This window comes from Sphingosinicella terrae, from assembly GCF_003347635.1.
In the GTDB taxonomy this organism is placed as follows: Bacteria; Pseudomonadota; Alphaproteobacteria; order Sphingomonadales; family Sphingomonadaceae; genus Allosphingosinicella; species Allosphingosinicella terrae.
The window spans coordinates 223,393-333,119 of record NZ_QDFY01000002.1; the positions used below are offsets into that span (position 1 = coordinate 223,393).

The window sequence follows — 109,727 nt, forward strand, 5'->3', positions numbered from 1 at the left end:
CTCGACGTCGTCGCCAACGAGAAGTTCCTGGAGCATGTCCGGCGGATGAGCGACCGGCTGCGCGGCGCGCTCGAGCAGATGATCCCCAATCACGATCATCTCTTCGAAAGCGTGCGGGGGGTGGGCCTGCTGCTCGGCATCAAGATGAAGAGCGACAGCCGCGCCTTCGTCAACTACCTGCGCGAGCATGGCCTGCTCACCGTCGCGGCCGGCGACAATGTCGTGCGCGTGCTGCCGCCGCTGGTGATCGAGGAGCAGCATATCGGCGAGTTCGTCGAAAAGCTGTCGGAGGCGGCCCGCCACTATCAGGTGCCGCAGGCGGCGTGAGCGCGGCGGCGCGGCGTGGATATTGAACCCGCCTGCGTCGTCGCCACATCCTTGTCATGGCTTCCGAAAATATGAACCAGGCGGCTGTGGCCGCCAATCTCGACGAGGCGGTCGGCTTTGCCCTGCCCGCGCGCAGCGCCCGCGGCCGGCTCGTCCGGCTCGGCCCCGTTCTCGACGAAGTGCTCTCCGCCCATGATTATCCCGCACCCATCGCGCGGATCCTGTCCGAGGCGCTGGTGCTCACCGCCTTGCTCGGCGCGATGCTCAAGGAGGCGGAGGGGCAGCTGACGATGCAGGCCCAGACCGAGTCCGGCATCATCGACCTGCTGGTCTGCGACTATAAGGGCGGCGAGCTTCGCGGCTATGTCCGTTTCGACGGCGAGCGGCTGGCCGCCGAGGCCAGCCTGCCGTCGCTCTTCGCTTTGTTCGGCAAGGGCTATCTCGCCATCACCTTCGACCAGGCGGTGACGCGCGAGCGCTACCAGGGGATCGTGCCGTTGGAAGGCGAGAGCCTGGCCGAGGCGGCGCAGCATTTCTTCAGCCAGTCGGAGCAGATACCGAGCCTGGTCCGGCTCGCCGTCAACGATACCGGCCACGTCGCCGGCGGCATCCTCCTCCAGCACCTTCCCGAGGGCGAGGAGGGACGCGAGCGGCTGCATACCCGCCTCGACCATCCCGAGTGGGAGCATGTCCGCGCGCTCGCGGAGACGATCCGCGCGAACGAGCTGGTCGACCAGGACCTGCCGCTCGAGACCCTGCTGTGGCGCCTCTTCCATGAGGAAGAGGAGGTCCGGGTGCTGAGTTCGGTGCCGCTGAGCCGGGGTTGCCGGTGCAGCTTCGAATATGTCCGCGACGTCATTGGCCGATTCGGCGCTGAAGAGCGGCGGGACATGGTCGATGACGACGGCTTCATCAGCGTCGATTGCGAATTCTGCTCGCGGGTGTTTCCGATCAGGTTGAGAGACTTCGACGACCGCGACTAGCCTCCGTTATCGTCGCATCTGGGCGTTAAGCCGTGGTTTACCAGGCAGTTGCTAGAAGGGACTCGTGCCATGATCGGGCACGCTTTCCTCCCTAGCAGGCCAAGAGCCTGAACTGGGCCGTCCCGCCTCCGGGTTGGGACGGCCCGTTCTTTTTCGCGCTCCGCGCGCTTATGTGCCTCGCATGTCTGAACCTCGAACGGCGATCATCCTGCTCTCCGGCGGCCTCGACTCGATGGTGGCAGGAGGCCTGGCGCGCGAGGCCGGCTTCCGGCTGCTCGCGCTCACCATCGACTACAACCAGCGTCACCGGGTCGAACTCGAGGCGGCCGCGACGATCGCGGCATCGCTCGGCGCCGAGCGCCACATCGTCCTTCCGATCGATCTTACCCGTTTCGGCGGATCGGCGCTGACCGACGATATCCCGGTTCCGAAAGAAGGGCTCGGCGAGTCGATACCCGTCACCTATGTGCCGGCCCGCAACACGATCTTCCTCTCTTTGTGCCTCGGCTGGGCCGAGGCCGCCGGCGCGCGGGACCTGTATGTCGGCGTCAACGCGCTCGATTATTCGGGCTATCCGGATTGCCGGCCCGAATTCGTCGCCGCCTTCGAGGCGATGGCCAATCTCGGCACCAAGGCGGGCATCGAGGGCGACCGGTTCCGCGTCCGCGCGCCGCTGATCGACATGACCAAGGCGGACATCGCCCGCGAGGCGGCGAGGCTCGGCCTCGACGCGGGCCTGAGCTGGTCCTGCTACGATCCGACGCCGGACCGGCGGCATTGCGGCCGCTGCGATTCCTGCCGCCTGCGCGCGCGCGGCTTCGCCGAGGCCGGTCTCGCGGATCCCACTTCCTACGCCGCGCCGCCGCTGGTCGGGCAGGCGGGCAAGTGACCTACGCGGTCAAGGAGATCTTCCTCACCCTGCAGGGCGAGGGCATGCAGGCGGGCCGACGCGCCGTCTTCCTTCGCTTCGCCGGTTGCAACCTGTGGAGCGGCCGTGAGGCGGATCGTGCCGACGCCAAGTGCCGCTTCTGCGACACGGATTTCGTCGGCACCGACGGCAGCCGGGGCGGCCGCTACGAGGCGGAGGCGCTTGCCGGGGAGGTCGAGGCGCTGTGGGGCGAAGCGCCGCGCCGGCTCGTCGTCGTCACCGGCGGCGAACCGATGCTGCAGCTCGACGAAGCACTGATCGACGCGCTGCACGCGCGGAGCTTCGAGGTGGCGGTCGAGAGCAACGGTACGCTGCCGGCCCCTCCGGGCCTCGACTGGCTCTGCGTCAGCCCGAAGGCCGGTAACGAGGTCGTCCAGCGATCAGGCAACGAGCTCAAGCTGGTCTGGCCGCAGGACGCCATCGACCCCGACGAGCTGGTCCGCTGGGATTTCGACCATTTCCTGATCCAGCCGATGGACTGTGCCGACCGCCAGGCGGCGCTCGAGGCGGCGGTCGCCTTCGTCATGGCCAATCCGCGCTGGGAGCTCAGCCTGCAGACGCACAAGCTGCTGGGACTGCCCTGAGCGGCGACCCGCGGGCCTCTCCCAAGCGAGAGATCGGCCCTATCGGCGCTGCTCGCGCTCGCAATTGCGGCGATCGCGCCCGCGAAGCTGCCGGCAATCGGTGAAGAGGCTGATCGGCGTCAGCTGGATCGGCGCGCGCACGAAGGAATAGGCCTCGGTCATCGGCGACAGGCTGCTGCGCAACTCGCGCATTCTCGCGGTCGCGATCTGGTTCAGCTCGCCCTTGCGCGCGCCCAGCGCTTCCTTGCCGATCCGGCCGGCCACCTGGCAGAATCCGAACTGTGCCTGCAGCGTCGAAAAATTGTTGTAGGTCTGGGTGGAATAATCGTCGAACCGGCGCGGACCCGTCCGGCCGTGGACCCGCCTGAAATAGCCTTCCAGCGCCTGATAGGCATTGGCCAGCTCCTGCGAATGATGGGCGAGGATTCCATTATAATTGTCGACCGTCCGCAGATAGGGCGAGAACTGGCACTGCAGCGCCGCCACGTTCAGGCCCGAGCGCAGGTTCCACAGGAGGTGGGCGCGATATTCGTTCGCCGTCGCGCCCGGCAGGGCGACGCCGACCAGGGGATCGCTCGCTTCGATCGGGCCGCTCTGGAAGGCGGGCTCGTAGAGGAAAACCTGGGCCGGCGCCGCCGTCGCCGCGGCCAATCCGGCCAGAGCGATCGGGACGAACTTCAAGGCGGCCTTCATCGTCATGGGCTTTTCCGGTTCCTTGGGGCGTGATCGAGCGCGAGCTTAACGCATCGGGCCGGGAAGCACGAAATGATTTCTTCGGACGAAACGTGTCTGGCCAAACAGATAGCAGGGGTGGCCCGCCGCCTTCGGGCGTCGGCCTAGCTTCGTCGCGCCTGAAGCTCGGCTCGCTCGATAGCGGGATCGGGGCCGGGGGCGCCCCCGGCCGCGATCGGTCACATGCCTTCGACGTTGCTCTCGACGGTGTTCCCGCCGGTGTCGCCGCCGCTCGTCTCGCCGAGCGGGTCGGTGGCGTCGACCGCATTGTCGGTGCCGTTGTCCATCGGCGTGAACGGCTCGGTCGCGTTGCTGACCGATTCGAGCGCGCTGGCGTCGTTCGCCGACTCCTCGAACATCAGGTTGGCGTCCATCGCATTGGCATCGGCCGCGACATTGGCTTCGCTGCCGCCGCTGCAGGCCGCGACTCCGATCGAGAGGCCGGCAATGACGGCGAGGCTGCCGCCGCGAATGAAGGAATTGCGCATGTCAGTGCTCCCGTTGAGATTGATCGGGCCGCTCATAGTGGCGCGCGCCGCGAAGCAAAAGTGGCAAACCGGCATGCCGTCGCCCGGCCGGACAGGAAGACAAAAAAGAAGGCCGCCGGTTGCCCGGCGGCCTTCCCGAACTCAATCCGACGCCAGCTTACTGAGCGTTGGTGTCGGTCGACGTCGCGTTCATGTCGGTCGACATGCCGTTCATGTCGTTCGACATCGCGTTCATGTCGGTCGACATGCCGTTCATGTCCGTGGTCGCGTTCATGTCCAGACCGGAGTCCGTCATGTTCATGTCCATGGAGGTGTCGTTGCCGAGATCGGTGGTGGCGGTGTTGTTCGCCGCAGTGTCACCGCCGCACGCCGCGACGAGCAGGGCCGCGCCGGCAATCATCGAACCGGTGGTCACTTTCTTGAGGATGTCACGCATTAAAAGGTCTCCCTAGATTGATGATTTGGTCGGGTGGCCCCCTTTTTTGCCCAAATCGGTTATGCACCTTATACGGAAAGGCAGCGGCTCTCAAGCCTCCCCTATCCCCCCTCGATTGAGGACAGGAAATCCGCGAGTCCGCGCTTCAGCGCCAGATCGAAACGGGAATGCACGTTCGTCACCCCCATCTCGTCGAGGCTGGTCACTGGAAATTCGGCGATACCGCAGGGGACGATGCCTGAGAAGTGGGAAAGATTCGGCGTCAGGTTGACCGCGAAGCCGTGCATCGTCACCCAGCGCCGAACCCGCACCCCGATCGCCCCGACCTTCGCCTCCTGTCCATCGCGATCGACCCAGATTCCGATCCGTTCCGGGACGCTTCGCGCGGCGACTTCGAGTTCCGCCAACGCGGCGATCACCCAGTTTTCCAGCGAGTGGACGAATCGACGCACGTCCCTTCCCCGCCTGTCGAGGTCGAGCAGGACATAGACCACGCGCTGGCCCGGTCCGTGATAGGTGTAGCGGCCGCCGCGGCCCGCCTCGAACACCGGAAAGCCCTGCGGGTTGAACAGCTCGGACGGGTCGGCGCTGGTGCCGGCTGTGAAGAGGGGCGGATGCTCGAGCAGCCAGATCAGCTCGGACTGCCCCCCGTGCCGGATCTCCTCGACGCGCCGCTCCATCTCGGCCAGCGCGTCGGGATAAGGCGTCAGGCCGGATGAGACGCGCCATTCCGGAAGGACGGGTCGGGATCGGGCTCCGTCGGAATCGATGCTTCGCGTTGCGCCGCTCATGATGCTTCCGCATAACGGCTCCGGACCAAGAGAGGAAACCGAATGCCCAGTCTGTCGATCACCCAGGCCTGGAACGAGACCGCTTCGTTCGTGAAGCGCGAGAGCGGCTTGCTTTTCCCGCTCGCTTTCATGCTCGTGGCGCTGCCGGTCGCGCTGATGGAGGTGTTCTCGCCCGCGCCCGCCGCCCCGGGCGAGGTGCCCGCGCCCGGTGCCTGGTTGCTGTTCTTCCCGCTGGTGATGGTCACCAGCATGATCGGCAATCTCGCGATCAGCTATCTCGCGCTCCGGCCCGGCACCTCCGTCGGCGAGGCGATCGGGCGGGGCGCGCGCAGCTTCTTTTCGCTGTTCGGCGCGGCCTTGCTGCTGATGGTCGCCGCCGGGATCGCCTTTTTCGTGATCGCCATGGTGATGGTCATGATCGTCCCGGGGGCGGCCGCCGACGCGCAGAGCGGCGTCGTCACCGGGCCGATGGCCACCGCGACCTTGCTCACCATGCTCGTCCTGCTGCCGCTGCTGCTCTTTCTCGGCGCCCGCTTGATGCTGATGACGCCGATCGCCGCGGACGAGCAGGCCGGCCCGATCGCGCTGATCACCCGCAGCTGGTCGCTCACCCGCGGACATGCCTGGAAGCTGGTCGGCTTCATGCTGCTGGTCCTCGTCCTGGTGATGGTGGTCAGCATGGCCGTCCAGGCCGTGGCCGGACTGCTCCTGACGCTGGCGGCGGGTCCGCCCGAGCCGGGGAGCACCAGCCGGCTGCTGATCACGCTGGTGATGGCGGCGGTGAACACCGTGATCACCGCCTATCTCACCAGCCTGATCGCCCGGATCTATGTCCAGCTCTCGGGCGGCGGCGAGGAACGCGTCTTCATCTGAAGGACCGCCCGGCGAAGCGCCGCCCGAAAGGCAGCGCCCGGTCGGGAGCGACGCGCGCTCAGCCCACAACCGGTATCTGAGGAGCCGCGTCGCGCGGCAGCAGGCCGGCAAGGCGCGGGTCGGGAAAATGTTCGAAGGCGCGGCTCTTCGCCTCGAAGCCGGCGCGCAGGTAAGCGGGGAGGGCGGCCGGATGGTCGAGGCTGCAGGTGTGCACCTTCACCCGATCGACGCCGTCCCGCCAGCAAAGCGCCAGCGCCTGGGCGAAGAGCCAGCGCCCGTGGCCGCGGCCCGCCAGTTCGGGCGCCAGCCCGAGGAAGCGGATCAGGCATTCGCCGGGCGTGCGGAAATCGAGCTCGAGCAGACCCGCCGGCGTTCCCGCTGGATCGATGGCAACATGAACCTCGGCGATTTCGGCGAGAAGCCGGGTATCGTCCATGGTCAGACGCGAAAACCACAGCCATTTCTCGCCGACTCGCCGGAACAGGGCCCGGTAGCGCTCGGGATCGACACTCGGCCAATGTTCCAGTCGAAGCGGCGATTCGGGAAGGGGGCGCGGCTCCGGCCGGCGTTTCATTTCCAGAAAGGTCACCACCGCCGCGACATGGCCCGGCGGCACCGGAGTCAGCGCCGCGGTCACGCCCGGCTTGCTCCGCCCGACGCCGTCCTCACGACCATGTCGCCAGCGGCGGCAGGCTCATCAGGATCGCGTCGACATTGCCGCCGGTCTTCAGCCCGAACAAAGTGCCGCGGTCATAGATGAGGTTGAACTCGGCATAGCGGCCGCGCCATTCGAGCTGGCGCGCCCGGTCGGCCTCGTCGAACGGCGAGTTCATCCGCCGACGGACGATCCGGGGGAAGACGTCGAGGAACGCCTCGCCGACATCGCGGGTGAAGGCGAAGTTGGTTTCGAAGGTGGCGCCCACCGGCATGCATTCGAGATGGTCGTAGAAGATTCCGCCGACGCCGCGATGGACACCGCGATGCGGGATGTAGAAATACTCGTCGGCCCATTTCGAGAAGCGGGAATAATAGGTCTGGTCGTGGCGGGCGCAGGCGGCCCGCAGGCAGGCGTGGAATTCGGCCGTGTCCTCCTCGTAAGGGATGGGCGGGTTGAGGTCGGCGCCGCCGCCGAACCAGCGTTTCGTGGTCGCCAGGAACCGGGTGTTCATGTGGACCGCCGGGACGTGCGGATTGGCCATGTGCGCGACCAGGCTGATGCCGGTGGCGAAGAAGTGCGGATCCTCGCCCGCGCCGTGGATGGTCCGGGCGAATTCCGGGCTGAACGTTCCGCCCACCGTCGAGACGTTGACGCCGACTTTCTCGAACACTTGGCCCTTCATCAGGCCGCGGACGCCGCCGCCGCCGGGGGAACCGTCCGGATCGGCGCGGTCCCACGGCGTGTAGTCGAAGCAGGCGTCGCTGCCTGCCTCGCGCTCGATCTCTTCGAAGGCCGCGCAGATGCGGTCGCGCAGCGACTCGAACCAGGCGCGCGCCGCCTGCTGCTCCGCGTCCAGCTCGATCATGGCCATGCCTCCGTCTGCCTCAGCGCCTCGGCCAGCGCGATGCCCGCCGCGACCGCGATATTCAAGGATCGGGTGCCGGCGGCCTGGGGAATCCGCACGCGCAGCTCCGCGCGCTCATGGACGAACGATGGAGCTCCGGCGCTTTCGGAGCCCAGCAGGAGGACGTCGTCCGGGGCAAAGCGCGCGTCGGGGAGGCGCTGGCCGCCGCTCGTCGTCAACAGGACGAGGCGACCGCCGAGGCTGCGCTCGAACGCTTCCCAGTCGGCGTGGCGTGCGATCTGCGCCCTGTGCGCATAGTCCATTCCGGCGCGTTTCAACGCCCGGTCGCCGAGAGGGAAGCCGCAGGGCTCGATGATGTCGACCGGCACGGCGAGGCAGGCGCCGAGTCGCAGAATCGTGCCGACATTGCCTGCCTGGTCGGGCTGGAACAGGGCGAGCCGCATGAACCGCCGGATAGCCCAAGCGTTCGGGCGTGTCAGGAAGGCAGGTCGTCCGAAAATCGAGGTTGGCAAACGCGGCGCCACGCGTCTATCAGGCGCCGCGAGCCGCCACGGCCGTCCGGCCAAAGCAGGGGGCGGTATGCGCTTATCCGGTACCACGACGCGCTGAAGGACAGTATGGCGACGGTTGAACATAGCGAGGCAACGGCCCCGACGGGCGGCGATGGAGGAATTCGTCGCCGCGATTTCATCAATATCGCTGCGGTTAGCGTGGCCGGGGTCGGGGCCGCGGCCTTGCTCTACCCGCTCATCAACCAGATGAACCCGTCCGCGGACGTGCTCGCGCTGGCCTCGATCGACGTCGACATCTCGTCGATCCAGCCCGGCCAAGCGGTCAAGACGATCTGGCGCAAGCAGCCCATCTTCATCCGGCACCTGACTCCGCAGGAGATCCAGGCTGCGAATACCGTGAACGTGGGCGACCTGCGCGATCCGCAGACCCTCGCCGAGCGCACGGTCGAAGGCCATATTCAGTGGCTGATCACGCTGGGCGTGTGCACCCATCTCGGCTGCGTCCCGCTCGGCGCCGCCGAGGGCGAGAATAAGGGCGAATATGGCGGCTATTTCTGCCCGTGCCACGGCTCGCACTACGACACGGCCGGCCGCATCCGCAAAGGCCCGGCGCCCACCAATCTCGAAGTGCCGGAATATGCGTTCACCACCGACACCGTCGTCCGGATCGGCTGAGGTAGAAGAAGATGAGCTTTCCCTGGGCTGAAGAATATCGTCCGAAGCATCCGTTCATGCGCTGGCTGGACGACCGGCTGCCGTTGCCGCGCTTGGTCTACGGCGCCGTCGGCGGCGGCTATCCGGTGCCGCGCAACCTGAACTATTTCTGGAATTTCGGCGTGCTCGCCGGCGTCGCGCTGGCGCTGCAGATCGTCACCGGCATCGTGCTGGCGATGCATTACGAGTCCAATGCGGAAACCGCGTTCAACTCGGTCGAGCATATCATGCGCAACGTGAACCAGGGCTGGTTCCTGCGCTACGCCCATGCCAACGGCGCGAGCTTCTTCTTCATCGTCACCTACATCCACATCTTCCGCGGCCTCTATTACGGCTCCTACAAGGCGCCGCGCGAGATGGTGTGGATGCTCGGTCTCGTCATCTTCCTGCTGATGATGGCCACCGCCTTCATGGGCTATGTGCTTCCCTGGGGGCAGATGAGCTTCTGGGGCGCCAAGGTGATCACCGGACTGTTCGGGGCGATCCCGCTGGTCGGCGAGCCGATTCAGCAATGGCTGCTCGGCGGTTTCGCTCCGGACCAGCCGACGCTGACCCGCTTCTTCTCCCTCCATTATCTGCTGCCCTTCGTCATCCTGGGCGTCGTCGTGCTGCACATCTGGGCGCTGCACATCCCGGGATCGGGCAATCCCACCGGCGTCGACGTCAAGTCGGCGCAGGACACCCTGCCTTTCCATCCTTATTATACCGCGAAGGACGGTTTCGGGCTGGGCGTGTTCCTCATCGCCTTCGCGATCCTGCTCTTCTTCCTGCCCAACTATCTGGGTCACGCGGACAATTACATCCCGGCCAATCCGCTTTCGACGCCGGCGCATATCGTCCCCGAATGGTATTTCTGGCCGTTCTACGCGATCCTGCGCGCCTTCACGGTCGACTTCATCCTTCCGGCGAAGCTGTGGGGCGTGCTGGCGATGTTCGCCTCGATCCTGCTGCTCTTCTTCCTGCCCTGGCTGGACAAGTCGCCGGTGCGGTCGGGCAGCTATCGGCCGACCTTCCGTATCTTCTTCTGGATACTCGTCGCCGACGTGCTGATCCTCGGCTTCTGCGGCGGCATGCCGGCCGAGGAGCCCTATGTGATGATCAGCCAGGCGGCGACCATGTATTATTTCGCGCACTTCCTCATCATCCTGCCGATCCTGTCGATGGTGGAGCGGACTCTCCCGCTGCCCAATTCGATCGCGGAGAGCGTGCTTCATGGCGAGGAAGAGGAAGCGGCGCCGATCGGCGTGAAGCCGGCCACGGCCGCCGAGTAAGGGGACGACAGGATTATGGTTCGGTTCTTCGGCTTTCTGGTCGGCCTCGGCTTCGTCGGAGTCGCCGCATGGTCGCTCCTGTGGGGCGTGATCGCCTACGTGCAGGAGCCGCCGATGGAGACGGTGGAGCATCGCTTCCACGAGCATCCGCGTCACGCCAGTTTCACGTTCGACGGTCCCTTCGGCACCTATGACCGGCAGCAGCTTCAGCGCGGCTTCCAGGTCTACAAGGAAGTGTGCGCCGCCTGCCACGGGCTCAACCAGGTCGCCTTCCGCAATCTCGAGGATCTCGGATATTCCGAGGCCGAAGTCCGCGCGATCGCCGATCAGTGGCAGATCCAGGTCCCGACCATCAATCCTGAGACGGGCGAGGCCACCGGCCGCAACGCGATCCCGGCTGACCATTTCCCGGATCCCTATCCCAACGAGACGGCGGCGCGCGCGGCGAACAACAATGCGTTGCCGCCCGATTTGTCGCTGATCGTGAAGGCCCGGGAAGGCGGCGCGCCCTATATCGAGTCGCTGCTCACCGGCTACCAGGATCCGCCCGCGGACCTTCCGGCGGAGAACCGTCCGGGCCAGGGCCTCTATTACAATCCCTATTTCGCCAACCTCAACATCGCCATGCCGCCGCCGATCGCGGCCGACGGCCAGGTCACCTATGCCGACGGCACGGCGGCTACCCGCCAGCAGATGTCGCATGACGTGGCCGCCTTCCTGGCCTGGGCCGCCGAGCCCAAGCTGGAAGCGCGTCACCGCGGCGGCGTGATGACCTTGGTCTTCCTGCTCTTCGTCACCGTGCTCGCCTACCTTTCCTACCGGAACATCTGGGCGACGGCGAAGCGCAAGGTGCGGCAGACGGGTCCGCTCGACCCGGCCAACATCGCCAAGAGCGATCACGCCAAGGATCAGGCCGGCATCGCAGGCTGAAGGAAAAGCCCTCCTTCGGGAGGGCTTTTTTTCGCAGCTCGATCGGTGCCGTCCTGGGGACGATGGGCAGGCTAGCCTCGCCGCTGCAGTCTAGGGGGAGGGTCATGTTCGGGGACAATGACGATCTCAAGGCGCTGGTGCGCACCATTCCCGACTTTCCCAAGCCGGGAATCCACTTCCGCGACATCACCACCCTCCTGCTCGACGGTCGCGGCTTCTCGGCCGCGATCGAGCGGCTTGCCTTCAAGATCGAGGAGATCCCCGACCTCGTTGCCGGGATCGAAGCACGCGGCTTCGTCGTCGCCGCGGCGCTGGCGCAGCGGCTCGGCTGCGGCCTGCTCTTGATCCGCAAGGACGGGAAGCTTCCCGGGGAAACCATCGCCGAGGATTACGCGCTCGAATATGGCAGCGACCGGCTGGCCATGCATGTCGATGCCTGCGCGCCGGGCGCCCGGGTCTGGCTCGCCGACGATCTCGTCGCGACCGGCGGCAGCGCCCTGGCCGCGTTGCGCCTGATCCGGCGCGCGCGGGCGGAGCCGGCGGGATTGAGCTTCATCATCGATCTGCCGGATCTGGGCGGAAGCGCACGCCTGCGGCAGGAGGGGCTGCCGGTGCATCATCTGATCGAATTCGAAGGCGACTGACCGCCCGCTGAATACCGCTCGTTACGCGGAAGGAACCCCGGCAAATGGTTGAGCGTTAACCATTTTGCTCGTTCTCGGGAGAACTTTCGATGCGGTCAAAGCTCGCCGCCGGCTTGGCGCTGGCCGCCGGTCTTTCGCTCAGCGCCTGCGCCACCGATGACTATGGCTACGGCTATGGCGGCATCTCGGCCGGCTATGGCTCCTATGCTGGCTACGATCCTTATTACGACGATTGGGGCTATTATGGCAGCCGGCCTTATTGGGGCTGGTATGACGGCTTCTATTATCCCGGGTCCGGAAACTACGTCTACGATCGGTACCGCCGTCCGCACCGCTGGAGCGACCGCCACCGCCGCTACTGGTCGGACCGACGCCAATATTGGAGCGCCCGACGTGCGGCCCCCGAGGATCGGCGAGCGCTGCGCGACAATTGGCGCGACTTTCGCGGCGAGCGGCGCGTCGACGACCGCGCCTTTCGCCAGGAGCGTCGCCAGGATCGCAGTGCGCTTCGCGAGGGCACGGTCACGCGCGAGCAGTTTCGCAGCGATCGGCGGACGGATCGCCGCGAATATCGTCGCGACCTGCGTCAGGATCGTCGCCAGTTCCGCCGCGAGAACCGGCGTATCCGGCGGGACTGAGGCGCGGCGAGGCGCCCGCGCCTAGACGGTCGGATCGGCGGAAGGGCCTTCCGCGTCTCGCCGCCGGATCAGCGCGATCGAGGTGAAGCGCAGCACCGGCACTTCGTCCTGGTTGGCGACCACCGTCTCGGTCCTGAACGAGCCCATGAACGGCTTGCTGCGCGAGGGCGTCTTCTCGACGATGGTGCCGCGCACGTGAAGTGTGTCGCCCGGGTAGACGGGCTTGAGCCAGCGCAGCTCGTCCACGCCCGGAGAGCCCAGGCCGGCCTGGCCGGTGAGATTGCGGGCGATCACCGACATCGCCATTGCGCAGCTATGCCAGCCGCTGGCCGAGATGCGGCCGAAATGGGTCTTCGCCGCGGCCTCGTCGGAGAGATGGAAGGGCTGGGGATCATATTTGCGGGCGAAGTCGAGCACTTCCTCGCGGGTCACCGGGTAGGCGCCGAAATAGGTTTCCTTCCCGACCTCGAGATCCTCGAAATAGACCAGATTGTCGTTCATGCCTCGCTCCGACTGGTAAGCGCTTCCTCTCCCGAAGCAGGTTCGCTTCCGCAACCCTTTTCGGTGCTGCTCAGGCCTGACGGAGCGTCGTCTCGCCGCGCGCCACCGCCCAGGTCGCTCGTTTGCTGAGCGCTCCGCCGGGCGTGCTGACGCGGTCGACCACCATGAAATTGGTGCGCCATTCGTCGCGGCCGACGTCGCAGGTGAGGTAGCCTCTCTGGTCGTTGAGGAACTTGAGCTGCGGGTTGGCGGCGAGAATGTGATCGCTGCCCGGGCGCAGGTCGGATCCGTCGCCGCCGCTGGAGATGGAGGTCGCGACGAACTCCACGGCGACTCGGCGATCGCGGTCGTCGTGCAGCTCTCCCGCCCAGTTCTGATGCTCGTCGCCGGTCAGGACAACGACATTGTCGAGGCCGCGCAGGCGCGCCAGCAGTCGCTGCCGGGGCACTTCGTAGGCGGCCCAGGTGTCGAGGTTGAGCAACTTCTCCGGCGCTTCGTCGGGCGTGCGGCGGCGATCGACCGACATCATCATGACCTGCTGGGCGAGGCAGTTCCAACGGGCCTGGCTTCGGCTAAGATTGCGCGCCAACCAGGCTTCCTGCTCGGCGCCGAGCACCTGTGCATCCGCCGACGTCACTTCGGCGCAGACCGGGCGAAAGCCGTCGCCGCAGGGCTGGTCGCTGCGATACTGCCGGGTGTCGAGCAGGTCGATCTCGGCGAGGTCGCCATATCGTACCTGCCGATGCGCGCTGGTCGCGCCGAAGCGCGGCATCATCGTCCTGCGAACCGGCAGATTCTCGTACCAAGCCTGCAGGGCCATGGCGCGGCGGGTACGGAACAGTTCCGGCGGCGCCCCGTCCGGGTCAATGTCCTGCACCCAGTTGTTGGTGACCTCGTGGTCGTCGAACGTGTGGAAGAAGGCGAAGGCGGCATGGGCGCGCTGGAGGTCGGGATCCGATTTGTAGAGCGCATAGCGTTGCCGATAGTCGGCGAGGTCGAAGGCGTCCTGCCCGACGCCCTGCCGGGCGGCGACGATCAGATCGCCGCTCCAGCCCGGCCGGATCGCGTCGCCGCGATACTCGTAGATATAGTCGCCATAATGATAGACGAAGGCGAGCTCCTCCTCCGCCAAATGGCGGTAGGCGGTGTAGAATCCGGCCTCGTAATTCTGGCAGCCGGCGACGCCGAATCTCAGCGCTTCCGGCGCCGCCCCGGTCCGGGGCAGGGTGCGCGCCTGGCCGTTGATGCTGCGCTCGCCGCCCGCCTCGAACCGATACCAATAGGGCCGATCGGGCTCGAGCCCTTCGAGCTCGACATGAACGCTGTGGCCGAGCTCGGGACGAGCCAGCGCCTCGCCCTCGCGCACGACCGTGTCGAAGCGCGGTTCGGTCGCCACCTGCCATTTGACCGGCATCGGCGCCATCGCCATTCCGCCATGCGGATCGAGCGGACGGGGAGCAAGCCGCGTCCAGATGACGAACCCATCCGCGGCGGGATCGCCGGCGGCGACGCCCAGGCTGAACGGATAGTCGCGCCAGATCGATTGGGCGCGAAGGATGGCCGGTGCGGCGACGAGCGAAGCGGTGGCGCCGGCGATGAAATGGCGTCGGCTGAGCATGGTCCTGCCTGATCCCCCCGAAGATGGTTGCGATTCGCGACGCTTCTTACACTTTGCCAGCATCGTGCGGACCGGAATATGACAGTGGTCGGGACGAGGGGAGGGGGCGGACGCGGACATGGGCACACTCGCACTCCGGCTCTTCCTGCCGCTCGTCCTAGCGGTGCTCGGCGCGCCGGCGCCGGCGGCGGCGCCATCGCCCGCATCGGTCGGTGGGCGTGCCGCGGCGGCGTGGCTCGATCGCCCGGAATTCATGATCTACCAGGTCGGTGAGGTGACGGCCGTCCATTATGCCGAGGTCGCTTCCGCTTACGGTGCGGCGCGGCTTGCTCGGGCCTCGGCGAATGGCGCGCTGCTCGAGCGGGTCGCCGCCCGTCACCGGCGACTGCTCGCCGAGGCGATCCCCAACAGTGCCAACCATGTCGACGCCAATGTCTACGGCTTGTGGCCTCTGGTGTTGGACGGGGACGAGGAACGCGCCCGCGGCCTCGCCATGGCGGACGGTCAGTGGCAGGAGTCCGGCCCGGACGGCCTTACCCGCCAGGCGCGCTACTGGATCGACGACATCTGGATGATCGGTGCGCTTCAGGTCCAGGCGTGGCGCGTCACCGGCGAGGGCCGCTATCTCGATCGCGCCGCGCAGACCGCTCGGCTCTACGTCTCGCGCCTGCAGCAGCCGAACGGCCTGTTCCATCACGGTCCTGAAGCGCCCTTCTTCTGGGGGCGGGGTAATGGCTGGGTCGCGGCCGGCCTCGCCGAGATTCTGTCCGAGCTGCCCGCCGATCATCCCGACCGGCCGGCGCTGGCCGCCGCCTTCCGGCGGATGATGGCGGCGCTGCTCCGCCATCAGGCCGAAGACGGCATGTGGCGCCAGCTCATCGATTATCCGGACGCGTGGAAGGAGACGTCGGCGACCGCCATGTTCGGCTATGCGATGGCGGTCGGCGTCCGCCGCGGCATCCTCGCCGAACCGGCTTATGTCCAAGCCCATCGCCGTGCATGGACTGCCCTTGCCGCCTATGTCGGCGCCGACGGGCAGCTTTCGCAGGTCTGCGCGGGCACCGGCCAATCCGCCGATGCCGATTATTATCTCGCTCGACCGGTCGTGACCGGCGACCTGCACGGCCAGGCCGCCTTGCTCTGGTTCGCGGCGGAGCTGGCGGAGGCGCGCGCGATCAGACGTTGAAGCGGAACAGCATCACGTCGCCGTCCTGGACGACATATTCCTTGCCTTCCGAGCGCATGCGACCCGCTTCCTTCGCGGCGGTCTCGCTGCCGAGGCCGACATAATCTTCAAAGGCGATCGTCTCGGCCCGGATGAAGCCGCGCTCGAAATCGCTGTGGATCGCACCGGCCGCCTGCGGCGCCTTGGCGCCCTTCTCCACCGTCCATGCCCGCGCTTCCTTGGGCCCTGCGGTGAAGAACGTGATCAGGTGAAGAAGGTCATAGCCGGCGCGGATGATGCGGGCGAGGCCGGTCTCCTCCAGCCCCAGGTCCTTAAGGAATTCGGCCCGGTCCTCGCCCGGCATGGTCGCGATCTCGGCCTCGATCGCGGCGGAGATGATCACCGCCTTGGCGCCTTCGGCTTCGGCGCGGGCGAACACCGCCTCGCTGTGAGCGTTGCCGGCGGCGGCATCGCCTTCGTCGACGTTGCAGACGTAGAGGACCGGCTTGGCGGTCAGCAGTTGCGCCTGGTCGAGCGCCTTCTTCTCCTCCTCGTCGCGGGGCTCGGTCAGCCGGGCCGGCTTCGACTGGCGGAGCAGCTCGAGCGCCTGGCCGAGCACCGACGCCTGCACCTTGGCCTCCTTGTCCCCCTGCTGCGCCTTCTTGGCCAGGCTGGGGACGCGCTTCTCGAGGCTCTCCAGGTCGGCGAGCATCAACTCGGTCTCGACCGTCTCCGCATCGGCGACCGGATCGACGCGACCCTCGACATGGGTGACGTCGCCGCCTTCGAAGCAGCGCAGCACGTGCACGATCGCGTCCACCTCGCGAATATTGGCCAGGAACTGGTTGCCGAGGCCCTCGCCCTTGGACGCGCCGCGGACCAGTCCGGCAATGTCGACGAACTCGAGCTGCGTCTCGATCACGTTGGCCGATCCGGCTGCCTCGGCGAGCCGGTGGAGGCGGGGGTCGGGTACTGCGACGCGTCCGACATTGGGCTCGATCGTGCAGAAGGGGTAATTGGCCGCCTGCGCGGCCGCTGTCTCGGTCAGCGCGTTGAACAAAGTGGACTTGCCGACATTGGGCAGCCCGACGATTCCGCAACGAAAGCCCATTGAAGATCCTGTGTCTCGAGAAGGGGGCGGCGCGACGGGCCGATCCCCGCGCTGGCCGTTCGCCGCCCGTTAGACGGTCGCGCGCGCGAATGCCAGCGGCCGCTCGACAGGCCGCAGGCGCCTTCCTATCGTGCTGCGGCAAAGGGGAAGCTTCCGATGATTTCTGGCCTGTCACGTCTGCTGATCGCCATGGCGCTCGCCTGTCTGACGGCGCCCCTCTTCGCTTGGGCAACCCCGCAGGAGACGCTGCGCGGGACGCAGCTGCAGGACGGTCTCGTCCCGGTTCACGTCGATCGCAACGGTGGGCGCATCCTGCTTTCGCTGCCCGCGCCGGACGGGGAAGGACTGTCGGGACGCTTCATCTATGTCACCGCGCTCGAGACCGGACTCGGCTCGGCCGGCCTCGGTCTCGACCGGGCCCTGAGCTCGGGCTCGAAGATGCTCGTCTTCCGCCGCGTCGGCCCGCGCGTCGTCGCGGAGATCGAGAATACCCGCTTCCGCGCCTCGGCCGCCCCGGCCGCGGAGCAGGCAGGTGTGCGCCGGTCCTTCGCTTATTCCACCATCTGGAGCGGCGAGATCGCCGCCGAGACCGCTGACGGACGCCTGCTCGTCGACATTGCCGGCTTCCTCGCGCGCGACGATATGAACCTCGCCAGGGCGCTTCGCGAGCAGGACGATGGCGATTACCGGCTGGTGCCGGAGCTGAGCCATGCCGATACCGGCTTCGTCCGGGTGTTTCCCCGAAATATCGAGCTGGCCGCGCGGCTTACCTTCGTCAGTGCCAGGCCGGGGCCGGAGGTCGGAAACATCGTTCCGGTGACCGGCAATGCCAGCTTCGTCGTCCGCCATTCGCTGATCGCACTTCCCGAGCCCGGCTATCGCGTGCGCCGCTTCGATCCCCGCGCCGGCAGCTTCGGGACCCAGATCGTCGACTTCGCGGCGCCGCTCGGAAGGTCGGTCGTCTACGAGGTCGCCAATCGCTTCCGGCTCGAGCGTCTCGATCCAGCCGCGCCGCGATCGCGCGTGCGCAATCCGATCACCTTCTACATCGACACGGCAGCCCCCGAGCCGATCCGCCAGGCGCTGTTCGACGGCGTTTCCTGGTGGCGGCAAGCCTTCGAGGCGGCGGGCTATGTCGATGCCTTCCGGGTCGAGATGCTGCCCGACGGCGTCGATCCGCTCGACATACGGTACAACGTCGTCAACTGGGTCAACCGGGCCACCCGGGGCTGGTCCTACGGTCAGGTGATCGAGGACCCCCGCACCGGCGAGATCATCAAGGGCCAGGTGCTGCTCGGATCGCTGCGCGTCCGCCAGGACATGCTGATCTTCCAAGCCCTGGTCGGCGCCGGACTCACCGGAACCGGGGATCCCAACGATCCCCTCGCGGCCGCTCTGGCGCGCATTCGTCAGCTCGCCGCCCACGAGGTCGGGCACGCGCTCGGCCTCGCCCACAATTTCGCCGCCAGCCATCAGGGCCGCTATTCGGTGATGGACTATCCGGCGCCGCGGATCCGGCTCGTGGACGGCCGGCCGGACCTCACCGACGCCTATGGCGCGGGCCTCGGCCGCTGGGACCTTTTCGCCGTGGATTGGCTCTACGGCGCCGAGACCGACGAGGAAGGCGCCGCGCGCATGACCGCGGCGATGGCCGAGGGTCTGCGCTACGTCGCCGACGACGATGCCCGCCCGGCCGGCGCGGCGCATCCCGTCGGCAGCCTTTGGGACGATTTCGACCATCCGGTCGAGGAGCTCGAGCGAATGATGGCGGTGAGAGAGGTCGCCGTCGCGAATTTCGGCCCATCGGCGTTGCCGCCGGGCGAGCCGGACTCCGCCCTGCGGCGCGCCTTCGTCCCGATCTGGCTGCTCCACCGATATCAGGTGGAGGCGGCGGCCAAATATGTCGGCGGAGTCGACTTCAACTATTCGGTGAGGGGCGACGGGCATGGCGAGGCGCGCGCCGTTCCTGCCGCCGGCCAGGAGCGGGCGCTCGAGGCGCTGCTCGCGACGCTGTCGGGCGATGCGCTGACCGTGCCTCCCGCGCTGCTGCCTTTCCTATCTGCGGGCTGGTCCGGCAATGCCGATCGCCAGACCGACATCGAGGTCATCCGCACGGCCGGCGGACCGGTCTTCGATCCGCTCGCGGCGACCGAGACCGGGGCCGCCGTCACTCTCGCCGCCTTGCTCGCTCCCGAACGGCTGAACCGGCTGGAGATCCAGCATCAGGCCGATCCCGCCATTCCCGCCGCGTACGAGCTCGTCGACCGGCTGGTCGGTCGCGTCTTCACCTTCCGCGGCATGAACCCTTCACAGGCGGCCGTGCAGCGCCGGATCGCGACGACGGCGGCGCTGGCGCTGGCACGCGTGCAGCGCGACTCCACGCTGTCGCCGACCATCGCGCTGGCGCTGTCGGAACGCCTCGACCGGCTCTCCCGCGACCTCGCCGACGCGCGCGGCGGCAGTGTCCAGGGCGACTGGAGCCGAGGCCTCGCGCGGCTGCTCGGGGACCGCGAGGCGCTGGCGGAGGCGATCGCCGATCAGCGCCGATTGCCGCGCATACCGCCGGGCATGCCGATCGGCGGGTCGGAGGGCGGCTTCGAATGAGGGTGCCGCCTTGCCCCGGCGTCGGCCGATCCCCAAGTCCGTGAGGGGAAGGGGAGTCCCATGATTGAAGACAAGATCGCCGATATGGTCGAGCGTTTCTACGCCAAGGTCCGGCGGGACGATTATGTTGGCGGCGTCTTCGAGTCGGCGGTCATAGACTGGCCGGACCATCTCGATCGCCTGACCGATTTCTGGTCGTCGGTGATGCTCGGCACTGGCCGCTATAAGGGCAATCCGATGGCCGTCCATCACCGCCATCGCGACTTGATCCGGCCGGACATGTTCGATCGCTGGCTTGCCTTGTGGCGCGAGACGGCCGCCGAGACCATGCCGCCCGCCGAGGCGGCCGCCTTCGTCGAGAAGGCCGAGCGGATCGCCGAGAGCCTGAAGCTCGGCCTCTTCTTTCGCATCGAGGACGGCGCCCGCCCGGCCCTGGGCTGACGCCGGCTTCGATCAGCCGAGCAGGCCCGGCAGAACCGACTGGGCGAGGGTCGAGGTCAGATCACCCTCGCCGCCGAGTCCGTCCTCATAGCCGTAGGGCGAGCCCAGGCCGGCGAGCTCGAGCGGTGCCCCGTCGAGATCGTAGCCCCCGAGCGGATCGCCCAGCAGGCCGGCGCCCATCGGCGCGCCGAGCAGGCCGCCGCCGAAGATGCCGCTGATCGCGCTGCCCAGCCCGTCCGCGGCGCCACTCTCGTAGGCGTAACCGGGCTCGGCATAGGCATAAGCGGGATCGTCATAGCCGTAGCCGGCATTGTCATAGGCATAACTACCGAAGCCATCGCCGCCGCCCAGGGTCGCGCTTGCCGGGAAGCCGTAACCGCTGCCGCCGAGACTGCCGAGACTGCCGAGACTGCCGAGACTGCCGAGACCGCCGAGACCGCCGAGCTCGCCGCCGCCCGCCATCTGCAGGACGACCGGCAGCAAGGCGCCGAAAATTCCGCCGAGGCCGTCGCCGAAGAGGCCGCCGCCGAAGCCGCTATCATCGCCGGCATAATCATAGTCGTCCGCATAGCCGTAGCCGATCCGCGGATCGATGGCGCCATAAGGCGTCGCCGGATAGGCGAAGGCCGCGGGCGCCGCGTCATAGCGCGCGGGGCCATAGGCATAGGAATAAGCCGGGGCGACCGGGTAGTAGATCGGCGCAAGGGTCCGCCGACGCGTCCGCTCGGCCCTATAGGCACGCCGCACCGCTTCGGCGTCGCGGCGCGACGGTGCGCGATAGACGTAGACTGGCGCATAGCCATTGTCGGGCTGCATCCGCAGGCGGGCGAGGTTGCGCCGCGCGCGCCGGTCGTCCTGCCACCGCGCAGACGCTATGCCACGCCGCTCGGCCGACCGCAGGCGCCGAATCTCCGCCGCGCGCGAGGCCGCATAGGCCCGGCGCTGGAGCGCACGCTCGGAGCGAGCGTTCCGGGCGAAGCGCGCGTCCCGCTGCCGCACCTGGCGCTGGCGCATCACCGCGACCTGCTGCTCGCGGACCGCGCGGGCCCGCTGGCGCTGCGCCGCCGCTCGCTGGCGGGCGACCAGCCGTTGGCGCGAGGCGCGCGCCTGGCGCTGCTGTTGCACCTGCCGGCGCTGGACGGCGGCCTGCCGCACGCGGCTTTCGGCTCGCACATGGCGCCGCTCGACGCGCGCCGCCTGACGCGCGCGCTGCTGGACGGCGCGGCGGGCCTGGGAGCGCGCCTGGGCCCTTGCGCGGGTCTGGGCGGTGCGCCGCTCCGAAGCCCGCTCGCGCTGCTGCGCGACTTGCCGGCGCTGGGCTGCGCTCCGCTGGCGCTGCGCCACGGCCGAACGCGAGCGTTGCGCCGACGCCCTTTGCCGCGCCGCTGCCCGCTGAGGGCGCGCCGCGACGCGGGACGATCGGGCCGCCTGCCGGCGTTCGGCGCGTTGCGCGCGGCGCTGGGACTGGGCCGCGTGCCGCGGCTGCGAACGTTCTGCACGGGCTTCGCGGCCGCCGCCCCGGCCGTTACCGGGATCGGCCAGCACGGGTGTGGCAAAGGTCGAAGCGAGCAGCAGGACGGCAAAGGCGCTCTTCATAGGTTCCACTCCAATTTGGAGCGCAACGTGCGCCATCGCCTTTGAGTCGCGCCTGAATTGGGCGTTCATGCGCGGGATAGGAAGCCGCCGCGACTGCAAATTTGCGTTTTGCTGCAAGTGTTTGTGAGCAAGTCGACGGATCAGGCGTTTCGATCGGCCGTTGCCGCGGGTAGACGAACCGTTCCCGCCTCAGCCGGGTTCGGCGACCCTCAACGCGACCTCGTTCATGAAACGCGGGCCGTCGGCATGGGCGAGCCAGGAGGCTTCGGCCGCGATCGCAGCAAGCAGGTCGCTGAGGCGGTCGGTCTCGGCCTTGGCGTAATTGCCGAGAACGTGCTTGGTGACCTTGTCCTTGTGGCCGGGATGGCCGATCCCGATCCGGACGCGGCGAAAGGCGTTGCCGATATGCGCCTCGACCGAGCGCAATCCATTATGGCCGGCCGTGCCGCCGCCGACCTTCACCTTGACCTTGAAGGGGGCGAGGTCGAGCTCGTCGTGGAAGACGGTGACGTCGCCAAGATCCTTCTTGAAGAAGCGCATCGCCTCGCCGACGGCTCGGCCGGAATCGTTCATGAAGGTGGCGGGCTTGAGCAGCAGGATGCGTTCGCTGCCGATCCGTCCCTGCTGGGCCCAGCCGGAAAAGGCTTTCTTCGGAGGATCAAAGCCGTGGGCCTGGGCGATCGTGTCGACCGCCATGAAGCCGACATTGTGCCGGTGCATCGCATATTGGGCGCCGGGATTGCCGAGGCCGACCCAGATCTGCACGGGCGCGAACTCCCCCCAGGTGGCGGCATCCGAAGCCGTGTCGGGCTGGCCCGGCACCTCCACCCGCCGCGAGGCGAACAGGGATGCGAGCCAGCCCAAACGCAAGAGGGCAGCCTATTCGGCGTCGCCCTGGTCGTCGCCGACCAGCGGCACTTCGCCCGAGGTCAGCTCCTCGCCGCCGGCTTCCGCCGCTTCCGACTTCATACCGGACGGGGCGACGACGGTCGCGATGGTGAAGTCGCGGTCGGTGATCGCGGAGCTGGTGCCCTTGGGCAGGGTGACGTGGCTGATGTGGAGCGAATCGCCGATGTCGAGGCCGGCGAGATCGATCACGATCTCATCGGGCATCTCGGCGGCGTCGCAGACCAGCTCGAGCTCGTGGCGCACGGCGTTGAGCACGCCGCCGCGCTTCAGGCCGCGCGAATTCTCCTCGCCGACGAAGCGGATCGGCACCGCGACGGTGACCGTCGCATGCTCGGAGATGCGCAGAAAGTCGACATGCAAGGGGCGATCGGTCACCGGATGGAACTGCACGTCCTTCGGCAGCGTGCGGGTCGGCTTGCCGCCGACGTCGATCATCACAACCGAATTCATGAAGTGGCCGGTGTTGAGGATCTTGGCCAGGGCCTTTTCCTCGAGATGGACCGACAGGGGTTCCTGATTGCCGCCGTATACGACGGCGGGGACGCGGCCTTGGTTGCGCAGTGCGCGGGAGGCTCCCTTGCCAGCCCGTTCGCGCGCTTCGGCCGACAGCGTAAGCTGTTCGCTCATGGCATGTCTCCAGATAGCGGGTTTCCAGAAATCCCGATCACGCCTCCAGGGATGACCATGAGCGGGAAGGCGGCGCCTATAGGGGAGAAGGCCTGCGGAAGCAAGGCGTTCCTCCCCGGCGTCGCCGGGGCGGGCTCGGAGTCCATCCCGGTCAGGATCCCGCGGCAGGTTCCTCCTCACGGGCCACGCGCTCCGCGCTGAGGCCGCTTTCCTCGAGCACCGCCTGGACGCTGTCATCACCGGCGAGATGGCCTGCGCCAACGGCGACGAAGACCGTGCCCGGCCGCGCCATCCGCTCGCGGATCCAGCCGGCCCAGGCGCGATTGCGATCGGTGAAGATCAGCCGGTGGAGGGCCGGATCCTGCGCGGTCTGGCTGTCGATGATCCGCCGCAGCGCCTCGACATCGCCTTCCGACCAGGCCGCCAGCATCGGCCCGAGCACCTCGTCGGCGCTGTCGAGACTGTCGAGCGTCTGGCGAAGCTGGGCCAGCTGCTGCTCTTCCGGCATGTCGTCGAACAGCCGGATCTGCCACTCGATCCCTTCGAGTTCGCCGATCGTGACGTTCCGTTCTCGCGCCGCCCGAGTCAGCACCTGCTCGGGGCCGTTGGCGGCGCTGATGCCCAGCCGCTGGCTGACCAGCGAGGCCAGCGTCATCGATACGAACCAGGGCTCGAAGGTGTCGAAGGTCCCCGTCGGCACGCCGGCGGCGTTGAGCGCCTGCGCGAGCGCTTCGTTCTGCTCGGCGGTGAGCCGCTCGGATAGCCTGCGGCCCTGCGGATCCACCGCATAGCGCAGGACGATCGGCTGGAGCTCCGCCGGATTGTCGGGGACGATGGCTTCGAGCACCAGCTCGTCCGAAGCGTCGAACGCCGACCTGACCTCGTCGTCGAACCACGTCCGGCCATCGAGCAGGTGGAACGTGCCGAACAGATAGACGGTCGTATCCTCGTCACGCACGACCCACAAAGCCGGATCGGCGTCGGCGGCCGTCGTCGGGTCGGCCGCCGGTGCGGCCGGTTCCGGCGCAGCCTGGGCGAACAGGGACACCGGCGCGAGCGCGAGCGCGGTGGCCAGAAGCAGCTTCTTCATTCCGTGATTCTCCCTTGTCGCGAACGACTTGGCGCAAGCGTGGTGACGCGCATATCGGTATCGTAATCGCTTCCGCCAAGGATCAGGGCAGGCGGCGCGCCGTCAAGCCTCGAGCGGCAAGCATGGACTGGACCGAGTCGCGCCCGGCCAGGTGACCGGCGCCGACGGCGAACAGCACCGTGCCCGGGCGCCGCAGGCGGTCGATCAGCCAGTTGGTCCAGGCGGCGTTGCGTCGGGTGATCAGGCGGTCGAACAAGGCGGGCGGCAGCGCCTCCATCTCCGCTCCGACCGAGTCGACGTCGCCGCGCACCCAGCCCGCTTCCTCCGGGTCGAACACGGCGTCGCCATCGTGGTGGGCCTCGACCATCGACTCGAGGAATTCGCGCTGGGCGCCGAGCGGCATCGTCCTGAAGAAATCGAGCTGCGCCTCGACCGATTCGACGCCGGAGATCGGCCGCTGATTGCGCTCGAAATCGGCGCGCAGCGAATCCTCCACCCCGGTGAGCGGCATTTCGGGCGCGTCGGGATCGGCATAGGCTTGCCGGAAGGCGGCGCCGACGAGCAGGAAGCTCGCCCCCCAGCTGTGCATGTGGTCGTAAACCTCGATCGGGATGCCGCTTGCTTCGATCATCTCGCGCAGTCCCTCGCGATGATCGGGCGAGACGCGGCCGAGTATGGACACCGATTTGTCCATCATCATCGGGCCGAACAGGTTGGCGGCGTCGTCCGGATCGGGCTCCTCGCCAATCTCCATGACAAGCTCGTCCGCGTCCTCGACCACACGGTTCAGCGCCTCGGACCGCCACACCAGATCGGGGGGCAGGACATGGACGGTCCCGAACAGGTAGATGCGCGTATCCTCGTCGGCGAGCAGCCAGATGGCGGGACTCGGCGCCGGCGCCTCCGCGGGGGTGGCCGCCGCCGGTGCACAGAGGAGGAAGGCGAGGGCCGCCGGCGCCGCAAGCCACGTCCCGATCCGCTTCTTCAGTCTCACCTGTCCTCCCTTATCCGGTTCCTTGACCCGTTCTGCCCCATACGCCAAAGCGATGCGACCCTTGTTGCACCTGCGAAGGCGAGAATCCTTGGCCGTCCAGCCGCCCTCATTCCAGCAGCTCATCCTGACGCTTCACCATTATTGGAGCGAGCAGGGCTGCCTTATCCTGCAGCCCTACGACATGGAGATGGGAGCCGGGACTTTCCACAGTGCGACCACCCTGCGCGCGCTCGGTCCCGATCCGTGGAATGCGGCTTTCGTGCAGCCCTGCCGGCGCCCGACCGACGGCCGTTACGGCGAGAATCCGAACCGGCTCCAGCATTATTATCAATATCAGGTGATCCTGAAGCCGAGTCCGCCCGACCTCCAGCAGCTCTATCTCGGCAGCCTCGCCGCGATCGGCATCGATTTCACGAAGCACGACATTCGCTTCGTCGAGGACGATTGGGAATCGCCGACGCTCGGCGCCTGGGGGCTCGGCTGGGAAGTCTGGTGCGACGGCATGGAGGTGACCCAATTCACCTATTTCCAGCAGATGGGCGGCTTCGACTGCCGGCCCGTTGCCGGCGAGCTTACCTACGGTCTCGAGCGGCTCGCCATGTACATCCAGAACAAGGACAGCGTGTACGATCTCGATTATAACGGCGCCGGCATTACCTATGGCGACGTCTTCCTCGAGAATGAGCGGCAGATGTCTGCCTGGAATTTCGAGGTCGCCGATACCGACCGGCTGTTCGACCTGTTCCGCAAGGCGGAAGCGGAATGCCGGCATTGCCTGGACGCGGGCCTGCCGATCCCGGCCTACGAGCAAGCGATCAAGGCCAGCCACATGTTCAACCTGCTGAACGCCCGCGGAGTCATCTCGGTCGCCGAGCGCCAGGCCTATATCGGCCGGGTCCGCGATCTCGCCAAGGGTGCCTGCCAGGCCTGGATGGAGAAGAATGGATGGGCGGCGTGACGGCGGCCATGATGCGCGAGACCCGCCGTGGCTGATTTCCTGCTCGAGCTCCTTTCCGAGGAAATACCGGCGCGCATGCAGGTCAAGGCGAGCGCCGATCTCGCCCGGATGTTCGAGGCGCGGCTCGGCGACGCCGGCCTTCGGGCCGAGAGCCTAGAGACCTTTGCGACGCCCCGCCGCCTCGCGCTGATCGCGCGTGGACTTCCCGCCGAGACCGAGACCGTCCGCGAGGAGCGCCGAGGGCCGCGTGCCGACGCGCCCGATGCGGCGATCGCCGGCTTCCTGCGCTCGACCGGCCTGTCCCGCGAGCAGCTCGAGGAGCGCGAGGACAAGAAAGGCGGGCGCACCCTGTTCGCGACGATCGAGCGGCCCGGGCGCTCGACCGCTTCGGTGATCGCCGAGGCCGTTCCGGCGATCATCCGAGATTTTCCCTGGCCCAAGTCGATGCGCTGGGGCGGCGATTCGCTGTCGGCGGAGAGCCTGCGCTGGGTACGGCCGCTGCAGGGGATCGTCGCCTTGCTCGGGGAGGAGATCGTCCCGTTCGACGTTGCCGGGGTGCGTTCGGGCGCGGCGACCGTCGGCCATCGTTTCCACCATCCGGGCGCGATCACGATCGGCAGCGCCAACGACTATGTCGAGAAGCTGCGCGCCTGTCACGTCGTGCTCGATCCCGCCGAGCGCCGCCGGATCATCGCCGATGGCGCGGCCGCGGCGGCGTCGGCTGCGGGCCTCGTCCTCGTCGAGGATGACGGCTTGCTCGCCGAAAATGCCGGCCTCACCGAATGGCCGGTGCCGCTGCTCGGCGGCTTCGACCCCGCCTTCCTCGACGTGCCGCGCGAGGTGATCCAACTCACCATGCGCACCAACCAGAAATATTTCGCCTGCGTCGACGCCGACGGCGCGCTTGCGCCGAGCTTCGTCTGCGTCGCCAATGTCGAGGCGTCCGACGGCGGCGCCGCGATCGTCGACGGCAACCGCAAGGTCCTCGCCGCCCGCCTGGCGGATGCACGCTTCTTCTGGGAACAGGATCTCAAGGTTCCACTCGAGCAGCGTACCGAGAAGCTCTCCGGAATCGTCTTCCACGAGCGGCTGGGGACGCTCGGCGAAAAGGTGGAGCGCGTCGCCAGGCTAGCTCAGTGGATGGTGCAGGAGAGGATCGTGCGTGGTGCCGATCCCGCCCACGTCGAGGCGGCGGCACGACTCGCCAAGGCGGATCTCGGCACCGAGCTGGTCGGCGAGTTCCCGGAGCTGCAGGGCCTGATCGGCAGCTATTATGCCCGCGCACAGGGCCAGCCCGACAGCGTCGTCGAGGCGATCCGCGATCATTACCGGCCAGCGGGGCAGGGCGACGCGGTGCCGACGTCGCCGGTCACCGTCGCCGTCAACCTTGCCGATCGGCTCGATACCCTCGTCGGCTTCTTCTCGATCGGCGAGCGGCCGAGCGGCTCGCGCGATCCGTTCGCTCTGCGCCGCGCCGCTCTGGGCTTCCTCCAGATCCTGATCCGTTCGGGCCTGCGTGTCCCGCTGGGCGACATGCTCGTCCAAACGGCCGTTCTGCTCATCGTCTCGCGGATGGGCGCGCTTTCCTCGGTCAGCTTCCCCGACCTGCTCGATTCCGATGATCACGAACACGAGATCACCGCGGAGGTCGGCTCCTTCACCTATCGTCACGGCGACCATGTCGTCGTGCGCTGGAACTCGGCGCTCACGCCGAATATCGAGCGCGGCAAGTTGATCGAGGAAGCGACCGACCTGTCGGAGGCGGTACTCGAGTTCCTCGCCGACCGGCTCAAGGTGCAGCAGCGCGAGGCGGGCGTGCGGCACGACCTCATCGATGCCGTCTTCTCGCTCGGGGGCGAGGATGATCTCGTCCGTGTGCTGGCGCGGGTGAAGGCGCTGCAGGCCTTCGTCGAAACCGCCGAGGGCACGGACCTGCTCGCCGGCTACAAGCGTGCGACCAACATCCTCAAGAAGGAGGATTGGGACGAAGACGGCATCCCCTGGCACCAGCCTTCCTTCGATCTCGCCGCCGAGGAGGCGGAGCTGATCCAGGCGCTGGACGCGCAGGAGCCGAGGGCGAAGATGGCGCTGGAGGACGAGGAGTTCGAGCGTGCCATGGCCGCGCTCGCCCGCCTGCGTGCGCCGGTCGACGCCTTCTTCGACAAGGTGACCGTGAACGATCCCGATGCGGTCAAGCGTCGGGCGCGGCTCAATCTTCTCGCGCGCATGCGGACCCTCGTCGATCAGGTCGCGGATTTCTCGAAGATCGAAGGCTGACCGACGCCAGGCGCCGGCCTTCAGTGGAGTTGAGGACAGGATGACTCAATATGTATTCCGCTTCGGCGGGGGCGTCGCCGAGGGCAAGGCGGGCGACAGGAACCTGCTTGGCGGCAAGGGCGCGAATCTTGCGGAGATGGGCTCGATCGGCCTGCCGGTGCCACCCGGTTTCACCCTCTCTACCGAGATGTGCACTCGCTTCTACGAGGAAGGAGAGCGTTTCCCGGACAGCCTTCGGGACGAGGTCGCGGGCGGCATCGCCCATATCGAGCAGGTCACCGGCAAGACGTTCGGCGATCCTTCCGACCCGCTGCTCGTCTCTGTTCGCTCCGGCGCTCGCGTCTCGATGCCCGGCATGATGGATACGGTGCTCAATCTCGGCCTCAACGACGAGACCGTCCAGGGCCTCGCTGCTGCATCCGGCGATCCGCGATTCGCCTGGGACAGCTATCGGCGCTTCATCCAGATGTATTCCGACGTCGTTCTCGGGCTCGATCACGGCGCCTTCGAGGAGGCGCTCGAGATCGCCAAGGAGGACAAGGGCGTCCATCTCGACACCGATCTCGAGGCGGCCGACTGGGAGCGGCTCACCGCCCAGTACAAGGCGCTGGTCCTGGAAGGGCTCGGACGGCCTTTCCCCGATGATCCGCACGACCAGCTTTGGGGGGCGATCGCCGCGGTCTTCGGGTCGTGGAACGGCGACCGTGCCAAGACCTACCGGCGTCTCCACAACATCCCGCACGACTGGGGCACGGCGGTCAACGTCCAGGCGATGGTGTTCGGCAATCGCGGCGACAGCTCCGCGACCGGCGTCGCCTTCACTCGCGATCCGTCGACCGGCGAGCGCTGCTACTATGGCGAGTATCTGATCAACGCCCAGGGCGAGGACGTCGTCGCCGGCATTCGTACGCCCCAATATCTGACCCGCGCGGCCCGCGAGAAAGCGGGGGCGAAGGCGGCGTCGATGGAAGAGGCGCTTCCCGAGGTATACGGGCAGCTCGCCGAGGTGTTCGAGACGCTCGAGCGACATTATCGCGACATGCAGGATATCGAGTTCACCGTCGAGCGCGGCAAGCTGTGGATGCTGCAGACGCGGACCGGGAAGCGGACCGCCAAGGCGGCGCTCAGGATCGCCGTCGACATGGCGCAGGAGGGGCTGATCAGCGAAAAGGAGGCGATCCTCCGGATCGATCCGCTCCAGCTCGACCAGCTGCTCCACCCGACGCTTGATCCCGCCGCCGAGCGCGACGTCGTCGCGAAGGGCCTTCCCGCCTCGCCCGGCGCGGCCTGCGGCAAGGCGGTGTTCGATGCCGATACGGCCGTCCAGCGCGCGGCCGCCGGCGAGGATATCATCCTGGTCCGGGTCGAGACCTCTCCCGAGGACATTCACGGCATGCACGCCGCGCGCGGCATCCTCACCGCCCGCGGCGGCATGACCAGCCATGCGGCGGTGGTCGCGCGTGGCATGGGCCGGCCCTGCGTCAGCGGCGCCGGTTCCCTGTCGATCGACTACAAGGCCCGGCGCATGCGCGTCGGCGGCCGCGACATCGCCGAAGGCGAGGTCATCACCCTCGACGGCAGCACCGGCGAGGTGATGGTCGGCGAGGTGCCGACGGTGCAGCCCGAATTGGTCGGCGACTTCGGGACGCTCATGGTCTGGGCCGACGCCCAGCGTCGGCTGAAGGTTCGCGCCAATGCCGAGACGCCGAAGGATTGTGCTACGGCGCGGGAGTTCGGCGCCGAGGGCGTCGGCCTGTGCCGAACCGAGCATATGTTCTTCGATCCCGACCGGATCACCAATGTCCGCCAGATGATCCTTGCCCAGGACGAAGGCGGGCGCCGATCGGCTCTGGAGAAACTGCTGCCTGCGCAACGCGGGGATTTCGAAGCGATCTTCCGCATCATGTCGGGTTTGCCGGTGACGATCCGCCTGCTCGATCCGCCGCTGCATGAATTCCTTCCCCACGCCGAGGAGGAATTCGCCGAGGTTGCCCGCGCCTCGGGCGCGGACGTCGAGACCCTGCGCCGCCGCGCTGCCGAGCTGGCCGAGGCCAATCCGATGCTCGGACATCGTGGCTGCCGCCTCGGCATCACCTATCCTGAAATCTACGAAATGCAGGCCCGCGCCATCTTCGAGGCGGCGATCGCGGTCGCCCGCGATGGGGGCGAGCCGCCCATTCCCGAAGTGATGGTGCCGCTGGTGGCGACGCGCGCCGAGCTGGTCATCATCCGCTCCCTGATCGAGCGGGTAGCGGCCGAGGTGTTCCGGGAACAGGGAAGGTCGCTGAACTATCTCGTCGGGACGATGATCGAGCTGCCGCGCGCCGCGCTCGCCGCCGGCGCGATCGCCGAGGGCGACCAGGGCGCGGAATTCTTCAGCTTCGGCACCAACGACCTCACCCAGACGACCCTGGGCATCAGCCGAGACGATGCCGGACGCTTCATCGGTCCGTATGTCGAAAAGGGCATCTTCGCGCGCGATCCGTTCGTCAGTCTCGACACCGAGGGCGTCGGCGAGCTGATCCGCATCGCGGCCGAGCGCGGGAGGGCGGCTCGTCCCGGGCTCAAGCTCGGCATTTGCGGCGAGCATGGCGGCGACCCGGCGTCGATCGCCTTTTGCGAGCGCACCCGTCTCGATTATGTGAGCGCGTCTCCCTATCGCGTTCCGATCGCCCGCCTCGCCGCCGCCCAGGCGGCGCTCCGAGAAGGCTGACCGGGGCGAAACCCGCTCTCAGGCAGGCGGCGGCGCCGGACGCTCGTCGCGGGCGCGCTCGGCGATGGTCCGCGCCTCCCAATGCTTGCGTTCCGCCTCGAGCGCCTCGCGCTGGCGGGTCTCTTCCGCCCGCAGCCGGGCTTCCTCGCGATAGCGCCTCTTCCATTTCGGATTGGCAAGAAAGGACATGCCGAGGAAGAGGCCGAGCAGGAAGACGAGCAGGACCACCAGCCATTGGTTCGGGGTAAAGATTGCCATCGCGGACCTCCGGCAGTGACGATCGGTCAATCGCATCCTTGCCGGGATTGTTCCGAGGCAGTGACGGTAGCGGGCCGCCCCGTCAGATCGGGCGCGGCACGGCGGCATCTCGATGGCGAGCCTCGTCCCGCACGGCGGCGCGGCGGAGCGTGTCCAACTCCGCGGCCTCCCGGCGCAGACGCTCATTCTCGGCCTCGAGCTCCTGCCGGCGGGCGACCTCCTCGCGGTAGCGCCGCTTCCACTTGCGGCCGGCGAGAAAGGCCATGCCCAGGAACAGCCCCAGCAGGAAGGCGAGCAGCACGACCAGCCATTGATCGAGGGTAAAAGCCTGCATCCGGCATCCTCCGTCTTTGCACCTTCAACCGGCGGAGACGAAAGATTGTTCCGCCTCGGTTACGACAGCAGGGCGTCGTTGATCGAGCAGGCCGCGGGGCCGAGGATGACGATGAACAGCACCGGCAGGATGAACAGGATCAGCGGCACCGTCATGATCGCCGGGAGCCGTGCGGCCTTCTCTTCCGCCCGCATCATCCGCTCGTTGCGGAATTCGGCGGAGAGTACGCGCAGCGCGCTCGCCAGCGGAGTGCCGTATTTCTCGGTTTGGATCATCGTCGCGACGACGCCGCGCACCGCCTCGAGATCGATGCGGTTCGCGAAATTCTCGAAGGCCTGCCGGCGATCGGTCAGGAAGCCGAGCTCGATCGAGGTGAGGGCGAATTCGTCGCCCAGTTCCGGATAGGCCTTGCCGAGCTCGCGCGCGACGCGGCCGAACGAGGCATCGACGGTGAGGCCGGCCTCGGCGCAGATCACCAGCAGGTCGAGCGCATCGGGCAGACCCTTGCGGATGGCGTCAGACCGCTTCTGGATCCGGTTCTTGAGATAAAGGTCGGGCGCCTTGTAGGCGAGGCCGAAGCTGCCGACGACGGCCCCATATTTCTGAAAGTCGCCATAGCCCTCGAGCCAGTCGAGATAATAGACCGCGACCACGGCGAAGCCGCCGAGAACCACAGGCAGCACGAAGCGGGCGAAGATGACGACGAATGCCATGTCCTTCGAGCGGATGCCCGCCTGCATCAGCTTCTTCTGCGCGGCCACCACCTGCTCGTCCTGGAGCATCTTGAACGAGGCGAGCAGGCTGCGGACCTTGTCCGCGACCTCGTTGCGGTTGGTGATGTTGCGCCGCCGCTTCGAGGTCGAGGCGACGATGCCGGCCTTGAGCTGCTCGCGCCGCTCGTTCAGCGCCTTCACCCTTTTCGCCATGGGATCGCGCGCGGTGGCGGCGGCATAGATGGCGACCAGCACGGCGAAGGTGGCGATGGCCGAAAGCACGCTCGCCGCCATGATGACGTCGATGCCAAAGAGGGTCGGGCCGGCAGGAGGAGTGGTGGTCACGCGCGCCTCTTCAGATTTCGAAACTGACCATGCGGGACATGATGAAGGCGCCGATGCCCATCCAGACGAGGCCGCCGAGGCCGGCGATCATCAGGCGCGGATCGACGAAGAACTGCGCCATGTACTTCTCGCTGATGAACCAGATCAGCGTGAAGACGATGAACGGCAGCGATCCGACGATCCAGGCCGAGGCTTTCGATTCCGACGACATCGCCCGGATCTTGAGCTTCATCTGGGCGCGCTTGCGCAGCACGTCGGCGAGGTTGGACAGGGTCTCGGCGAGGTTGCCGCCAGTCTCGCGCTGGATCGCCAGCGAGATGACGAAGAACTGGAATTCGGCGGTGTTCAGCCGGTCCGCGGTCTCCTGGAGCGCCACCTCCATCGTCCGGCCGATCTTCATCTTGTCGGAGACCGAGCGAAATTCACCGGCGACCGGATCCTGGATCTCGTTGGCGACGATCGCGATCGTCTCCGAAATGGGAAGACCGGAGCGCAGGCCGCGGACCATCAGTTCGATCGCGTCCGGGAAGCGCGAGGTGAACTTGTTGACGCGGCGCTGGATCAGCTTGCCGATGACGAAATGGGGCAGCCCGACGCCGATCAGCATCCCCAGCGGGACGGCCAGGATCAGGGGCGCGCCCTTGAACATCAGAAGCAGGGCCGCGGCGATGGCGAGTCCCACCGAGGCCAGCGCATATTGGCCGAGCGTCCAGGGAAAGCCGGTCTGCTCCAGCCGTCGCCGGAGCAAAGCGGGGTTGGGGATCAGCTGCTGGAAGAAGCCGTCCACCTTCGTCTGGCGCTGCGCGAAGATGCGCTTCATCTGCGCCTGGGCAGCGACCTCGGTCGAGCGGCTGTGCCGCACGCGCACGCTCTCCAGCCGCTTGGCGGTCGCGCGATGGGCCGACGGCGAGCTGAGGGCGAAGATGACGAGCAGCAGCGCACCGAACAGGCCGGTGGTGAGCAGCAGCATCGGAAGGAAAGCCGTCATCATAACTCCTCGTCTCGTCGCTTCGCCCCGTCAGGCGGCCTGCGCCGCCTCCCGGGGCTTCTTCGCGACGAGCGCCTTCAGGTTGCCGAGCTTGCCGAGCAGCGAGGCGTTGCCGGGGCGGCCTGCGCCTTCCTCCTCGACGGCCGCCTGCTCGAGCGTCAGCGTCAGCAACTGGTTCAGCGGCTGCGAGATCTTGGCGGAATTCGCCGCCTTGCCGAGCGGTTGGCCGAGCTTGGCCGCCTGCATCGCCGTCTTCGGGTCGGACGGCACCAGGATGTCGACCTTGCGCTCGATCGAGTGCTCGAAATCCTTGCGGCTGACCTCCTGGATGCCCGGCAGCACCTTGTTGGCGACCACGATCACTCGGGCCCCACTGGCATTCGCCTTGAGCCAGGAAAGCACGCGAATGGCGTCTCGGGTCGCTGCAAGGCTGAAGTCGACGACGACGATGATGACGTTCACGTCGGCAATCAGATGCGGGAACTGCACGAGCATGTTGCGCGGCATGTCGATCACCGTGCCTTCGAAGGCGTGGCGGATCTCCTCCTGCAACTGGAAGAAGGCGGAGCCATCGGTGAGGATCCACTGATTGAGCGGCGCCTCGGCAGAGAGCACGCACAGCCGGTCATTGGCCCGCACCATCGCGCGCTCGATGAACAGGCCGTCGATGCGGCTGGGATTCTCGATGGCGTCGGTGAGGCCGCGGCCCGGCTCGAGGTCGAGCGCGAGCGCGCCGGTGCCGAAATGGACGTCGAGATCGAGAAGGGCGGTCGATCGGCCGGCCTTGTCGCCCATCAGCCAGGCGAGCGAGGAGGCGATGGCCGAGGCGCCGACGCCGCCGCGCACGCCGATGACGGCGGCGGTGACGTTGGGGCGCTCGGTCGCCGTCTCGCTCACCCGCGGCCCTGAGATGATCATCTGGGCATTGGCGAAGGCGTCCCGTAGCTGGTCGGCGGTGAACGGCTTCAGCAGATAATCCTGGATGCCGCTGGCGACGAGATCGCGATACAGGCGGACGTCGTTCACCTGGCCGGCGGCGATCACCACCGTGCCGGGCTCGCACACCTCGGCGAGCGCGTTGATGTCGCTCAGGGGATCGCCGGATTCGCTGAGGTCGACGAACAGGATGCTCGGGCTCGCCGACACCGACAGCGTCTGCACGGCGTTCCTGAGGCCGCCCTTGTTGACCTTTTCAGGAGACCATCCGTGCTCGACGGCGATCGGCCGCAGCAGATCCGCGGTCGCGTCGTCGCAGACGAAGGCGGTGAAGGGATCGCGGAGCGAGGCCCGCGCGGAATGGAACGGCGCGTTCATCAGTTGCCACCCGTCGTGCTGGATTGCTGGAGACCCTGTCTTCCGGTCGGCTGGACCTCGCGATAAGTGCCGATGGCGCGCGTCGCGGTGGACGCGCTACGGTCGACGCCGCCGTCCTGGCCCTGGACCAGATCGTTCGGGTTGGCGACCATCGCCGCCAGATTCGAATTGGTCGCGCAGCCGTAATTGGAGTCGGTGTAGCTCGTCGGCAGTTGCTCGCTGCTCGTGTAGATCGGGCAGCCGGGGACGCTCGCGGTGGCGCGGCTCGCCACGACGCGGACGGTGCCGGCCGGGACCTCGCCCGGCGTGATCGGCGGTCCGCTGTCGAGCAGCAGTCCGTAGCGGGCCGCGACGCCGGCGATCGCCGTGCGCGCCCCGGGCGCGCCATAGCCATAGCCTTCGTCGATCGTGATCGCGTCGCCGTAGCGCGCGTCGATTGAACGCAGCCAGGCGTCGAGCCTCGTCAGCTCGGTCGGTGCGACGCCGTCGCCGCTGGTCGCGACGTCGAGCACATAGTCGGTGCGCTGCACGACCGGCTGGTGGACCGAATAGACGCTCGGATTGGCGTTGACCTGCAGCCCGGTGGGCGCCGTCTCGCAGGCAGCCGTTCCGACGCCGACCGCGACGATCGCAATGAGGGTCCGGGTTCGAGACATTGTGGGCCTGTCCTTTCGCGCTCGGGCGGTCATCAGAAGTTGAATCCGGGCTGGGCACCCGGGCTGCTGCGCTGCGGCTGGAGCGCCGCCGACTGCGTCGGCTCGACCGGCATCGGGGCAGGCAGGCCCGGCACGGTCGCTGCCGCGCCGTCCAGCCCGGGCGCCACCGTGCGCGGCGGCGCCGCTGTGGGCATCGGCCTCTGTTCGCCGGTCCGGCTGTCATGTGCCTGATTGCCAAGCAGGCGCTGCGCGTCGTTGGCGTTGCGGAAGCCGTCGGTCGGCAGCGCGATCTGGTTCGCATTCACCGGACGCACCAGATAGGGCGTGACGACGATGACCAGCTCGGTCTCCTGGCGACGGAAATTGTTCGAACGGAACAGCGCGCCGAGGATCGGCAGGTTGCCGAGGAAGGGGGTGCGCTCGATCGAGTTGTTGCCGGTGTTGCGCAGAAGGCCGCCAATGACCATGCTCTGGCCGGAGCCGAGCTCCACCGTCGTCTCGGTGCGCCGGATCGACAAAGCGGGCACCTCGAAGCCGTTGAACTCGACCGCGCCGGCGGCGGTCAGCTCGGAGACTTCCGGCCGCACGCGCATCGAGATCCGGCCATTTTCCAGCACGAAGGGCGTGAAGGAGAGGCCGACGCCATATTGGCGATATTCGATCGTCGTCGTGCCCAGCGACTGCTGGATCGGGATCGGGAACTCGCCGCCGGCGAGGAAGCTCGCCGTCTCGCCGGAGAGGGCGGTCAGGGTCGGCTCCGCGAGGATCGTCACCAGGCCGTTATTCTCGTTGAGATCGAGCGATCCGGCGACATCGAGGCCGAACACGTTGCGCAGGAGCAGCCCCGCCTGCGACGTGCCCTCCGGCCGGGTGAAGGTGCCGCTCTCGAAGTCGAAGGCGTCGGGGCCGCGACCGAAGAAGAAGCCGGTGCTTCCGCCGGTGGGATCGAACGTCTCGAGATTGACGCCCGCCTCTCGGACCAGCGTACGGCTGACCTCGGCGATGCGGACCTGCAGCATGACCTGCTGCGGAGTCGCGGTGCGCAGCCGGCTGACCACCTGCGTGCCCTCGCCGACGAACGCCTGAGCGAGGCGCTCGGCCTCGGCTGCGTCGTCGGGCTGGGCGACGGTGCCGGTGAGCAGGACCATGCCGCTCATCGGCGTCGCCGTGATGTCGGCTTCCGGCATGGCGAGCGACAGCATGTCGTCGACCGAGGCGAGGTTCTGGCCCACCCGGACATTCGCCGAATAGATGACCTGGCCGCGGCCGTTGGTGGCGAACACCGTAGTCTGGCCGGCACCCTTGCCGAAGACGTAGATCTGGTTCGTCGAGCGGACCTGGACGTCGGCGATCTCGGGATTCGCGACGAAAATATCGCTCATCGTGCCGTTCAGCCGCACCATCCGGCCGGTTCCTACCGACAGGGTGATGTCGTTCGACGGTGCGACGCTGCTCGCCGATTGGGCGAAGGCGCTGAACGGCGCCGCCGCCGGGACCGCCGCCAGGGCGACGGCAAGGGCCGCGCCGAGCGAGGCGTTCCTGAACTTCTTGATCGTCATTATCGTGCTCCCACCGGAACGACCGTGACATTGTTGCCGCGGGCGACGCGTACGACTGGCCCGGCCGGCTGACCGTCCACCCCGACGGGTCCGGCCCCATTCGCGCTTGGCGCGCTGTCATTATTGGATACGCGTGCCGGCACCGTGCTGCGCTGGAAGCGCGAGACGTCGGCGCCGACCGTATAGGTGGACGGGCCGTCCATCGGGCGGTTCGCCACCGCGAGCAGCATGCTGCGCTCGGCGCGCGGATCCTCGCCTTCGGGCACGCTCACCTCGCCGGCCGCGATGGCGCGCTCGAGCTCGGCCGTATTATCGGCGAGCGAGCGAAGCGACAGAGACAGCGAGCCGACACGCTGCGCGACCGCGATCTTCTCGGCGATGCGCGGCGTCGCCTCGAAGGTGACGGTGCTGGTGTTGCGGGCGACCTGGTTGCCTTCGGCGTCGCGCGCATTGATGCGCTGGTCGACGGCGAGGACGCGGATGTTGCGGATGATCGTCTCCGAGACGCGTAGCGGAGCACCGTCGCCGCCGCCCTCGACCTCCTGGGAGAGGACGATGTCGACACGGTCGCCGGGGAAGACGAAGCCGGCCACGCCGCTCGTCTCGGAAACCGCGACGGAGACGGCGCGCATGCCCGGCCCCAGCGCCGCGGCGAGGAAGCCGCGCTCGCCCGGACGGATGAGCGCCCCGCGGGTGACCGGCTGGCCGGCGCTGATCTCCGTGCGGACGACGGTGCCGATCAGGGAGGAGGGATCCACGCCGCCTTCGCCGCGAGGGAAATAGGCGTCCTGCACGAGACCCTCGGGCCACGGCTGGTAGCGGAAGGCCTCGGCGTCGATGATCGTGCCGACGGGCAGCACGCGGGTGGCGACGAGCACTTCCGGCCCTTGCGGCGCGACCGGAGCGGCGACCGCCTGGGGGGCGGCTGCGCCAGTGAACATGCTCTTCGCCATGAAGGCCGTCACCGCAGCGATGATGAGCGCGCCGACGAGCAGCACGATTTTCTTAACGTCCATGGCGCCTATCGCCTCCCCGACTGGGACTGGAAGAAGTTCGAGCCTTCCTCATCAGCCAAATTGGTAAAGAAACCGTTGGGCAATCAGCCACAATCCGCCGAACGCGATGGCGACGCCGTAGGGAACCTCGATCGGCGCCTCCGACCGGGCGAGGCGCTTGCGAAGCAGCATGGCCACGGTCAGCAGGCCTCCGGCGATCGACATGATCACGAGCAGGGCGAGCACCGCCTGCCATGGCAGCCAGAGCGTCACTGCGCCGATCAGCTTGACGTCGCCTCCGCCCATCGCGCCGATTGCGAAGGCTCCGGCAAAGACGACGAAGACGAGCAAGGCGACTCCGACCTGCATCGCCGCGTCCGGCCAGGCGGCGAGACCGGTCGCCCACCAGAAGGGAATGGCAAGCAGGGCTACCGTCACGTTGAGTGGATTAGGAATCGTGCGCGTGCGCAGGTCCCACCAGCAGGCGGCGAGCAGCAGCAGCGCTAGCAGCGCGAGCAGAATCCAGGCGAGCCCCGTCCCCATCGTGCGAACCCACTAGACGGGCTTGCTTTCGAAACCGTAACCGACGCCCTGTGGTAAAATTCTTTTTCACCGATAGCGGCGGGTCGGGCGCGGCATGACGACAATGGCGCGCCGCCGCACGCATCCGCCCGACGCGGTCTTTGCCGCCTGGCCGGCGCGCGACGGCTGGCCGCTCCGCCGAATGGACTGGAGCCAGCCGGCCGGGAGCCGCGCGCGCGGCAGCCTGCTCTTCGCCAATGGCCGCGGCGACTTCATCGAGAAATATCTCGAAGCCTGTGCCCACTGGCACGATGCCGGCTGGAACGTCACCGCATTCGACTGGCGCGGACAGGGGCTCTCCAGGAGCGACGACCGGCGCCGGCGCCCGCGCAGCTTCCAACCGATGGTGCGCGATCTCGGCGACCTCGTCGCCGACTGGCGCGGCGGGAGCCCGGGCCCGCATGTCGCGGTGGCGCATTCGATGGGCGGGCACCTGCTGCTTCGCCTGCTTGTCGACCAGCGTCGGTCGCTCGACGCGGCTGTGCTCGTCGCGCCGATGATCCGGGTGAACAGCGCGCCGCTCCCCGAACGATTCGCACCCCTTATCACCGAGATGATGTGCCTTGGCCGCCGTCACGAGCGCCTGGTCTGGAAGGTCGATCCCACCTCGACCGGAGCGGCATCGCGGCGCGAGCGCCACCTGACCCGATCGCCGGAGCGCTATGCGGACGAGTTGTGGTGGTGGGATCGGGAGCCGCGGCTGCGCATGGGCGGCGTCACCTGGGGATGGCTTCGCGCCGCCTATCGCTCGGCGGGCCGCTTCACCGTGGAGCGCCTGGCGCGAGTGCGAACGCCGATCCTCCTCATCGGCAGCGATCGCGACCGGCTGGTGAGCGCGGCGGCGATCCGACGCGCCGCGGCCGATCTGCCCGATGCCGAACTCCATATGTATCCCGACGCCGCGCATGAGATATTGCGCGAGGCCGATCCAGTGCGGCTCGACGCGCTGGCGAGGATCGACGCTTTCTTCGGTCGCCGCGTCGCCGGAGCCCACCTCGGGTGAACCGCTTCGACATCGCCATCGTCGGCGCCGGGATGGCTGGAGCAAGCCTGGCTGCCGAGATTGCCGGGCGCGCGTCGGTGCTGATCCTGGAGGGCGAAAGCCAGCCCGGCTATCACAGTACCGGCCGGTCCGCGGCTTTCTGGTCCGAAAGCTACGGCGGACCCTTGGTCCAGCCGCTGACCAGTGCCTCGGGATCCTTCCTCGCCGATCCGCCCGCCGATTTCTCCGCCCACTCGTTTCTCTCCGAACGCGGAGCGCTACACATTGCCGACGCGGCCGGCCGGACGGCGCTCGAGGCGCTGGCGGCCCGCTTCGCCGGCAGCCCGGTTCGCCTGGAGTGGAAGGATCGGTCGCAGCTCGAGGCTGCCATCCCCGGGCTCCGGGCAGGCTGGGACTGGGGCCTTGCCGAGCCGAGCTGTACGGACATCGACGTCGCCGGGCTCCATGCCGCCTTCCTTCGGTCCGCCCGCCGAGCAGGTGCGAGGCTCGTCACCGATGCCCCTCTCGCCCAGGCCGAGCGGAGTGGCGGCGCCTGGCGACTCGTCACCGGGGCGGGAGACTTTGCCGCGGACCTCCTGGTCGATGCCGCCGGTGCCTGGGCAGATCCTGTCGCCGCCGCCGCCGGGGAGCGGACGATCGGCATCACGCCCTATCGGCGAACGATGGCGCAACTGCGGGTGGCACCGGCCGCCGCCGCCTCCCTGCCCCTGGTCATCGACGCACGCGAGCGCTTCTACTTCAAGCCGGAAGCGGGCGGGCGCCTCTGGGTCAGTCCGCATGACGAGACGCCGAGCGAGCCGTGCGACTGCGCCCCGGAGGAGTATGACGTCGCCGTCGCGGTCGACCGGCTGCAGCAAGCGGTCGACTGGCGAGTCGAGACGGTCGAGCGGCGCTGGGCGGGTCTGCGCAGCTTCGCTCCCGATCGCCTCCCCCTCTTCGGGTTCAGCGACAGCGGACGCGGCTTCTTCTGGTGCGCGGGGCAGGGCGGCTTCGGGATCCAGACGGCACCGGCGGCGGCGAAGATGGCTGCCGCCTTGCTGCTCGGCACTTCACCCGATCCGATGGTCGCCGATATCGATCCGACCCCTTATCGGGCCACCCGCTTCATCGGATGAACCGGTCGGTCCGGCAGACGCCCGGAAACTCGTATCAGACTGGCATCGCGCAGGGTCCTGCGCTTCCGGTGGGCGAGGCTGGCAGTGATCGAGCGGTCGCGAGGCATCGCGCGCCGGCCGCAGGGGCTCAGCAGGCGCGGGCGTGCAGGTCCGCGAATCCGTTGAACTGCGCGAGGAGATTCCGGTCGGCGAGGGGCGCGACGAGATTGGCGACGACCTTGCGCAGATCGGTGGCGTCGCCGCCGCTGCCGCCGCGCTCGAAGCCCATCGACCAGTTGCCGAAGGCCCGCGCCGTCACGGTTCCGCAGGAGAGAAGGACCAGGGCACGATGCCGCGGGTCCTGCCGGATACGCGCGTAGGCGGCGAGCACGGCCGCTTCCGGACCCTCCAGCGCCTGCAGGAATCGCCGGCCGCCGGCGACCAGCAGGCCGGTCACGCCATCGGCTTCGTTGTTGCGGCGTGAGACGGCGAGGATGGCGTCGAGTGTCTCGGCCTCGTGCGGCTGGCCGGCGGTACTGATATAGGCGAGCTGGAGCATCGGGTCCGATTCCGTCGTGATTGGCGTGTCGGCGCAGACGGATAGCGTCCGAGACTCTAAGAGGCCTTAACCGGCGTCGGAAAAGCGCTGACAAAGGATGCCGAGATGGATTTCGACGATCAACTGCGCCGCTATTTCGGAACCGCCGACATCGCCACCCTGACGCCCTCCGTCCTCGGCGCCGGGATAGAGCGGATGAAGGTGGATCTCGGCCTCGAGCGGGATCGCGCCCGCCGCTTCGCCTTGTGGACCTTGCTCCACATGATGGGCGAGGCGCCTGATCTCGACGTCGCCTTCGAGGATGAGCGCGACCGGGAGGCGGCGCGCAACTTCATGGACATGATGGGACGGGCGGCCGACGGCTGAACCGTGCAGCTCAGGGCCTCTCCCGCCGCGGGCGAGCGGCGGATGCCGCAAGACTGCTGCCGTGAATCCCCTGCCGTAAAAAGAACGTTACTCAGGTGTTTAGGCTTTCCGAATATCATTTGTTTGAGGCTTTGGCCGCATTTCCCCTGAAATCTGATTGGGGAAGTGTGCCATGTACCGCAGTGTACCCTCGAAGCTGCTGACCGGCGCCGCGTTCGCGGCCGTCACTATCGCTTCGCCCGCCGCAGCCAAGATCGGGCTTCCGCTGGTGAGCCCGCCGCCCCCGGCCACGACGTTGGCGCCGCTCTACGGCAATATCGGCGCCTTCTACGGCAACATCAATCCGTTCTACGGTAATATCGGCGCGTTCGAAGGTGATATCGACTCCCGCTACGGCAATATCGGAGCCTTCTACGGCAACATTGGTGCGTTCTATGGGAACATCGGCGCCTTCGCTGGCAGCCTTGACCCGGAATATGGCAATATCGGAGCCTTCTACGGCAATATCGGCGCCTTCGATGGCAGCCTCGATCCGCTCTACGGCAATATCGGTGCGTTCGAAGGTGCCGTCGATCCGGAATATGGCAACATCGGCGCTTTCTACGGAAATATCGGCGCCTTCTACGGAAATATCGGTGCCTTCGACGGAATCGTCGATCCGAGCTACGGGAATATCGGCGCCTTTGACGGTGACGGCTATGCCCAGGTCGTTCTCTATTGGAACCAGTTCGGTCAGCATTGGCAGGGCCAGCAGGCTCTGTGGACCGACCCGACGCGCACTTCGGACCTCCAGGCCCGTTTCGAGCAGCTGGTGTCCTCGAGCGAGGCGCTGTGGGGTCCGCGGATCGCCGCCGCCAACGGCGGCAGCTTTCAGGAGAGCTTTCTCGCGCCGCTGCTGGAGCGCTTCGGCATCGACCGCGCCGATCCGTCCAGCCTGCAGGCGTTGTCGGCGGAGGATCGCGCGCGCTTCTTCATGGAATGGCATGACGGCCTGATGGCCTATTCCGGTGCCGACCAGGTCGATCACTGGATGGGTGCGGTCAACTGGTCGCCGTCCCTTACCCAGCAGCAGGGCAGCGGCGCCGACAGCATCATCGGCCTGCTCGATGCCACCGTCACCGGCGATCCGGACATTTCCGACAATCTCGGTTTTGCCGGCGGGCACGAGGCGCTGCTCCACGGTCACGGCGTCGGCGTCGCCAGCCTGATGGTGGCGGCGCATGACGGCAGAGGGGTCATGGGCATCGCGCCGAACGCAACCGTCGTCGCCTACAATCCGTTCGACGCGACCAATACGGCGAGCTGGGAGGACGTCCAGACCGGCATCCTCGCCCTCGCCGCGCGCAACGCCAGCGTCATCAACATGTCCCTCGGTGTGTCGGGATATGCCCTGCATCCGGACTGGCGCAACGTCCTGTTCAACGATCAGGTCGTCGCGGCGACCAAGGATCGCATCTTCGTCATCGCCGCGGGCAATGACGGCGCGGTCCAGCCGGCCGACATGAGCTGGGACTTCAGCCGCGATCCCAATATGATCATCGTTGGCGCGGTCGCGCCCGACGGCACCATCTCGGCCATGTCGAACACGCCGGGCACCGCTTGCCTGACCAGCGGCCTCGTCTGCCGGCAGCGGCTGATGGACAGATTCATGGTCGCGCCCGGCGAGCTGCTCCTGATGCCCGACGGGGAGGGCGGCATGGTCCGCCGCAGCGGTACGTCCTTCGCCGCTCCTCTGGTCTCGGGCGCCATCACCCTGCTCCACGACCGCTGGCCCTGGCTCGCGTCGCATCCCGACGAATCGGTGCAGATCATCCTTCGCTCGGCTCGAGACCTCGGCGCGCCGGGCGTCGATCCGGTCTATGGACACGGTATGCTCGACGTTCAGGCCTCGCAGTCGCCGCTCGATTTCAACAGCCTGCAATATTACGAGGTCCGCAACGGCAAGATCGTCTCCCGGCCCGCCGCCAGCTTGCTCACCAGCGGCCTCGACACGACCTGGGAGACGGACGGAGTCTATTTTCAGCTCTACGAGCCGATCGGCGACACCTACCGCGACTTCGTCGTCCCGGTGTCGAGCCGGCTCGTCGGCAAGGTGGGCACGCTCGCCGGCGCCGAGGAATATTTCCAGCGCTTCGCCACCAGCCGCCTGACGGACTGGATCCGCGGCGGCGGCGCGCCCTTCACCGAGACGGTCGGAATTACCCGGATGGTGACTGCGAACCTGCAGGTCACCACGTCGATGGGCCGCCTGCCGAGCGAGAGCGCTTTGGGCTTCCAGGGCGGCGACTGGGCGCCGCACAGCGAGATGCGCGTCGCCAACAGCGCCGGCTTCGGCTTCACTGCCGGCTTCGGCAATGGCGGCATGGCCTTGAATGCGCAGGACGGGCTCGGTCTCGCTTCGGACTACGGCACGCAAGGCGGCGTCAATCCGGTCCTCGGCCTTGCTTCCGGCGGCGCCTTCTTCGGCGCCCAGCTGCCGGTCGCCGGCAATGTCAGCGTCTCGATCGGCTATACCGAGCAGCGGCTCGACCATGACCGGGCGCCGTTCCGGTCCGACGCCGAGCGTGCCGCCTATCATGGCGTCGCACCGTTCCAGGCCGAGGCGGTCAATGTCCGAGTCACCCACCGCGCCAGCAGTCGCTTTTCCTTCTCCGGAGCCTATGCGCGCGTCGACGAGCGCAACGGCCTGCTCGGCGTCCAGTCGCGCTCGGCGCTGGAGCTCGGTCATGGCGCCGTGACCGACACGCTGACCCTCGCCTCGACCTATCGGGTCAGCGACCGCTTCACCCTGGCTTTCTCGGGAACCGCGGGCCGGACCCATTCCGCCACTCCGGAGCAGGGCTATTCGACGGCGAGCGACGTGCTCAGCTCGGCCTTCGCCCTGTCGGCGACCTTCCAGAACGTCGTCGGACGCGGCGACGCGCTCCGCCTGTCGCTGGCGCAGCCGCTTCATGTCGAACGCGGTGAGCTCAGCTACCGCTCCGTCCAGGTCCTCGACCGCACGACCGGCGAGCTCGGCATCGGCGAGCAGAGATTCGACATCGCCGACCAGGATCGCGCCTTTTCGGCGGAACTGCTCTATGCGGCGCCGATCCTCGACAATGCCGGCGAGATCGGCCTCTTCGGCCGGGCCGAGCTTCGGTCCGGCGGCGGCGAGGACGTTAACCAGATGGCAGCGGGTGGTCGGATAAGCGTCCGTTTCTGAGCCCAATAGGCAACCGACTGGAGTGAAGGTGAAAATGGTCGGATAAGGTTGGTGCTCGGCCCGTATCGGGGCGGGTGCCCGGGGGAGCGAGATGAGATTGAGGGCGCAGGCGATTGCTATGTTCTGCATCGCGCTGTTCGTGCTGCGCCCCGATTCGGGCGCGGCGCAGGCCCCCGCGCCCGCGACTCCATTCGATGGGCAGGTCGCGGCCGCAAAGGCGGCCATGATGGCGGATCCCGAAGCGGCCCTCCGGCACGCCCGCAACGCCAGCACGCTGGCTGGAAGGCTCGCCGATCCTCAGGACCGGCTCATCGCGGAGGCCACCGGCCAGTGGCTCGAGAGCGAGGCACTGCTTCGCGTCAACCGGCCCGAAGAGGCGGCGGCCCTGGTCAATCGCGGGCTCGCCACCGCCACGCGTCACGCGCCGCGCACGAAGCTGCATGCCGACCTGCTCAAGGCGAGGGCGGGCATCCTGCTGGTCACCGGATCGGTCCAGCGCGCGCTTGCCGATCTGCTCTCCGCGCATGAGGTCTATCGCGCCCTGGGTGACGGCCGCAGCCAGGCGATCGTCCTCCAGCATCTCGGCTCCATCTATCTCGATGCGCGCGACTATGATCGCGCGCTGCGTTATTACCAGCAGGCGAACGAGGCCTATTCGGAAGATCCCGCGCTCGCCGTCGCCGCCCACAACAATCGCGGCAACGCGCTCAAGGATCTCGGCCGCTACGGCGACGCCGAGCGCGAATATCGCCTTGCCCTCGCCGCCGCCCGGACGATGGGCAGCGACCTGCTCGAGGCCCGGATCCTCAGCAACCTGGCGTCTGCCCAGATGCTCGACGGCGATCTCGCCTCGGCAGAGCAGAGCGCCTCTCTCGGCCTGCGCATCTCGGCCCGCTCGGCGGTGGGCTGGGAGCCCTATCTCTGGGGTGTGCGGGCGCAGGTCGAGCTCGCCCGCGGCGACCTCGTCTCGGCCCGCCGCTACATCGAGCGCACCTTCGCCGGGGTCGATCTCGATCATTCGACGATGCCGTTCCGCGATTTCCACGATGCCGCCAGCCGGATCTATGTCCGGTCCGGCGATCCGGCTGCCGCCTTCCGCCATCTCGCCGCCTTCAAGCGGCTCGACGACGAAGCCCGCAACGTCGCCGCGACCACCGGCTCCGCGTTGATGGCGGCGCGCTTCGACGCCGCCAATCAGGAGGCTCGCATCGCCAGGCTTCGCGCCGAGCAAATCCTTCGCGACGCCGATCTTGCCGCGTCCCGTGCCCGCCTCGAGCGGCTGACCCTGGTCGGCGCCATCGGTCTCGTCACCGTTCTGATCATCTTCACCGTCGGCTTCTTCTCCTTCCGCGCGGTTCGCCGCAGCCGCAACCGTGTCGCCGAAGCCAATGTGAAGCTCAACCATGCCGCTCGCCACGACGCGCTGACCGGCCTCCCGAACCGTCGCTTCATCCGTGAGCTGCTCCAGGACGGGTTGAATGACGTGGTACGCCCGGCCGACGGCTGCGCACTGCTGCTCATCGATCTCGACCGGTTCAAGGCGGTCAACGACACCCTCGGCCATGAAGCCGGCGATGCGCTCCTCCTCGAGGTCGGCAATCGGCTGCACGAGGTCCTGCCGGAGGGTGCCCGCGCCGGCCGGCTCGGTGGCGACGAGTTCGCCGCCATCGTCTGGGAATCGGATCGCAAGACGCTGGACACGCTGGCCATCGAGCTTATCTGCGCGCTCTCCGCGCCTTATGACATTTGCGGCTCGACCGCCTTGATCGGCGCCTCCATCGGCATTGCCAGCGGCAGCGCCGAGGCGCGGAGCGTCGACGTCGTCACCCGCAACGCCGACCTTGCCCTCTACAGTTCCAAACATAAGGGACGCGGCAAGCATACCTTCTTCGAGCCGGCCATGTTGGAGGACGCCGAGGAGCGTCGTCGCATGGAGGCTGACCTGCGCACGGCAATGGTCGGCAACCAGCTCTCCATCGCCTACCAGCCGATCGTCGATTCGCAGCGGGGCGAGGTCGTCGCCTTCGAAGCGCTGCTGCGCTGGAACCACCCGGTCCGCGGCGAGATCGCGCCCTCCCAGTTCATCCCGATTGCCGAGGAAGCAGGCCTCATCCGCGGGATCGGGGAATGGGTGTTGCGCAGCGCATGCGCCGAAGCGGCGCGGTGGCCCGAGCACGTCAAGCTCGCGGTCAATCTGTCGGCTATTCAGGTCGAGGCCGAGGGCCTGGTCGCCAGCGTCGTGCGGGCCCTGGCCCATAGCGGGCTGGCACCGAGCCGCCTCGAGTTCGAAGTGACCGAATCCGTCTACATGCGACAGGGCGAGTCGACCGGAAAGACGCTCGATGCCCTCAAGTCGCTCGGCGTCGGGCTCGCGCTCGACGATTTCGGCACGGGCTATTCCTCGCTCGGCTACCTCCAGCGCACCGATTTCTCGAAGATCAAGATCGACCGCAGCTTCGTCAAGGCGGCTGCCGACGGCTGTCAGGACAGCCTGGCGATCGTCCAGGCGATCGTCTCGATGGCGCACGGGCTCGGCATGGCCACCACGGCCGAGGGGATCGAGACCGAGGCCGAGCGCGATCTGGTGCGGAGGCTCGGCTGCACTCAGATCCAGGGCTTCCTCATCGGCCGGCCGGAGCGCCGCGAGCCTCCCGGAGCGAAGGCGCCGGAGGCCACGCCGCCCCTCATCGAGCAGGCGGACATTCCCCCGGTTTCGCGTCGGGCCACCCGCCGCGGCTGAAATCGCCCCACCGGCCACGCCACCCATTCGTTAATGTTCCGTTCCGATCGACCTGCGCCGAACGCGTGTGGAGCTTTGCATTTCCGTAAGGGGAAGCGGGGCAACGCCAGGATCAGGTGAAGGGGGAAATCGGGTGACGGACAAGGCGGCCAGGCGCCAGAGCGGGATCTCAGCGGCCGGCGGGCCGGCCGGCTCCACGGCTACCGAATTCTGGCTGAACCGGCGCGCTCATCCCCGGCATGTCCTCGTCCGCCGCTCCGGCATCCTCCACATGGTCGGCGAGCCCGAGCCCTGCGTCATCGTCAACATCTCCGCAGGGGGCCTGATGGCGCGCACCTTCCGGCCGAGCGTCGCCGGAGATCGGATCAGGGTGGAGCTCGTTCCGGGCGAGACCATCGAAGGCAGCGTTCTGTGGGCGCAGGATTGGAGTATCGGCATCGCCTTCGATGAACTCATCGACGTAGAGGCCTTGCTCTCGCGCCCGTGGGTGGCCGAGCACCGCAAGGACCGCCGCCAGTCACTGCGTATGGGTATCAGCTGTCCGGCCTCGCTTCGCATCGGCAAGCGCTTTCATTACGGACGGGTAACCGATATCTCCGGCGGCGGTGCCCGTTTCCGCGCCGCCAAGGCCCTCACGAAGTCAGGACGCGCCCAGCTCACCTTGCCCGACCTGCCGCCGCTTGCCGCCACCGTCGCCTGGACGGACGAGGCCGATTGCGGCCTCGCCTTCGACGAACAGATTCCGGAAGAGGCGCTCCGCCGCTGGCTCGACCTTCGCGGCAACAAAGGCTGATCGGCGAATCATCGCCGGCCCGGATCTCCGAACAGGGGGCGTGGTCGAGGCTTCTTCAGCCTGCCGAGCTCATTCCGCTCGTCAGCCTGCGCTTCTGGTCCAGGTGCAGATAGGCCGGATCGAAACCGCAAGTGGCGACGAGCCGCGCCGGGTCGGGCAGCCGCAACTGCTTGCGTTCCAGCTCGATGAGCCGTTCGTCGCGCAGGCGCCTCAGCATGCGATTGACATGGACCGGGGTAAGGCCGAGCGTGTCGCCGAGGACATCCTGGGTCAGCGGAAAGGCGAAGCGCTCCCGCTCGTCGACCTGGCCGACGGCCTTGAGCCGGTACCAGATCTCGCAGACCAGGTGGCCGACCCGGGCGAGGGCGCCGCGCTGCCCGACGGTCGTCAGCCATTCGCGCAGAATCGCCTCGTCGACCAGCGTGGAGCAGGTCAAGGCGGTCCGGATCGACGCGTGCCGCTCCAGCTCTTGCTCCTCGGCGGCGGTGACGGCGACGACGCAGGCGTCGGTGAGCAGGCCGATGCTGTGATCCATCCTTCGCAGCAGGGTGACATGGAGGTCGCAAATGTCACCGGGCAGAAGGAAACCGACGATCTGGCGCCTTCCGCTGGCCAGGCTCTTGTACCGGCACGCCCAGCCGCTCAGCAGCAGCTGCATCGCCAGAGGTCTTTCCCCTTGACGGACGAGGTCGCTGCCGCGGCCACGGGGCTCGGCGCGGGAGGTCAGCCGGACGAGGCGTCCCACGGCTTCGTCGTCGAGATCGGCAAATCGGCGCAGCTTCCTGACGAAGGCGTTCGGCATCCCTCAATCCCCCGATCCCGCAGGCATATCTAGCATGGGTAGGAACAGGAGTCGCGCGACATCGCCGGCGTCTCGAGGCGTCGCCGAGCCGTCTCCGATCCGTGTTAGGCGCGTCGGAACTGCCCTGCGGCGTCGCAGGCGAGCCGGTCGGCGCGCTCGTTCTCCGGATGGCCGGCATGGCCCTTCACCCAATGCCATTCTACCTGGTGCGGCGCCGCCGCTTCGACCAGCTCCTGCCAAAGCTCGGCATTCTTGACCGGCTTGCGGTCTGCCGTCTTCCAGCCATTGCGGCGCCAGCCGTGGATCCATTTGGTGATGCCGTCGCGGACGTAGACGCTGTCGGTGTAGAGCGCGACCTGGCATGGCCGCGTCAGCGCCTCGAGCGCACGGATCGCGGCGAGCAGTTCCATCCGGTTGTTGGTGGTGAGGGGCTCGCCGCCGGAAATCTCCTTCTCGTGCGCGCCGGCGCGGATCACCGCGCCCCAGCCGCCGGGGCCGGGATTGCCCTTGCAGGCACCGTCGGTGAAGATCTCGACTTCGGTCATCCGGGGCGCTCTGGGAAATGCAGGACGGAGATCAGGCGGCGCGAAGCCCGGCGGGGAGCTTGAACACCATATTCTCCTCTACGCCGTCGACCGGCTCCTCGACGACCTCGAAATGCTGGGCGAGGGCGTCGACGACCTCGCGCACCAGGACCTCGGGTGCCGAAGCGCCGGCGGTGATCCCGAGAGTGCGGACGCCCTCCAGCCACGCAAAGTCGATGTCGCGACCGCGCGCCACCAGCCGCGCCCGCGCGCCCTCCCGCTCGGCGACCTCGACGAGCCGAAGCGAATTGGAGCTGTTCGAGGCGCCGATCACCAGCATCGCATCGCAACGGCCCGCAATCGCCTTGACCGCCGCCTGTCGGTTGGAGGTGGCGTAGCAGATATCCTCGCCGCGCGGCGCCTGGATGGCGGGGAAGCGGCGGCGCAGCACGCCGACGATCTCGGCGGTGTCGTCGACCGAGAGGGTCGTCTGGGTGAGGAAGGCGAGCCGCTCGTCCGCCTGCGGCGCGATCGACTCCGCCGCCTCGCGGGTCTCGACCAGGGTCATCCTTCCCTCCGGCACCTGGCCGAACGTTCCGATGACCTCGGGATGCCCTTCATGGCCGATGAAGAGGATGTGATAGCCCTGCTCGATCAGCCGCTCCGCCTGGCGGTGGACCTTCGAAACGAGCGGGCAGGTGGCGTCGAGATAGTTGAGGCCCCGCGCCTGCGCCTTGGCCGGCACCGCCTTGGGCACTCCGTGCGCCGAGAAGACGACCGGGACGCCGTCCGGAACCTCGTCCAGCTCGGGCACGAATACGGCGCCCTTGGCCTTGAGGCCCTCGACGACGAACTTGTTGTGGACGATCTCGTGACGGACATAGACCGGAGCGCCATAGCGCTCGATCGCCAGCTCGACGATGCGCACGGCGCGGTCGACGCCGGCGCAGAAACCGCGCGGCGCCGCGATCAGCAGGGTGAGGGGCGGGCGGGTCTCGCTCATCGCGCCGGCTCTACGACGCGCGCGCGCCGGCGTCCACCGCCGGCCGGCGCCCCGTATCCATCGTGCGACCGGTCTCGGCCGCCCCCGCCGTCGCTTGCCTGCACGAAACCCGCTTCCTATGATCCGCCCGCTGCCCTAGGGCATGAGCCATGCTCTTCGGGCATGTAGGATTTCGCCACCAGATGTTCGAGGATCCCTTGCGACTGTTCACACCCAAAGCGGCCGCTGCCGTCCTGCTGTCCCTCGGTCTTCTCGGCTGCGCCCGCGAAGGCGACATCTACCAGACCGGGATCCTGACCACTTATACCGCCTGCCCGCCGGTCGCTATTCCGGCTCCGGCCGGCGACATCACCCTGTTCGATCCGGCGACGAGCCGCGACGCCGCGGCCATCGACGTCGTCGCGTCCATCACCAATCTGCGCAGCACCTGCGACGAGACCGGCGAATATATCATCACCAACGCGACCTTCGAGGTGCAGGCCCAGCGCCGCGACGCCTCGGCGGCGCGCGACGTCGTCCTGCCTTATTTCGCCACGGTCGTGCAGGCGGGCGAGAATGTCGTCTCCAAGCGGGTGAGCCGCGTCGGCGTCCACTTCGAGCCGGGCCAGTATCGCGCCAGCACCACCGGCACCGCGACTTCGCAGGTGCTTCGCTCCGCTGCCACCCTGCCGGACGATATTCGCCGCCAGATCACGCGCGAGCGTCGGCCGGGCGATCCGCAGGCGGCGCTCGATCCGATGGCCGATCCGGCCGTCCGTGCGGCCGTCCAGCGCGCCCGCTTCGAGCTGTTCGTCGGCTTCGATCTCTCAGAGGATCAACTCCGCTACAACGCCACGCGCTGACGCGCCGACGACCTACAGACGCTCCCTTCGACTGCACGGCCTCCCTCACTCGAGGGAGAGCTCTGCACCCGCGTGGCCGTTCCGAGCCTGGCTTCGCACGTACCGTTCGGTAACATAGACAATATCCCGTAAGTAACGCATACAATTCGCGCGATTTCTTCGCGTCATTGCCACGAATCCGTCGATTGACTCGCTCCGCCATAGCCTCCACAGCGGCCTCGTCTTCGGAGGCGCTTGCGCTTCCGATGGGCAAGCGGGAGAGCGTGGCCTCGGCTTCCAGCCGGACCGCCGCCGAAGGAGCAACCGCCCCGGAATCTCTCAGGCCAAAGGACCGCCCGCCCAAGACACTCTGGAAAGCGTCCGCTTTGGCCGTGGCTAAGGCGGGCCACCGAAGGGGTAACCCGCCGAAACGCGCTCCGGCGTGAAGGCGGGGAAAGCTCTCAGGTCACGGTGACAGAGGGGGTGCAGGAGCGAAGCGGGGCGACCCGCTTTCCTGATCCTATCTGGCTGGAGACCGAGATGAGTGATACCGAACGGCTCCTTCCGCTCGACGGCTGGCATCGCCGCCTCGGTGCGCGAATGGTTTCCTTTGCCGGCTATTCGATGCCGATCCAGTATGAAGGCATCATCGCCGAGCATCGCTGGACGCGCGAATCCGCCGGACTCTTCGACGTCAGCCACATGGGACAGCTGCTGATCGCCGGCGCCGATGCCGGGACGGCGCTCGAGGCCCTGCTTCCCGCGGATCTCGCCATCCTCAAGGAGGGTCGGCCGAAATATTCGATGTTGCTGACCGAGGAGGGCGGCATCGTCGACGATCTCATGATCACCCGTCGCGGCGACCATTTTTACATGGTCGTCAACGGTGCCACCAAGGAAGGCGACATCGCCCATCTCGAGGCGCGGCTGCCGCGGACCGTCGTGGTCGATCACATGAAGGAGCAGGCTCTGCTCGCCCTCCAGGGCCCGAAGGCGGCGGAAGCGCTGGCGCGGCTGGTTCCGGAGGTCGCCGAGCTCAGCTTCATGACCGCGGGCGCCTACACGCTCGCCGGCATCCGCGCCTGGATCAGCCGCTCCGGATATACGGGCGAGGATGGGTTCGAGATCTCGGTCCCCGCCGCATCGGTGGAATCGCTCGCCACCCTGCTGCTGGACCAGCCGGAAGTGAGGCCGATCGGCCTGGGCGCAAGGGATTCGCTGCGACTCGAAGCCGGGCTCCCGCTCTACGGGCACGATATGGACACCGGGACCACGCCGGTCGAGGCCGACCTCCATTTCGCGCTGGCCCGACGCCGCCGCGAGCAGGGCGGCTTCCCCGGTTGGAACCGCATCGCCGCCGAACTGCGCGATGGTCCCGTCCGCAAGCGGGTCGGCCTGATGGTCGACGGGCGCCAGCCGGTCCGGGAAGGCGCGATCGTCGTCGATGCCGACGGCAATGAGGTCGGCAAGGTGACCAGCGGCGGCTTTTCGCCGACGCTCGAGGCGCCGATCGCCATGGCCTATGTTCCCACCGCTTCGGCCGAGCCCGGCACGGCGATCTCGATCGCCCAGCGCGGCCGCGTCTTCGCGGCCCGAGTCGTGCCGATGCCTTTCGTCCCCCATCGCTATCACCGCAAGGGAGCCGCCGCATGAGCGTCTATTACAGCAAGGAACATGAGTGGATCCGGGTGGATGGCGATGTCGCTGCCGTCGGCATCACCGATTTTGCCCAGGCCCAGCTCGGCGACGTCGTCTTCGTCGAGGTGCCCGAGGCCGGCCGCAGGCTGAGCCGGGGCGGCGAGGCCGCCGTCGTCGAATCGGTCAAGGCTGCGTCCGATGTCTACGCGCCGCTCAGCGGCGAAGTGGTCGAGGGCAATCAGGCCCTGGTCGACGATCCGGCGCTGGCGAACAGCGATCCGGAAGGCGCCGGCTGGTTCTTCAGGATGCGGCTGTCCGACACCCATGAGGTCAACGATCTCATGGATGCCGATCAGTACAAGGCCTTCTGCGACAGCCAGTGAGCCAGTGAGCCGGTTGGCCGTGGAGGGCGCCCCGGCCGCGGAGCGGCTGCGATGGTGAACCGGGCTTCGCGCTGGAGCGCGGCGGATTATGCCCGCAATGGCGCCTTCGTGCCGGCGCTGGGCGAGGCCGCGCTCACCTTGCTCGATCCGCAACCGGGCGAGCTGATCCTCGACCTCGGCTGCGGCGACGGCGCGGTGACGGCGCGCATCGCCGAATCCGGGGCGCGGGTGATCGGGCTCGATTCTTCGGCGGAGATGGTCGAGGCGGCTCGCGGGCGCGGCATCGACGCCTTCGTCGCCGACGCCGAGACGCTCGGGCTGGATGGGCAGGCGGAGCGCTTCGGCCGCTTCGACGCGGTCTTCTCCAACGCCGCGCTCCACTGGATGCTCGATCCCGGCGCGGTGGCGCGGGGGGTCTTCGCACTGCTTCGGACCGGCGGCCGCTTCGTCGGCGAGATGGGCGGCGCCGGCAACCTCGCCGCCTTGCGCCAAGGGCTGCGCGACGAGCTGACCGCCCGCGGCTACCACATGCCCGAGAGCGATCCGCAATGGTATGCCTCGGCCGAGGCGTTCGCGCGCGTCTATGCGGAGGCCGGCTTCTCCGGGATCGAGGCCGATCTCATCGCCCGGCCGACCCCGCTTGCCGGCGGAATCGCGCCCTGGGTGACGACCTTCCGCGCTGGAACCATGGATATCGCGGGCGTGCCCGAGGCGGAGCGGCCCGCCGTCGCCGCCGCCGTCGAGAGCCGCCTGTCATCCACCCTGCGCCGTCCCGACGGCAACTGGTTCGCCGATTATGTCCGCCTCCGGTTCAGGATGAAGAAGCCGGGCGATTGAACTTGTCCTCCCCGCGATAGCGCTCGGGGAGGGGAACCATCCGAAGGGTGGTGGAGGGGCCCTCCACCGCGTTTCGAGCGGTCCTCCTCCCCTGCAAAGTCGGGGGGAGGAATGGAAAAAGAGGTGAGTTGAAAATGCGTTACCTGCCCCTCTCCGATACCGATCGGCAGCAGATGCTGGAGACGATCGGCGCTACGTCCATCGATGATCTGTTCATCGACGTGCCCGAGGCCGCCCGGCTCGCCTCGAAGATCGATGATCTGCCCGACCACGCGTCCGAGCTGGCGGTGGAGCGCCATCTCGTCCGGCTCGCGGGGCGCAACCTCGTCGCCGGTCAGGTCCCCTTCTTCCTCGGCTGCGGCGCCTATCGCCACCACATCCCGGCCAGCGTCGATCATCTCATCCAGCGCGGCGAGTTCCTGACCAGCTACACGCCCTACCAGCCCGAGATCGCCCAGGGCACGCTGCAGGCCCTGTTCGAGTTCCAGACCCAGGTCGCCCGCCTTTATGGCTGCGATGTCGCCAACGCTTCCATGTATGACGGCTCGACAGCCTGCTGGGAGGCGATCGCCATGGCGCGGCGCATCACCCGCCGCGGCAAGGCGATCCTCTCCGCCGGCCTCCATCCCCATTATGTCTCGGTCGCCCAGACCATGGCGCGCTTCACCGGCGACGTGCTGGAGGTGGCCGCGCCGGACCTGTCGGGCGAGCCCGATACCGAGCGGCTGCTTGGCGCCATTGACGGCGATACCAGCGCCGTCGTCGTCCAATATCCCGACATACTCGGCCGCCTCGGCGATCTTGGCGGGCTTGCCGCACGCGCCCACGAGGCGGGTGCCCTGCTCGTCGCCGTCGTCACCGAGCCGGTCGCCCTCGGTCTCCTGCGCTCGCCCGGGGAAATGGGCGCAGACATCGTCGTCGGCGAAGGGCAGGGGATCGGCGTCGGCCTCAATTTCGGCGGCCCCTATGTCGGCCTGTTCGCCTGCAAGGAGAAGTTCGTCCGCCAGATGCCCGGCCGCCTCGCCGGCGAGACCGTCGATGCCGAGGGCAAGCGCGGCTTCGTGCTCACTCTGTCGACCCGCGAGCAGCATATCCGCCGCGAGAAGGCGACGTCGAACATCTGCACCAATAGCGGCCTGTGCGCGCTCGCTTTCTCGATCCACATGACCCTGCTCGGAGAGAAGGGGCTGCGCGCGCTCGCCGAGGCCAATCATGCGAGGGCGGCCGCCGCGGCGCGCCGGCTGGCCGGCTTGCCGGGCGTCGAGCTCGTCAACCGCGCCTTCTTCAACGAATTCACCCTGAAGCTTCCGATGGAGGCGCGGCCGGTGGTGCGCGCGATGGCGGACGCCGGCGTCCTCGGTGGCGTCTCGCTCGGCCGGCTCTATCCCGACGCGCCGGCCCTGGCCAACGGCCTCGTGGTAGCGGTGACGGAGACGGTCACCGACGAGGATGTCACGGCGCTCGAGCAGGCGCTCATCGAGGCGCTGAAGTGAAGCGCTCGAGGCCCGCAGCATGTCCTCTCCCCCCTTGTGGGAGAGAGCTAGAGAGGGGGGTGCGCGACTTCGTCGCGCGCCGGCCGAAGGCCGCCACCCCCACCCCGGCCCTCCCCACAAGGGGGAGGGGGAGCCAATCTTTCGCCAGGAACCCGAACGCATGACCATGAACCGCGAAGGCCGACCGACCCGCCCCGAGGCCGCCGAAGACGCCGGTGCCGAGACCTGGACCGGCAACCGTGCCCTGATGCTCGAGGAGCCGCTCCTGTTCGAGATCGGCGACACCCGGACGACCGGCGTCGACATCGAAGCGGTGGGGGAAGGGGACGACGCCCATCTCGCCGGCCTCCGCCGCACCCGCCCGATCGGCCTTGCCGGCCTGTCCGAACCCGAGACGGTGCGCCACTATACCCGCCTGTCGCGGCAGAATTACGCCATCGACCTCGGCCTGTTCCCGCTCGGCAGCTGCACGATGAAGCACAATCCGCGGCTGTGCGAGAAGGCGGCGAGGCTGCCCGGCTTCGCCGACGTCCATCCGCTCCAGCCGATCGACACCGTCCAGGGCGCGCTCCAGCTGATCGCCGAGCTCGGTGAATGGCTGATCCGCCTCACCGGCATGCACAGCGTCGCGATGAGCCCGAAAGCGGGCGCCCACGGCGAATTGTGCGGCCTGCTCGCCATCCGCTCGGCACTCGAGGCGCGCGGCGACAAGCGCGAGGTCATCCTCGTGCCCGAGAGCGCGCACGGCACCAATCCCGCCACCGCCGCCTTCGCCGGCTACCGGGTCGAATCGATCCCCGCCAACGCCGCCGGGCGGGTCGACCTCACGGCGCTGAAGGCGCGGCTCGGGCCCGACGTCGCCGGGGTGATGATCACCAATCCCAATACCTGCGGCCTTTTCGAGCCCGACATGATCGAGATCTCCCGCGCGGTCCACGAGGCGGGCGGCCTCGTCTATTGCGACGGCGCCAATTTCAACGCGATCGTCGGCCGCGTCCGGCCGGGCGATCTCGGCATCGATGCGATGCACATCAATCTCCACAAGACCTTCTCGACTCCGCATGGCGGCGGCGGCCCGGGCGCCGGCCCGGTCGTTTTCTCGGAGGCGCTGACGCCCTTCGCGCCGCTCCCCTTCGTCGACAAGATCCAGGCGGATGGCGGCGATCGCTACATTCTGGTGGAAGAAGAATGCGTCGGCGAGCATCACGGCCGCAGCTTCGGCCGGATGACCGCCTTCCACGGCCAGATGGGCATGTTCAGCCGCGCTCTGGCCTATATCCTCAGCCACGGCGCCGACGGTCTCCGGCAGGTCGCCGAGGATGCGGTGCTCAACGCCAACTACATCCTCAGGCGGCTCGAGGATCTGCTCGACGCGCCCTTCGCGGCGAGCGGACCGTGCATGCATGAGGCCCTGTTCAGCGATAAGGGCTTCGCCGAAGGGATGACCACGCTCGATCTCGCCAAGGGCCTGATCGACGAGGGCTATCACCCGATGACCATGTATTTCCCGCTGGTCGTCCATGGTGCGATGCTGGTCGAGCCGACCGAGACCGAGAGCAAGGCTGCGCTGGACCAGTTCATCGGCGCCCTGCGCCATGTCGCCGAGCGCGCTCGTGCCGGCGACACGTCGCTCAAGGCGGCGCCGTTCCACGCCCCGCGCCGCCGCCTCGACGAGACGCTGGCGGCCCGCAAGCCGGTCCTGGTGTATCGCGAGCAGGACACCGCCGAGGCGGCGGAATAGGGGCGCGGCCGGTCAGAACCAGCGCCGGACCCGCTGCTTGTACGCCAGATAGTCCGGGCCGAACTTTCTCTCCAGATATCGCTCCTCGCGGGCGATCACCTGGGTGCGGATCACGAGCAGGACGACCGGCAGCAGGATCAGGGCAATCGGCCCATCGAGGGCCATGGCGAGACCGGCATGGATGAGCGCCATGCCTACATACATGGGATTGCGGGTCCGCTCATAGGGACCGCTGGTGACCACCGCGGTCGTCGTCTCCCAGGGTGGCGGCGGCGTTCCTGCCCTCCGGAACCAGCCGATCGCGGTCGCCACCAGCCAGAGGCCACCGCCGGCGAGGGCGGCGCCCGCTGCCCAGAGCGCCGCGCGCTCCACGCCGAAGGTGCGCAGGTCGGCCCAGCGCTCCGCTCCGAGTCCGAGCAGCAGGAAGCCGAGATAGACCAGGGGCGGCGGAAACCGGACCTGTGCGCTGTCGGGCTCGATCGGCATCCAAAACTCCCTCTGAATAGCGGTTGGCGGTTCGACGACCCGGTCACCGCAGATTGTTTGCGGCCCAGATTGCCAGCAAGGCGGCGCCGCCCGAGACGATCGCGAGCAGCGGAAGGTAAAGGAGAAATTCGAGGATGCCGACCTTGCGCTTCCCCGGTGCCCTGAGCCAGGCCTCCGGAGCCGCAACCGCCTCTTCCCGATCTTCGCGGAGATGGATCGTCGGCGAATTCGCCATCGCCAGGGTGGCGAATTCGGAGAAGGAATCGGCGACGAAGCCCTCGAATCCGGTGCAGATCAGGCCGATCCTTCCCCGGTCCGGGCCGTCCGAGCAGCAGATCGCCCAGGCATAGGCCCAGCCCATATAATCCGCGAAGAAGACGTGCTTCTCCGGCTCGCCGCCGAGCGCGCGCTCCATTTTCGTGGCTTGGGCGCGATAGCCCAGCTCCTCCGGCACCGAACGGATTGCGTCCAGCGACCACCAGCAGATCTCGCAGGCGTCGTCGGCATTGGATCTCGGTGCCGTTTCAATCAGATAGGCGCGGAAGTCATCGGGGAGCACGAGCTTGAGCCGCGCTTCCAGCGCGGCCACCTTGCTCACCGCATCCGGGTCGGGCGGGGCGCCGATCCACGTCGCAAGTTGGTTGTCGGCACCGCCTGCGCTCGTTGGCGCGCTATCCGGTCGCGGCATCTGTCCGTCTCCCCCTCCGCAAAGCCTAACCCGAGCTTCGCCGCCAGGCCATCGCCATCCACGCGGCGGCGCTCTAAGAAGCGGGCATGACCAGGCCACAACCCTTCCAGATGGCGCCGGGTGAGGGCGATCCGCGCCGATCCGCGCCGCATGTCGCGCGCAACGCCGAGCCGATCGTCGAGGTTCTGCGCCGGATCCTGCCGGACCGCGGCCTGGTGCTCGAGATTGCCAGCGGAACGGGCGAGCATGCGCTCCATTTCGCGCGGGCCTTCCCGCAGCTGCTCTGGCAGCCGAGCGATCCTGAGCCCGCCGCCCTGCGCTCGATCGAAGCCTGGCGCGCCGAGGCCGGACTGTTCAACCTGCTCCCGGCGGTGGCGCTCGACGCGCGCGCGGCCGAGTGGCCGGTGCCCGCCGCCGACGCCATCCTCTGCATCAACATGGTTCATATCAGCCCCTGGTCGGCGACCAGCGGGTTGATGCGCGGCGCCGGGCGGCTGCTCGCCCGGGGCGCGCGGCTCTACCTTTACGGCCCCTATGTCCAGGCGGAGGTGGAGACGGCGCCGAGCAACGCCGCCTTCGATGCCGACCTGCGCGCCCGCAATCCGGAATGGGGCCTGCGCGACCTCGATGACGTCGTCGCCGAGGGTGAGCGTCACGGCCTCGTCCTGGATGAGGTCGTGCCGATGCCGGCGAACAACCTGTCGGTCGTCTTTCGCCGCAGCGGCGCCTAGATCAGCATATTAGCGCTGGTTGAACCGCGGAAGATTGGCTTCCTCGGGCTTGTCTGAATCGCGGACGCGGGTGACGCCCGTGTCTCCGCCTACCTCATGCTCGGCCTCGGCGCGGGCGGCGATGTCCCGCTGGAGGTTGCCGCCGGAGGCGCCGCTCTGCGACGGGCCGGACTCCATATTGTCGATAAGGTCGCTGTCGTCATTGGCGCGCGCCGATTCGGTGCGCTTATTCTCGTCGATCATCGCTCGCTCCTTCCCCTGAAGAATGAGCCAGAAGCGCGGGCGTTCCCTCGGCGGCCGCGTGGCCGGCCAGCCGCAGGATGAGGAGCGTCCACAACAAGCCGAATGCCCAGCCGCCGATGACGTCGCTCGGCCAATGGACGCCGAGCACGACCCGGCTCGCTCCGACCAGGAGCGCCAGCCAGACCGCGCCCCATACCGCCCAGGAGCGGGCGCGGTCGCTTCGCGGCAGCAGCAGCGCGAGGCAGATCCAGACGAGGACGGCATTGGCCGCGTGCCCGCTCGGAAAGGCGAAGCTCTCCACCGGCACGAGATGCCCGACCGGGTCGGGCCGCACCCGCGCGGTCCAATCCTTCTGCAGGATGACCAGCAGCCTGCCGCTGCCCGTGATGGCGGCGAGAAGCAGGGCACCGCGCCAGTCCCGCCGATAGAGAAGAAGGGCGATGCCGGCCGCCGTCGCAGCGACCACCAGCTCCGACCCGCCGAGCAGGGTCACGTAATTCGCCACGGTGGACAGCGTCGGCCGGTCTCCACCGTAGAAGAAGATGAGCAGGCCGCGGTCGAATTCCATCGCCCCGAACAGCAGCATAACCGCCCAGGCGAGGGCCAGTCCGACGAGCGCGAACGGCACGGCGGCTTTATTCCGCCCGCTGTGCCTGCCAGCCGGCGCTGCGCGGGATCGGGTTGAGGCGGTCGCCGTCGATCCAGCCGCGATATTCCTTTCGTCCCTGCCCCAGATCGGCGACGAAACTTATCCGGCGGCCGGCGGCGCGCCCCTGCTCCACCCGGCTGCTGCGGCTCGCGCTGGTCGCCGTCCCCTCGATCTCCTGGAAAGTCTGCTGCAGCTCCACGGTGGCGGAGGCGCCACCTTCGGTGAAGGTCCAGCGGCCGGCGAAACGGGCAGGGACAATCCACATGCTGAGCGTCGCCGAACCGATCCGCTGCCGCTCGTCCGGGCGCCAGTCGCCCATGTCATATTCATTGCTGACGACGCGGCTGCCCGGGCGCATCTGCTCGAGGATACGCGGCCGCAGCCGCAGATTGACCTGCTGGGTGAGGTAGAGGGTGAGGACGTCGGCTTCGCCGAGCGGCGTCTCGAACAGGTCCTGGTTGCGGAACTGGACGAGGTGGGAGACTCGCGCCGCTTCGGCATTGGCCTGCGCCTCCCGGATCCGGTCGCGATCGATTTCGATGCCGAGGCCGCGCGCGCCATGGCTTCGCGCCGCGGCGATCAGGATGCGGCCGTCGCCGGAGCCCAGGTCGATGACATAATCGTTCGGCCGCACCCGCGCCATGGCGAGCATCGCGTCGACCACGGCATAGTCGGTCGCGACATAGGGCGCGTCGAGGCGGCGGTCGGAAGCAACGAAACGGCTCGGATCGAACTTGGCGCGGGCGCGCTCCGGCTCGGGTGGCGGCGACAGCAAGCGCCAGGCCGCGAGGGCACCGACTCCGATCAAGACGATACCAGCGACAATAAGCAACACGCGCACAATGGAACGTGACGGCATCCGCGACTCCCCGGTTGGCACGGGCCCTCTTTCCCTGTCTTGGAAGGAATGTCACCACGGTGCGAACGAAAAGGCGCGGGGAACATGCAGATCGACGATGAAGCGCACGGGCCGGCGATGTTGCCCTTGCACCCCAATCAGCTCTGGGTGCTGCGCGTGCGTGGCCTGATCACCGCCGTGCCGATCCTGCTCGCCGCGGTCATGGCCGATCTCGGCCCCTTGCGGGAGACTCCGGTGCCGCCCGGCGCCGTCGGCGGCGGCATCCTCGTTGCGCTCCTCGCCTCTCTGATCGTCCTGCCGCCGCGGCGCTACCGCGCCTGGGCCTATCGCGAGGAGGCGGATGAGCTCCACATCCGCTCGGGTCTCCTCGTCCGGTCGTCGACGGTGGTGCCCTTCGGGCGCGTCCAGCATATCGACGTCACCCACGGTCCCGTCGAGCGCCGCTTCGGCCTCGCCACCCTGGTCCTCCACACCGCTGGGACGCGGGGCGCCTCGGTGCCGCTTCCCGGCCTGCTCCAGGCCGAGGCGGAGGCCATGCGCGACCGGATACGCGCCAAGATCCGCCAGGATTTGGTGTGAGCGACGGCGCGCCGACCCCGCGGCGCCTCCACCCGGCGACCCTGATCGCCCGTTGGCTTCGGCTGGTGCCGCAAATGGTCGGCGGCGGCGCCGCCTTCGCCGCGACGATGGGTGGCTGGGGCCGGTTCCTCTCCTTCGCGGCGATGGCCGGCGGCATCGGTCTCGTCATCACCCTGCTCTGGTGGTGGCGCTTCCGCTACACATTGGCCGAGCGCGAGATCATCATCGAGAGCGGCGTCCTCAACCGCCAGCGCCGGGTCATCCCCTTCGACCGGGTCCAGGACATCGCCATCGAGCGGCGGGTCATCGCCCGATTGTTCGGCACGGCCCGCGTCAAGGTCGAAACCGGCGGCGCATCGTCCGACGAGGGTCTGCTCGACATGATCGGCCTCGCCGAGGCGCAGGCGCTTCGCGACCGGATCCGCCGCGGGCATTCGCCGACGCCGGTGGCGGGGATGGCCGCCGAGGAACCCCTGCTCTTCCGGATGGACCTGTCGCGGATCCTGGCGGCGGGGCTTTTCAATTTCTCCTTGCTGTTTCTCGCCGCCATTTTCGCCGTCGTCCAGAATCTGGAGCAGCTCGGCTTCGTGCGAGTACGGGACTGGATCAATCCGCGCACCGCCGACACGGCAGCCGGCTTTTTCAACCTGCGCAACAGTCTCGCCTTGCTCGCCGCTCTTGTGGTGCTCGGCCTCGTCTACGGCGTCGTCCGCACCGTCTCGCGCGAGTTCGGTTTCAAGCTGACCCGGACAGGCGGGGGCGACGCCGCCGCGGGCGCGCCGCCGCCACCGCCCGGCTTTCGCCGGCGCCGCGGCCTGTTCACTCTGTCCGACGTCGTCATTCCGATCCGGCGCACGCAGGTGGGGCTGATCGAGAGTGGCCCGATCGCCCGGCAGCTCGGCTGGTTCGCGCTCGCCTTCCAGACGCTGGGGGCGGAGACGAAGGAAGGGGGAGTTCAGGCGGTGGCGCCTTTCGCGCGGATGGACGAGATCCTGCCGATCCTGACGGAGGCCGGCTTTCCGGTGCCCCCGGAGCGGTCGACCTTCACCCGCATCCCGCGGCGGGCGTTGTGGCGCTGGGCGGCGCCGTTCTTCCTCGTCGGCGCGACCGCGACGGCGGCCGCCTTCCTGATCGCACCCGGCGCCGGCGTCGCCGGCGGATTGCTGCTCGCCGCCGGATTCTACGCGGCCTTCCGCTGGCGCAAGCACGGTTTCGCGCTCGACGATCGTGCCTTGTTCGTCCGCGCCGGTCTGCTCAAGCGGCGGATGTGGATCATCCCGTTCGAGAAGGCGCAGACCATATCCGTCACCCAGGGCCCTGTTCAGCGCCGGCTGCGACTCGCCAGCCTGCTCCTGGACACGGCAGGCGCTTCCTCGATGCGTTCGCCGGAGATCGTCGATCTGGATGCGGCCGAAGCGGAAGCCTTGGCGGCGAAGCTCCTCTCCCTGTTCCATCGAAGTCGCTCCGAAGCGAAACCGTCACAATGATCCGCTTGAAAGGCCGCGCCTTTGCGAGTGGAATGCCCGGATGACGTCCCGATCGGAGCCTGAACCTGCTGGCGCCTCGCGCCGGCGCGTGCGTCCGGGAACCGCCGGCTTCACCATGGTCGAGCTGATGGTGGTGATCGTCATCATCGGCCTCGCCGCCGCGGCGGTGGTGCTGGCCATGCCCGATCCCGGCGGTAGCCTGCGTTCAGAGGCCGAGCGCTTTGCCGCCCGGGCCAAGGCGGCCCGCGACACCGCCATCGTCGAGGCGCGCCCGACTTTGCTGCGGATCGATTCCGCCGGCTATGCCCTCGCTCGTCGCGGCGGCGGCACGTGGCGCGAGTCCGACCGCTGGTCCTGGGTCGAGGGCACGAGCGTGATGGCGAGCGGTAGCGGCGAAGGCGGGATCCGGTTCGATTCGACGGGCCTGGCGCAACCCGCTCAGATCACGCTGAGCCGGCGCGACCGCCGGGTCGGGGTGGCGATAGGCCAGGACGGCGAGATCCATGTCTTGCCCTGATCGGGTCCGCCGCCCCATCGGCGAGGCGGGCTTCACGCTGATCGAGATGCTGGTGGCGCTCGCCATCTTCAGCCTGGCGGCGCTTGCTCTGCTTCGGCTCGGCGGTGCCACCGCCGCCAACAGCGCGCGTCTGCACGATCAGGCGCTCGCGCAGATCGTCGCCCGCAACCTCGCCGTCGAGACGCTGAGCGATCCCGAGCCGCCGCCCTTCGGCAGCCTGACCGGCGAGACCGTGAATGGCGGCCGCCGCTGGACCTGGACCCGGATCGTCGCCCGTTCGCCGGAGGCGCGGATCCAGCAGATCGAGATCAGGGTACTTCCCGAAGGTGGCGGCCCCGGACAGGCATCTCTCACCGTCTTCCGCCGGGCTGCCTTGTGAAGCGGGAAGGCTTCACCCTGGTCGAGATGCTGATCGCCTTGTCGATCTTCGGAATGCTCACCGCGGCCGGGGTCACCCTGCTCGGCGTCAGTGCCCGTACCCAGGAGACTTCCGATCGTCTGCTCGCAGAGGTCGGCGAGACGCGCAGGCTGGGTGCGTTGCTGGGCGCCGACCTCGCTCTGGCCGTCCCCCGCGTCCACCGCGACGAGCTCGGGCGGCCGCTGCCCGCCTTTGCCGGCGGCGCCCGATCGCCTCTGCTGCTCGATCTGGTGCGTCGCGGCTGGGACGAGGGCGAGGGCGCGTCGCTGCAGCGGGTCGGCTATCGCCTGCGCGACGGCCGGCTCGAGCGCCTTTCATTCCCCAGGGTCGACGGCGGCGGTGATCCGGTCGCCGCGCGCCTGATCGATGGCGTCAGCGCGATCAGGCTGCGCTACCGCGACGATGAAGGGGAATGGCGGGACGACTGGGCCCCGACCGATCCCACCCGTCTGCCGACGGCGGTCGAGCTGGTCACCGCAAGCGAGACCCAGGGGACGATACGCCAGCTCTTCCTGGTCGGAGTGCCGCAGCGATGACCGGGCCGAGGGTACCGGCGCACGAGCGCGGCGCCGCCTTGCTCGCCGTGCTCCTGCTCGTCGCGGTCACCGGCGCGATCGCCGCCACCGCGCTCGAGAAGATGAGTCTGTCGCGCGCCGTCGCCGCCAACGGCAATGCGCTCGACCAGGCCCGCGCCTTCGCCCGAGGGGCCGAGGATCTCGCCATGCTCGCCATCGACGACATGGTCGCCGCCAGTCCGGATCGGACGACGCTGGACGGCGGCTGGAACGGCGCCGTCCGGCGCATCGCGCTCCCCGGCGGCGGTTTCGCCGAGGCACGCCTGCGCGACGGCGGCAATTGCTTCAACGTCAACAGCGTCGTCGAGGGCGACCGGCGCACCCGCCTGACCCGCCGCCATTCCGGGGTCCTCCAGCTTGCCGGCCTCATGCAGGCGTTGGAAGTGGCCGAGCCGGAGGCGCGTCGGGTCGCCGAGGCGGCGGCCGACTGGGCCGACAGTGATTCGCGTCCCGGGCCTGGCGGAGCCGAGGACGGCGCCTATGCCGAGGGGGGCGTGCCCTATCGCACCGCCAATAGCTTGTTCGCCGATGTCGGCGAGCTTTCCGGATTGCCCGGCATGACTCCGCAGATCATGGCGCGTCTGCGGCCCTGGCTGTGCGTGCTGCCGGTCACCGAGCTTTCGCCGATCAACGTCAACACCTTGATGCCGGAGCAGGCGCCGTTGCTGGCGATGCTGGCGCCGGGGCAGCTCGACGTCCAGCGGGCGCGGCGCGTGCTCGCCGCGAGGCCGACCCGCGGCTGGAGCAACCAGGTCGAGTTCTGGCGGATCGACGCCCTCCGCGGAGTCGACGTGCCGCTCGACGTCCAGCTTCAGGTCCAGCTGCGCACGCGCTGGTTCGCCATCGATACTCGCGTCGCCGTGATGGAGTCGGAATTCTCGGAGGAGGCGCTGGTCGATGCCCGGCTGCAGCCGTCGCGCCTGGCGTCGCGAAGCTGGGGCGATTAGCGTCCGGGCTCCGATCTAGGTACACTCCCTTATGGCCGGCGGGGTCCGGTGCGGTAGGTCTTCTCCAGGCTTCCCGGCCGCTGCAGGAGGAGGATGGCGATGAAATCGGTGCTGCTCTACGCGAACCAGGATCCGGGGCTCGAAAGCCGGCTCCAGGCCGCGCTCGATGTCGCCCGCCAATTCGGCGGACATCTGACCTGCCTTCAGGTGACGCCTTATGATGCCTTCATCATGGGCGATCCGTTCGGGGGCGTCTATGCGCTGCCGACGGTGATCGAGCAGGTTCAGAAGACGGCGTCCGAGCATCGCGACTCGATCGAGGCGCGCCTGAGCGGCGAAGGCGTCGCGTGGGACTGGCTGTCCTTCGACGGCGCGCCGGGCCAGATCATCGTCGACCGCGCCCGCTTGTGCGACCTCATCGTCCTCAGCCAGCCGGGCGGCGAAAGCGCGCCGGCCCAGGTCGCTCAGGCGATCGCCGCCGACGTCCTCGTCCATGCGCGTTCGCCGGTCCTGGCCGTCCCCCCGAGCGGGCGCGGCTTCGATGCGCTCGGCGCGGCGATGTTGGCCTGGGACGGCTCGCTCGAGGCCTCGCACGCGCTCCGGCTAACGATGCCGATGCTGCTCAAGGCATCGGCCGTGCATGTCGTCACGGTGACCGCGGGGCAGCGCGAATTTCCCGCCACCGACGCGGCCCGCTACCTTTCGCGCCACGGCATCGAGGCGGAGCTGCACGAATGGTCCGGCGACGGCCGCTCCACGGCCGATGCGCTGATCGACGCCGCCGCTTCGCTCTCGGCCGCCTTCGCCGTCATGGGCGCCTATGGCCATACCCGCCTGCGCGAGGCGGTGCTCGGCGGCGCGACCCGCGACATGCTCCACGAGAGCAAGGTGCCGCTGATACTCGCCCACTGAGGCGATTTGCAGTCGGACGCTGTCGTCCGACGGCTCGAAAATCGCAGCCGTCCCATGACCTGGAGCGGCCGTTCCGATGGTGTCGGAATGCAGACTGCTCGATCGCGTGCGAGCCGAGGAGCCATCCTTTCCAGACGGCTCGCGCCCTCTCGGTGCCGCCCGGCTGGGTGGGGCGGGGAGGCGGCAGGCCTCTTATTCCCAGCCCGGCCGCGCGTCGAGCTGCCGGCCGAGGCTGACGAAGAGCTGGACGAGCGGCGGCACCAGCACCGCCGACAGGACGATCTTCGCCAGCATCTGGCCGACCAGCAATTGGCCGATCGGAAAGACGCCGTAGAAGGCGATGGTGATGAACAGCAGGGTGTCGACGATCTGCGAAAGGACGCTCGCCGTCGCCGCCCGCAGCCACAAGAGCCCGCCCTCGCGGCGCTTGAGCGCGCTGAAGATGGTGACGTTCAGGAATTGCGAGATGCCATAAGCGACGATGCCGGCGAGCCAGATGCGCGGCGTCGATCCCATCATCATGTCGAACGCTGCCAGGCGCTCGGCGGGCATGTCCTCGGCCGCCGGCAAGGCGAGGACGAAGGCGGCGAGGATGAGCGAGGCGATGAGCGGCACGAAGCCGATCGTCACCAGCCGGTTCGCCATCGGCCGGCCGTGCAGCTCCGCCACCGCGCTCGAGGTGATGACGAGGAAGAGGAAGGGAAAGATGCCGGCCTCGACCGCAAGCGCGCCGACGCCGAGCATGTCGCCGATCCCGGAGACCGGCCCGAGCGTTACTTGCTTGTTGCCGAGCACCCCGGCGATGCAAACCATGCCGCCGTAGAAGATCGAGAAGGCGAACAGGGAACGGGAGGTGGCGGCGCAGTCATTGTCGTTCATGGGCGGGACGTAACCGGTTTGCCGGCCGGCAAAAAGGTCTTTCCGTCGCTGGACATTCCCGCCATCAACCGCGCGTGAATTCGACCCGGCTGGATGTGCTCGCGATCGGCGATGCGGTGGTGGACGTGATCGCCACCACCGATGATTCGTTTCTCGAGGCCGAGGGGCTGGTCAAGGGTTCCATGCAGGTCCTCGACGCCGCCGCGGCCACTCGGCTCTACGCCGCCATGGGACCGGCCCGGGAGACCAGCGGCGGATCGGCGGCGAACACCGTGGCCGGGATCGCGGCGATGGGCGGTCGCGCGGGCTTCGTCGGCCAGGTCGCCGACGACCAGCTCGGCGAGGTGTTCGCCCATGACATCCGTGCCGCCGGGGTCGAGTTCCGAACGCCGCCGAGCGACGGCGACGTGCCGACCGGCCGCTGTCTGATCCTGGTCACCCCGGACGCACAGCGGACGATGAACACTTTTCCCGGCGCGGCTCACATCCTCTCCGAGGAAGCGCTCGATGCGCAGCAGATCGCCGATGCCGCGATTCTCTATCTCGAAGCCTATCTCTGGCGCGCCGAGCGGCCGCGGGCGGCGATGCGCAAGGCGCTGCGGATCGCCCGACAGGCCGGTCGGAGGATCGCCTTCACCTTGTCCGACATCGCGCTGATCGAGCTCTATCGCGATCATTATCTCGAGATGATCGAGGCGGGCCTGATCGATATCCTCATCGGTAACGAGAACGAGATCAAGGCGCTGGCCCGGATCCGCGACCGCGACGGCGCCATTGGTGCCTTCGCGCCCAAGGTGCCGCTCCTCCTCGCCACCTGCGCCCGCAAGGGCGCCATCGCCGTGGCCGGCGATCGGCGCGTCGAGATCAAGGCCATCCCGGTCGATGACGTCGTCGATACGACGGGGGCGGGTGATCTGTTCGCCGCCGGCTTCCTTCTCGGAATTGCCCAGGGTCGGGCGCTCGACGAGAGCCTTCGCATGGGCGCGATCGCCGCGGCGGAGATCATCGCCCATTTCGGGGCTCGTCCGGTCGCCGATCTCAAGGCCCTGATCGAGGAGCAGATGACCGCATGAACCGTCTCGCCGTCTATTGCGGATCGAGTCCGGGCGCCGATCCGGCCTTTGCCGCGGCTGCGCGCGCCCTTGGCATCGAGATGGCGCGGCGCGGCATCGGCCTCGTCTATGGCGGCGGCCGGCTCGGTCTGATGGGCATCGTCGCCGATGCGGTGCTGTCGGCCGGCGGCGAGGCCTATGGCGTCATTCCGCAGGCCCTCATCGACCTCGAGGTCGCCCATACCGGACTCACCGAGCTTCACGTCGTCCAGACGATGCACGAGCGCAAGGCGCGGATGACCGATCTCACCGACGCCTTCGTCGCGCTTCCGGGCGGCATCGGCACGCTCGACGAGCTGTTCGAGGCGTGGAGCTGGAACGCCTTGGGCTATCACGCCAAGCCGTTCGCCCTGCTCAATGTCGGCGGCTTCTGGGACAATCTCGTCGAGCTGATGGACCATGTGATGGAAAGCGGCTTCATGTCGCCCGCCCGCCGTGCTCAACTGCTCGTCGCAAGCGATATCGGCGAGGCGATCGACAAGCTCGACGCCGCCGCCGGTGCCGAGCGCCGGATGGTCTGGTGACCGAGAGCATCGCGCGGAAAAGTGGTCGCCGGTTTTCCGCAAGAGATGCGACGACAAGGTATCGGACTCGGGGGGGTGACGCGCCATGACTGAACGCCTGATTGGACTGGTCGGCATGGCGGCGATCCTCGCCATCGCCTTCCTGCTTTCGTCCAACCGTCGGGCGATCCGGCCGCGCGTCGTCGCCGCGGCCTTCGCTCTCCAGGCCGGCCTCGCCGTGCTCGTCCTCTACACGCCCTGGGGCCGCGCCGCGATCGAGGGGATGGCGCGCGGCGTCTCCAACCTGCTCGGCTATGCCGGGGAGGGGACCCGCTTCATCTTCGGCCCGATGGCGGCGCCGGAGATAGGCGGCAACAGCTTCGCGCTGGCGGCGCTGACCGTGATCATCTTCTTCGCCTCCCTGGTCTCGGTCCTTTATTATCTGGGCATCATGCAGCTGGTGATACGCTGGATCGGCGGCGCGATCCGTATCGTCACCGGCGTCACCCGAGTCGAATCCTTGTGCGCGGCGGCGAACATCTTCGTCGGCCAGAGCGAGTCGCCTCTGGTGATCCGTCCCTATCTCGCCAGCCTGACGCCGGCCCAGCTCTTCACCATCATGTCGGTGGGCATGGCCGGGGTCGCCGGCACCATCCTCGCCGCCTATGCGGCGCTGCTCGGCTCGGAGGCTCTGCCCTATCTGCTCGCCGCCTCGTTCATGGCGGCGCCGGGCGGGCTGCTCATGGCCAAGATCATGATGCCGGACGAGCCTGGCGAGCTGGTCGAGCCGCCCTTGCTCGGCGACGGCGCCTATGAAGAGGAAAGGCCGGCCAATGTCATCATGGCGGCCGCCCAGGGCGCGCAGACCGGCGTCAAGCTCGCGGTCGCGGTCGGCGCGATGGTTCTCGCCTTCGTCGCTTTGGTCGCGCTGGCGAACGGCATCCTCTCCGGCATCGGCGGCTGGTTCGGCCATCCGGAGATCACCTTCCAATATCTGCTCGGCCATGCCTTCCGCCCGCTCATGTACCTGATCGGGATCCCCTGGGACGAGGCGGGCCGCGCCGGCAGCCTGTTCGGCACCAAGCTGGTGCTGAACGAATTCGTCGCCTTCATCGATCTCGGCGCCAATCCCGCCGGCCTGTCGCCGCGCAGCATCGCCATCATCACCTTCGCGCTTTGCGGCTTCGCCAATTTCAGCTCGATCGCCATCCAGATGGCGGTGACCGGCGGGCTTGCGCCGAACCAGCGCCCGATGATCGCCCGGCTCGGCCTCAAGGCGCTCGTCGCCGGTTCGCTCGGCAATCTGATGAGTGCCGCGCTCTCCGGCCTGCTGCTCGCCTGATCCATAGACTTTTCAAGTTGGAAGCCTTGCCGCGAAGTACTAATTCGCGCGTATGACCGACCTCGCGCCCGCGCCCGCCATCGCCTCCGTCTCGCTCGCCGACGCGGACCGCGATCCCCACGCCTTCGCCCAGCGGATCGGCCGCAGCTTCGAGGAATATGGCTTCGCCATCATCGCCGATCACGGCATCCCGGACGATCTCATCGCCCGCGCCGAGGAGAAGGCGCGCGCCTTCTTCGCGCTGCCCGACTCGGTGAAGCGCCACTATCATCTGGCCGGCACCGGCGGGGCCCGCGGCTACACGCCGTTCGGGATCGAGACCGCCAAGGGGCACAAGGCCCACGACCTCAAGGAATTCTGGCACGTCGGCCGGGATCTCCCGGAAGGGCATCGCTTCCGCGGCCACATGCCCGCCAATGTCTGGCCGTCCGAGGTCCCCGGCTTCCGCGACACCTTCCGGGAGCTGTTCGCAATCTTCGACCGCACCGGGCTCAAGATCCTCGCCGCGATCGCCCGCTATCTCGGCGTCGACGAGGATTATTTCGTCGACACGGTTCGCGACGGCAATTCGGTGCTGCGCCTGCTCCATTATCCGCCGATCGAGGGCGAGCCCGGCGGCCATGTCCGCGCCGGCGCGCACGAGGACATCAACACGATCACCTTGCTGCTGGGCGCCGAGGAGGCCGGGCTCGAGCTGCTCACCAAGGATGGGCGCTGGATCCCGGTCGCGCCGCGGCCCGGCGAGCTGGTCGTCAATATCGGCGACATGCTGCAGCGGCTGACCAACGGCCGGCTGCGCTCGACCTCGCACCGCGTCGTCAATCCGCCCGCCGAGCGGCGCGGCTTCTCGCGCTACTCGATGCCCTATTTCCTCCACTTCCGGTCCGATTTCCTGATCGAGGCGCTTCCCGGGACGGTGCCGGCCGGCGAGGAGCCGAAATGGCCGCCGATCACCGCCGACGACTATCTCCAGGAGCGCCTGCGCGAGATCAAGCTGGCCTGAGCGCGGCTACCCCGCATCCTTCAGATTGGCGGGACCGAAGCCTTCCGGGAGCAGTTCCGAGATACGATGCGGCCTCATGGTCGTGCCGTCGCCGTTGGACGCGATCACCTCGAGATCCCGGCCGCTGACATGGGCTGCCTCGAGAATCGACTGGCGGCAGCCGCCGCATGACGTGACCACCGCCTTCCCGGCCAGAGCGCCGTCGGACCCGATATGGCCGCCGCTGACCGCGATGCGCGCGATCCGCTCGAGCCCGAACGCCTGCTGGGCCGCCGTCAGCGCCGCCACCTCGGCGCAGACGCCGAGCCGGTAGCAGGCATTCTCCATATTGGCGCCCACCGCCACCTCGCCGTCGACCGACTCGATCGCGCAGCCGACGCTGAAGCGGGAATAGGGCGCGTAGGCGGAAAGCGCCGCGTCGCGCGCGTGGCGGACGAGATCGTCGGGACTCATGGGCTTCGTCATAGCCGGCCGAGGCACAAAGAGAAGGGGCGCCGCAGCTTTCGCCGCGACGCCCCTTTTGATGCTCCCGTGAGCGTCAGAAATTGTAGCTGATGCCGACCTTGATCCGCCACACCGAAGACGAGACGTTGATGAGATTGTCGTCGTCAAAGGCATCCTGGCCGATGAAATCGGTGATCACGTATCGTCCTTGATCATCGATGGGCGGCAATCCGCCTCCTCCGAGCGAAGCGACTTCCTGGAGTCCCGCGAAATTACGGCGGCGCTGCACGTTCCAGCCGCTGTCGAGGAAGTTCAGGAAATTGTCGAACATCGCATAGACGCGGATCCTATCCTCGAACCGCCCCCCGCTGATCAGCCGGCCCGGCCCCGGAAGATCCTGCGAGAAGTTCAGGTCGAGGTCGAAATACCAGTCGTTCGAGCAGGTGTTGCGCGCGATCGAGCGGCCGACATAGCCGCTGGCACAGCCCAGCGAGTTGGCGAAGGCCGCCAGCGCCTCGACGGCGGCCGGATCGGAGTCCGGCGACACGTTGGGATCGCTCATGCCGCTCGGGATGTAGAGCAGGGCATTGTTGTTGCCCGAAGACGTGTCGTTGAACACGCCGCCGCCGGCGAAGGTCAGGCTGTAGGGCCTGCCCGAGCGCGCGACGAAGGTGAAGCCCAGCTGGGTCTCCAGGTCGGCGAAGAAGGTTTCGCTGAAATTGCCCGAGACGGTGAAGTTGTGGCGGCTGTTGTAGAAGCCGCGCGACACGTCCGGATTCTGCCGGTCGAAGGCGGCGCTGAGATCGTAGTTCGACCCCGCCGTCGAGTTGTACATGTTCCGGCGGTCACGCGAGTCCGTATAGGCGTAGCCGAGCGTGAAGAAGCTCGATCCGCCGCTGGTGAACAGGCCGCCGTCGAAATTCTTCGACAGGATCACCGAGGCGACATGGCTGCTGAAGCCGGCCGAGTTGGTCAGCATCAGCTCGTCGTCGCGGCCGGTGACGAAGCAGGCAGCGCTGAGATTCTGGTAGACCGGCGCCGGCGTGAGGTCGACCAATTCGGCATCGCAGCCCGCCGCCGTCGGATCGAGCGCCCGATAGATGGGCCGTCCGTCCACGGTGACCCCGATCGGCGCCTGCGACAGGTCGACGAGGGTATAGGGGTTCCGGTAGCGGCTGTAGATGTAATCGAGGTTGAGCCTCCACCCGCTGAAGAAGCCGCTCGGCGCGAAGTTCATCTGCGACTGGACACCGAAATTGGCGCGAACCACGGTGGGAACGGTGATGTCCGGATCGATCGACTGGGTATCGCCGAGGCCGCCGGCCGCGCGGGTGATGCCGCTGCTCTGGATGCAGGTCGGAACGCCGGTGAAGGCGCCGCCGCTGACGACGTCGATCGGGCCGTCGCCGCAAGCGGCGGCGGTGGTGTTGCCTTCGGCGAAGCCGAAGCCGTTATTCTGGAAGGCATTGCCGAACCAGACCAGCGGATCGCCGCCCGAGAAGATGCCGACGCCGCCGCGCAGCTGCGTCCGCGAGAAGACCGCGAAATCGTCGAGGTCGTAGGTGAAGGCGACGCGCGGCAGGAACACGGGATCGAGGTCGCTGAACCCGGTGGTGTTCGGGAAGCCGTAGCGCGCGGCGAAGTTCGGATTCACGTCCGGGCGGCTGCCGGAGAAGAGGTCGGTGCGGACACCGAGCACGACTTCGAGCTGATCGTTCAGCCGCCACTCGTCCTGCAGATAGACGGAATAGATGCTGCGGTTGAAGTCGGCCGCGGCATCGTTGACGTCGCCGGTGCGGGAGAAGTTGCCGAACGCGCCTACCGTGCCGCCGCTGATGACGCTGCTCGGGAAGGTCGAGGTGGAGGTGCCGTCCGACAGGATTCCCTCGCGCAGGTCGTCGACGTTGCGGAAGACGAGCGTGCCGGTCGCATTCTGCACGAACAGGTTGAAGATGTCCGTGCGGTTCACCTCGAAGCCGAGCTTGAACCGGTGATCGCCGGCATCGAGATTGGCGACGATGCGGTACAGGTCGACCTTCGTCTGAAGATCGTTCGCCGACCGCGAGTTGCCGGGTCCGGCGAGGACGGTCGCGTCGGGCGTGCCGTCGGGATTGTCGATGCCGACGAGGATGCGCGGGATCGGATTGGCCGACTGCGCCTCGCCGCCGCCGATCGGATCCTGCAGGTCCTGGATGTCCGAGCGCGAGTAGCGGATCTCGGTCGAGAAATTGTCCGTCCACTGAGAGTAGAGCCGGGCGGAGTAATAGTTGGACTGGGTGCCGCTCAGGTAGAAGGTATTGAGGCCGACGATCTGGGGCGAGGATCCGGTGAACAGGTCGTCGGAACGGACGGTCGATTCCTCGAGACGCTGATAGGTCAGCTCCAGGCGGTGATCGTCGGTCACCTGCCAGTCGAGGCGGCCGAACCAGCGGTCGTTCTCGAAGGGCAGATTGGTCGGCGGAGCACCCGTCTCGATCCCGTAGGTGCTGCTCAGGATGCTCGAAATCTCGTTGAACTGGTCGATCGAGACGCCGCGCACCTCGTTCGGGAAGCCCGCGCCGGTCGGGCCTTCGTCCTGCGACTCGCCGGCTTCCTGATGCTCGTAGGCGGCGAAGAAGAACAGGCGGTCGCGGAAGATCGGGCCGCCGAGGGCGACGCCCCAGCGCTTGTCGGCATCGATCGGGCCGACGGGTTGGCCGTCGACCGAGCCGCCGCGCAGGCCGTTGTCCGAATATTCGAAGAAGGCATCGCCGTGGAACTGGTTGCCGCCCGAACGGGTGACGACGTTGATCGCGCAGCCGGTGAACTGGCCATATTCGACGTCATAGGGCGCGAACTGGACCTGGGTCTCCCGGATCGCGTCATAGGGGATCGGCGTCGAGCTGCGCGACGAGAAGCCGGTATCGTTGAGGCCGTACAGGTCGCTCTGCAGGATGCCGTCGACGGTGAACGCATTGCCGCGGTCGTTGCCGCCGAGGCAGGAGATGCGGTCCGAGCCCGAGCCGCCGTCGTCGCGGTCGAGGCTGACGCGCGGATCGATCCGGATGATGTCGCGCACGTCGCGGTTGAAGGTCGGCGCCGTCTCCAGGACGGCCTGGCTGAACGCCGTGCCGGGGCCGATCGCACGAAGCTGCACGTTGGCGCGCTGCGCCGTGACGACGATCGCCTCGCCTTGGTCGGCGCCGGCGAGGGCGAAGGTGAAGCTGGTGGTGCCCTGGACGGTGAGGTTGACCGCCTCGACCGTCTGGCCCTGATAATTCGGGGCCTCGACCGCGATCGTGTAGGGACCGCCGGTGACCAGACCTTGCGCGCCGAACAGGCCATCGGAGCCGGTGGTGATCGTGCGGGTCGCTCCGGTGCGGGTGTCGGTGACGGTGACCGTGGCGCCCTGGAGCGGGCCCCCGGCCTCGTCGGTCACCTGGCCGGACACCGATGCGGTGATCTGCTGCGCGTAGGCGGCCGGCGCGACCAAGGTGGCGGCCGGTACGGCGATCGCCGCAGCCGCGCAAAGCAGTCTGAACTTCTTCATGGATATACCCCCGATAGGAACGATTCGCTGGCGGCGAGCCGTGCAGCGGATTTGCGAAACTTCTGTGACATTTGCGGGCGCCGATCCGGGGCCTGGCGGCCTCCTGGTCCTGTCACTCGCTGCCTTCGTGCATCCCCGACCTGAGTCGAGCGGCGATTAGCTTAAGTCCCTGTTCAGCGGAAGGGTCAGCGGAACGGCGGCTCGTCGAAGCTGCGGAGTTTTCGCGAGTGCAGCTTGCCACCCTCATGTCGAAGGATTCGAAGGGTTTCGATCCCGATCCTCAGATGCTGGCTGATCGCGCGCTCATAGAAAGCATTGGCCTGTCCGGGCAGCTTAATTTCGCCATGGAGTGGCTTGTCGGACACACATAAGAGGGTGCCGTAGGGGACCCGGAAACGATAGCCCTGCGCCGCCACCGTGGCCGATTCCATGTCGATGCCGACCGCGCGCGACTGGTTGAATCGCAGCGCCGACTTGGTGAACCGCAATTCCCAGTTGCGGTCGTCGGTGGTGACGATCGTCCCGGTGCGCAGGCGGTGCTTGAGCTGCTGGGGATCCTCGCCCGTCACCTCGACCGCCGCCGTGAACAGCGCTTGCTGGATCTCGGCGATGGCGGGCAGGGGGATCTCGACCGGCAGCACGTCGTCGAGGACGTGATCGTCGCGCAGATAGGCGTGGGCGAGGACATAGTCGCCGATCGTCTGGCTGGGGCGCAGCCCGCCGCAATGGCCGATCATCAGCCAAACCTCCGGCCGCATCACGGCGAGATGGTCGCAGATCGTCTTCGCGTTGGACGGGCCGACGCCGATATTGACCAGGCTGATGCCCTCGCCGCGATGGGCGATGAGGTGATAGGCCGGCATCTGGAAGCGGCGCCAGCCGCCGGTCGCCACCTGCTCCTCGGCATCGGGCGTGTCCTTGGTGACATAGACGCCGCCGGCCGCGGACAGCGCCTCATAGGGGCTGTCCTCGCGCTTGAGCTCCTCGACCGCCCAGCGGACGAACTCGTCGACATAACGGACATAGTTGGTGAACAGGACGTACCGCTGGACGTGGTGGACCGGCGTGCCGGTATAATGGCGCAGCCGCGCCAGGCTGAAGTCGACGCGCGGCCCGTCGAACAGCGACAGCGGACGTTCGGGCTGCGCCGCATAGTTCCAGGCGCCGTCGGCGATCTCGTCCCCGATATTGACCAGCTCCGGCGTCGGGAAGGTGCGGGCAAGCTCGGCCGCCCGACCTTCCTCGAGGCGCAGGTCGTCGCTGCCGTCGAGGACGTAGGGATAGGGTATCTCGCTGCGCGACGGGCCGACCGAGACGTCGATCTCGTAATCGTGGACGAGCAGCTCGAGCTGCTCCCGAAGATATTTCCGGAACAGCCGCGGACGGGCGATGCTGGTCGCGTAGCGCCCCGGCTGGTTGAGCCGGCCGTAAGCGCGCGACGGGAATTCCGTGGGCAGCATCCGATCGAAATCGATGCGCAGCTCGGGATAGGCGAACAGGCCCTCGGCCCGCGCCTGCGGATCCGGGACCTGCCCCGTCCGCAGATAGTCGGCAAGCGCGCCGCGCAGGTTCGCGACGGATTCGTCATAGAGCGCGCAGAGGCGCTCGATGATCGCGGGAATGTCGTCGATGCAGGTCGGCAAGTGGGTACGCTCCTTTCGCAGGGCTCCGTTTCTCAACCCCTTGCGGCTTCGCAAGTCAAATCCGCGTCAGCCGTGCGGGCGTGCGACAGAGACCCGGTTAAGGAGAGACTAACCATGCAAGGGAGGAGACCTTGCGCAGATACCGCTATCGAACCCCCGTGCTCGCCGGGCCGTGGCGCGAGTCGCCCGACCAGGCGCTTCGCGACGCCGAGCGCGCCGGTCAGCTGCGACTGGAGGGCCTCGGTCCTCGATGGAAGGTCCCGGGCGAGATCGAGGAGGATCAGCCCGCTGCGGCGACGCTGAACGGAAGCCGGCCGGGGCCTGCCGCTTTCGACCGGTTATGAGCTCCGATCGAAGATGCGGCCGGGCCCACGGGTCCGGCTGCGGCAGCGCCCGCACGCGATGGCGCTCGGCCGCGCAGCATCGGGGATCCTGAACAAGGGCGCGGAGCGCTCCTTTCTTTGCGGTCGCTACTAAAATGTAACGATTTTCGGCCGATAATTAGAACAGAGCAGACAAGGGCGCGGGGCGAGGAGGTCGAGGCCGTAACCGGGCGGCCGCGACGCGAGAGGCGGGAGTGGTTTGAAGTGTTGAAGTCGCTTCGAAACTGGTTCGAAGACGAGGAGACGGAATCGAAGGCCGCGCCCGGCGCCGATCCCGCCGAACCGTCCGATGACGCGCTCCTGTCGAAGGTCGACCAGCGCCTGTCCTTCCGTCACGATTTCTGCGGCCACCGCGTCATCATCCGCGACCGCCGCTCGGCCGCCTTCCTCCACCTCAAGGACCTGTCCTGCCTCGGCTGCACCGGCCTCACCGATCTCCCGGTCGCGGTCGGCGAGATCGTCTTCATCACGCTCCAGAAGCCCCGCTTCCACGCGGCGCAGGTGCGTTGGGTGAAGAATGCGAAGATCGATTTGCGTTTCATGCGCTTCCTCGATCCCGATCTGGTCGAGAAGGTCCATCGCGCCCATGTCGCGCGCAAGGCCTCGGGCCGCCCTCTCGAGGAGTTCCTGCCGAGCGAGCGCGGCTTCTATCCCTGATCCGGCCGGAGCGGGCGATCAGCCGGTCGCGACGGCGAGCAGGGCGACGCCGCCGAGGAAGACGAGGATGACCGCGAGGGAATCGTAGCCCATTCGCAGGATCGTCCGGTCGCGATGCTCGAGGAGGCCCACCATGAAGATTCCGACCAGCGTGGCGCCAAGCAGGGCCGAGATCGTCTCGAAGGTTCCGAGCCGCGTGGTCACCGGCTCGCCGCGATAGGCGATGTCGGACGGCAGGATCAGCGCCAGGATGATGAAATTGGTGCCGAGAACCTGGCCGAAGGCCATCTCGGCCCGGTGCAGCCGAAGGGCCGCGACGATCGTCGAGAGCTCGGGAAGCGAGGTGGCGATGCCGATGAGCGCGAAGCCGACGATCGCGCTGCCGAGGCCGGTCTGGGCGGCGATCGAATCCCCGCTGACGGACAGCAGGTATCCGGCGGCGAAGATCAGCGCTCCGTAGACCGACACCTGGAGCCAAAGGCGCGCGAGCGGCGCCGAGCTCTCGTCGGACCCCACGTCGGAATGCTCCTGCGCTCCCCCGTCGGAGATCCCCCAGGGCGATCGGCGGTCATATCCGGTCGACAGCCAGAAGGCGCCCAGGCTGACGGCGCAGATCAGCAGGCTGGCGACGCCGACGCCGCCGACCGGCACGTCGTCCAGGGTCACCGCGCCGGCGATCAGGATGAGGACGAGCATGCACAAGGTGCCCATCATCAGCACCGATGGGCGGGCGACGATGCCGGTGACGGCAGTGCGTCCGATGAAGGCGTCGGCCACGGCGAGGAAGAGGACGTTGATCGCCGCGCTGCCGAGAAGGTTGTTGACCCCAAGCTCGGGACTGCCGATCGCGGCCGACGTCAGGATATTGGCCGCCTCCGGAAGCGACGTGATGCCGCCGAGCAGCAGCATGCCGGCGAAGGCACGGTCCATTCGCGTGCGGGAGGCGGCCGCGTCGACGCTGCGGGTAAGCCGGCCGCCGACGATCCAGACGACGACCGCCGCGGCGCAGAAGGCGAGGGCGTTCAGCCACAGCGGCGCGCCGGCGAGGCCGAGAGGATCCATCAGACGCCAACGGCAGCATCTCCCGGCCGTTCCGACGCCGGGCGAATCAGCCCTCCGGCAGGGCGTAGGCGATCAGCGCGTCGCCGATCGGCGTCTCCATGAAATGATGGCCGCCGGCCATGATGACGACATATTGGCGGCCGTTCGCTTCGTAGGTCATCGGTGTCGCCTGGCCGCCGGCGGGGAGCACGTCCTGCCAAAGCGTCTCGCCGGTCCGCAGGTCGATCGCCCGCACGATATTGTCGGTGGCGGCGGCGATGAAGATCAGCCCCGAGGCGGTGACGACGGCGCCGCCATTGTTCGGCGTGCCGATGTTGAGCGGCAGCATGGACGGAATACCGAACGGGCCGTTGCGGCGGGCCGTCCCGAAGGGCCGGTCCCAGATGGTGCGGCCGGTGCGCAGGTCGATCGCGCGGATGCCGCCATAAGGCGGCTCCTTGCACAGAAGGCCGGTGACCGGCAGGCGCCAGCCGGCATTGACGTCGATGGCGAAGGGCGTTCCCCATTGCGGATCGCCGGCGCCTTCGGCGCCGCCGCCCATGTCGCCGCCGCGCGCCTGCGTCTCCTCGCTGTTCATTCCCCGCGGATACCAGCCTTCGGCATTGGCTTCGTCGCGCGGCACCAGCCGATTATAGTTGGGCATGTCGTTGTAATTGGCGACGATGATCCCGCGCACCGGATCGATGGCGATGCCGCCCCAGTCGGTGCCGCCATTATAGCCGGGATACTGGATGAAGCGGCGGTCGGCGGTCGGAGGGGTGTAGATGCCGCGATATTCGGCGCGGCGGAACTGGATGCGGCAGATCATCTGGTCGATCGGCGACATGCCCCACATGTCGCGCTCGGCCAGCTCCGCCTTCGCGAGCGTGTGATAGGTGGAGAAGGGCTGCGTTGGCGTGCGCCGCTGCGGCTCGACGCCACCCTGCGGCACCGGGCGCTGCTGGACGGTGAAGAGCGGCCGTCCGTTGCGGCGATCGAGGATGTACATGTCGCCCTGCTTGCTCGGCAGCACCAGAGCCGGGATCGGACCGGCATCGCCGGGGAAGTCGATCAGGCTCGCCTGCGCACCGAGATCATAGTCCCACACGTCCATGTGGACGGTCTGGAAATGCCAGCGCGGGCGGCCGGTGGCGACGTCGATCGCGACCAGCGAGGTCGCGTACATATTCTCCGGAGGCCGGCGGCTGGAGCTCCAATAATCGGCTGCCGAATTGCCCATCGGCAGATAGACCAGCCCGAGCGCCTCGTCGCCGCTGGCGATCGTCCACATGTTCGGCGTGCCGCGGGCGAAGGCCTGGCCTTCCGGCGGGCTCGGTCCCCAGCCCGGATTGACCATGTCCCACGCCCAGCTGCGCTCGCCCGTGACCGCGTCGAAGCCCTGGATGACTCCGGACGGAGCGTTGCGGCGCTGGCCGTCGAGGACCTGGTGCCCGGTGACGATGATCCCGCGCACGATGGTCGGTGGCGAAGTGATCGAGACCATGCCTGGGACGATCGGGCCGAGCCCCGCCTTGATGTCGGCCTGGCCGTTCGTGCCGAAATCGGGACAGAGCCGGCCGGTGCGGGCGTCGACCGCGATGATCCGCCCATCGAGCGTGCCCTCGATGATCCGGGTCGCGCACAGCGATGCGGGCGTGGCGCCCGGCACGGCGTAATAGGCGACGCCGCGGCAGGCGGCGGTATAGGGGATCCAGTCGTCCGAGACCTGCGGATCGTAGCGCCAGCGTTCGCGTCCGGTGGCGGGTTCGAGCGCGATCATGATGTTCTTGGCAGAGCAGAGGTAGAGGGTGTCGCCGACCTTCAGCGGCGTCGTCTCGGCACCATATTTGTTCTCCTCCGCGTCGGGCGGAGGCAGGTCGCGGGTGTGATAGGTCCAGGCCCGCTCGAGCCGCGCGACGTTGGCGGGCGTGATCTGGCCGAGCGGCGAATAGCGCCGGGCGCTCTCGGTGCCGCCATAAGCCGGCCAGTCGGCGCCGGCCTTGAGGATCGCGGGCTCGCCCATCGCGGCGGCGAACGGCGTCGGCAGCGCGCCGATCTCGGGCCGGCCGGCGAGCGAGGTCACCAGGGCGCCGATGGCGAGGAGGGCCACGGTCGCGGCGATTCCGGCGAGGCCGTGCCGCCAGCGCCACCGCTCGGGCCACAGCAGCGGCAGGATCAGGAAGAGGAGGACGAGCAGCACCGAGGGCGCGATCACCCGCGGCACCAGCGCCCAGCCGTCGAGCCCGACCTCCCACAGCGCCCAGGCCAAGGTGAGGACATAGACGATCGCATAGACGACCGCGCCGGACGGGCGGCCCCGGACGAGCAGGGCGCCGGAAGCGAGCAGGCCGATGCCGGCGGCGAGATAGTAGACCGAGCCGCCGAGGATCGCGAGCCATAGGCCGCCGACGGCGAGCACGAGGCCGATCAGAGCGAACAGGCCGCCGACGATCAGGACGATGAGCGAGCGGCTGCGCGGCCGGACTTGCGCTTGGGCCATAGGCTTCCCCTTTCGATGGGGAACCGACCCGCGCCGCATCGGTTCCGGAAGGAAGAGGGAGGAGCGACTTGCCCGTAACAAACCATCGGCCGGCGCCGTCCGCCCCGTATTCCGCCTCGGGCCGGAAGAGGGGCGGCCGGGCTCGATGACCATCGCGACGATCTGGATCCCCTATTGCGGCGCCGCTCCGGTGCCGGCGGAATGGCTGGCGCGGTGGAACTGGGACCCGTGGGTGCTGGCCGGTCTGGCGGTCGCGGGGGCGGCTTATGGATTCCTTCAATCCCCCCGATCGTCATCCCGTAGAAAGCCGGCATTCCTGAGTTCATGGGTGCCGGTCTCCACCGGAATGACGGGGGAGGGCCCGGGCCGCCCCGCCGCCTTCCTGGCCGCGTGGCTGCTCCTCTTCCTCCTCTTCGTCTCACCTTTCTGCGCGCTGACGTCGGCCTTGTTCTCGGCGCGGGTGGTGCATCATGTGGCGCTGGCCGCGCTCGTTGCGCCCTTGCTGGTCTGGTCGTTCCCGGCCGCGCGCGCGCCGGGGCTGTGGGCGGCGACGGCGGTGCAGGCGTCCGTCTTCTGGGGCTGGCACGCGCCGCCGGCCTATGCGCTCGCCTTGTCCAGCCACGCCGCCTATTGGGCGATGCAGGCGAGCCTGCTCGCCACCGCGATCCTTTTCTGGGCGGCGGTGCGGCGGGCGCCGGCGCCGGCCGCGGTCGGCGCCCTGCTCGCGACGATGGTGCAGATGGGGCTGCTCGGCGCGCTCATCACCTTCGCGCCGCGCCCGCTCTACGCGCCGCATTTCGTCTCCACCGCCGCCTGGGCCTATTCGCCGCTCGAGGACCAGCAGCTCGCCGGCCTCATCATGTGGGCCCCGGCGGCCGCGCTCTATCTCGGCGCCGCCCTGCTGCTCCTTTCGCGCTGGATCGGCCCCGACCCGGTGCGGGCGCAGCGCGGATGATCGAGGGGCTGCGGCGCTGGGCCCGGCGCCATACCGAGCAGAGCCGCTACTCGCCGATCGGCATCGCCTTCCACTGGACGATGGCCGCCCTGGTCATCTTCCAGCTCGGCTGGGGCTGGTATGCTGGCCTGGTCGCGGCGGGCGGCAACAAATTGCTCGCCTACCAGATCCATGGCGATGTCGGCCTGCTCATCCTCGTCCTCGCGGTGCTGCGGCTGGCCTGGCGGACGATCATTCCGGGGCCCGTCAACGACGCGGACACGCAGGGGTGGCAGACCAAGATCGCCTACGTCACCCACTACATCTTCTATCTCTGCTTCTTCGGCTTGCCGCTGAGCGGCTGGGCGATGTGGTCGGCGCTCGGCCCCAATGCGCCGCTCGCCGTCGGCGGGATCGTTCCCTGGCCGGCCTTGCCGTTCGACCGGCTGCCGACGGGCCTGCAATGGGCGATCATGGACTATGCCGAGGACGTCCACCATCTCCTCATCCTGCTGCTCACCGCGCTGGTGCCGCTCCACGCGGCGGCGGCGTTGAAGCATCATTTCTGGGATCGTCACGACGTGCTTCGCGGGATGCTCCCGGAGATACCGGACGCGAAGCAGCCGGGCCGAGGGAAGCGGCATGCGCCGAGACCGATTGGATCTCCGCAGGCGTGAGGCGGCGGCTGATCGCCAGCATCAGATTGCCGGCATCGCCGCGCCGCCGGCCGAGCCGCCAGGCATGAAGCTGGGCGGCGAGATAGGCGGCGCTCTGCCCGGCGAGCGGCGGATTGCCCGGGCCGACGCCCTCGCCGGAGGCGCCGTGGCACGTCGCGCAGGCGGGGAGCTGGCGGGCGGGATCGCCTTCCAGATAAAGTCTCGCGGCCGTCACCCTGTCCCGTTCGGGCTGAGCCCGTCGAAGCCCTTTATCTTCTTCCGCCCTGGGGGAGGAAGAAGGAGAGCCGTTCGACAAGCTCGAGGCGAACGGATGTGGGGGCGGGGAGTCCGCAGCGAAACGCATGGCCGCATAATAAGCCGACACCGCCTGGCGCTCGCCGGCATCCAGGCGGCCGGCGATATAGTGCATTTCGGGATGCTGGCGTCGGCCGGAGGCGTAATCCTCCATCTGCCGGTTGAGGTAGCCCATCCCGAGTCCGGCCAGCCGCGGCGCGCCGGCGCCGTTGCCGGCACCGTCGAGGCCATGGCAGGTGAAGCAGGCATTGCTCGCGCCGGCATCGCCGCCGCTGAGGGCGACGAGCTCGCCGGTCGCGGTGAACGGATCCGGGTTCGTCTCCGCGGCCGCGCTGCATCCGGCCAGCGCCAGCGCCAGCAGGGCGGCTTGGGCAGGTCCTTGCTTCATGTCCCGGGAACCTCCGCGCGGACGCGTTGTTCCGAAGGTGTAATCAGATCGAAGGGGCCAGACTTGATCGCCGCTGCCAGGGCCATGCCGGCCACCCTGCTGCTGCTGGCGGCGTGCAAGCCGCCGCCCGAAGGCCGCCACCCCATGGCCGGCGCGGACGCGGCGGCGGGGCGCGCCGTGGTCGAGCGGGTCGGCTGCGGCAGCTGCCACGCCTTTCCCGATATCGCCTGGCCGCGCGGCGCGGTCGGGCCGGACCTGTCGCGCTTCGCCAGCCAGACCATGATTGCGGGCCGGGTTCCCAATCGTCCGGATTTGCTCGCCGCCTTCGTCCGCAATGCGCCGGCGGTGGTTCCGGGATCGGCGATGCCGGCCATGCCGATCGACGAGGCCGAGGCGCGCGATGTCGCCGCCTATCTCTACACCTTGGGGGCGGAATGACGGTGGCGGTTGAAGGCCTCAGCGGCTGGCCGCCGCCAGTGCTCGATCCGGCGGGCCCCTATGCCGGATCGGTGACCGCGCTCACCTGGGTGCTCATCGGCATGGCGGTGGCGGTGCTGCTGATCGTCCTCGCCGCGCTCTACATCGCCTTGTTCGGCAAGGGCGAGCTGCGTCGGCGGCTCGGCGGCGAGAAGGTGATCTGGATCCTCGGCATCGCCTTTCCGACGGTGGTGCTGACCGGTCTGCTGGTCTGGGGCCTGACCCTGACCCGCCATCTCTCCGCGCCGGCGGCCGAAGGAACCGCGCTCAAGATGCGGGTCAGCGGCGAGATGTGGTGGTGGCGCGTCGACTATCTGGACGAGGCCGGCAGCACCCTCATGGCCGACGCCAACGAGCTCCACATCCCGGTCGGCCGCACTGTCGAGATCGAGCTGGTCTCGCCCGATGTCGTCCACAGCTTCTGGGTGCCGCAGCTGTCCGGCAAGCTCGACATGGTTCCGGGCCGCCGCAACCTGATCCGCATCCAGGCCGACCGGCCGGGCACGTATGCCGGCCAGTGCGCCGAATATTGCGGCGGACCGCATGCCTTGATGGGGTTCATGGTGATCGCGCACGAACCGGCCGAGTGGGCGCGCTGGCTGGCACGGCGGCGCGCGCCGCCGGCGGCTCCGACCGACGCGCAGGCGCAGCGCGGCGGGCAGCTCTTCCTCGCGGCCGGCTGCGGCGCCTGCCATCGGATTGCCGGCACGCCCGCCAACGGCCTCGCCGGCCCCGACCTCACTTATGTCGGCGCGCGCCGCACGCTCGGCGCCGGCATCCTGCCCAACCATCGCGGCACGATGATGGGCTGGATCGGCGACAGCCAGGCGATCAAGCCGGGCAACCGCATGCCGCCCTATCGGGTGCTGTCGGCCGAACAGCTGGAGGCGATCGCCGTCTATCTGGAAGGGCGGCGATGAGCTCTGCGCCGATCGCGGCGGGCGGGAAAGGGTCGCCCGGCGCGCGGTCCGAGACCGGCTTCGATCCCGAGCTCTACCGCCGCTTTCCGACGAAGGAGGAGCGGCCGGAGGGCGAGCTCGCCGAGCTCGAGCGGGTGTGGCAGGCGCCGCGCGGCTGGCGGCTGCTGACCGCGGTCAACAACAATTATATCGGCACCTTCTACGTCGGCGCCGCCTTCCTCTTCTTCCTGCTCGCCGGAATCCTGGCGCTGGTCATGCGGGTGCAGCTGGCGCTGCCGCTCCAGGGCGTGCTGCCGCAGGAGACCTACAACCAGTTCTTCACGATGCACGGCACGGTGATGATGTTCCTGTTCGCCGTGCCGGCGGTGGAGGCCTTGGGGGTGCTGCTGCTGCCGCAGATGCTGGCGGCGCGGGACCTGCCTTTTCCGCGCCTCTCGGCCTATGCCTTCTGGGCCTATCTGGTCGGCGGCCTGTGCTTCTTCGCCTCCCTGTTCTTCGGCCTGGCGCCGAACGGCGGCTGGTTCATGTATCCGCCGCTCACCAGCACCGCCTTCTCGCCCGGGATCAACGCCGATTTCTGGCTGCTCGGCATCGGCTTCATCGAGATCTCGGCGATCGCCGGCGCGATCGAGATCATCGTCGGCGTGCTCAAGACCCGCGCGCCGGGCATGACGCTGGCGCGCATGCCGATCTTCGCCTGGGCGATGCTCGTCTTCGCCGGCATGATCATCATCGCCTTCCCGGCGGTGATCTTCGGCACGCTCGCACTCGAGCTCGAGCGGGCGCTGAACTGGCCCTTCTTCGATCCCACCCGCGGTGGCGATCCTTTGCTGTGGCAGCACCTCTTCTGGTTCTTCGGCCATCCCGAGGTCTACATCATCTTCTTGCCCGCCGCGGGTCTCGTCTCAATGATGGTGTCGTCGCTCGCGAAGACGCCTTTGGTCGGCTACCGCCTCATCGTCCTCGCTTTGGTCGCGACCGGCTTCATCAGCTTCGGCGTCTGGGCGCATCACATGTTCGCGGTCGGCATGCCGCGCCTGTCGATCGGCTTCTTCTCGGCGGCAAGCATGGCGGTGAGCGTGCCCGCCGGCATCCAGGTCTTCTCCTGGATCGCAACCTTGAGCACCGGCAAACCCAGCCACAATGTCCCGACCCTGTTCGTCGTCGGTGGTCTCGTCATCTTCGTCATGGGCGGCCTCACCGGCGTCATGGTGGCGATGGTCCCGTTCGACTGGCAGGCGCATGATAGCTATTTCATCGTCGCCCATCTCCATTACGTCCTGATCGGCGGGATGGTGTTCCCGCTCTTCGCCACCTTCTATTTCTGGGCGCCGATGATGAGTCGTCGGCCACTGTCCGAGCGGCTCGGCAAATGGGTGTTCTGGCTGATGTTCGCCGGCATGCACCTGACCTTCCTGCCGATGCACCTGACCGGCCTGATGGGCATGCCGCGCCGGGTATGGACCTATCTGCCGGAGCGCGACTGGGAGATCACCAACCTCCTGTCGACCGCGGGCGCGTTCGTGCTCGGCGCCGGCATCCTGCTCTTCCTCGTCGACATCGCCCGCAACTTCCGCTTCACCACCGGCGACACCGCCGGCAACGTCTATGGCGGCGGCACGCTCGAATGGCTGCCCAACGGCCTTTATGCGGCGCGCTCCATCCCGGTGGTCACCAGCCGCGATCCGCTCTGGGACCAGCCGGGGATCAGCGAGGATGTCGAGGAGGGTCGCTATTTCCTGCCCGGGACCGCGACCGGCCACCGCGAGACCTTGATCACCAGCCCGCTCAATGCCGAGCCCCAGTTCCTCCAGATCATGCCGGGGCCGTCGGTCTGGCCGCTCTTCTCCGCCATCTTCACCGCCGGCTTCTTCCTGCTGCTGACCGTCCAGGCCTACACGATCGGCGTCGTCAGCGGCGTGCTTGCAATCCTCTGCGTGCTGCGCTGGCTGTGGGAGACCGACCGCGTCGTCGAGCCGGCGCGGGTCGATATCGGCGCCGGCATTCAGGTGCCGACCTACGTCACCGGCGGATCGACCCATGGCTGGTGGGCGATGGTCGTCCTGCTGATCGTCATCCTCATGATCTTCCTGATGGCCCTGTTCAGCTATCTCTATCTGTACGGGATACACGGCCGGGTCTGGGTATCGCCGCCGGCGACATTCTGGCTGGCGCCGGTTCTCGCCGGCTATGGCGGCGCGACCGGGCTGGCCCTGCTCGCTCGCCGGCTGCTCGCCCGCGAGACGTCGACCCTGTGGTCGCCGGCGACCAACCTCATCTTCGCCGCAGGAACGCTCGCCCTCGGCTGGGCGGTCGATCTCCACAGCTGGCGCGCCTCCGGCCTGTCGCCGGAGTCGAGCGGGCAGGGGGCGACCGTCTACGGACTCGTCGCCCATCAGGGCATGGTCGTGTTCGTGGCCCTGCTCTACGCCGTCTACATCGCCGCCCGGAACAGCCGCGGCCTCGTCAGCCGGCCGCGCAACACCAGCTTCGACCTCGCGACGATGTTCATCGCCTATTGCGGCGTCCAGGGCAGTGTCGGCGCCCTGGTCGTCCGGCTCTTCCCGGGGGTGGTCTGAGCAATGCGCGCCTGGCTGCTCCTGCTCGGCGGCATGCTCGTCTGGGCGGTTCATTTCTTCCTGCTCTATGCCCTCGCCAGCTTGTGGGGATCGGCCGCGCCGGCGCGGATCGGCACCGGCCTCGTCACGGCCGCCTGCCTCGCCGCCAATGCCGGGATCCTGCTGCTGTGCGTCCGCACCGCGAAGACGCACGATGCCGAGACGGTGATCGGCTGGCCGGCCCGCCTCGGTGCGCCGGTGGCGGCCTTGTCGCTGGTCTCGGTCGCCTGGCAGGGCCTGCCGGCGCTGCTGGTCTGAGGAGAGGGGGGCGGCGACAGGTCGAAATGGTCGCCGACAATTCTGCTCCGTCAGCTCTCGCCCGAACGATCGCCGGATCCGGGTCGCCATCGGCATGCGCGGGATCGAAGGTTCGGTTGAATATCGACCATTGGCCAGCGCTGCTCCAGCCGATGTACGAAGATCGTCATGGGGTCACTGCCCTGGCAGGTCACCGCGATTGCAATTCGTCGAGGATGAAGTCGGCGCGCTGCTCCACGCTCGCTTTCGGCAGGACCGCGAGCTCGTAGCCGAGCCAGGCATAGGCGGCCCGAAGCCGCTCATGTTCCGCTATGGCCTCTTCCAGGGAGTGGCGCCTTTCGCCGTCCGTGCGGTAGATTTCCGGCCAGGGCGGCGCGAGGAAGACGCGCGGATGGTAGAGATGCTTGCCGCGCAGCCCGGCCAGGTGAGGCTCGCCTGTGGCATGCTGCAGGGCGGCGGCGGCATCGACGAGGCTTCGGTCGAAGAAGATGAGGCCGGGGAGATCGCGCGCCGCTTCCCGATCCGCAAGCGAAAGCTTGATCGCCTCGCGGGCAAAGGCCGCCAGATCGGTCCACGGCAGCGCGGAACCGCCGCGTTCGATTTCGCGCGCCACGATCCGGCGCCCGGGCTCCTCGATGACCACGTGCCCGCGCCGGTTCAGCTCGGCCAGCAGCGTCGATTTTCCGCCGCCGGAGCATCCGGAAATCACCACGAAACGGTCGCCGGGACGTGCTCTCATGAAAATCGCTCCGGAAGGCACTTGCGCCTGGACGGGCCGGCGAATGCCCGGGCTCGCGCTGGAGACGAACTCATCCGGAGGGCGGCTTTCCCGCCCTCCGGGATGAGCTTTGGGCCAAGGAGGATCAGTCCGCCTCAACCCTGATGCGCTCCCGCCAGTGTCGATGCAGGCCCTCGACGTCGCCGCTGGTGAGGAGCGGCATGGCTTCCTCGAGCTGGCTCACCGGCCAATTCCACCACTCGATCTCCAGCAGCATTGCGATCCGCTTCTCGTCGAAACGCTTGCGGATCGCCCTGGCCGGATTCCCGGCGACGACGGCATAGGGTTCGACGTCCCGTGTCACGACCGCACGGGTTCCGATCACGGCGCCGTGGCCGATCCTGATTCCCGGCATGACGATGGCTTCCGATCCGATCCACACGTCATGGCCGATCACGGTATCGGCGGCGGGTGCATAGCCGTTCGCCGCCCCGGAAAATTCCGGCGCGTCCGGATAGAAGAAGAAGGGAAAGGTGCTGATCCAGTCGTGGCGATGGCCCTGATTGCCCGCCATCATGAAGCTTGCGCCCGAGCCGATCGAGCAGAAGCTCCCGATGACGAGCTTGTCCGCGTCCTCGTCCGGCAGGAGAAAGCGCGCGCAATCGTTGAAGCTGTGGCCGTGATAATAGCCCGAATAATAGCTGTAACGACCGACCGTGATGTTCGGGTGGGTCGTCTGTTCGGAAAGCGGAATGCCCTTGAAAGGGCTCGAAAAGAAATTCGTCATGAAAAGGCTCGCTGCACATGGCTCGTCCGCGGAGATTGCGGCGACCATCGGATAAGGAAAGGCTGTGGCGGGAAGCGCGGGATGGCGCCCAGCCGGATGTTCCTCGCCTAGAGCGGGAACGCCATGCAGGTGGTACATGGAGCCGTTTTCATTCGAGCGTCCCTAGGCCGAAGAGCGGATCCCGACAAGCTGGCGGCATCTGTGGACGCCCCCTTCAGCGCAAGTTTGTTGGGGCGGACGGCTCCCGCCCAATATGTCCGGATGCGGACGCTTTCCGGGGCCGGGCGGTGCGTGGTCGATCTCATCTCCATGGAATAGCACGTTTTTTTTGCCGCATGTTCCGGTGTAGCATCAGGCATGGATCCCCTCCTCCAAATCAGCGATCTTTCGAGAGCCTATCGCAGCGGCGAGGTGGAGACGCAGGCGCTCGACTCCGTGTCGTTCGAGGTGGCGGCGGGCGAGTTCGTCGCGATCATGGGCCCGTCGGGCTGCGGCAAATCGACCTTGCTCAACATCCTCGGCTTCCTCGATTCGCCGGACAGTGGCATCTACCGGCTGCGGGGCGAGGACGTGGCGACCTTGTCCGAGGCGCGGCTGGCGCGGCTGCGGCGCGCGCATGTGGGCTTCGTTTTCCAGGACTTCAACCTGATCGACGAGCTCGATGTGGCGGAGAATGTCGAGGTCGCCCTCCTCTACCGGGACACTCGCGCACGGCGGCGCCGGATCGAGTCGGTCCTCGATCAGGTCGGGATCGCCCACCGCGCCCGCCACCGGCCGCAGCAACTTTCGGGCGGCCAGCGGCAGCGGGTCGCCATCGCCCGCGCGCTGGCGCCGGAGCCCGACCTGATTCTCGCCGACGAGCCGACCGGCAATCTCGACACCGCCAACGGCGCCGCCGTGATGGACCTCCTCAAGAGTGCGGCTGCGGCCGGAACGACGGTGATCATGGTCACCCATTCATCCCTTCACGCCGCGGCGGCGGACCGGACGATCCGGATGCTCGACGGGCGGATCGTCGCGGAGACGCGGCTGTGATGCGGCTGCCGCGCCATTGGCTGGTCGCCTGGCGCCGCAACCTCGCCGCCAACCGGCTGCTGTCGGCTATCGCCATAGCCGGCCTCGCCATCGGCCTGGCCGGCGCGATCCTGATGACGCTCGTCGCGCGCGTGCCGCTCACCTACAATCACCAAATTCCCGACCATGAGCGCACCTATCTCGCCGTCTCGGTCATGAGCGGCGGAGACACTGCGCCCGATTATCAGGAGGCGAGCCCAGGCCGCGCGGCGGCCCTCATCGAGGCCATGATCGCCGGCGTGGAGGCGGCGGCGCGGCTCATGGAGGACGAAGCTGAGCTACGCCTCGGAGGCACCGCTCACATGGAGACGATCTACTGGGCCGACCCGGATGCCTTCGACCTGCTGCGCCTTCCCGTTCTCCACGGTGACCTCGATGCGGCATTGCGCCGCAGCGATGGGCTGGTGATGACCGAGGGGAATGCGCGCAGGCACTTCGGGCGCGCCGACGCGCTGGGCGAGACGGTGGACGTCGCCGGGCACCCCATGGTGCTGCGCGCGGTGATCGCCGACCTGCCGCCGGGCGGAACCGATCTTTCCGCCGGCATCTTCGCCTCGGGCACGGCCGCGCATTCCGGCCTCGCACAGCTCGAGGCGGACGGGCCCGATCAATTTTCGATCAGCGTCCGGACCTATTTGCGGCTGCGCCCCGGCGCCTCGGAACAGGAAGCTCGGGATGCGATCCAGCCGGCGATCGCGGGCCTGCTGCCGCCGCCTTTGCGCCCGGCGTACCGGCTGGAGCCGGTGCGGATCGACCGGTTCGCGCTGCACGAAGGCTTCCATCCCGGCGCGCGGGAGCGGCTGGTGATCGGCAGCCTGGTCGCGGCCCTGGTGCTGCTCATCGCGACCGCGAACTTCGTCAATCTCAGCGTCGCACTGGCGGGACGACGGCGTCGGGAGATCGGGGTGCGCAAGGCCAATGGCGCAGGACGCGGTCACATCGCGGCGCAATTCCTCGCCGAGGCCGTGTTGACGATATTGGTCGCCACGGTCCTCGCCCTTGCGATGAGCGAATGGCTGTTGCCGGCGGTGAACGGCTTCCTCGAGACGCAGGCGCGGCTCGATTATTCGGCCGACCCGGGCCTGCTCCTCAAGCTCGTCGCGGGCGCGGTGTTGCTCGGCATCGCGGCGGGCGCCTATCCGGCGTTCCTGCTCTCCTCGCTGCCGCCGACGGCGACGCTCCGGGACGCTCCGCTGCCCGGCGGGAGTCTGGTGCGAAGCGTCCTCGTCACCGCCCAGTTCGCGATCCTGATCGGCCTGATCATCGCCACCGCCGTGGTCCACCAGCAGCGCCAATATGCGATGCGAGAGGCGCTTCGCATGGATATCGACCAGGTGCTCACCGTTGCCGCCCGCTGCCCGGCCGCCTTCGTCGCGGAGACGGCGAAGCTGCCGGGCGTGCGCGCCGTCTCCTGCAGCGGCAAGAGCCTGCTCACCGGGGAGATGTTCGCCTTCATCGATTGGAATGGCGGCCGCGTGACGACCCAGATGGTCTCCGCTCTCCCATCGATCTTCGCCCTCTACGGCGTCCGGCCTGTCGCCGGAACGCTGGCGACGCTGCCGAAGGATGGCGAGGAGGCGGTGTCGCGGGTGGTGATCAACGAAGCGGCGGCGAGGGCCTTCGGCTTCGCCTCGCCGGCCGCCGCGATTGGCGAGACGCTGCCGGCTCTGGCTGACGCGTCGACTGACGATAGCAGGACGCAGGTCGTGGCGGTGGTGCCTGATTTCACCTTTCAGTCGATCGAAAAGCCGATCGAACCAATCCTCTATTTGCCGCGTCCGCCGGGTACGCTCGAGGAGGGGCTGGTCTCGATCCGACTTGCGGGCGGCGACGTGCCGGAGACGCTGGCCCACCTCGATCGGCTGTGGCGCGCAACCGGCAATGAAGGCCCGATGGAACGGGCCTTCGTTAGCGAGCATGTCGAACGCCTCTATCGAAACCTCGAGCGCAACGCTCAGCTCTTCGCGATCTTCTCCAGCCTCGCCATCTTCCTGGCCGGCCTGGGCCTTGTCGGCCTGTCCCTCTCGGCGGCGCAACGGCGGACCAAGGAGATCGGGATCCGCAAGGCCTTGGGGGCGAGCACAGGGCGGATTCTGATGCTGCTGCTGTGGCAGCTCAGTCGGCCGGTGCTGCTCGCCAATGTGATTGCCTGGCCGGTAGCGTGGTGGCTGATGCGTCACTGGCTGAACGGTTTTGCCGAGCGGATCCCGCTGCAGCCGTGGCTGTTTCCCGCGGCGGGCCTCATTGCGCTCGCCGTCGCCCTGCTCAGCGTCGGCATGCTGGCTTACCTCGTCGCGCGGCAGAGGCCGGTGCACGCGCTCCGATACGAATGACTACCTGCCGCGCCCTGACAGCCAGCTCTTCGGCGACGCTTGCGCTTCCTGCGCCGGCAGGATAGACACTGAACCACATGGTTCAGCAAGCTCTCCTCCTCGACCGGTCGTTTGCCGCCTTGTCCGATGCGACCCGTCGAGGGATCATTGATCAGCTTGGCGTGGGCGACGCGTCGATCAGCAGTCTGGCGGACAAGTTCCAGATGACGCTGACCGGCATGAAGAAGCACGTCCAGGTCCTCGAGCGAGCCGGGCTCGTCGTCACCCGGAAGGTCGGACGAGTGAGAACCTGCAGGCTCGGGAAACGTGGCCTCGAGGCGGAGGCTGACTGGATCGAAGCGCATCGTAAGCTGTTCGAGGCTCGCTTCGCAGTCCTGGACGACATCATCGGCGAATTGGAACAGGAGAGAAAGGATGAATCGAGCTGATAGTGCTGATGGTGCGCTGAAACGCACGTCAGTCGAGCGCAGAGGGGATCGCGAACTCGTCATCACGCGGACTTTCGATGCGCCGCCGAGCACCGTCTACAAAGCGTGGAGCGAGTCGGAGCTGTTCCAGCGCTGGTGGGTGCCAAAATCAGCATCCGGCATTTCTCTCATATCGTGCGAGATGGACGTCCGCACTGGCGGTAAATATCGGCTGGAATTCGGCGCCGGCGGTTCAGACACCATGGCCTTCCACGGCAAGTACCTCGAAGTGGTCCCGAACGAGCGTATCGTCTGGACCAACGACGAGGGCGAAATGGGTGCGATCACCACCGTGACCTTCGAGGATCGGGGCGGGAAGACGCTGCTGACGTTCCACGAGGCCTATCCGACCGAGGAGGCGCTCGAGGAAGCGCTGCAGGGTGGGGCGGCCGCATTGCCGGAACAGCTGGAGCAGCTCCAGGCGTTGCTTTCGAGCGCTGGCGAGTAACCTGGGGCGGCAGACGCGCGTCGGGGAACATCTGCTCCTGGGAAGTACCGCCGGCCTCTCGGCCGGACCGGGCGCACGGCCGGAGTCGGGCCTTTCGGGAGCGGGCGCCGCGCTACGATCCGGGCGCGCGCCCCGGGCGCTCTCTTCACGTCAGCCCTGCATCCTGTCCTTCACGCCCCCAGCGGTCGCGGCACCGCCGGCGCGTGGAGCGCGCCGATGAGGCAGGAGGCCAGCGCCTGGCGTTGCGGCCGGGCGGCCGCCGCATCCTCGCCGGCGGCAACGGCGAGATCGAGCTCGGCGCGCTGGGCGCGGTCCTGGTTGGGGCCGACGCAATCGAGACGCAGCGCGCCGCTGCTCGGCTCGGCGAAGAGGAAGACGAGGTTGGGATTGCCGATCGCCCGGGCCGCGGTGGCGTAGCAGGTGGCGCGCATCACCTCACCGACTTCGGCGCAGTCGCGGGGCGTGGGCGGCGCCGGCTCCGGGGCGGCGGCGTCGAAATGGCCCTGGCGGCTCATGTCCGCGATCAGGGCGCGGAGGATCCCGGCGGTCGCGGTCTCCTCGGCGATGACGACGGGTGCCACCGGGACCGGCGGCGGCATCGCCCCGGCGGCGCTCGCTCCAGCGAGCATGAATGCGGCGAGCATCAGTTTATTGCGCATCGTCCATAATCCTGTCGTTCATCCTCGTTTCTCGCCGGGGGGGGGGGGGGCGGTCATTGCCAGCTATAGGGCTGCCTTTCGAAAAGTCCGAATGCAACCGCATGGCAATTTCGGCCGAACCCGCTCGAGAAGATCCAGCGCTTTCACGCGCTTGCCGCCGAGACCGGCGGCGTGGAGGATGATCAACTTGAGGCCGTGCGCCACCGCCTTGTCCGTCGTCGCGATCGGCACTTCCGACCGGACGTGCGTCAGGTCGTGTCGTCGTTGCTGCCTTCGGACCGGCGACGGATTGCCGGCGCTCGCCGGGCGGCTGCGTCGGCAAAGTCGTCACGCGTGTCGAAGTCCCGCAGCATGGACGGCGGCGCCTCGACCCGAACCGCCGCCTCCCGGGCGAGCAGGTCCCGGACGCGGCTTTCCGGATCGGTCCGGAGCTTGGCGGCGAGCCGGCGCGGAAGCAGCAGCGGAGGAGAATCCCAGGCGCCGCTCCAGCTGATCGCCAGCGTCGCCTCGTCCGCGGCGCGGGCCAGCTTGCGCAGGTGCTCGGCGGATATGAACGGCATGTCGCCGAGGCAGACCAGGACGGCCGATGCTGCCGATGCCGATGCCGCTTCGAGGCCGATCCGGATCGAGCTGTCCTGCCCCCGGGCCGGATCCGGATTGCGGACCCTCTCGAAGCCGGTCAACAGGTCCGCCACGTCGTCGTCAGCTGTCACGGCGATCCGCGCGTGAAAGGGCAGGCCGGCAAGCAGACGGGCCTTGTGGGTCACGAGCGGCCGGCCATCCAGCCGCTCCAGCAGCTTGTTTCCCGGGCCGAAGCGGGTCGAGAGACCGGCGGCGACGAGCAGCGCCGCCGTGTCCTCGATCCTGATCATCGGATCAGCCGCTGATAATCGCCCGCGATCTCCGCCAAGGCCGAAAGGGCGAGGGTCGCCGGGTCGCGTGCCGCCGGGATGAGCCCGATCGGCCCGTGCACCCGCGCCCGGCGCTCCGCCGGCACGCCCCGGTCCGCCAGCGCCTGCAGCCGCGCTTCATGGGCGCGTTCGCTGCCCATCGCGCCGATCCAGAACGCCTCCGTCTCCAGCGCCTCGGCGAGCAAGGCGGTTTCCCACTCGTGTTCGTGGAACAGCAGCGCCAAGGCGGTCCACGCGTCCAGGGCGAGAGCGGGAGGGGCGGCGAGCCCGCGCAGCCGCTGGAACGGATAGCCTTCGTTCGAGGCAGTCGCGGCCGTCTTCCCGTCCGGAGACAGCAACTCGATCTCGGCGCCATAGGCCTCGGCAAGGCGCGCCAGCGCCAGCGGCTCGCCGCCCTCGCCGGCGATGACGAGTCGAAGCGGCGGCGCATGGCGGACGAGGAATTCGCCGCCCTGCCAGCCTGCCGCCCTGTTGGACCAGCCGTGCTCGATCCGCATCGGACGGTTCGGGGCGAGCGCCAGCTCGATGGGAGAACGGCCACGCAGCCGCTCGGCGGCGCGCGCGATTTCCTGCGCCGGGCTTGGCTGGAAGAGCAGGTCGATGCCGCCGCCGCAGGGCAGCCGGATATCGATATATGGCGAGCCCTTGCCGAACCGAACGATGCGATCGCAACCAGCCGCCAGGGTTTCGCGAGCCTCCGAGACGATGGCCGCCTCGATGCATGCGGCCGAGAAGCTCCCGGCATAGCGGCCGTCCGCCAGCACCGCCATGTGCGAACCCAGGGCCCGGAGGGAGGAACCCTCCCGATCCGTCATCGTCACCAGGACGCCGCGTTTGCCGGACGCGGCGGCGCGGGCGAGGAAGTCGAAGATCCCGAGCGGCGTGGCGCCCAGCTCGGCAGGGGTCTGCCTCATCCGCCGGCCTTTCGGGTGCGGCGCGTGCAATGTCCATAATCTTCGTCGACATGCCGGAACCGACCGGCGCACCCGGCGCTTAGCAAAGGCGTGCCGTGGAGGGGTCGATGGAAGCTGGAATTTCCCGACCGTTGCCGGGCATCGAGGATCGGCATGCGGTCCCGATCCGGCTGACGATCAACGGCGTCGAGCGGCAGCTGGACGTCGCGCCATGGACCAGCCTGCTCGATCTGCTGCGCGAGCGACTCGACCTCACGGGTACCAAGAAGGGCTGCGATCACGGCCAGTGCGGAGCCTGCACCGTCCTCATCGACGGGCGGCGGATCAACGCCTGCCTGAAGCTTGCCGTGACCTTGGACGGCGCCGACATCGTGACGATCGAGGGCCTGGCGCAAGGCGACGGGCTCCACCCGCTCCAGCAGGCGTTCATCCGCCACGATGCCTTTCAATGCGGCTATTGCACGCCTGGCCAGATCTGCTCGGCGGCCGGACTGATGGCGGAAGGCCGCGCCCGCACGCGCGACGAGATACGCGAGCTGATGAGCGGCAATATCTGCCGCTGCGGCTGCTATCCGAACATCACCGATGCGATCGAGGACGTGCTGAAGGACCGGGTCAGCGAACCGGCCATGCCGGTATGAGGCCGTTTTCCTACCAGCGCCCGACCGGGATCGCCGAAGCGCTGCGGGATGCGTCCGGCGGTGGCGTCCGTTTCCTCGCCGGCGGCACCAATCTGGTGGACCTCATGAGAGCCGATATCGAGCGCCCGACCGCGGTCATCGACATCAATCGGCTGCCGCTCGGCGAGATCGAGGAGACCGCCTCCGGCGGGCTGCGCATCGGCGCCCTCGTGCCGAATTCCGACCTCGCCTATGACTCCCGCGTCGAGGTGCGCTTTCCGCTCCTGTCGAGCGCCCTGCTGGCCGGCGCCAGCGCGCAGCTTCGCAATGCCGCGACGACCGGCGGCAACCTGCTCCAGCGCACGCGCTGCTATTATTTCTACGACTTGGCGACGCCCTGCAACAAGCGCGATCCGGGCAGCGGCTGCGCGGCCAAAAGCGGGCTGACGCGCATCCACGCCATCCTCGGCGCCAGCCCGCATTGCATCGCCGTCCACCCCTCCGACATGGCGGTCGCCCTGGCCGCGCTGGAGGCCGAGGTGCTGACGACCGGGCCTTCGGGCGATCGGCGCATCGGCATCGCCGACTTCCACCGGCTGCCGGGCGATACCCCGCAGGTCGATACGAACCTCGAGCCCGGCGAGCTGATCACGGCGATCGAGCTGCCGGCGGAGGGCTTTGCCGACCATTACAGCTACCTCAAGCTGCGCGACCGGCTCTCTTACGCCTTCGCCCTCGTTTCGGTGGCGGCGGCCCTGCGGCTGGAAGATGATGTCGTCGCGGAGGCGCGCATCGCGCTCGGCGGCGTAGCGCACAAGCCGTGGCGAAACCCCGAGGCCGAGCGGTTGCTGGTCGGCAGGCCTGCCGGCCGCGACGGCTTCGATGCGGCGGCGCGCGTGCTTCTGGAGGGTTCCGAAGGGCAGGGCGCCAACGACTTCAAGATCCCGCTCGCGCGCCGCGCCATCGTGCGTGCGCTGGAGCAGGCGGCCGCGGCAACGCCGCAGTCCCCGACCGACAAGAGGATCCGCTGACATGGCCGGCGCCGCGATCAGCCGCTCCGGCATCGGCGCGCCCGTTGATCGCGTCGAAGGTCGCCTGAAGGTCACCGGCGCCGCCAAATATGCGGCGGAGTTCAACGAGGCGGCGCTGTTGCACGGCCACGCTTATGCGAGCCGGATCACCAAGGGACGGATCGCTGCGATCGATCCCTCGGCCGCGCTCGCCGTGCCGGGGGTGTTGGACGTGCTGACGCACGAGAACCGGCCCGATCTGCCGCTGCTGCGCCGCCATTATCAGGACGAGGTCGCCTCGCCCGGCATTCCGTTCGTGCCGCTGTGGAGCGACAAGGTCCTGTTCGCGGGCCAGCCGGTCGCGCTGGTGGTGGCGGAGACGGCGGAGATTGCCCGCTACGCCTCGAGCCTGCTCGAGATCGACTATGAGGAAGAGCCGCACGAGACCGACCTCAAGGAGGCGCTGCACCGCGCCGCGGCGCCGTGGCGCACGCGCAAAGGCTATGTGCGGCCCAAATCGCGCGGCGATGCGCCGACGGCGTTCGAGGCGGCAGCGGTGCGGATCGACGGCGAATATCATCTGATGCCCGAGCATCACAATCCGATGGAGCTGTTCGGCACCACCGTCGTTCGGCACGATGACGGCCGCCTCACCATCTACGACAAGACGCAAGGGGCGCTGAACAGCCGCAACTACATATCCAAGATCTTCGGTTATGGCGGGGATGAGATCCAGGTGCTCTCGCCCTTCGTCGGCGGCGCGTTCGGGGCCGCTCTTCGTCCGCAGCACCAACTGTTCCTGGCGGTGCTCGCCGCGCGGCATCTCGAGCGATCGGTCCGGGTGGTGATGACCCGCCAGGAGATGTGGAGCCTCCAATTTCGCCCCGAATGCTATCAGTGGGTGAAGCTGGGCGCCGAGCCGGACGGCAGGCTTGCGGCCATCGTCAATCATGCGGTGACCAACTCGTCGCGGCTGGAGACCTATACCGACAACATCGTGAGCTGGGGCGGCATGCTCTACCGCTGCGACAATGCCGACCTTGAATATCGCATCGCGGAAACCGACACGATGACGCCCGGCGACATGCGGGCTCCCGGCGCGGCGACCGGCGTCAACCTGTTCGAGATCGCGATGGACGAGCTGGCTTATGCGGCCGGCGTTGATCCGCTGGAGCTGCGGCTGCGCAATTATGCCGAGAAGGACGAGATGCACGGCATCGACTATACGTCCAAGGCGCTGCGCGAATGCTATGCTGCCGGGGCGGAGCGGTTCGGCTGGGCCCGGCGCGTCTTCGAGCCGCGGTCCATGCGCGAAGGCCGCGAGCTGATCGGCTGGGGGATGGCCACCGGCATCTGGGAGGCGATGCAGAGCAAGACCGCCTGCCGCGCCACCCTGCGCGCCGACGGGCGACTGGAAGTGGCCACCGGCACCGCCGACATCGGTCCCGGCACCTATACGATGATGGTGCAGGTCGCGGCCGAGCGGACCGGCCTGCCCGCCGAGCGGATCGAGGCTAAGCTCGGCGATTCCACGCTTCCTTACGCGCCGGTCCAGGGCGGCTCCTGGACGGCGGCGTCGACCGGCTCGGCCGTGGCGCTCGCCTGCGAGACGCTGCGCACCCGCCTCTACGAAATGGCGCGAGACCTGCCGGACTCGCCCTTCGCGTCGACCGGCATCGACGACGTGCGCTTCGAGGATGGTGAAGTGGTGCGCAACGTCGATCCGATGAATAAGCGGATGCGGTTCGAAGCCATCCTCGAGGCGGCGGGCTGCCCTGAGCTCAAGGTCGAGGAGACGGCCAAGCCCGGCATGATCAGCATGATGCGCAAGGCCCGCAACAGCCACTCCGCCGTCTTCGCCGAAGTGCGCGTGGACGAGGAGCTGGGCGTGATGCGGGTGACCCGCATCGTCAGCGCCTGCGCGGCCGGGCGGATCATCAATCCGAAGATCGCGCGCTCGCAGATCCTCGGGGGCATCGTCTTCGGCCTGGGCATGGCGCTGGAGGAGGAGTCGATGATGGACCACCGCCTCGGCCGCTTCATGAACCACGACCTTGCCGAGTATCACGTGCCGGTGAATGCCGACCTGTTCGACGTCGACATCATTTTCGTCGAGGAGCAGGACGAGGAGGTGAACCCGCTGGGAGTCAAGGGCGTCGGCGAACTCGGCGTGCCGGGCACCGCGGCGGCGATCGCCAATGCCGTCTTCCACGCCACCGGCAAGCGCATCCGCGATCTGCCGATCACCATCGACAAGCTGCTCTGATTCTAGCCAGCACCCCGATGCGGCACGAGGATCAGCGTCCGGCCCTCGACGCGCCAGGAGGCGAGCTGCGACAGGAAGTTCATCCCGAGGACGTCGAGGGCGTCGAGGGTGGGGAAGATCACGACCTTGAGGTTGCGCGCCTCGATGCTTCCGAGCTCGAGCCTGTCCAGGGATCCCGCTTCGGCCCGCACGACTCCGTTGGCGGTGCGGATCATGACCGGCAGCAGGCTGACGTCCCGGTCGACCGAGGCGAGCCGGGCCGTCTGCTCCGACAAGGCCGTGACGGTTGCGCCGCTGTCGACGAGCATCCTTCGCTCGACGCCGTTGATCTCCACCCGCGCCCAGAAATGGCCGTCCGGCGACATGCGGATGCGGACCTCCTCGCCGACCACCTGCTGGTCGTCCAGCCCGAGCCGGTCGGTGAGGCGGGCGAGCGTGGGATCGAAGGGGGCGTGGCGAAGCAGCAGGAAGATGCAGAAGGCGAGCAGCGCCAGCGAGAAGAGCGAGCGCAGGAGGCGGCCCAGATAGGGGATCCGGAAGATCAGGAACAAGGCCAGTGCCGCCCCCACCGCGTAGAGGGCCAGCAGCTGCCATTCGGGACCTGTCGAGAAGGGCATGATGCCGGTTCAACCGGATCGATCGCAATTCGATCCGGAGGCGTGTTCCGCCATGACCGGGAGGACGCTGCGGGGCCGGTCGGCGGCCGAGATCATCCCCGGGCGCCGTCTTGCCTCGCGGCAGAGGGAGACGACGGGGCAAGCCCTGCCGAGCCCGGCGACGGGGCGGCTGCGTCCGATCCGCCCTTCGCCGCTGCGGGTATGATGCCCGCCGCGAGCAGGTCGAACAGCGCGGGAACGTGGCTCTCGGCGCGCGGGTGCGGCGACGGATCGGAGGTCATCGCCACCGTCAGCTCGAGGTCAGGGACGATGAACAGCATCTGCCCGCCATAGCCCCAGGCGAAATGGACGTCGTGGCCGCTCGCCTTCTGCGAGAACCAGCCATAACCGTAGGGATTGCCGCTCCAGCGCGAGCTGGTCCGCGGTCGCCAGCTTTCGGCGACCCAGCCTTCCGGCAGGATGCGCCGACCGTCCACCAGGCCGTCGTCGCGGTAAAGCTCTCCGAAGCGGACGAGGGCGCGCGGCGACATCAACATGTCGTTGCCGCCGAAATAGATGCCCTGCGGGTCCCGCGGCCAGGGCGGCAGCGCGATGCCGAGCGGCTCCGCCAGCCATTCCCGCGCCAGATCGTGCGTCGATCTTCCGGCGGCGCGGGTAAGCGCGGCCGAGAGCAGGTGCGACGATCCGGTCGAATAGAGCATCGCGCCGCCCGGCTCGTCGACGAACGGGCGGGACAAGGCGTAGCGGACCCAGTTGGGGCTTGCCACCCATGCGCCGTAATTCGCGCCGGACGTCCGCTCGAGCCCCGCGCGCATGGACAGCAGGTGTCCGATCTCCAGGCGCTCCAGCCGCGGATCCGCACCGGCCGGGATGTCGGCCCGCAGGATCGGTGCGACCTTCTGCTCCGGTCCGTCCAGGATGCCCCGCCCGATGGCGATGCCGACCAGCGCCGAAATCACGGACTTCGACGCGGACTTGATGTTGACCGGTCGATCGAGCGCCGGCCCTCGAAAGCGGTGCTCGACCAGGATCTCGCCGTGCCGGGCCACGATGAGCGATCGAAGCCGTGGAAGCGCCTCGGCCCGAGCCGCGACCAGCCGCATCAGGTCGGGATCGAGGCCTTGCGTCGACGAACGAGCGTCTCGGGATCCCGACCGGTTGGCGGGCGGGTCGATCGGATCTGCGGCGGAACAGGCGGTCGCAGCCGCCGCGGACAGGAGGGCCAGCAACAGGGAGGCACGTTTCATCGTTCCAAGATAGGGGCTCAGGCCGGCGCTTGCAGCGGTGGAGACGGCCGTGGCGGCCCCGGGGTAACGCATGGCGCGGAACGATTGCCGTCCTCGCGAGCTATTCCGACGGAAGACCGGAGGGAGTCGAAACATGAGATCATCCTTGATGGCTATCGCGATCGCCATGGGCCTGGCCGGATGCGGTTCGCCGCAGAGCCAGGAAGGAACCGACGCGGCCGCGAACGCCGGCGATGCCGCGAACGCGGGCATGAACGCGCCCGAAGCCTCGGCGCAGCGCGCCGTGGCGACGCTGCAGACCGCCGAGGGCGCCGCGGCCGGAACGGCGACCGCCAGCGCCGTCGACGGCGGCATCCGCATCGCGCTCGAGGTCGAGGGTCTGCCGCCCGGCCCGCACGGCGCGCACGTCCACATGACCGGCCGCTGCGACGCGCCGGCCTTCGAGAGCGCCGGCGGCCATTGGAATCCGACCGACGCCCAGCACGGGCTCGAGGCGCCGCCGGGCCAGCATGCGGGCGACATGCCCAACCTGGACGTGGGCGCGGACGGGCGCGGCAGCCTCGACTACACGCTCCAGGGCGGCAGCTTCGAGGGCCTCATGGATGCGGACGGATCGACGATGATGATCCACGCCGATGCCGACGACCAGCGCACCGACCCGTCCGGCAATAGCGGCGGCCGCATCGCCTGCGGCGTCTTCCAGGCGGGCTAGCCGCCGACCCGCTCAGCGGGTGACGGGAAGATTGGTGTTCACGCCGGCCTCCTCGCTCGTCTCCGGCGGCGGCGGGGCGGCGCCGCGGTCCCGGTAGGAGGGCAGAACGAGCGCGTCCGCGGGCGGCGGGCGCGACTCCAGGCGGGCGATCAGCCGCTCCATCTCGGCGATCTCGCGGATCTGCGCGTCGATGATACGGTCCGCGAGCCGCCGCACCTCCGGATCGCGGATGGCCGCGCGCTCGCTCGTCATCACCGCGATCGAGTGGTGCGGGATCATCGCCTTCATGTAGGCGACGTCGCCCACCGTCGCCTGCGACCGGACCAGCCACAGCGCGACCGCGAACAGGAGGAGGGCGACGGCCACGATCGCGATATTCGCCGCCCGGTTCCTGTACATGCCCCACATGAAGCCGATCATGACCAGGGCCATGGTCGCCCCCATCAGCACCGCCATCCAGGTGCGCGTCTGGCTGTAGCGGACATGCTCGAGCGCGTAGGTGTTGAGGTACATGAGGGCGAACATCACGACCGTCGACGTCGCGATCATCGCAGCGAAGCGGCCATAGCCCATACCCTGTCGGGCGTGCGATCCCTGCTCACCGGATATTGCGGGCTGATCGTCCATCGCTCGGTCTCCTTCGCCGGGGAATGAGACGCAACGCGCCGAATCCCGTTTCGGCTGCAGGCTCCGATGGCGGCCGCCACCGTGGAATGTTAGGCGGGCGAAGGCGTCGACGAGAAAAGGGCGCCGTCGATCGAACCTTTTCGCGATTCCCGGCGACCTTGTCATCGAACGGGAGGCATCGTCGATGCGGCAGAGTGGGCGGGTCTATGAGGAACTGCTCGTGCTGCAGGCCCAGGCCGGCGGCGTGCGCGCGCTCGAACGGCTGGCGGCGCGATGGCAGCCGCGGCTGCTGCGATCGGCCCGCCGCTTCACGGGCCATGACCAGCTGGCCCGGGAGGCGGTGCAGGAAAGCTGGATCGGGATCGTCCGCGGACTCCGCCGGCTCCGCGATCCGGCGCGTTTTGCCGCCTGGGCCTTTGCCATCCTGCGTCGGCGATGCGCCGAAGCCGTGCGGGCGCAGGCGGCGTCGCGGAGGCGGGACGCCTCGCTTGCCGAAGCCGGCGAGCCGTCGGTCCCGCCGCGCGACGAGGACCGCGCGGCCATCGTCCAGGCCTTTGCCCGGCTGCCCGAAGAGCAGCGCATCGCCGCGACGCTCTTCTTCGTCGAGCAGCTTCGGCTCGACGAGATCGCGATGGCCACGAGCGTCCCGGTCGGCACCGTCAAGTCGCGGATATTCGCGGCGCGCAAGAACTTGAAGACAGCGCTTGAAGGAGATGAGGCATGACTCGATTCGACGACAGGGTGAAGGCTGCGCTCGATGCCGATGACGAGGCGTTTCTGCGCGAGCTCGACGCCCAGCGCGGGCTGTTCGGGCAGATCGGGGACACGATGAAGGGGCCGCTCGGCGGCTGGGCGACCCTGATCTTCCTCATGACCTTCCCGCTGGCTGCCCTCATGTTCTTCGCGGTCTGGAACATGTTCCAGGCGGCGGGCATGCGCGAGCTCGTCCTGTGGACCGCCGGCGCGCTCGCCGCTCTGCTCGCGCTCGGTTTCGTCAAGCAGTGGTTCTTCGAACGCATGAACTTCATCGCCCTGCTGCGGGAGCTGAAGCGTCTCGAGCTCCGCCTCGCCCGCATCGAGGACAGATAGGCCGACCATCCTGGCGCGCGGCTGGACCGCCGCACGGGGGCGGGGCAGGCGAGGGCGGCCGCCTTCGCTTGCGCCGGCCCTTTGCGCCTGCGACAGGCCGGACATGGCCCTTCTCGTCTATGTCGGCGCGGCGCTGGCCGAGATCGCCGGGTGCTTCGCCTTCTGGGCGTGGCTGAAGCTCGGCAAGTCGCCGCTGTGGCTGGTCCCGGGCGTCGCGTCGCTGTGCCTGTTCGCCTGGCTCCTCACCCTCGTCGACGCCGAGCATGCCGGCCGGGCCTATGCCGCTTATGGCGGCGTCTACATCCTCGCGGCCCTGCTCTGGCTGTGGGTCGCCGAAGGGTTCCGGCCCGATCGCTGGGACGCGATCGGCGCCGCCATCTGCCTCGCCGGCGCGGCGGTCATCCTGTGGGGGCCGCGGGCGGGTTGACGGCTCGCCCGTCGCCGCCGCGATCCGCTTTGTCGTCCGGCCCGAGGCCCGCCGGCCCATCCGGCTCGGGCTCGCCTCCTGCCCCGGAGCGCGTGCGATCCATGCTCCCCGGAGCTCGCGGCAGGCAGGAGCGCGGTGTTGCGGCCGCTTGCCCTGCGCGCGCGCCGATCTAGACTCCCCGCATCCGATGATGGAGCTGCGATGACCTTTCCGATCGATCGCCGGTCGTTTCTGACCCATGCCGCCGCCGGCGTGGCAGCCGGAATGGCCGGTCACGGTGAGCTTCGGGCGCAGAGCGGCGCCGGCCCGTCAGATCTCCTCGATGCCGAGCGCGAGGTGATCCGGGCCGGCATGGCAGATGACGATATCGGCGCCGTCGCGGTGTGCCTTGTCGATCGGGCCGAGCCGGTCTGGCTCGAAGGCTTCGGACGAACCTCCGGCGGCGATGGCGGGCCGGTCACGCCGGACACGCTCTTCAGCATCCAGTCGACGTCGAAGAGCCTGACGGCGGTCGCCGTGCTGCTCGCCGTGCAGGAGGGCCTGCTCGACCTGGACGTGCCGATCACGCGCTACCTGCCCGATTTCTCGGTGAACAGCCGGTTCGAGCAAGCGCCGCAGGATCGCATCACGCTGCGGTTGCTTCTCGCCAACCGGGCCGGCTTCACGCACGAGGCGCCGGTCGGCAACAATTACGAGCCCGCGTCGCCCAGCTTCGAGGCGCATGTCCGCAGCATCTCGCGAACCTGGCTGCGCTTCCCGGTCGGCGATCGGTACCGCTATTCGAACCTCGGATACGATCTTGCCGGTTACATCGTCGGTCATCAGTCGGGTCTCGGCTATGCCGAATGGCTCCGGCGCAAGCTGCTCGCCCCGCTCGGCATGACCAACAGCACGGCCGACCCGGCAATCTATGCGAGCGCCGCCGATCGGGCTTCCGGCAGCCACAGGGGCTATCCGCACGTGCCGCTGGTGACTCCCCTGGTGGCGTCCGGAGGAATCTGGACCACCGCACGCGACATGGCCGCCTATGCGGCCTTCCTGGCGGCACGGGGCGCGTGGCAGGGGCAGCAGATTCTCGCTGGGGAGCTCTGGAGCGAGATGCACGGCTTCGGCTTCGGCGGCGATTATGGACTCGGCGTCATGCGCTCCGAGCGGCGGCATGGAACGACGCCGGTGCGGCTGCTGCACCATCGCGGCGGCGGCTTCGGGTTCGGCTGCAATCTGGTCTATTGTCCCGAGGTCGGGCTCGGGTGGGTCGCCTTGTTCAGCCGCCCGGCCTTGTCCGGCTATCGCTTCGGCAATGGCTTGATCGATCGGTTGCTTTCCTCGAGGTTCGGGCCTCGCGCGCCGCGGCTTCCCTCGGCGGCGCTCGCGGCTATCCGTCCTCTCGAGAGCCAGGCGAGGGCGCTCGCCGGCCGCTATGTCGGGCGCAACCTTCGCGCCGAGATCCGCGCCGCCGACGGTCAGCTCCACCTCCGCCGCGACGGCGAGGAGACGGCTGCAGCGCTGGGCATGACGGCGCCGGACGCGCTGTTCACGATCGATGACGAGGGCGAGACGGTGACCTACCGCCACCATCCTGCGACCGACCTGCTCCCGGCGCATCTCGAATGTTCCGAAGGCGAATCGAGCCTCGATTTCAACGATGGTCCCGGCGAACCGCCGGGGCCGGACAAGTCCGCGTGGGAGCGTTATGTCGGCCGGTACAGGATCGACCAGTGGGGTCGCTCCGCGATGGAGCTCGTTGTCGAGCGGCGACGCGGTCACCTCTACCTCGACGGCGTCCGGCTGATCGTGGAGACCGAGCCGGGGCTGTTCTTCACGAGCGATGGCGAGGCCGTCGACTTTCGGTCATCCCCGCCGACATGGCGCAACCTGCGGCTTCGCCGCGTCTGAAGTCCAGACGCGGGGGGGCGTACCGGAAAGCTGCGCTGGCGAGGCGGCTCCGGTGGCTTGCGCCGCGTCCCGCCGTTCGCCATAGGGGCGGCTTCGTCGGACCCGGCTTGGCCGGGTGGCTCGGCCGGGCGCCTATCCCCCGGACAATGTTCGAGCACGAGGCCGTCGGACCGGGCTTCCGGGCCGCCCGCCTCGCTCCTTCGCCTTACCGGGTACCCAGATGCTCTCATTCGCCGCGCTTCGACGCGAGTGGCTCTCCAATCCTCGCGGGGACATCCTCGCCGGGATCGTCGTCGCGCTCGCCTTGATTCCCGAGGCGATCGGCTTCTCCATCATCGCCGGAGTCGATCCTCGCGTCGGGCTCTATGCCTCCTTCTCCATCGCCGTGATCATCGCCCTGGCCGGCGGCCGGCCGGGCATGATCTCAGCCGCTACCGCGGCGGTCGCCGTGCTGGTCGTGCCGCTCGTCCGCGATCACGGCGTCGAATATCTGTTCGCCGCGACGATCCTGATGGGCCTCATCCAGGGAGCGGCGGGATTCCTCCGGGTCGACCTGCTGATGCAGTTCGTCTCCCGCTCGGTCATCACCGGCTTCGTGAACGCCCTCGCGATCCTGATCTTCCTGGCCCAGCTGCCGCAGCTGACCGGGGTCGGCTGGGAGACCTACGCCATGGTGGCCGGGGGCCTGGCCATCATCTACCTGTTCCCGCGTCTCACCCGTGCGGTGCCGTCGCCGCTGGTCGCCATCATCGTCCTGTCGATCGTCTCGATCTGGCTGGCCTTGCCGGTGAACCGGGTCGGCGACATGGGCGAACTGCCGTCGACCCTGCCCTATTTCCGATTGCCCGACGCGCCGCTCTCGCTGGAGATGCTGCGGATCATCCTCCCTTACTCTCTGACCATGGCGGCCGTAGGACTGCTCGAATCGCTGCTGACCGCGCAGATCGTCGACGACCTCACCGACACGCCGAGCGACAAGGCGCGCGAAGTGAAAGGGCAGGGGATCGCCAATTTCGTCACCGGCTTCCTCGGCGGCATGGGCGGCTGCGCCATGATCGGCCAGTCGGTGATCAACGTGAAGTCAGGCGGCCACACCCGTCTGTCGACCCTGGTCGCGGGCCTGTTCCTCCTGTTCCTCATCGTCGTGCTCGGGCCGTGGGTGGCGCAGATTCCGATGCCCGCGCTCGTCGCGGTCATGATCATGGTCTCGATCGGCACGTTCAGCTGGACGTCGATCCGAAACCTGCGCACCCACCCCTGGCATTCCTCGGCGGTGATGGTGGCGACGGTGGTCGTGGTCGTCTGGACGCACGATCTTGCGCAGGGCGTCCTGGCCGGGGTCCTGCTCAGCGGAATATTCTTCGCGAGCAAGGTGCGCCGGCTGTTTGCCGTCCGCTCGGCGCTGGCCGCCGACGGGACGCGGCGGACCTACGTCTTCACCGGCCAAATCTTCTTCGCGTCGGTGGAGCGATTCCTTGCCGCCTTCGACTTCAAGGAGGTTCTGGATGCCGTCACGATCGACGTGAGCCGGGCGCATTTCTGGGACATTTCGGCGGTGGCGGCGCTGGACAAGGCGGTGCTCAAGTTCCGGCGCGAAGGGACGAGCGTGGACATCGTCGGCCTCAACGACGCGAGCGCGACGATGATCGACCGCTTCGGCCTGCACGACAAGCCGGGCACGGAAGACGCGACGTCCCCGCATTGAGGAGAGCGACATGAAGATCATCGCCTGCATCGACGCCTCGCCTTATGCGACCAGCGTCGTCGACCATGCCGGCTGGGCCGCTTCCCGTCTCGAGGGGGAGGTCGAGGTGCTTCACGTAATCCAGCGCAAGGACGCCGTCGCCGCGCGGCACGATCTCAGCGGCGCGGTCGGCCTCGGCGCCAAGAGCGGTCTCCTGGAGGAGCTCACCCGGATCGACGAGGCCGAGGGCCGTCTCGCCCGCGAGCAGGGCAAGCTCCTGCTCCACGCGGCCGAGGCGCGGCTGAAGGGGGCGGGCGTGGCGGTCCGGCTGTGCCACCGCCACGGCGGCATCGTGGAGACCGTGATCGAGCGGGAGGCGGATGCGGATCTGGTCGTCATCGGCAAGCGAGGCGCCTCGGCGGATTTCGCCAAGGGCCATCTCGGCAGCAAGGTCGAGCGCGCCGTCAGGCAGAGCGTGAAGCCGGTGCTCGTGGCGTCGCGGGAATTCCGGCCGATCGAGCGCACCTTGATCGCCTTCGATGGAGGCCCGAGCGCGCGAAAGGCGGTCAGCTTCGCCGCGACCTCGCCGCTCTTCGCGGACGTCGCGCTGCACCTGGTCATCGCCGGCGGCGAGACGGATCGCAACCGCGACGCCCTGCGATGGGCGGGGGAGGTGCTCGGGGAGCGGGCGAAGCGAGCCGAGATCGTCCCCGGCAGCGCCGACGACGTGGTGATCGCCGAGGCCAGGCAATGCGGCGCCGATCTCGTCGTGATGGGAGCGTACGGGCATTCGCCGCTCCGGAC

General features: G+C 68.2%; 109 protein-coding genes, 1 pseudogene, 2 riboswitches and 1 other annotated feature (2 of these 113 only partly in view). Of the genes and pseudogenes, 62 read left to right on the forward strand and 48 right to left on the reverse strand.

Annotated elements, in window-relative coordinates:
• The 4 genes from DDE10_RS06530 to queE form a co-directional block, all read left to right on the forward strand.
• Positions 1–327, forward strand: partial view of an aspartate aminotransferase family protein gene (locus DDE10_RS06530; RefSeq protein WP_114951941.1) — the 3' portion only. The gene continues 861 nt to the left of window position 1, outside the view; 327 of the gene's 1,188 nt are visible here — the last part of the coding sequence; its start codon lies off the left edge, out of view; its stop codon occupies positions 325–327.
• Between the two features lie 71 nt (positions 328–398).
• A complete protein-coding gene (gene hslO, locus DDE10_RS06535) occupies positions 399–1,310 on the forward strand; it encodes an Hsp33 family molecular chaperone HslO (protein ID WP_114952281.1) in 912 nt (303 codons plus the stop codon).
• Between the two features lie 181 nt (positions 1,311–1,491).
• Entirely contained in the window at positions 1,492–2,199 is a 708-nt protein-coding gene (queC, locus tag DDE10_RS06540; protein WP_114951942.1) for a 7-cyano-7-deazaguanine synthase QueC, read from the forward strand.
• The gene (gene queE / locus DDE10_RS06545; protein ID WP_114951943.1) at positions 2,196–2,822 is read left to right on the forward strand and encodes a 7-carboxy-7-deazaguanine synthase; all 627 of its coding nucleotides are present in this window, start codon (positions 2,196–2,198) and stop codon (positions 2,820–2,822) included. Before queC ends, queE begins: the two co-directional genes overlap by 4 nt.
• Before the next feature lie 39 nt (positions 2,823–2,861).
• Here queE and DDE10_RS06550 read toward each other — a convergent pair whose 3' ends face one another.
• The 4 genes from DDE10_RS06550 to lipB form a co-directional block, all read right to left on the reverse strand.
• Positions 2,862–3,521 (reverse strand): hypothetical protein, encoded by a 660-nt coding sequence (locus tag DDE10_RS06550; RefSeq protein ID WP_114951944.1) that lies wholly within the window; start codon positions 3,519–3,521, stop codon positions 2,862–2,864.
• Between the two features lie 212 nt (positions 3,522–3,733).
• Entirely contained in the window at positions 3,734–4,042 is a 309-nt protein-coding gene (locus DDE10_RS06555) for a hypothetical protein (RefSeq protein WP_162806385.1), read from the reverse strand.
• Positions 4,043–4,199: 157 nt separating this feature from the next.
• Positions 4,200–4,478 carry a hypothetical protein gene (locus DDE10_RS06560; protein WP_114951946.1) on the reverse strand — a complete coding sequence of 93 codons (279 nt, stop codon included), beginning with the start codon at positions 4,476–4,478 and terminating at the stop codon, positions 4,200–4,202.
• A 101-nt stretch (positions 4,479–4,579) separates the two neighbouring features.
• Entirely contained in the window at positions 4,580–5,269 is a 690-nt protein-coding gene (gene lipB / locus DDE10_RS06565) for a lipoyl(octanoyl) transferase LipB (RefSeq protein WP_114951947.1), read from the reverse strand.
• 42 nt (positions 5,270–5,311) lie between these two features.
• On the opposite strand from lipB, the gene DDE10_RS06570 reads away from it, so the two are divergent.
• Positions 5,312–6,142, forward strand: coding sequence for a DUF7847 domain-containing protein (locus tag DDE10_RS06570; RefSeq protein ID WP_114951948.1), 831 nt, complete (start codon positions 5,312–5,314; stop codon positions 6,140–6,142).
• A 58-nt stretch (positions 6,143–6,200) separates the two neighbouring features.
• Here the strand turns inward: DDE10_RS06570 and DDE10_RS06575 are convergent, their stop codons facing one another.
• The 3 genes from DDE10_RS06575 to DDE10_RS06585 form a co-directional block, all read right to left on the reverse strand.
• Entirely contained in the window at positions 6,201–6,716 is a 516-nt protein-coding gene (locus tag DDE10_RS06575; protein ID WP_114952282.1) for a GNAT family N-acetyltransferase, read from the reverse strand.
• 91 nt (positions 6,717–6,807) lie between these two features.
• On the reverse strand, positions 6,808–7,665 hold the full coding sequence (gene hemF, locus DDE10_RS06580) for an oxygen-dependent coproporphyrinogen oxidase (RefSeq protein ID WP_114952283.1): 858 nt from the start codon (positions 7,663–7,665) through the stop codon (positions 6,808–6,810).
• Entirely contained in the window at positions 7,662–8,108 is a 447-nt protein-coding gene (locus DDE10_RS06585) for a tRNA (cytidine(34)-2'-O)-methyltransferase (RefSeq protein ID WP_114951949.1), read from the reverse strand. The genes hemF and DDE10_RS06585 overlap by 4 nt, the downstream gene beginning before the upstream one ends.
• 174 nt (positions 8,109–8,282) lie before the next feature.
• Here DDE10_RS06585 and petA point away from each other — a divergent pair, with 174 nt between their 5' ends.
• From petA to DDE10_RS06610, 5 genes are all read left to right on the forward strand, one after another.
• A complete protein-coding gene (gene petA, locus DDE10_RS06590; protein ID WP_114951950.1) occupies positions 8,283–8,852 on the forward strand; it encodes a ubiquinol-cytochrome c reductase iron-sulfur subunit in 570 nt (189 codons plus the stop codon).
• Positions 8,853–8,863: 11 nt separating this feature from the next.
• A complete protein-coding gene (locus tag DDE10_RS06595; RefSeq protein WP_114951951.1) occupies positions 8,864–10,162 on the forward strand; it encodes a cytochrome b in 1,299 nt (432 codons plus the stop codon).
• Between the two features lie 15 nt (positions 10,163–10,177).
• On the forward strand, positions 10,178–11,092 hold the full coding sequence (locus tag DDE10_RS06600) for a cytochrome c1 (RefSeq protein WP_114951952.1): 915 nt from the start codon (positions 10,178–10,180) through the stop codon (positions 11,090–11,092).
• Positions 11,093–11,196: 104 nt separating this feature from the next.
• Positions 11,197–11,736, forward strand: a complete 540-nt coding sequence (locus DDE10_RS06605; RefSeq protein ID WP_114951953.1) for an adenine phosphoribosyltransferase — start codon at positions 11,197–11,199, stop codon at positions 11,734–11,736.
• A gap of 89 nt (positions 11,737–11,825) precedes the next feature.
• Positions 11,826–12,374: a periplasmic heavy metal sensor gene (locus DDE10_RS06610; protein ID WP_114951954.1), complete on the forward strand. Its 549-nt coding sequence runs from the start codon at positions 11,826–11,828 to the stop codon at positions 12,372–12,374.
• A 21-nt stretch (positions 12,375–12,395) separates the two neighbouring features.
• Here the strand turns inward: DDE10_RS06610 and DDE10_RS06615 are convergent, their stop codons facing one another.
• Positions 12,396–12,875: a MaoC family dehydratase gene (locus DDE10_RS06615; protein WP_432653711.1), complete on the reverse strand. Its 480-nt coding sequence runs from the start codon at positions 12,873–12,875 to the stop codon at positions 12,396–12,398.
• Positions 12,876–12,945: 70 nt separating this feature from the next.
• Entirely contained in the window at positions 12,946–14,493 is a 1,548-nt protein-coding gene (locus DDE10_RS06620) for an alkaline phosphatase D family protein (RefSeq protein ID WP_114951955.1), read from the reverse strand.
• A 118-nt stretch (positions 14,494–14,611) separates the two neighbouring features.
• Between DDE10_RS06620 and DDE10_RS06625 the strand changes: the two genes are divergently transcribed.
• Positions 14,612–15,679 carry a glycoside hydrolase family 88/105 protein gene (locus DDE10_RS06625; RefSeq protein WP_114951956.1) on the forward strand — a complete coding sequence of 356 codons (1,068 nt, stop codon included), beginning with the start codon at positions 14,612–14,614 and terminating at the stop codon, positions 15,677–15,679.
• Here DDE10_RS06625 and ychF read toward each other — a convergent pair.
• On the reverse strand, positions 15,669–16,769 hold the full coding sequence (gene ychF / locus DDE10_RS06630) for a redox-regulated ATPase YchF (protein WP_114951957.1): 1,101 nt from the start codon (positions 16,767–16,769) through the stop codon (positions 15,669–15,671). The two genes, DDE10_RS06625 and ychF, sit on opposite strands and share 11 nt — an antisense overlap.
• Positions 16,770–16,925: 156 nt before the next feature.
• Between ychF and DDE10_RS06635 the strand changes: the two genes are divergently transcribed.
• Entirely contained in the window at positions 16,926–19,373 is a 2,448-nt protein-coding gene (locus tag DDE10_RS06635; RefSeq protein WP_114951958.1) for a zinc-dependent metalloprotease, read from the forward strand.
• A gap of 60 nt (positions 19,374–19,433) precedes the next feature.
• Complete coding sequence (locus DDE10_RS06640) at positions 19,434–19,814, forward strand: group III truncated hemoglobin (RefSeq protein WP_114951959.1); 381 nt, start codon at positions 19,434–19,436, stop codon at positions 19,812–19,814.
• 12 nt (positions 19,815–19,826) lie between these two features.
• On the opposite strand, the gene DDE10_RS06645 is transcribed toward DDE10_RS06640, so the two are convergent.
• The 5 genes from DDE10_RS06645 to DDE10_RS06670 form a co-directional block, all read right to left on the reverse strand.
• Positions 19,827–21,410: a hypothetical protein gene (locus tag DDE10_RS06645; RefSeq protein ID WP_162806387.1), complete on the reverse strand. Its 1,584-nt coding sequence runs from the start codon at positions 21,408–21,410 to the stop codon at positions 19,827–19,829.
• A 189-nt stretch (positions 21,411–21,599) separates the two neighbouring features.
• Complete coding sequence (gene pth, locus DDE10_RS06655; RefSeq protein WP_114952285.1) at positions 21,600–22,175, reverse strand: aminoacyl-tRNA hydrolase; 576 nt, start codon at positions 22,173–22,175, stop codon at positions 21,600–21,602.
• Positions 22,176–22,289: 114 nt separating this feature from the next.
• A complete protein-coding gene (locus DDE10_RS06660; protein ID WP_114951962.1) occupies positions 22,290–22,946 on the reverse strand; it encodes a 50S ribosomal protein L25/general stress protein Ctc in 657 nt (218 codons plus the stop codon).
• A gap of 151 nt (positions 22,947–23,097) precedes the next feature.
• On the reverse strand, positions 23,098–24,036 hold the full coding sequence (locus DDE10_RS06665) for a TraB/GumN family protein (RefSeq protein ID WP_114951963.1): 939 nt from the start codon (positions 24,034–24,036) through the stop codon (positions 23,098–23,100).
• 82 nt (positions 24,037–24,118) lie between these two features.
• Positions 24,119–25,030: a TraB/GumN family protein gene (locus tag DDE10_RS06670; protein ID WP_162806389.1), complete on the reverse strand. Its 912-nt coding sequence runs from the start codon at positions 25,028–25,030 to the stop codon at positions 24,119–24,121.
• 88 nt (positions 25,031–25,118) lie between these two features.
• Here DDE10_RS06670 and DDE10_RS06675 point away from each other — a divergent pair, with 88 nt between their 5' ends.
• From DDE10_RS06675 to ppdK, 3 genes are read left to right on the forward strand one after another with little or no spacing between them, the layout of a single operon-like run.
• The gene (locus DDE10_RS06675) at positions 25,119–25,988 is read left to right on the forward strand and encodes a glycine--tRNA ligase subunit alpha (protein WP_114952286.1); all 870 of its coding nucleotides are present in this window, start codon (positions 25,119–25,121) and stop codon (positions 25,986–25,988) included.
• Positions 25,989–26,015: 27 nt separating this feature from the next.
• Complete coding sequence (glyS, locus tag DDE10_RS06680) at positions 26,016–28,265, forward strand: glycine--tRNA ligase subunit beta (RefSeq protein WP_114951965.1); 2,250 nt, start codon at positions 26,016–26,018, stop codon at positions 28,263–28,265.
• A 40-nt stretch (positions 28,266–28,305) separates the two neighbouring features.
• Positions 28,306–30,978 (forward strand): pyruvate, phosphate dikinase, encoded by a 2,673-nt coding sequence (gene ppdK / locus DDE10_RS06685; RefSeq protein ID WP_114951966.1) that lies wholly within the window; start codon positions 28,306–28,308, stop codon positions 30,976–30,978.
• 18 nt (positions 30,979–30,996) lie between these two features.
• Here ppdK and DDE10_RS06690 read toward each other — a convergent pair whose 3' ends face one another.
• From DDE10_RS06690 to DDE10_RS06730, 9 genes are all read right to left on the reverse strand, one after another.
• Positions 30,997–31,236, reverse strand: a complete 240-nt coding sequence (locus DDE10_RS06690) for a hypothetical protein (protein ID WP_114951967.1) — start codon at positions 31,234–31,236, stop codon at positions 30,997–30,999.
• Positions 31,237–31,318: 82 nt separating this feature from the next.
• Positions 31,319–31,570 (reverse strand): hypothetical protein, encoded by a 252-nt coding sequence (locus DDE10_RS06695; protein WP_114951968.1) that lies wholly within the window; start codon positions 31,568–31,570, stop codon positions 31,319–31,321.
• A 59-nt stretch (positions 31,571–31,629) separates the two neighbouring features.
• Positions 31,630–32,577: a type II secretion system F family protein gene (locus DDE10_RS06700; protein ID WP_114952287.1), complete on the reverse strand. Its 948-nt coding sequence runs from the start codon at positions 32,575–32,577 to the stop codon at positions 31,630–31,632.
• Between the two features lie 61 nt (positions 32,578–32,638).
• Positions 32,639–33,616, reverse strand: a complete 978-nt coding sequence (locus DDE10_RS06705) for a type II secretion system F family protein (RefSeq protein WP_114952288.1) — start codon at positions 33,614–33,616, stop codon at positions 32,639–32,641.
• Between the two features lie 30 nt (positions 33,617–33,646).
• Positions 33,647–34,930: a pilus assembly protein CpaE gene (locus DDE10_RS06710; RefSeq protein WP_114951969.1), complete on the reverse strand. Its 1,284-nt coding sequence runs from the start codon at positions 34,928–34,930 to the stop codon at positions 33,647–33,649.
• Positions 34,930–35,586: a CpaD family pilus assembly protein gene (locus DDE10_RS06715; protein WP_162806391.1), complete on the reverse strand. Its 657-nt coding sequence runs from the start codon at positions 35,584–35,586 to the stop codon at positions 34,930–34,932. Before DDE10_RS06715 ends, DDE10_RS06710 begins: the two co-directional genes overlap by 1 nt.
• A 32-nt stretch (positions 35,587–35,618) precedes the next feature.
• Positions 35,619–37,145 carry a type II and III secretion system protein family protein gene (locus DDE10_RS06720; protein ID WP_114951971.1) on the reverse strand — a complete coding sequence of 509 codons (1,527 nt, stop codon included), beginning with the start codon at positions 37,143–37,145 and terminating at the stop codon, positions 35,619–35,621.
• Positions 37,145–38,161, reverse strand: coding sequence for a Flp pilus assembly protein CpaB (gene cpaB / locus DDE10_RS06725; protein ID WP_114951972.1), 1,017 nt, complete (start codon positions 38,159–38,161; stop codon positions 37,145–37,147). Before cpaB ends, DDE10_RS06720 begins: the two co-directional genes overlap by 1 nt.
• A 51-nt stretch (positions 38,162–38,212) precedes the next feature.
• A complete protein-coding gene (locus DDE10_RS06730) occupies positions 38,213–38,683 on the reverse strand; it encodes an A24 family peptidase (RefSeq protein ID WP_114951973.1) in 471 nt (156 codons plus the stop codon).
• 94 nt (positions 38,684–38,777) lie between these two features.
• Here DDE10_RS06730 and DDE10_RS06735 point away from each other — a divergent pair, with 94 nt between their 5' ends.
• Both DDE10_RS06735 and DDE10_RS06740 read left to right on the forward strand, forming a co-directional pair.
• Positions 38,778–39,725, forward strand: a complete 948-nt coding sequence (locus DDE10_RS06735) for an alpha/beta fold hydrolase (RefSeq protein WP_114951974.1) — start codon at positions 38,778–38,780, stop codon at positions 39,723–39,725.
• Complete coding sequence (locus DDE10_RS06740; protein ID WP_114951975.1) at positions 39,722–40,840, forward strand: NAD(P)/FAD-dependent oxidoreductase; 1,119 nt, start codon at positions 39,722–39,724, stop codon at positions 40,838–40,840. Before DDE10_RS06735 ends, DDE10_RS06740 begins: the two co-directional genes overlap by 4 nt.
• A gap of 127 nt (positions 40,841–40,967) precedes the next feature.
• On the opposite strand, the gene DDE10_RS06745 is transcribed toward DDE10_RS06740, so the two are convergent.
• Positions 40,968–41,378, reverse strand: a complete 411-nt coding sequence (locus DDE10_RS06745; RefSeq protein ID WP_114951976.1) for a BLUF domain-containing protein — start codon at positions 41,376–41,378, stop codon at positions 40,968–40,970.
• A 105-nt stretch (positions 41,379–41,483) separates the two neighbouring features.
• On the opposite strand from DDE10_RS06745, the gene DDE10_RS06750 reads away from it, so the two are divergent.
• The 4 genes from DDE10_RS06750 to DDE10_RS06765 all read left to right on the forward strand — a co-directional run bounded on the left by DDE10_RS06750 (position 41,484) and on the right by DDE10_RS06765 (position 48,482).
• Positions 41,484–41,744 carry a hypothetical protein gene (locus DDE10_RS06750; protein WP_114951977.1) on the forward strand — a complete coding sequence of 87 codons (261 nt, stop codon included), beginning with the start codon at positions 41,484–41,486 and terminating at the stop codon, positions 41,742–41,744.
• 172 nt (positions 41,745–41,916) lie between these two features.
• Complete coding sequence (locus DDE10_RS06755) at positions 41,917–44,949, forward strand: S8 family serine peptidase (RefSeq protein ID WP_114951978.1); 3,033 nt, start codon at positions 41,917–41,919, stop codon at positions 44,947–44,949.
• Between the two features lie 118 nt (positions 44,950–45,067).
• Positions 45,068–47,689, forward strand: a complete 2,622-nt coding sequence (locus DDE10_RS06760) for an EAL domain-containing protein (RefSeq protein WP_162806393.1) — start codon at positions 45,068–45,070, stop codon at positions 47,687–47,689.
• Between the two features lie 133 nt (positions 47,690–47,822).
• Positions 47,823–48,482: a PilZ domain-containing protein gene (locus DDE10_RS06765; RefSeq protein ID WP_162806394.1), complete on the forward strand. Its 660-nt coding sequence runs from the start codon at positions 47,823–47,825 to the stop codon at positions 48,480–48,482.
• Between the two features lie 55 nt (positions 48,483–48,537).
• Here the strand turns inward: DDE10_RS06765 and DDE10_RS06770 are convergent, their stop codons facing one another.
• The 3 genes from DDE10_RS06770 to ispH all read right to left on the reverse strand — a co-directional run bounded on the left by DDE10_RS06770 (position 48,538) and on the right by ispH (position 50,811).
• Entirely contained in the window at positions 48,538–49,284 is a 747-nt protein-coding gene (locus tag DDE10_RS06770) for a Crp/Fnr family transcriptional regulator (protein WP_114951981.1), read from the reverse strand.
• A gap of 104 nt (positions 49,285–49,388) precedes the next feature.
• The gene (rnhA, locus tag DDE10_RS06775) at positions 49,389–49,829 is read right to left on the reverse strand and encodes a ribonuclease HI (protein ID WP_114951982.1); all 441 of its coding nucleotides are present in this window, start codon (positions 49,827–49,829) and stop codon (positions 49,389–49,391) included.
• A 31-nt stretch (positions 49,830–49,860) separates the two neighbouring features.
• Entirely contained in the window at positions 49,861–50,811 is a 951-nt protein-coding gene (ispH, locus tag DDE10_RS06780; protein WP_114951983.1) for a 4-hydroxy-3-methylbut-2-enyl diphosphate reductase, read from the reverse strand.
• Positions 50,812–50,960: 149 nt separating this feature from the next.
• On the opposite strand from ispH, the gene DDE10_RS06785 reads away from it, so the two are divergent.
• The 6 genes from DDE10_RS06785 (at position 50,961) to gcvPB (ending at position 57,724) form a co-directional block, all read left to right on the forward strand.
• The gene (locus tag DDE10_RS06785) at positions 50,961–51,653 is read left to right on the forward strand and encodes a hypothetical protein (protein ID WP_432653712.1); all 693 of its coding nucleotides are present in this window, start codon (positions 50,961–50,963) and stop codon (positions 51,651–51,653) included.
• A 244-nt stretch (positions 51,654–51,897) separates the two neighbouring features.
• Positions 51,898–51,997, forward strand: a riboswitch (glycine riboswitch).
• A 1-nt stretch (position 51,998) separates the two neighbouring features.
• A riboswitch (glycine riboswitch) is annotated at positions 51,999–52,114 on the forward strand.
• A gap of 58 nt (positions 52,115–52,172) precedes the next feature.
• The gene (gene gcvT, locus DDE10_RS06790; RefSeq protein ID WP_114952290.1) at positions 52,173–53,285 is read left to right on the forward strand and encodes a glycine cleavage system aminomethyltransferase GcvT; all 1,113 of its coding nucleotides are present in this window, start codon (positions 52,173–52,175) and stop codon (positions 53,283–53,285) included.
• A complete protein-coding gene (gcvH, locus tag DDE10_RS06795) occupies positions 53,282–53,653 on the forward strand; it encodes a glycine cleavage system protein GcvH (RefSeq protein ID WP_114951984.1) in 372 nt (123 codons plus the stop codon). Before gcvT ends, gcvH begins: the two co-directional genes overlap by 4 nt.
• Before the next feature lie 51 nt (positions 53,654–53,704).
• Positions 53,705–54,490, forward strand: coding sequence for a class I SAM-dependent methyltransferase (locus tag DDE10_RS06800; protein ID WP_114951985.1), 786 nt, complete (start codon positions 53,705–53,707; stop codon positions 54,488–54,490).
• Positions 54,491–54,624: 134 nt separating this feature from the next.
• On the forward strand, positions 54,625–55,983 hold the full coding sequence (gene gcvPA / locus DDE10_RS06805) for an aminomethyl-transferring glycine dehydrogenase subunit GcvPA (protein WP_114951986.1): 1,359 nt from the start codon (positions 54,625–54,627) through the stop codon (positions 55,981–55,983).
• Positions 55,984–56,143: 160 nt separating this feature from the next.
• A complete protein-coding gene (gene gcvPB, locus DDE10_RS06810) occupies positions 56,144–57,724 on the forward strand; it encodes an aminomethyl-transferring glycine dehydrogenase subunit GcvPB (protein ID WP_114951987.1) in 1,581 nt (526 codons plus the stop codon).
• Between the two features lie 12 nt (positions 57,725–57,736).
• Here the strand turns inward: gcvPB and DDE10_RS06815 are convergent, their stop codons facing one another.
• Together DDE10_RS06815 and DDE10_RS06820 are read right to left on the reverse strand one after the other, a co-directional pair.
• The gene (locus DDE10_RS06815; RefSeq protein ID WP_114951988.1) at positions 57,737–58,210 is read right to left on the reverse strand and encodes a methyltransferase family protein; all 474 of its coding nucleotides are present in this window, start codon (positions 58,208–58,210) and stop codon (positions 57,737–57,739) included.
• A gap of 43 nt (positions 58,211–58,253) precedes the next feature.
• Positions 58,254–58,898 carry an SMI1/KNR4 family protein gene (locus DDE10_RS06820; RefSeq protein ID WP_114951989.1) on the reverse strand — a complete coding sequence of 215 codons (645 nt, stop codon included), beginning with the start codon at positions 58,896–58,898 and terminating at the stop codon, positions 58,254–58,256.
• A gap of 86 nt (positions 58,899–58,984) precedes the next feature.
• Between DDE10_RS06820 and DDE10_RS06825 the strand changes: the two genes are divergently transcribed.
• Entirely contained in the window at positions 58,985–59,629 is a 645-nt protein-coding gene (locus DDE10_RS06825) for a DUF938 domain-containing protein (RefSeq protein ID WP_114951990.1), read from the forward strand.
• A gap of 9 nt (positions 59,630–59,638) precedes the next feature.
• Here the strand turns inward: DDE10_RS06825 and DDE10_RS06830 are convergent, their stop codons facing one another.
• Genes DDE10_RS06830 through DDE10_RS06840 form a run of 3 tightly spaced genes read right to left on the reverse strand, consistent with a single transcriptional unit; the run spans position 59,639 to position 61,329 of the window.
• A complete protein-coding gene (locus DDE10_RS06830; protein WP_114951991.1) occupies positions 59,639–59,872 on the reverse strand; it encodes a hypothetical protein in 234 nt (77 codons plus the stop codon).
• Complete coding sequence (locus DDE10_RS06835; RefSeq protein ID WP_114951992.1) at positions 59,856–60,500, reverse strand: phosphatase PAP2 family protein; 645 nt, start codon at positions 60,498–60,500, stop codon at positions 59,856–59,858. Before DDE10_RS06835 ends, DDE10_RS06830 begins: the two co-directional genes overlap by 17 nt.
• A 7-nt stretch (positions 60,501–60,507) precedes the next feature.
• Positions 60,508–61,329: an SAM-dependent methyltransferase gene (locus DDE10_RS06840; RefSeq protein ID WP_162806396.1), complete on the reverse strand. Its 822-nt coding sequence runs from the start codon at positions 61,327–61,329 to the stop codon at positions 60,508–60,510.
• Positions 61,330–61,464: 135 nt separating this feature from the next.
• Here DDE10_RS06840 and DDE10_RS06845 point away from each other — a divergent pair, with 135 nt between their 5' ends.
• From DDE10_RS06845 to DDE10_RS06875, 7 genes are all read left to right on the forward strand, one after another.
• Positions 61,465–61,959, forward strand: coding sequence for a PH domain-containing protein (locus DDE10_RS06845; RefSeq protein WP_284734483.1), 495 nt, complete (start codon positions 61,465–61,467; stop codon positions 61,957–61,959).
• Complete coding sequence (locus tag DDE10_RS06850) at positions 61,956–63,446, forward strand: PH domain-containing protein (protein WP_114951994.1); 1,491 nt, start codon at positions 61,956–61,958, stop codon at positions 63,444–63,446. Before DDE10_RS06845 ends, DDE10_RS06850 begins: the two co-directional genes overlap by 4 nt.
• A gap of 40 nt (positions 63,447–63,486) precedes the next feature.
• Positions 63,487–63,963: a GspH/FimT family pseudopilin gene (locus DDE10_RS06855; RefSeq protein WP_114951995.1), complete on the forward strand. Its 477-nt coding sequence runs from the start codon at positions 63,487–63,489 to the stop codon at positions 63,961–63,963.
• Positions 63,950–64,342 carry a type II secretion system minor pseudopilin GspI gene (gene gspI, locus DDE10_RS06860; RefSeq protein WP_114951996.1) on the forward strand — a complete coding sequence of 131 codons (393 nt, stop codon included), beginning with the start codon at positions 63,950–63,952 and terminating at the stop codon, positions 64,340–64,342. The genes DDE10_RS06855 and gspI overlap by 14 nt, the downstream gene beginning before the upstream one ends.
• Positions 64,339–64,917 (forward strand): type II secretion system minor pseudopilin GspJ, encoded by a 579-nt coding sequence (gene gspJ, locus DDE10_RS06865; RefSeq protein ID WP_114951997.1) that lies wholly within the window; start codon positions 64,339–64,341, stop codon positions 64,915–64,917. Before gspI ends, gspJ begins: the two co-directional genes overlap by 4 nt.
• Positions 64,914–65,903: a type II secretion system minor pseudopilin GspK gene (gspK, locus tag DDE10_RS06870; protein WP_114951998.1), complete on the forward strand. Its 990-nt coding sequence runs from the start codon at positions 64,914–64,916 to the stop codon at positions 65,901–65,903. Before gspJ ends, gspK begins: the two co-directional genes overlap by 4 nt.
• 93 nt (positions 65,904–65,996) lie before the next feature.
• On the forward strand, positions 65,997–66,815 hold the full coding sequence (locus DDE10_RS06875; protein WP_284734484.1) for a universal stress protein: 819 nt from the start codon (positions 65,997–65,999) through the stop codon (positions 66,813–66,815).
• Positions 66,816–67,007: 192 nt separating this feature from the next.
• Here the strand turns inward: DDE10_RS06875 and DDE10_RS06880 are convergent, their stop codons facing one another.
• On the reverse strand, positions 67,008–67,694 hold the full coding sequence (locus tag DDE10_RS06880) for a queuosine precursor transporter (RefSeq protein WP_114952000.1): 687 nt from the start codon (positions 67,692–67,694) through the stop codon (positions 67,008–67,010).
• 74 nt (positions 67,695–67,768) lie between these two features.
• Here DDE10_RS06880 and DDE10_RS06885 point away from each other — a divergent pair, with 74 nt between their 5' ends.
• From DDE10_RS06885 to DDE10_RS06900, 4 genes are all read left to right on the forward strand, one after another.
• Complete coding sequence (locus DDE10_RS06885; protein ID WP_284734485.1) at positions 67,769–68,767, forward strand: adenosine kinase; 999 nt, start codon at positions 67,769–67,771, stop codon at positions 68,765–68,767.
• The gene (locus tag DDE10_RS06890) at positions 68,764–69,330 is read left to right on the forward strand and encodes an LOG family protein (RefSeq protein WP_114952001.1); all 567 of its coding nucleotides are present in this window, start codon (positions 68,764–68,766) and stop codon (positions 69,328–69,330) included. Before DDE10_RS06885 ends, DDE10_RS06890 begins: the two co-directional genes overlap by 4 nt.
• An 85-nt stretch (positions 69,331–69,415) precedes the next feature.
• Positions 69,416–70,651, forward strand: coding sequence for a NupC/NupG family nucleoside CNT transporter (locus tag DDE10_RS06895; RefSeq protein ID WP_114952002.1), 1,236 nt, complete (start codon positions 69,416–69,418; stop codon positions 70,649–70,651).
• 52 nt (positions 70,652–70,703) lie between these two features.
• Positions 70,704–71,654: an isopenicillin N synthase family dioxygenase gene (locus tag DDE10_RS06900; RefSeq protein WP_114952003.1), complete on the forward strand. Its 951-nt coding sequence runs from the start codon at positions 70,704–70,706 to the stop codon at positions 71,652–71,654.
• Between the two features lie 6 nt (positions 71,655–71,660).
• Here the strand turns inward: DDE10_RS06900 and DDE10_RS06905 are convergent, their stop codons facing one another.
• The 3 genes from DDE10_RS06905 to DDE10_RS06915 all read right to left on the reverse strand — a co-directional run bounded on the left by DDE10_RS06905 (position 71,661) and on the right by DDE10_RS06915 (position 77,270).
• A complete protein-coding gene (locus tag DDE10_RS06905) occupies positions 71,661–72,107 on the reverse strand; it encodes a cytidine deaminase (RefSeq protein WP_162806398.1) in 447 nt (148 codons plus the stop codon).
• An 85-nt stretch (positions 72,108–72,192) separates the two neighbouring features.
• Positions 72,193–75,627 carry a TonB-dependent receptor gene (locus DDE10_RS06910; protein WP_114952005.1) on the reverse strand — a complete coding sequence of 1,145 codons (3,435 nt, stop codon included), beginning with the start codon at positions 75,625–75,627 and terminating at the stop codon, positions 72,193–72,195.
• Between the two features lie 185 nt (positions 75,628–75,812).
• Entirely contained in the window at positions 75,813–77,270 is a 1,458-nt protein-coding gene (locus DDE10_RS06915; protein WP_114952006.1) for an AMP nucleosidase, read from the reverse strand.
• A gap of 131 nt (positions 77,271–77,401) precedes the next feature.
• Between DDE10_RS06915 and DDE10_RS06920 the strand changes: the two genes are divergently transcribed.
• Together DDE10_RS06920 and DDE10_RS06925 are read left to right on the forward strand one after the other, a co-directional pair.
• A complete protein-coding gene (locus DDE10_RS06920; protein WP_162806401.1) occupies positions 77,402–77,614 on the forward strand; it encodes a hypothetical protein in 213 nt (70 codons plus the stop codon).
• Positions 77,615–77,860: 246 nt separating this feature from the next.
• On the forward strand, positions 77,861–78,310 hold the full coding sequence (locus DDE10_RS06925; protein ID WP_114952008.1) for a hypothetical protein: 450 nt from the start codon (positions 77,861–77,863) through the stop codon (positions 78,308–78,310).
• 18 nt (positions 78,311–78,328) lie between these two features.
• On the opposite strand, the gene DDE10_RS06930 is transcribed toward DDE10_RS06925, so the two are convergent.
• Together DDE10_RS06930 and DDE10_RS06935 are read right to left on the reverse strand one after the other, a co-directional pair.
• Complete coding sequence (locus DDE10_RS06930; protein ID WP_114952009.1) at positions 78,329–79,372, reverse strand: sodium:calcium antiporter; 1,044 nt, start codon at positions 79,370–79,372, stop codon at positions 78,329–78,331.
• Between the two features lie 46 nt (positions 79,373–79,418).
• The gene (locus tag DDE10_RS06935) at positions 79,419–81,851 is read right to left on the reverse strand and encodes a membrane-bound PQQ-dependent dehydrogenase, glucose/quinate/shikimate family (RefSeq protein WP_114952010.1); all 2,433 of its coding nucleotides are present in this window, start codon (positions 81,849–81,851) and stop codon (positions 79,419–79,421) included.
• A 145-nt stretch (positions 81,852–81,996) separates the two neighbouring features.
• Between DDE10_RS06935 and DDE10_RS06940 the strand changes: the two genes are divergently transcribed.
• Positions 81,997–82,806 (forward strand): cytochrome c oxidase assembly protein, encoded by an 810-nt coding sequence (locus DDE10_RS06940; RefSeq protein WP_114952011.1) that lies wholly within the window; start codon positions 81,997–81,999, stop codon positions 82,804–82,806.
• A complete protein-coding gene (locus DDE10_RS06945; protein WP_114952012.1) occupies positions 82,803–83,462 on the forward strand; it encodes a cytochrome b in 660 nt (219 codons plus the stop codon). Before DDE10_RS06940 ends, DDE10_RS06945 begins: the two co-directional genes overlap by 4 nt.
• 25 nt (positions 83,463–83,487) lie before the next feature.
• Here DDE10_RS06945 and DDE10_RS06950 read toward each other — a convergent pair.
• Positions 83,488–84,144: pseudogene (locus DDE10_RS06950) on the reverse strand (c-type cytochrome); the annotation flags it as partial.
• 63 nt (positions 84,145–84,207) lie between these two features.
• Between DDE10_RS06950 and DDE10_RS06955 the strand changes: the two are divergent.
• From DDE10_RS06955 to DDE10_RS06970, 4 genes are read left to right on the forward strand one after another with little or no spacing between them, the layout of a single operon-like run.
• On the forward strand, positions 84,208–84,582 hold the full coding sequence (locus DDE10_RS06955; protein WP_284734486.1) for a c-type cytochrome: 375 nt from the start codon (positions 84,208–84,210) through the stop codon (positions 84,580–84,582).
• Positions 84,583–84,584: 2 nt separating this feature from the next.
• Positions 84,585–85,541 (forward strand): cytochrome c oxidase subunit II, encoded by a 957-nt coding sequence (gene coxB / locus DDE10_RS06960; protein WP_432653713.1) that lies wholly within the window; start codon positions 84,585–84,587, stop codon positions 85,539–85,541.
• Entirely contained in the window at positions 85,538–88,120 is a 2,583-nt protein-coding gene (locus DDE10_RS06965) for a cbb3-type cytochrome c oxidase subunit I (protein WP_114952016.1), read from the forward strand. The genes coxB and DDE10_RS06965 overlap by 4 nt, the downstream gene beginning before the upstream one ends.
• Before the next feature lie 3 nt (positions 88,121–88,123).
• Complete coding sequence (locus tag DDE10_RS06970) at positions 88,124–88,417, forward strand: hypothetical protein (RefSeq protein ID WP_114952017.1); 294 nt, start codon at positions 88,124–88,126, stop codon at positions 88,415–88,417.
• A gap of 190 nt (positions 88,418–88,607) precedes the next feature.
• On the opposite strand, the gene DDE10_RS06975 is transcribed toward DDE10_RS06970, so the two are convergent.
• Together DDE10_RS06975 and catB are read right to left on the reverse strand one after the other, a co-directional pair.
• The gene (locus DDE10_RS06975) at positions 88,608–89,156 is read right to left on the reverse strand and encodes an AAA family ATPase (RefSeq protein WP_114952018.1); all 549 of its coding nucleotides are present in this window, start codon (positions 89,154–89,156) and stop codon (positions 88,608–88,610) included.
• Positions 89,157–89,280: 124 nt separating this feature from the next.
• Entirely contained in the window at positions 89,281–89,922 is a 642-nt protein-coding gene (gene catB, locus DDE10_RS06980; protein WP_114952019.1) for a type B chloramphenicol O-acetyltransferase, read from the reverse strand.
• 357 nt (positions 89,923–90,279) lie between these two features.
• Here catB and DDE10_RS06985 point away from each other — a divergent pair, with 357 nt between their 5' ends.
• The 4 genes from DDE10_RS06985 (at position 90,280) to DDE10_RS07000 (ending at position 94,244) form a co-directional block, all read left to right on the forward strand.
• Positions 90,280–90,957: an ABC transporter ATP-binding protein gene (locus tag DDE10_RS06985; RefSeq protein WP_114952020.1), complete on the forward strand. Its 678-nt coding sequence runs from the start codon at positions 90,280–90,282 to the stop codon at positions 90,955–90,957.
• The gene (locus DDE10_RS06990) at positions 90,957–93,329 is read left to right on the forward strand and encodes an FtsX-like permease family protein (protein WP_114952021.1); all 2,373 of its coding nucleotides are present in this window, start codon (positions 90,957–90,959) and stop codon (positions 93,327–93,329) included. The genes DDE10_RS06985 and DDE10_RS06990 overlap by 1 nt, the downstream gene beginning before the upstream one ends.
• 77 nt (positions 93,330–93,406) lie before the next feature.
• A complete protein-coding gene (locus DDE10_RS06995) occupies positions 93,407–93,757 on the forward strand; it encodes an ArsR/SmtB family transcription factor (protein ID WP_114952022.1) in 351 nt (116 codons plus the stop codon).
• Positions 93,744–94,244, forward strand: coding sequence for an SRPBCC family protein (locus tag DDE10_RS07000; protein WP_114952023.1), 501 nt, complete (start codon positions 93,744–93,746; stop codon positions 94,242–94,244). The genes DDE10_RS06995 and DDE10_RS07000 overlap by 14 nt, the downstream gene beginning before the upstream one ends.
• A gap of 170 nt (positions 94,245–94,414) precedes the next feature.
• Here DDE10_RS07000 and DDE10_RS07005 read toward each other — a convergent pair whose 3' ends face one another.
• From DDE10_RS07005 to DDE10_RS07015, 3 genes are all read right to left on the reverse strand, one after another.
• A complete protein-coding gene (locus tag DDE10_RS07005) occupies positions 94,415–94,903 on the reverse strand; it encodes a hypothetical protein (RefSeq protein WP_114952024.1) in 489 nt (162 codons plus the stop codon).
• A gap of 248 nt (positions 94,904–95,151) precedes the next feature.
• A complete protein-coding gene (locus DDE10_RS07010; protein WP_114952025.1) occupies positions 95,152–95,775 on the reverse strand; it encodes a nucleotidyltransferase family protein in 624 nt (207 codons plus the stop codon).
• Entirely contained in the window at positions 95,772–96,728 is a 957-nt protein-coding gene (locus DDE10_RS07015) for an XdhC family protein (RefSeq protein WP_114952026.1), read from the reverse strand. The genes DDE10_RS07010 and DDE10_RS07015 overlap by 4 nt, the downstream gene beginning before the upstream one ends.
• Before the next feature lie 107 nt (positions 96,729–96,835).
• Between DDE10_RS07015 and DDE10_RS07020 the strand changes: the two genes are divergently transcribed.
• From DDE10_RS07020 to DDE10_RS07030, 3 genes are read left to right on the forward strand one after another with little or no spacing between them, the layout of a single operon-like run.
• Positions 96,836–97,369, forward strand: a complete 534-nt coding sequence (locus tag DDE10_RS07020; protein ID WP_114952027.1) for a (2Fe-2S)-binding protein — start codon at positions 96,836–96,838, stop codon at positions 97,367–97,369.
• On the forward strand, positions 97,366–98,379 hold the full coding sequence (locus tag DDE10_RS07025; protein WP_114952028.1) for an FAD binding domain-containing protein: 1,014 nt from the start codon (positions 97,366–97,368) through the stop codon (positions 98,377–98,379). Before DDE10_RS07020 ends, DDE10_RS07025 begins: the two co-directional genes overlap by 4 nt.
• Before the next feature lies 1 nt (position 98,380).
• A complete protein-coding gene (locus DDE10_RS07030; protein ID WP_114952029.1) occupies positions 98,381–100,624 on the forward strand; it encodes a xanthine dehydrogenase family protein molybdopterin-binding subunit in 2,244 nt (747 codons plus the stop codon).
• 2 nt (positions 100,625–100,626) lie between these two features.
• On the opposite strand, the gene DDE10_RS07035 is transcribed toward DDE10_RS07030, so the two are convergent.
• Positions 100,627–101,241, reverse strand: coding sequence for a retropepsin-like aspartic protease family protein (locus DDE10_RS07035; RefSeq protein WP_114952030.1), 615 nt, complete (start codon positions 101,239–101,241; stop codon positions 100,627–100,629).
• Between the two features lie 92 nt (positions 101,242–101,333).
• Entirely contained in the window at positions 101,334–102,488 is a 1,155-nt protein-coding gene (locus DDE10_RS07040) for a serine hydrolase domain-containing protein (protein WP_114952293.1), read from the reverse strand.
• Between the two features lie 133 nt (positions 102,489–102,621).
• On the opposite strand from DDE10_RS07040, the gene DDE10_RS07045 reads away from it, so the two are divergent.
• On the forward strand, positions 102,622–103,200 hold the full coding sequence (locus DDE10_RS07045) for a superoxide dismutase family protein (RefSeq protein ID WP_162806403.1): 579 nt from the start codon (positions 102,622–102,624) through the stop codon (positions 103,198–103,200).
• Positions 103,201–103,212: 12 nt separating this feature from the next.
• On the opposite strand, the gene DDE10_RS07050 is transcribed toward DDE10_RS07045, so the two are convergent.
• Positions 103,213–103,827 carry a DUF305 domain-containing protein gene (locus DDE10_RS07050; protein WP_284734487.1) on the reverse strand — a complete coding sequence of 205 codons (615 nt, stop codon included), beginning with the start codon at positions 103,825–103,827 and terminating at the stop codon, positions 103,213–103,215.
• 184 nt (positions 103,828–104,011) lie between these two features.
• On the opposite strand from DDE10_RS07050, the gene DDE10_RS07055 reads away from it, so the two are divergent.
• The 6 genes from DDE10_RS07055 to DDE10_RS07080 form a co-directional block, all read left to right on the forward strand.
• Positions 104,012–104,551, forward strand: a complete 540-nt coding sequence (locus tag DDE10_RS07055) for an RNA polymerase sigma factor (protein ID WP_114952032.1) — start codon at positions 104,012–104,014, stop codon at positions 104,549–104,551.
• Positions 104,548–104,916 carry a DUF6768 family protein gene (locus tag DDE10_RS07060; RefSeq protein ID WP_114952033.1) on the forward strand — a complete coding sequence of 123 codons (369 nt, stop codon included), beginning with the start codon at positions 104,548–104,550 and terminating at the stop codon, positions 104,914–104,916. The genes DDE10_RS07055 and DDE10_RS07060 overlap by 4 nt, the downstream gene beginning before the upstream one ends.
• 103 nt (positions 104,917–105,019) lie before the next feature.
• Complete coding sequence (locus DDE10_RS07065) at positions 105,020–105,343, forward strand: YnfA family protein (protein ID WP_114952034.1); 324 nt, start codon at positions 105,020–105,022, stop codon at positions 105,341–105,343.
• Between the two features lie 201 nt (positions 105,344–105,544).
• The gene (locus DDE10_RS07070) at positions 105,545–107,239 is read left to right on the forward strand and encodes a serine hydrolase domain-containing protein (RefSeq protein ID WP_114952035.1); all 1,695 of its coding nucleotides are present in this window, start codon (positions 105,545–105,547) and stop codon (positions 107,237–107,239) included.
• A gap of 95 nt (positions 107,240–107,334) precedes the next feature.
• Positions 107,335–107,388, forward strand: a sequence feature (sul1 is cis-regulatory element that is thought to sense ions involved in sulfur or methionine metabolism; They are found in Alphaproteobacteria).
• A gap of 71 nt (positions 107,389–107,459) precedes the next feature.
• Entirely contained in the window at positions 107,460–108,944 is a 1,485-nt protein-coding gene (locus DDE10_RS07075; RefSeq protein WP_114952036.1) for a SulP family inorganic anion transporter, read from the forward strand.
• A gap of 10 nt (positions 108,945–108,954) precedes the next feature.
• Positions 108,955–109,727: the 5' portion of a universal stress protein gene (locus DDE10_RS07080; protein WP_114952037.1), read on the forward strand. 70 nt of this gene lie beyond the right edge of the window; only the first 773 of its 843 coding nucleotides appear in the window; its start codon is at positions 108,955–108,957; the stop codon falls past the right edge of the window.

Bases quoted from the DNA above. Each gene is read 5' to 3' on its own strand.
- DDE10_RS07045 (WP_162806403.1), top strand. From the start codon at position 102,622: ATGAGATCATCCTTGATGGCTATCGCGATCGCCATGGGCCTGGCCGGA.
- DDE10_RS06895 (WP_114952002.1), top strand. From the start codon at position 69,416: ATGACTGAACGCCTGATTGGACTGGTCGGCATGGCGGCGATCCTCGCC.
- DDE10_RS06880 (WP_114952000.1), bottom strand. From the start codon at position 67,694: ATGAACGACAATGACTGCGCCGCCACCTCCCGTTCCCTGTTCGCCTTC.
- DDE10_RS07005 (WP_114952024.1), bottom strand. From the start codon at position 94,903: ATGCGCAATAAACTGATGCTCGCCGCATTCATGCTCGCTGGAGCGAGC.
- ppdK (WP_114951966.1), top strand. From the start codon at position 28,306: ATGACTCAATATGTATTCCGCTTCGGCGGGGGCGTCGCCGAGGGCAAG.
- DDE10_RS06755 (WP_114951978.1), top strand. From the start codon at position 41,917: ATGTACCGCAGTGTACCCTCGAAGCTGCTGACCGGCGCCGCGTTCGCG.
- DDE10_RS06615 (WP_432653711.1), bottom strand. From the start codon at position 12,875: ATGAACGACAATCTGGTCTATTTCGAGGATCTCGAGGTCGGGAAGGAA.
- DDE10_RS07040 (WP_114952293.1), bottom strand. From the start codon at position 102,488: ATGAAACGTGCCTCCCTGTTGCTGGCCCTCCTGTCCGCGGCGGCTGCG.
- DDE10_RS06570 (WP_114951948.1), top strand. From the start codon at position 5,312: ATGCCCAGTCTGTCGATCACCCAGGCCTGGAACGAGACCGCTTCGTTC.
- DDE10_RS06910 (WP_114952005.1), bottom strand. From the start codon at position 75,627: ATGAAGAAGTTCAGACTGCTTTGCGCGGCTGCGGCGATCGCCGTACCG.
- ychF (WP_114951957.1), bottom strand. From the start codon at position 16,769: ATGGGCTTTCGTTGCGGAATCGTCGGGCTGCCCAATGTCGGCAAGTCC.
- DDE10_RS06970 (WP_114952017.1), top strand. From the start codon at position 88,124: ATGCGCGCCTGGCTGCTCCTGCTCGGCGGCATGCTCGTCTGGGCGGTT.
- gcvT (WP_114952290.1), top strand. From the start codon at position 52,173: ATGAGTGATACCGAACGGCTCCTTCCGCTCGACGGCTGGCATCGCCGC.
- DDE10_RS07015 (WP_114952026.1), bottom strand. From the start codon at position 96,728: ATGAGGCAGACCCCTGCCGAGCTGGGCGCCACGCCGCTCGGGATCTTC.
- gcvPB (WP_114951987.1), top strand. From the start codon at position 56,144: ATGACCATGAACCGCGAAGGCCGACCGACCCGCCCCGAGGCCGCCGAA.
- DDE10_RS07010 (WP_114952025.1), bottom strand. From the start codon at position 95,775: ATGATCAGGATCGAGGACACGGCGGCGCTGCTCGTCGCCGCCGGTCTC.
- queC (WP_114951942.1), top strand. From the start codon at position 1,492: ATGTCTGAACCTCGAACGGCGATCATCCTGCTCTCCGGCGGCCTCGAC.
- DDE10_RS06600 (WP_114951952.1), top strand. From the start codon at position 10,178: ATGGTTCGGTTCTTCGGCTTTCTGGTCGGCCTCGGCTTCGTCGGAGTC.
- DDE10_RS06575 (WP_114952282.1), bottom strand. From the start codon at position 6,716: ATGAAACGCCGGCCGGAGCCGCGCCCCCTTCCCGAATCGCCGCTTCGA.
- DDE10_RS06855 (WP_114951995.1), top strand. From the start codon at position 63,487: ATGACGTCCCGATCGGAGCCTGAACCTGCTGGCGCCTCGCGCCGGCGC.
- DDE10_RS06700 (WP_114952287.1), bottom strand. From the start codon at position 32,577: ATGGCGGCGAGCGTGCTTTCGGCCATCGCCACCTTCGCCGTGCTGGTC.
- DDE10_RS06785 (WP_432653712.1), top strand. From the start codon at position 50,961: ATGCTCTTCGGGCATGTAGGATTTCGCCACCAGATGTTCGAGGATCCC.
- DDE10_RS06825 (WP_114951990.1), top strand. From the start codon at position 58,985: ATGACCAGGCCACAACCCTTCCAGATGGCGCCGGGTGAGGGCGATCCG.
- DDE10_RS06820 (WP_114951989.1), bottom strand. From the start codon at position 58,898: ATGCCGCGACCGGATAGCGCGCCAACGAGCGCAGGCGGTGCCGACAAC.
- DDE10_RS06735 (WP_114951974.1), top strand. From the start codon at position 38,778: ATGACGACAATGGCGCGCCGCCGCACGCATCCGCCCGACGCGGTCTTT.
- DDE10_RS06750 (WP_114951977.1), top strand. From the start codon at position 41,484: ATGGATTTCGACGATCAACTGCGCCGCTATTTCGGAACCGCCGACATC.
- DDE10_RS06640 (WP_114951959.1), top strand. From the start codon at position 19,434: ATGATTGAAGACAAGATCGCCGATATGGTCGAGCGTTTCTACGCCAAG.
- petA (WP_114951950.1), top strand. From the start codon at position 8,283: ATGGCGACGGTTGAACATAGCGAGGCAACGGCCCCGACGGGCGGCGAT.
- DDE10_RS06710 (WP_114951969.1), bottom strand. From the start codon at position 34,930: ATGAACGCGCCGTTCCATTCCGCGCGGGCCTCGCTCCGCGATCCCTTC.
- DDE10_RS06715 (WP_162806391.1), bottom strand. From the start codon at position 35,586: ATGTCTCGAACCCGGACCCTCATTGCGATCGTCGCGGTCGGCGTCGGA.
- DDE10_RS06935 (WP_114952010.1), bottom strand. From the start codon at position 81,851: ATGGCCCAAGCGCAAGTCCGGCCGCGCAGCCGCTCGCTCATCGTCCTG.
- cpaB (WP_114951972.1), bottom strand. From the start codon at position 38,161: ATGGACGTTAAGAAAATCGTGCTGCTCGTCGGCGCGCTCATCATCGCT.
- DDE10_RS06905 (WP_162806398.1), bottom strand. From the start codon at position 72,107: ATGAGTCCCGACGATCTCGTCCGCCACGCGCGCGACGCGGCGCTTTCC.
- DDE10_RS06890 (WP_114952001.1), top strand. From the start codon at position 68,764: ATGAACCGTCTCGCCGTCTATTGCGGATCGAGTCCGGGCGCCGATCCG.
- DDE10_RS07020 (WP_114952027.1), top strand. From the start codon at position 96,836: ATGGAAGCTGGAATTTCCCGACCGTTGCCGGGCATCGAGGATCGGCAT.
- DDE10_RS06635 (WP_114951958.1), top strand. From the start codon at position 16,926: ATGATTTCTGGCCTGTCACGTCTGCTGATCGCCATGGCGCTCGCCTGT.
- DDE10_RS06605 (WP_114951953.1), top strand. From the start codon at position 11,197: ATGTTCGGGGACAATGACGATCTCAAGGCGCTGGTGCGCACCATTCCC.
- DDE10_RS06625 (WP_114951956.1), top strand. From the start codon at position 14,612: ATGGGCACACTCGCACTCCGGCTCTTCCTGCCGCTCGTCCTAGCGGTG.
- DDE10_RS06555 (WP_162806385.1), bottom strand. From the start codon at position 4,042: ATGCGCAATTCCTTCATTCGCGGCGGCAGCCTCGCCGTCATTGCCGGC.
- DDE10_RS07060 (WP_114952033.1), top strand. From the start codon at position 104,548: ATGACTCGATTCGACGACAGGGTGAAGGCTGCGCTCGATGCCGATGAC.
- DDE10_RS07000 (WP_114952023.1), top strand. From the start codon at position 93,744: ATGAATCGAGCTGATAGTGCTGATGGTGCGCTGAAACGCACGTCAGTC.
- lipB (WP_114951947.1), bottom strand. From the start codon at position 5,269: ATGAGCGGCGCAACGCGAAGCATCGATTCCGACGGAGCCCGATCCCGA.
- DDE10_RS06690 (WP_114951967.1), bottom strand. From the start codon at position 31,236: ATGGCAATCTTTACCCCGAACCAATGGCTGGTGGTCCTGCTCGTCTTC.
- DDE10_RS06995 (WP_114952022.1), top strand. From the start codon at position 93,407: ATGGTTCAGCAAGCTCTCCTCCTCGACCGGTCGTTTGCCGCCTTGTCC.
- DDE10_RS06610 (WP_114951954.1), top strand. From the start codon at position 11,826: ATGCGGTCAAAGCTCGCCGCCGGCTTGGCGCTGGCCGCCGGTCTTTCG.
- DDE10_RS06595 (WP_114951951.1), top strand. From the start codon at position 8,864: ATGAGCTTTCCCTGGGCTGAAGAATATCGTCCGAAGCATCCGTTCATG.
- DDE10_RS06730 (WP_114951973.1), bottom strand. From the start codon at position 38,683: ATGGGGACGGGGCTCGCCTGGATTCTGCTCGCGCTGCTAGCGCTGCTG.
- DDE10_RS06845 (WP_284734483.1), top strand. From the start codon at position 61,465: ATGCAGATCGACGATGAAGCGCACGGGCCGGCGATGTTGCCCTTGCAC.
- DDE10_RS06645 (WP_162806387.1), bottom strand. From the start codon at position 21,410: ATGAAGAGCGCCTTTGCCGTCCTGCTGCTCGCTTCGACCTTTGCCACA.
- DDE10_RS07050 (WP_284734487.1), bottom strand. From the start codon at position 103,827: ATGGACGATCAGCCCGCAATATCCGGTGAGCAGGGATCGCACGCCCGA.
- DDE10_RS07055 (WP_114952032.1), top strand. From the start codon at position 104,012: ATGCGGCAGAGTGGGCGGGTCTATGAGGAACTGCTCGTGCTGCAGGCC.
- DDE10_RS06660 (WP_114951962.1), bottom strand. From the start codon at position 22,946: ATGAGCGAACAGCTTACGCTGTCGGCCGAAGCGCGCGAACGGGCTGGC.
- DDE10_RS06620 (WP_114951955.1), bottom strand. From the start codon at position 14,493: ATGCTCAGCCGACGCCATTTCATCGCCGGCGCCACCGCTTCGCTCGTC.
- DDE10_RS06695 (WP_114951968.1), bottom strand. From the start codon at position 31,570: ATGCAGGCTTTTACCCTCGATCAATGGCTGGTCGTGCTGCTCGCCTTC.
- DDE10_RS07075 (WP_114952036.1), top strand. From the start codon at position 107,460: ATGCTCTCATTCGCCGCGCTTCGACGCGAGTGGCTCTCCAATCCTCGC.
- DDE10_RS06965 (WP_114952016.1), top strand. From the start codon at position 85,538: ATGAGCTCTGCGCCGATCGCGGCGGGCGGGAAAGGGTCGCCCGGCGCG.
- rnhA (WP_114951982.1), bottom strand. From the start codon at position 49,829: ATGACCGAAGTCGAGATCTTCACCGACGGTGCCTGCAAGGGCAATCCC.
- gspI (WP_114951996.1), top strand. From the start codon at position 63,950: ATGTCTTGCCCTGATCGGGTCCGCCGCCCCATCGGCGAGGCGGGCTTC.
- hemF (WP_114952283.1), bottom strand. From the start codon at position 7,665: ATGATCGAGCTGGACGCGGAGCAGCAGGCGGCGCGCGCCTGGTTCGAG.
- DDE10_RS06770 (WP_114951981.1), bottom strand. From the start codon at position 49,284: ATGCCGAACGCCTTCGTCAGGAAGCTGCGCCGATTTGCCGATCTCGAC.
- DDE10_RS07030 (WP_114952029.1), top strand. From the start codon at position 98,381: ATGGCCGGCGCCGCGATCAGCCGCTCCGGCATCGGCGCGCCCGTTGAT.
- DDE10_RS07025 (WP_114952028.1), top strand. From the start codon at position 97,366: ATGAGGCCGTTTTCCTACCAGCGCCCGACCGGGATCGCCGAAGCGCTG.
- DDE10_RS06665 (WP_114951963.1), bottom strand. From the start codon at position 24,036: ATGAAGAAGCTGCTTCTGGCCACCGCGCTCGCGCTCGCGCCGGTGTCC.
- DDE10_RS06900 (WP_114952003.1), top strand. From the start codon at position 70,704: ATGACCGACCTCGCGCCCGCGCCCGCCATCGCCTCCGTCTCGCTCGCC.
- DDE10_RS07070 (WP_114952035.1), top strand. From the start codon at position 105,545: ATGACCTTTCCGATCGATCGCCGGTCGTTTCTGACCCATGCCGCCGCC.
- DDE10_RS06815 (WP_114951988.1), bottom strand. From the start codon at position 58,210: ATGCCGATCGAGCCCGACAGCGCACAGGTCCGGTTTCCGCCGCCCCTG.
- ispH (WP_114951983.1), bottom strand. From the start codon at position 50,811: ATGAGCGAGACCCGCCCGCCCCTCACCCTGCTGATCGCGGCGCCGCGC.
- DDE10_RS06985 (WP_114952020.1), top strand. From the start codon at position 90,280: ATGGATCCCCTCCTCCAAATCAGCGATCTTTCGAGAGCCTATCGCAGC.
- DDE10_RS06720 (WP_114951971.1), bottom strand. From the start codon at position 37,145: ATGACGATCAAGAAGTTCAGGAACGCCTCGCTCGGCGCGGCCCTTGCC.
- hslO (WP_114952281.1), top strand. From the start codon at position 399: ATGAACCAGGCGGCTGTGGCCGCCAATCTCGACGAGGCGGTCGGCTTT.
- DDE10_RS06745 (WP_114951976.1), bottom strand. From the start codon at position 41,378: ATGCTCCAGCTCGCCTATATCAGTACCGCCGGCCAGCCGCACGAGGCC.
- gcvPA (WP_114951986.1), top strand. From the start codon at position 54,625: ATGCGTTACCTGCCCCTCTCCGATACCGATCGGCAGCAGATGCTGGAG.
- DDE10_RS06945 (WP_114952012.1), top strand. From the start codon at position 82,803: ATGATCGAGGGGCTGCGGCGCTGGGCCCGGCGCCATACCGAGCAGAGC.
- gspK (WP_114951998.1), top strand. From the start codon at position 64,914: ATGACCGGGCCGAGGGTACCGGCGCACGAGCGCGGCGCCGCCTTGCTC.
- DDE10_RS06990 (WP_114952021.1), top strand. From the start codon at position 90,957: ATGCGGCTGCCGCGCCATTGGCTGGTCGCCTGGCGCCGCAACCTCGCC.
- DDE10_RS06975 (WP_114952018.1), bottom strand. From the start codon at position 89,156: ATGAGAGCACGTCCCGGCGACCGTTTCGTGGTGATTTCCGGATGCTCC.
- DDE10_RS06760 (WP_162806393.1), top strand. From the start codon at position 45,068: ATGTTCTGCATCGCGCTGTTCGTGCTGCGCCCCGATTCGGGCGCGGCG.
- DDE10_RS06705 (WP_114952288.1), bottom strand. From the start codon at position 33,616: ATGACGGCTTTCCTTCCGATGCTGCTGCTCACCACCGGCCTGTTCGGT.
- DDE10_RS06585 (WP_114951949.1), bottom strand. From the start codon at position 8,108: ATGCGGCTCGCCCTGTTCCAGCCCGACCAGGCAGGCAATGTCGGCACG.
- DDE10_RS07035 (WP_114952030.1), bottom strand. From the start codon at position 101,241: ATGCCCTTCTCGACAGGTCCCGAATGGCAGCTGCTGGCCCTCTACGCG.
- DDE10_RS06940 (WP_114952011.1), top strand. From the start codon at position 81,997: ATGACCATCGCGACGATCTGGATCCCCTATTGCGGCGCCGCTCCGGTG.
- DDE10_RS06875 (WP_284734484.1), top strand. From the start codon at position 65,997: ATGGCGATGAAATCGGTGCTGCTCTACGCGAACCAGGATCCGGGGCTC.
- DDE10_RS06830 (WP_114951991.1), bottom strand. From the start codon at position 59,872: ATGATCGACGAGAATAAGCGCACCGAATCGGCGCGCGCCAATGACGAC.
- DDE10_RS06560 (WP_114951946.1), bottom strand. From the start codon at position 4,478: ATGCGTGACATCCTCAAGAAAGTGACCACCGGTTCGATGATTGCCGGC.
- DDE10_RS06550 (WP_114951944.1), bottom strand. From the start codon at position 3,521: ATGACGATGAAGGCCGCCTTGAAGTTCGTCCCGATCGCTCTGGCCGGA.
- DDE10_RS06800 (WP_114951985.1), top strand. From the start codon at position 53,705: ATGGTGAACCGGGCTTCGCGCTGGAGCGCGGCGGATTATGCCCGCAAT.
- DDE10_RS07065 (WP_114952034.1), top strand. From the start codon at position 105,020: ATGGCCCTTCTCGTCTATGTCGGCGCGGCGCTGGCCGAGATCGCCGGG.
- catB (WP_114952019.1), bottom strand. From the start codon at position 89,922: ATGACGAATTTCTTTTCGAGCCCTTTCAAGGGCATTCCGCTTTCCGAA.
- DDE10_RS06930 (WP_114952009.1), bottom strand. From the start codon at position 79,372: ATGGATCCTCTCGGCCTCGCCGGCGCGCCGCTGTGGCTGAACGCCCTC.
- gcvH (WP_114951984.1), top strand. From the start codon at position 53,282: ATGAGCGTCTATTACAGCAAGGAACATGAGTGGATCCGGGTGGATGGC.